Origin of the sequence: Nonomuraea sp. NPDC048892 (assembly GCF_040649735.1) — a bacterium.
In the GTDB taxonomy this organism is placed as follows: Bacteria; Actinomycetota; Actinomycetes; order Streptosporangiales; family Streptosporangiaceae; genus Nonomuraea; species Nonomuraea maheshkhaliensis.
Map to the genome: position 1 here is coordinate 1 of NZ_JBEZFZ010000016.1, position 109,345 is coordinate 109,345.

At 71.6% G+C, this 109,345-nt stretch carries 108 protein-coding genes, 2 tRNA genes and 1 riboswitch (1 of these 111 cut by a window edge); of the genes, 49 read left to right on the forward strand and 61 right to left on the reverse strand.

The genetic code is table 11. The annotated features are described in order from the left end of the window. On the reverse strand, positions 1-1,239 hold a 1,239-nt coding region (locus tag AB0C28_RS37790; RefSeq protein WP_358080312.1), incomplete at its 3' end, for an ABC transporter ATP-binding protein. Positions 1,240-1,775: 536 nt separating this feature from the next. Between AB0C28_RS37790 and AB0C28_RS37795 the strand changes: the two genes are divergently transcribed. From AB0C28_RS37795 to AB0C28_RS37805, 3 genes are all read left to right on the forward strand, one after another. Continuing rightward, complete coding sequence (locus tag AB0C28_RS37795) at positions 1,776-3,071, forward strand: extracellular solute-binding protein (protein ID WP_357848347.1); 1,296 nt, start codon at positions 1,776-1,778, stop codon at positions 3,069-3,071. 72 nt (positions 3,072-3,143) lie between these two features. Next, complete coding sequence (locus AB0C28_RS37800; protein ID WP_346115384.1) at positions 3,144-4,031, forward strand: sugar ABC transporter permease; 888 nt, start codon at positions 3,144-3,146, stop codon at positions 4,029-4,031. After that, positions 4,028-4,888, forward strand: a complete 861-nt coding sequence (locus AB0C28_RS37805) for a carbohydrate ABC transporter permease (protein ID WP_346115385.1) — start codon at positions 4,028-4,030, stop codon at positions 4,886-4,888. The genes AB0C28_RS37800 and AB0C28_RS37805 overlap by 4 nt, the downstream gene beginning before the upstream one ends. A 49-nt stretch (positions 4,889-4,937) precedes the next feature. On the opposite strand, the gene AB0C28_RS37810 is transcribed toward AB0C28_RS37805, so the two are convergent. From AB0C28_RS37810 to AB0C28_RS37850, 9 genes are all read right to left on the reverse strand, one after another. Continuing rightward, a complete protein-coding gene (locus AB0C28_RS37810; protein ID WP_358080404.1) occupies positions 4,938-5,936 on the reverse strand; it encodes a 2-hydroxyacid dehydrogenase in 999 nt (332 codons plus the stop codon). 2 nt (positions 5,937-5,938) lie between these two features. Then, positions 5,939-6,553, reverse strand: coding sequence for a histidine phosphatase family protein (locus AB0C28_RS37815; protein ID WP_358080313.1), 615 nt, complete (start codon positions 6,551-6,553; stop codon positions 5,939-5,941). A gap of 94 nt (positions 6,554-6,647) precedes the next feature. Further along, positions 6,648-8,183: an FGGY family carbohydrate kinase gene (locus tag AB0C28_RS37820; RefSeq protein ID WP_358080314.1), complete on the reverse strand. Its 1,536-nt coding sequence runs from the start codon at positions 8,181-8,183 to the stop codon at positions 6,648-6,650. After that, positions 8,180-9,655 (reverse strand): FGGY-family carbohydrate kinase, encoded by a 1,476-nt coding sequence (locus AB0C28_RS37825; RefSeq protein ID WP_357848338.1) that lies wholly within the window; start codon positions 9,653-9,655, stop codon positions 8,180-8,182. The genes AB0C28_RS37820 and AB0C28_RS37825 overlap by 4 nt, the downstream gene beginning before the upstream one ends. Then, on the reverse strand, positions 9,655-10,887 hold the full coding sequence (locus AB0C28_RS37830) for a sugar ABC transporter permease (protein ID WP_358080315.1): 1,233 nt from the start codon (positions 10,885-10,887) through the stop codon (positions 9,655-9,657). The genes AB0C28_RS37825 and AB0C28_RS37830 overlap by 1 nt, the downstream gene beginning before the upstream one ends. Beyond that, the gene (locus tag AB0C28_RS37835) at positions 10,884-11,642 is read right to left on the reverse strand and encodes an ATP-binding cassette domain-containing protein (protein ID WP_357848334.1); all 759 of its coding nucleotides are present in this window, start codon (positions 11,640-11,642) and stop codon (positions 10,884-10,886) included. Before AB0C28_RS37835 ends, AB0C28_RS37830 begins: the two co-directional genes overlap by 4 nt. Positions 11,643-11,651: 9 nt before the next feature. Beyond that, positions 11,652-12,746 (reverse strand): sugar ABC transporter substrate-binding protein, encoded by a 1,095-nt coding sequence (locus AB0C28_RS37840; protein WP_358080316.1) that lies wholly within the window; start codon positions 12,744-12,746, stop codon positions 11,652-11,654. A 125-nt stretch (positions 12,747-12,871) separates the two neighbouring features. Then, the gene (locus AB0C28_RS37845) at positions 12,872-13,837 is read right to left on the reverse strand and encodes a sugar-binding domain-containing protein (protein WP_357848330.1); all 966 of its coding nucleotides are present in this window, start codon (positions 13,835-13,837) and stop codon (positions 12,872-12,874) included. Between the two features lie 73 nt (positions 13,838-13,910). Beyond that, complete coding sequence (locus AB0C28_RS37850; RefSeq protein ID WP_357848328.1) at positions 13,911-14,885, reverse strand: winged helix-turn-helix domain-containing protein; 975 nt, start codon at positions 14,883-14,885, stop codon at positions 13,911-13,913. A gap of 60 nt (positions 14,886-14,945) precedes the next feature. Between AB0C28_RS37850 and AB0C28_RS37855 the strand changes: the two genes are divergently transcribed. Beyond that, the gene (locus tag AB0C28_RS37855) at positions 14,946-16,142 is read left to right on the forward strand and encodes an MFS transporter (protein ID WP_358080317.1); all 1,197 of its coding nucleotides are present in this window, start codon (positions 14,946-14,948) and stop codon (positions 16,140-16,142) included. Between the two features lie 75 nt (positions 16,143-16,217). On the opposite strand, the gene AB0C28_RS37860 is transcribed toward AB0C28_RS37855, so the two are convergent. Next, positions 16,218-17,195 carry a LacI family DNA-binding transcriptional regulator gene (locus AB0C28_RS37860; protein WP_358080405.1) on the reverse strand — a complete coding sequence of 326 codons (978 nt, stop codon included), beginning with the start codon at positions 17,193-17,195 and terminating at the stop codon, positions 16,218-16,220. An 80-nt stretch (positions 17,196-17,275) separates the two neighbouring features. Between AB0C28_RS37860 and AB0C28_RS37865 the strand changes: the two genes are divergently transcribed. Then, positions 17,276-18,448, forward strand: coding sequence for an MFS transporter (locus AB0C28_RS37865; protein WP_357848323.1), 1,173 nt, complete (start codon positions 17,276-17,278; stop codon positions 18,446-18,448). A 19-nt stretch (positions 18,449-18,467) separates the two neighbouring features. Beyond that, positions 18,468-19,130 (forward strand): hypothetical protein, encoded by a 663-nt coding sequence (locus AB0C28_RS37870; protein ID WP_357848321.1) that lies wholly within the window; start codon positions 18,468-18,470, stop codon positions 19,128-19,130. 12 nt (positions 19,131-19,142) lie between these two features. Here the strand turns inward: AB0C28_RS37870 and AB0C28_RS37875 are convergent, their stop codons facing one another. Continuing rightward, positions 19,143-19,688: a cysteine dioxygenase family protein gene (locus tag AB0C28_RS37875; RefSeq protein WP_357848319.1), complete on the reverse strand. Its 546-nt coding sequence runs from the start codon at positions 19,686-19,688 to the stop codon at positions 19,143-19,145. Further along, the gene (locus AB0C28_RS37880; RefSeq protein WP_358080318.1) at positions 19,685-20,680 is read right to left on the reverse strand and encodes an amidohydrolase; all 996 of its coding nucleotides are present in this window, start codon (positions 20,678-20,680) and stop codon (positions 19,685-19,687) included. Before AB0C28_RS37880 ends, AB0C28_RS37875 begins: the two co-directional genes overlap by 4 nt. A 204-nt stretch (positions 20,681-20,884) precedes the next feature. Between AB0C28_RS37880 and AB0C28_RS37885 the strand changes: the two genes are divergently transcribed. Next, the gene (locus tag AB0C28_RS37885; protein ID WP_357848315.1) at positions 20,885-21,877 is read left to right on the forward strand and encodes a LacI family DNA-binding transcriptional regulator; all 993 of its coding nucleotides are present in this window, start codon (positions 20,885-20,887) and stop codon (positions 21,875-21,877) included. Positions 21,878-21,933: 56 nt separating this feature from the next. Here the strand turns inward: AB0C28_RS37885 and AB0C28_RS37890 are convergent, their stop codons facing one another. Together AB0C28_RS37890 and AB0C28_RS37895 are read right to left on the reverse strand one after the other, a co-directional pair. Then, positions 21,934-23,427, reverse strand: coding sequence for an aromatic amino acid ammonia-lyase (locus tag AB0C28_RS37890; RefSeq protein WP_357848313.1), 1,494 nt, complete (start codon positions 23,425-23,427; stop codon positions 21,934-21,936). Between the two features lie 7 nt (positions 23,428-23,434). Further along, positions 23,435-23,815, reverse strand: a complete 381-nt coding sequence (locus AB0C28_RS37895) for a phage holin family protein (RefSeq protein WP_357848311.1) — start codon at positions 23,813-23,815, stop codon at positions 23,435-23,437. 129 nt (positions 23,816-23,944) lie between these two features. Here AB0C28_RS37895 and AB0C28_RS37900 point away from each other — a divergent pair, with 129 nt between their 5' ends. After that, positions 23,945-24,220, forward strand: coding sequence for a hypothetical protein (locus AB0C28_RS37900; RefSeq protein ID WP_346106100.1), 276 nt, complete (start codon positions 23,945-23,947; stop codon positions 24,218-24,220). A gap of 43 nt (positions 24,221-24,263) precedes the next feature. Here AB0C28_RS37900 and AB0C28_RS37905 read toward each other — a convergent pair whose 3' ends face one another. Together AB0C28_RS37905 and AB0C28_RS37910 are read right to left on the reverse strand one after the other, a co-directional pair. Further along, on the reverse strand, positions 24,264-25,109 hold the full coding sequence (locus tag AB0C28_RS37905) for an FAD:protein FMN transferase (RefSeq protein ID WP_358080319.1): 846 nt from the start codon (positions 25,107-25,109) through the stop codon (positions 24,264-24,266). A gap of 50 nt (positions 25,110-25,159) precedes the next feature. Further along, on the reverse strand, positions 25,160-25,873 hold the full coding sequence (locus AB0C28_RS37910; protein WP_358080320.1) for a hypothetical protein: 714 nt from the start codon (positions 25,871-25,873) through the stop codon (positions 25,160-25,162). Between the two features lie 51 nt (positions 25,874-25,924). Here AB0C28_RS37910 and AB0C28_RS37915 point away from each other — a divergent pair, with 51 nt between their 5' ends. The 3 genes from AB0C28_RS37915 to AB0C28_RS37925 all read left to right on the forward strand — a co-directional run bounded on the left by AB0C28_RS37915 (position 25,925) and on the right by AB0C28_RS37925 (position 27,645). Continuing rightward, positions 25,925-26,317 (forward strand): OsmC family protein, encoded by a 393-nt coding sequence (locus tag AB0C28_RS37915; protein ID WP_357848305.1) that lies wholly within the window; start codon positions 25,925-25,927, stop codon positions 26,315-26,317. A 250-nt stretch (positions 26,318-26,567) separates the two neighbouring features. Next, complete coding sequence (locus tag AB0C28_RS37920; RefSeq protein WP_357848303.1) at positions 26,568-27,494, forward strand: nucleoside hydrolase; 927 nt, start codon at positions 26,568-26,570, stop codon at positions 27,492-27,494. A gap of 77 nt (positions 27,495-27,571) precedes the next feature. Then, positions 27,572-27,645, forward strand: a tRNA-Lys gene (locus AB0C28_RS37925). A 62-nt stretch (positions 27,646-27,707) separates the two neighbouring features. Here AB0C28_RS37925 and AB0C28_RS37930 read toward each other — a convergent pair. From AB0C28_RS37930 to AB0C28_RS37940, 3 genes are all read right to left on the reverse strand, one after another. Then, a complete protein-coding gene (locus tag AB0C28_RS37930) occupies positions 27,708-28,040 on the reverse strand; it encodes a hypothetical protein (protein ID WP_346106110.1) in 333 nt (110 codons plus the stop codon). A 76-nt stretch (positions 28,041-28,116) separates the two neighbouring features. Next, the gene (locus AB0C28_RS37935; RefSeq protein ID WP_358080321.1) at positions 28,117-28,548 is read right to left on the reverse strand and encodes a nucleoside deaminase; all 432 of its coding nucleotides are present in this window, start codon (positions 28,546-28,548) and stop codon (positions 28,117-28,119) included. 151 nt (positions 28,549-28,699) lie between these two features. Continuing rightward, positions 28,700-29,554 carry a DUF4429 domain-containing protein gene (locus AB0C28_RS37940; protein WP_358080322.1) on the reverse strand — a complete coding sequence of 285 codons (855 nt, stop codon included), beginning with the start codon at positions 29,552-29,554 and terminating at the stop codon, positions 28,700-28,702. 50 nt (positions 29,555-29,604) lie between these two features. Between AB0C28_RS37940 and AB0C28_RS37945 the strand changes: the two genes are divergently transcribed. Further along, the gene (locus tag AB0C28_RS37945) at positions 29,605-30,186 is read left to right on the forward strand and encodes an HD domain-containing protein (RefSeq protein ID WP_358080323.1); all 582 of its coding nucleotides are present in this window, start codon (positions 29,605-29,607) and stop codon (positions 30,184-30,186) included. Positions 30,187-30,208: 22 nt separating this feature from the next. Here the strand turns inward: AB0C28_RS37945 and AB0C28_RS37950 are convergent, their stop codons facing one another. Further along, positions 30,209-30,919: an FCD domain-containing protein gene (locus AB0C28_RS37950; protein ID WP_357848295.1), complete on the reverse strand. Its 711-nt coding sequence runs from the start codon at positions 30,917-30,919 to the stop codon at positions 30,209-30,211. Positions 30,920-31,058: 139 nt separating this feature from the next. Here AB0C28_RS37950 and AB0C28_RS37955 point away from each other — a divergent pair, with 139 nt between their 5' ends. From AB0C28_RS37955 to AB0C28_RS37975, 5 genes are read left to right on the forward strand one after another with little or no spacing between them, the layout of a single operon-like run. Continuing rightward, the gene (locus AB0C28_RS37955) at positions 31,059-32,666 is read left to right on the forward strand and encodes an ABC transporter substrate-binding protein (protein ID WP_357848293.1); all 1,608 of its coding nucleotides are present in this window, start codon (positions 31,059-31,061) and stop codon (positions 32,664-32,666) included. After that, on the forward strand, positions 32,663-33,622 hold the full coding sequence (locus AB0C28_RS37960) for an ABC transporter permease (protein WP_357848291.1): 960 nt from the start codon (positions 32,663-32,665) through the stop codon (positions 33,620-33,622). The genes AB0C28_RS37955 and AB0C28_RS37960 overlap by 4 nt, the downstream gene beginning before the upstream one ends. After that, positions 33,619-35,565, forward strand: a complete 1,947-nt coding sequence (locus tag AB0C28_RS37965; protein ID WP_357848289.1) for a dipeptide/oligopeptide/nickel ABC transporter permease/ATP-binding protein — start codon at positions 33,619-33,621, stop codon at positions 35,563-35,565. The genes AB0C28_RS37960 and AB0C28_RS37965 overlap by 4 nt, the downstream gene beginning before the upstream one ends. Beyond that, on the forward strand, positions 35,558-36,547 hold the full coding sequence (locus tag AB0C28_RS37970; protein ID WP_358080324.1) for an ABC transporter ATP-binding protein: 990 nt from the start codon (positions 35,558-35,560) through the stop codon (positions 36,545-36,547). The genes AB0C28_RS37965 and AB0C28_RS37970 overlap by 8 nt, the downstream gene beginning before the upstream one ends. Further along, entirely contained in the window at positions 36,544-37,476 is a 933-nt protein-coding gene (locus AB0C28_RS37975) for a dihydrodipicolinate synthase family protein (protein WP_358080325.1), read from the forward strand. The genes AB0C28_RS37970 and AB0C28_RS37975 overlap by 4 nt, the downstream gene beginning before the upstream one ends. A gap of 80 nt (positions 37,477-37,556) precedes the next feature. On the opposite strand, the gene AB0C28_RS37980 is transcribed toward AB0C28_RS37975, so the two are convergent. The 5 genes from AB0C28_RS37980 to AB0C28_RS38000 all read right to left on the reverse strand — a co-directional run bounded on the left by AB0C28_RS37980 (position 37,557) and on the right by AB0C28_RS38000 (position 42,572). Then, positions 37,557-39,209: a catalase gene (locus tag AB0C28_RS37980; protein ID WP_357848283.1), complete on the reverse strand. Its 1,653-nt coding sequence runs from the start codon at positions 39,207-39,209 to the stop codon at positions 37,557-37,559. A 73-nt stretch (positions 39,210-39,282) separates the two neighbouring features. After that, positions 39,283-39,657 (reverse strand): BlaI/MecI/CopY family transcriptional regulator, encoded by a 375-nt coding sequence (locus tag AB0C28_RS37985; RefSeq protein ID WP_106248898.1) that lies wholly within the window; start codon positions 39,655-39,657, stop codon positions 39,283-39,285. A 57-nt stretch (positions 39,658-39,714) separates the two neighbouring features. Further along, positions 39,715-40,659 carry a sugar kinase gene (locus tag AB0C28_RS37990; protein WP_358080326.1) on the reverse strand — a complete coding sequence of 315 codons (945 nt, stop codon included), beginning with the start codon at positions 40,657-40,659 and terminating at the stop codon, positions 39,715-39,717. Next, positions 40,656-41,411 carry an IclR family transcriptional regulator gene (locus tag AB0C28_RS37995; RefSeq protein WP_358080327.1) on the reverse strand — a complete coding sequence of 252 codons (756 nt, stop codon included), beginning with the start codon at positions 41,409-41,411 and terminating at the stop codon, positions 40,656-40,658. Before AB0C28_RS37995 ends, AB0C28_RS37990 begins: the two co-directional genes overlap by 4 nt. 60 nt (positions 41,412-41,471) lie before the next feature. After that, positions 41,472-42,572 (reverse strand): winged helix DNA-binding domain-containing protein, encoded by a 1,101-nt coding sequence (locus AB0C28_RS38000; RefSeq protein ID WP_358080328.1) that lies wholly within the window; start codon positions 42,570-42,572, stop codon positions 41,472-41,474. Between the two features lie 315 nt (positions 42,573-42,887). Between AB0C28_RS38000 and AB0C28_RS38005 the strand changes: the two genes are divergently transcribed. The 4 genes from AB0C28_RS38005 (at position 42,888) to AB0C28_RS38020 (ending at position 47,082) form a co-directional block, all read left to right on the forward strand. Further along, positions 42,888-43,217, forward strand: coding sequence for an AAA family ATPase (locus AB0C28_RS38005; protein ID WP_358080329.1), 330 nt, complete (start codon positions 42,888-42,890; stop codon positions 43,215-43,217). Positions 43,218-43,356: 139 nt separating this feature from the next. Then, positions 43,357-43,845: a hypothetical protein gene (locus AB0C28_RS38010; protein WP_357848273.1), complete on the forward strand. Its 489-nt coding sequence runs from the start codon at positions 43,357-43,359 to the stop codon at positions 43,843-43,845. Between the two features lie 164 nt (positions 43,846-44,009). Continuing rightward, entirely contained in the window at positions 44,010-45,011 is a 1,002-nt protein-coding gene (locus AB0C28_RS38015) for a hydroxyacid dehydrogenase (RefSeq protein ID WP_358080330.1), read from the forward strand. A gap of 73 nt (positions 45,012-45,084) precedes the next feature. After that, a complete protein-coding gene (locus AB0C28_RS38020; protein ID WP_358080331.1) occupies positions 45,085-47,082 on the forward strand; it encodes a protein kinase in 1,998 nt (665 codons plus the stop codon). 124 nt (positions 47,083-47,206) lie between these two features. Here AB0C28_RS38020 and AB0C28_RS38025 read toward each other — a convergent pair whose 3' ends face one another. From AB0C28_RS38025 to AB0C28_RS38035, 3 genes are all read right to left on the reverse strand, one after another. Beyond that, positions 47,207-51,094: a hypothetical protein gene (locus tag AB0C28_RS38025; protein WP_358080332.1), complete on the reverse strand. Its 3,888-nt coding sequence runs from the start codon at positions 51,092-51,094 to the stop codon at positions 47,207-47,209. A gap of 106 nt (positions 51,095-51,200) precedes the next feature. Continuing rightward, on the reverse strand, positions 51,201-51,755 hold the full coding sequence (locus AB0C28_RS38030) for a GNAT family protein (protein ID WP_357848265.1): 555 nt from the start codon (positions 51,753-51,755) through the stop codon (positions 51,201-51,203). Between the two features lie 12 nt (positions 51,756-51,767). After that, positions 51,768-52,241 carry a shikimate kinase gene (locus tag AB0C28_RS38035; protein ID WP_358080333.1) on the reverse strand — a complete coding sequence of 158 codons (474 nt, stop codon included), beginning with the start codon at positions 52,239-52,241 and terminating at the stop codon, positions 51,768-51,770. Between the two features lie 74 nt (positions 52,242-52,315). Between AB0C28_RS38035 and AB0C28_RS38040 the strand changes: the two genes are divergently transcribed. Beyond that, a complete protein-coding gene (locus tag AB0C28_RS38040) occupies positions 52,316-52,594 on the forward strand; it encodes a hypothetical protein (protein WP_357848261.1) in 279 nt (92 codons plus the stop codon). Positions 52,595-52,814: 220 nt separating this feature from the next. Here AB0C28_RS38040 and AB0C28_RS38045 read toward each other — a convergent pair whose 3' ends face one another. The 3 genes from AB0C28_RS38045 to AB0C28_RS38055 all read right to left on the reverse strand — a co-directional run bounded on the left by AB0C28_RS38045 (position 52,815) and on the right by AB0C28_RS38055 (position 56,007). Continuing rightward, entirely contained in the window at positions 52,815-54,641 is a 1,827-nt protein-coding gene (locus AB0C28_RS38045) for a transketolase (protein WP_358080334.1), read from the reverse strand. Positions 54,642-54,725: 84 nt separating this feature from the next. Then, complete coding sequence (locus tag AB0C28_RS38050) at positions 54,726-55,739, reverse strand: SDR family oxidoreductase (RefSeq protein WP_357848257.1); 1,014 nt, start codon at positions 55,737-55,739, stop codon at positions 54,726-54,728. Positions 55,740-55,746: 7 nt separating this feature from the next. Further along, positions 55,747-56,007 (reverse strand): hypothetical protein, encoded by a 261-nt coding sequence (locus AB0C28_RS38055; RefSeq protein WP_357848255.1) that lies wholly within the window; start codon positions 56,005-56,007, stop codon positions 55,747-55,749. 54 nt (positions 56,008-56,061) lie between these two features. Here AB0C28_RS38055 and AB0C28_RS38060 point away from each other — a divergent pair, with 54 nt between their 5' ends. Genes AB0C28_RS38060 through AB0C28_RS38070 form a run of 3 tightly spaced genes read left to right on the forward strand, consistent with a single transcriptional unit; the run spans position 56,062 to position 58,174 of the window. Continuing rightward, positions 56,062-57,141, forward strand: coding sequence for a DNA topoisomerase IB (locus tag AB0C28_RS38060; protein ID WP_358080335.1), 1,080 nt, complete (start codon positions 56,062-56,064; stop codon positions 57,139-57,141). A 45-nt stretch (positions 57,142-57,186) separates the two neighbouring features. Continuing rightward, positions 57,187-57,435: a BON domain-containing protein gene (locus AB0C28_RS38065; protein WP_357848251.1), complete on the forward strand. Its 249-nt coding sequence runs from the start codon at positions 57,187-57,189 to the stop codon at positions 57,433-57,435. After that, positions 57,419-58,174 (forward strand): metallophosphoesterase, encoded by a 756-nt coding sequence (locus tag AB0C28_RS38070; RefSeq protein ID WP_357848249.1) that lies wholly within the window; start codon positions 57,419-57,421, stop codon positions 58,172-58,174. The genes AB0C28_RS38065 and AB0C28_RS38070 overlap by 17 nt, the downstream gene beginning before the upstream one ends. A 170-nt stretch (positions 58,175-58,344) precedes the next feature. Here the strand turns inward: AB0C28_RS38070 and AB0C28_RS38075 are convergent, their stop codons facing one another. Continuing rightward, a complete protein-coding gene (locus tag AB0C28_RS38075; protein ID WP_181308348.1) occupies positions 58,345-58,494 on the reverse strand; it encodes a GPGG-motif small membrane protein in 150 nt (49 codons plus the stop codon). 200 nt (positions 58,495-58,694) lie between these two features. Here AB0C28_RS38075 and AB0C28_RS38080 point away from each other — a divergent pair, with 200 nt between their 5' ends. Continuing rightward, a complete protein-coding gene (locus tag AB0C28_RS38080) occupies positions 58,695-59,291 on the forward strand; it encodes a nucleotidyltransferase (protein WP_346106161.1) in 597 nt (198 codons plus the stop codon). Positions 59,292-59,295: 4 nt separating this feature from the next. On the opposite strand, the gene secA2 is transcribed toward AB0C28_RS38080, so the two are convergent. From secA2 to AB0C28_RS38100, 4 genes are all read right to left on the reverse strand, one after another. Next, the gene (gene secA2, locus AB0C28_RS38085; RefSeq protein ID WP_357848246.1) at positions 59,296-61,419 is read right to left on the reverse strand and encodes an accessory Sec system translocase SecA2; all 2,124 of its coding nucleotides are present in this window, start codon (positions 61,417-61,419) and stop codon (positions 59,296-59,298) included. A 231-nt stretch (positions 61,420-61,650) separates the two neighbouring features. Then, a complete protein-coding gene (locus tag AB0C28_RS38090; protein ID WP_357848244.1) occupies positions 61,651-62,523 on the reverse strand; it encodes an EamA family transporter in 873 nt (290 codons plus the stop codon). Positions 62,524-62,762: 239 nt separating this feature from the next. Further along, positions 62,763-63,581, reverse strand: coding sequence for an SAM-dependent methyltransferase (locus AB0C28_RS38095; RefSeq protein WP_357848242.1), 819 nt, complete (start codon positions 63,579-63,581; stop codon positions 62,763-62,765). Positions 63,582-63,671: 90 nt separating this feature from the next. Continuing rightward, on the reverse strand, positions 63,672-64,754 hold the full coding sequence (locus AB0C28_RS38100; protein ID WP_358080336.1) for an acyltransferase: 1,083 nt from the start codon (positions 64,752-64,754) through the stop codon (positions 63,672-63,674). Between the two features lie 197 nt (positions 64,755-64,951). Between AB0C28_RS38100 and AB0C28_RS38105 the strand changes: the two genes are divergently transcribed. Both AB0C28_RS38105 and AB0C28_RS38110 read left to right on the forward strand, forming a co-directional pair. Further along, entirely contained in the window at positions 64,952-65,326 is a 375-nt protein-coding gene (locus tag AB0C28_RS38105; RefSeq protein WP_357848238.1) for a VOC family protein, read from the forward strand. A gap of 237 nt (positions 65,327-65,563) precedes the next feature. Then, positions 65,564-66,631 carry a hypothetical protein gene (locus AB0C28_RS38110; RefSeq protein ID WP_358080337.1) on the forward strand — a complete coding sequence of 356 codons (1,068 nt, stop codon included), beginning with the start codon at positions 65,564-65,566 and terminating at the stop codon, positions 66,629-66,631. Here the strand turns inward: AB0C28_RS38110 and AB0C28_RS38115 are convergent. Further along, positions 66,558-67,694: an FAD-dependent monooxygenase gene (locus AB0C28_RS38115; protein WP_358080338.1), complete on the reverse strand. Its 1,137-nt coding sequence runs from the start codon at positions 67,692-67,694 to the stop codon at positions 66,558-66,560. The two genes, AB0C28_RS38110 and AB0C28_RS38115, sit on opposite strands and share 74 nt — an antisense overlap. 81 nt (positions 67,695-67,775) lie before the next feature. Here AB0C28_RS38115 and AB0C28_RS38120 point away from each other — a divergent pair, with 81 nt between their 5' ends. Continuing rightward, a complete protein-coding gene (locus tag AB0C28_RS38120) occupies positions 67,776-68,375 on the forward strand; it encodes a TetR/AcrR family transcriptional regulator (protein ID WP_357848232.1) in 600 nt (199 codons plus the stop codon). A 95-nt stretch (positions 68,376-68,470) separates the two neighbouring features. Here AB0C28_RS38120 and AB0C28_RS38125 read toward each other — a convergent pair whose 3' ends face one another. After that, entirely contained in the window at positions 68,471-69,088 is a 618-nt protein-coding gene (locus AB0C28_RS38125) for a VOC family protein (RefSeq protein WP_357848230.1), read from the reverse strand. A gap of 90 nt (positions 69,089-69,178) precedes the next feature. After that, the gene (locus AB0C28_RS38130; protein WP_357848228.1) at positions 69,179-69,769 is read right to left on the reverse strand and encodes a GNAT family protein; all 591 of its coding nucleotides are present in this window, start codon (positions 69,767-69,769) and stop codon (positions 69,179-69,181) included. 107 nt (positions 69,770-69,876) lie between these two features. Between AB0C28_RS38130 and AB0C28_RS38135 the strand changes: the two genes are divergently transcribed. The 3 genes from AB0C28_RS38135 to AB0C28_RS38145 are packed head-to-tail and all read left to right on the forward strand — an operon-like array spanning position 69,877 to position 73,297. Further along, positions 69,877-71,079: an acyl-CoA dehydrogenase family protein gene (locus tag AB0C28_RS38135; RefSeq protein ID WP_357848226.1), complete on the forward strand. Its 1,203-nt coding sequence runs from the start codon at positions 69,877-69,879 to the stop codon at positions 71,077-71,079. Continuing rightward, complete coding sequence (locus AB0C28_RS38140) at positions 71,076-72,239, forward strand: acyl-CoA dehydrogenase family protein (protein ID WP_357848224.1); 1,164 nt, start codon at positions 71,076-71,078, stop codon at positions 72,237-72,239. Before AB0C28_RS38135 ends, AB0C28_RS38140 begins: the two co-directional genes overlap by 4 nt. Further along, positions 72,236-73,297: an acyl-CoA dehydrogenase family protein gene (locus tag AB0C28_RS38145; RefSeq protein WP_358080339.1), complete on the forward strand. Its 1,062-nt coding sequence runs from the start codon at positions 72,236-72,238 to the stop codon at positions 73,295-73,297. Before AB0C28_RS38140 ends, AB0C28_RS38145 begins: the two co-directional genes overlap by 4 nt. Here AB0C28_RS38145 and AB0C28_RS38150 read toward each other — a convergent pair. Further along, entirely contained in the window at positions 73,268-73,924 is a 657-nt protein-coding gene (locus AB0C28_RS38150) for a TetR/AcrR family transcriptional regulator (protein ID WP_358080340.1), read from the reverse strand. The two genes, AB0C28_RS38145 and AB0C28_RS38150, sit on opposite strands and share 30 nt — an antisense overlap. Before the next feature lie 183 nt (positions 73,925-74,107). Here AB0C28_RS38150 and AB0C28_RS38155 point away from each other — a divergent pair, with 183 nt between their 5' ends. Next, positions 74,108-74,875 (forward strand): nuclease-related domain-containing protein, encoded by a 768-nt coding sequence (locus AB0C28_RS38155; protein ID WP_357848218.1) that lies wholly within the window; start codon positions 74,108-74,110, stop codon positions 74,873-74,875. Positions 74,876-74,931: 56 nt separating this feature from the next. On the opposite strand, the gene AB0C28_RS38160 is transcribed toward AB0C28_RS38155, so the two are convergent. After that, positions 74,932-76,299 carry a VWA domain-containing protein gene (locus tag AB0C28_RS38160; protein ID WP_357848216.1) on the reverse strand — a complete coding sequence of 456 codons (1,368 nt, stop codon included), beginning with the start codon at positions 76,297-76,299 and terminating at the stop codon, positions 74,932-74,934. Further along, positions 76,292-77,131 carry a MoxR family ATPase gene (locus tag AB0C28_RS38165; protein ID WP_358080341.1) on the reverse strand — a complete coding sequence of 280 codons (840 nt, stop codon included), beginning with the start codon at positions 77,129-77,131 and terminating at the stop codon, positions 76,292-76,294. The genes AB0C28_RS38160 and AB0C28_RS38165 overlap by 8 nt, the downstream gene beginning before the upstream one ends. A 101-nt stretch (positions 77,132-77,232) precedes the next feature. Here AB0C28_RS38165 and AB0C28_RS38170 point away from each other — a divergent pair. Next, positions 77,233-77,306 (forward strand) — tRNA-Lys (locus AB0C28_RS38170). 574 nt (positions 77,307-77,880) lie between these two features. Next, positions 77,881-78,072, forward strand: a complete 192-nt coding sequence (locus tag AB0C28_RS38175) for a hypothetical protein (protein WP_357848212.1) — start codon at positions 77,881-77,883, stop codon at positions 78,070-78,072. A gap of 56 nt (positions 78,073-78,128) precedes the next feature. On the opposite strand, the gene AB0C28_RS38180 is transcribed toward AB0C28_RS38175, so the two are convergent. Beyond that, positions 78,129-78,734 (reverse strand): TetR/AcrR family transcriptional regulator, encoded by a 606-nt coding sequence (locus tag AB0C28_RS38180; RefSeq protein WP_358080342.1) that lies wholly within the window; start codon positions 78,732-78,734, stop codon positions 78,129-78,131. 116 nt (positions 78,735-78,850) lie between these two features. Between AB0C28_RS38180 and AB0C28_RS38185 the strand changes: the two genes are divergently transcribed. Both AB0C28_RS38185 and AB0C28_RS38190 read left to right on the forward strand, forming a co-directional pair. Next, a complete protein-coding gene (locus tag AB0C28_RS38185; RefSeq protein WP_346106220.1) occupies positions 78,851-79,411 on the forward strand; it encodes a hypothetical protein in 561 nt (186 codons plus the stop codon). A gap of 1 nt (position 79,412) precedes the next feature. After that, on the forward strand, positions 79,413-80,852 hold the full coding sequence (locus AB0C28_RS38190; RefSeq protein WP_358080343.1) for an NAD(P)/FAD-dependent oxidoreductase: 1,440 nt from the start codon (positions 79,413-79,415) through the stop codon (positions 80,850-80,852). Between the two features lie 113 nt (positions 80,853-80,965). Here the strand turns inward: AB0C28_RS38190 and AB0C28_RS38195 are convergent, their stop codons facing one another. Next, on the reverse strand, positions 80,966-83,335 hold the full coding sequence (locus AB0C28_RS38195; protein ID WP_358080344.1) for a right-handed parallel beta-helix repeat-containing protein: 2,370 nt from the start codon (positions 83,333-83,335) through the stop codon (positions 80,966-80,968). Positions 83,336-83,538: 203 nt separating this feature from the next. On the opposite strand from AB0C28_RS38195, the gene AB0C28_RS38200 reads away from it, so the two are divergent. Next, positions 83,539-86,508, forward strand: a complete 2,970-nt coding sequence (locus AB0C28_RS38200) for a BTAD domain-containing putative transcriptional regulator (protein WP_358080345.1) — start codon at positions 83,539-83,541, stop codon at positions 86,506-86,508. Between the two features lie 25 nt (positions 86,509-86,533). Here AB0C28_RS38200 and AB0C28_RS38205 read toward each other — a convergent pair whose 3' ends face one another. From AB0C28_RS38205 to AB0C28_RS38230, 6 genes are all read right to left on the reverse strand, one after another. Continuing rightward, positions 86,534-87,514 carry a hypothetical protein gene (locus AB0C28_RS38205; RefSeq protein ID WP_358080346.1) on the reverse strand — a complete coding sequence of 327 codons (981 nt, stop codon included), beginning with the start codon at positions 87,512-87,514 and terminating at the stop codon, positions 86,534-86,536. Next, positions 87,511-88,908, reverse strand: a complete 1,398-nt coding sequence (locus tag AB0C28_RS38210; protein WP_357848198.1) for an AMP-binding protein — start codon at positions 88,906-88,908, stop codon at positions 87,511-87,513. Before AB0C28_RS38210 ends, AB0C28_RS38205 begins: the two co-directional genes overlap by 4 nt. A 67-nt stretch (positions 88,909-88,975) precedes the next feature. Then, a complete protein-coding gene (locus AB0C28_RS38215; protein ID WP_346106229.1) occupies positions 88,976-89,101 on the reverse strand; it encodes a hypothetical protein in 126 nt (41 codons plus the stop codon). A 44-nt stretch (positions 89,102-89,145) separates the two neighbouring features. After that, positions 89,146-89,928, reverse strand: coding sequence for a hypothetical protein (locus AB0C28_RS38220; RefSeq protein ID WP_358080347.1), 783 nt, complete (start codon positions 89,926-89,928; stop codon positions 89,146-89,148). Positions 89,929-90,051: 123 nt separating this feature from the next. Then, complete coding sequence (locus AB0C28_RS38225) at positions 90,052-90,552, reverse strand: hypothetical protein (RefSeq protein ID WP_358080348.1); 501 nt, start codon at positions 90,550-90,552, stop codon at positions 90,052-90,054. Between the two features lie 82 nt (positions 90,553-90,634). Continuing rightward, on the reverse strand, positions 90,635-91,552 hold the full coding sequence (locus AB0C28_RS38230; protein WP_358080349.1) for an NmrA/HSCARG family protein: 918 nt from the start codon (positions 91,550-91,552) through the stop codon (positions 90,635-90,637). Positions 91,553-91,614: 62 nt separating this feature from the next. On the opposite strand from AB0C28_RS38230, the gene AB0C28_RS38235 reads away from it, so the two are divergent. After that, positions 91,615-92,286, forward strand: a complete 672-nt coding sequence (locus AB0C28_RS38235) for a helix-turn-helix domain-containing protein (protein WP_358080350.1) — start codon at positions 91,615-91,617, stop codon at positions 92,284-92,286. Positions 92,287-92,463: 177 nt separating this feature from the next. On the opposite strand, the gene AB0C28_RS38240 is transcribed toward AB0C28_RS38235, so the two are convergent. Further along, positions 92,464-93,198 (reverse strand): SDR family oxidoreductase, encoded by a 735-nt coding sequence (locus tag AB0C28_RS38240; RefSeq protein WP_357848188.1) that lies wholly within the window; start codon positions 93,196-93,198, stop codon positions 92,464-92,466. Between the two features lie 111 nt (positions 93,199-93,309). On the opposite strand from AB0C28_RS38240, the gene AB0C28_RS38245 reads away from it, so the two are divergent. The 4 genes from AB0C28_RS38245 to AB0C28_RS38260 all read left to right on the forward strand — a co-directional run bounded on the left by AB0C28_RS38245 (position 93,310) and on the right by AB0C28_RS38260 (position 95,711). After that, complete coding sequence (locus tag AB0C28_RS38245; RefSeq protein ID WP_357848186.1) at positions 93,310-93,993, forward strand: TetR/AcrR family transcriptional regulator; 684 nt, start codon at positions 93,310-93,312, stop codon at positions 93,991-93,993. Positions 93,994-94,119: 126 nt separating this feature from the next. After that, complete coding sequence (locus tag AB0C28_RS38250; RefSeq protein WP_357848184.1) at positions 94,120-94,392, forward strand: hypothetical protein; 273 nt, start codon at positions 94,120-94,122, stop codon at positions 94,390-94,392. Positions 94,393-94,563: 171 nt separating this feature from the next. Continuing rightward, positions 94,564-94,794, forward strand: coding sequence for a helix-turn-helix domain-containing protein (locus AB0C28_RS38255; protein WP_358080406.1), 231 nt, complete (start codon positions 94,564-94,566; stop codon positions 94,792-94,794). A 50-nt stretch (positions 94,795-94,844) separates the two neighbouring features. Beyond that, positions 94,845-95,711 carry an SDR family oxidoreductase gene (locus tag AB0C28_RS38260; RefSeq protein ID WP_358080351.1) on the forward strand — a complete coding sequence of 289 codons (867 nt, stop codon included), beginning with the start codon at positions 94,845-94,847 and terminating at the stop codon, positions 95,709-95,711. Here the strand turns inward: AB0C28_RS38260 and AB0C28_RS38265 are convergent. The 5 genes from AB0C28_RS38265 to AB0C28_RS38285 all read right to left on the reverse strand — a co-directional run bounded on the left by AB0C28_RS38265 (position 95,671) and on the right by AB0C28_RS38285 (position 101,416). After that, positions 95,671-96,096: a VOC family protein gene (locus tag AB0C28_RS38265; RefSeq protein WP_357848180.1), complete on the reverse strand. Its 426-nt coding sequence runs from the start codon at positions 96,094-96,096 to the stop codon at positions 95,671-95,673. The genes AB0C28_RS38260 and AB0C28_RS38265 overlap by 41 nt on opposite strands. 52 nt (positions 96,097-96,148) lie before the next feature. Next, complete coding sequence (locus AB0C28_RS38270; RefSeq protein WP_358080352.1) at positions 96,149-97,723, reverse strand: serine/threonine-protein kinase; 1,575 nt, start codon at positions 97,721-97,723, stop codon at positions 96,149-96,151. Continuing rightward, on the reverse strand, positions 97,720-99,438 hold the full coding sequence (locus AB0C28_RS38275) for a protein kinase (protein ID WP_358080353.1): 1,719 nt from the start codon (positions 99,436-99,438) through the stop codon (positions 97,720-97,722). The genes AB0C28_RS38270 and AB0C28_RS38275 overlap by 4 nt, the downstream gene beginning before the upstream one ends. A 110-nt stretch (positions 99,439-99,548) precedes the next feature. After that, complete coding sequence (locus tag AB0C28_RS38280; RefSeq protein ID WP_358080354.1) at positions 99,549-100,763, reverse strand: HAMP domain-containing sensor histidine kinase; 1,215 nt, start codon at positions 100,761-100,763, stop codon at positions 99,549-99,551. Next, the gene (locus tag AB0C28_RS38285; protein WP_358080355.1) at positions 100,760-101,416 is read right to left on the reverse strand and encodes a response regulator transcription factor; all 657 of its coding nucleotides are present in this window, start codon (positions 101,414-101,416) and stop codon (positions 100,760-100,762) included. Before AB0C28_RS38285 ends, AB0C28_RS38280 begins: the two co-directional genes overlap by 4 nt. A gap of 189 nt (positions 101,417-101,605) precedes the next feature. Here AB0C28_RS38285 and AB0C28_RS38290 point away from each other — a divergent pair, with 189 nt between their 5' ends. From AB0C28_RS38290 to AB0C28_RS38305, 4 genes are read left to right on the forward strand one after another with little or no spacing between them, the layout of a single operon-like run. Beyond that, positions 101,606-102,136 carry a hypothetical protein gene (locus AB0C28_RS38290; protein ID WP_357848169.1) on the forward strand — a complete coding sequence of 177 codons (531 nt, stop codon included), beginning with the start codon at positions 101,606-101,608 and terminating at the stop codon, positions 102,134-102,136. Continuing rightward, on the forward strand, positions 102,136-103,275 hold the full coding sequence (locus AB0C28_RS38295) for a peptidoglycan-binding protein (protein ID WP_357848167.1): 1,140 nt from the start codon (positions 102,136-102,138) through the stop codon (positions 103,273-103,275). The genes AB0C28_RS38290 and AB0C28_RS38295 overlap by 1 nt, the downstream gene beginning before the upstream one ends. Continuing rightward, on the forward strand, positions 103,272-104,066 hold the full coding sequence (locus tag AB0C28_RS38300) for an ABC transporter ATP-binding protein (RefSeq protein ID WP_358080356.1): 795 nt from the start codon (positions 103,272-103,274) through the stop codon (positions 104,064-104,066). The genes AB0C28_RS38295 and AB0C28_RS38300 overlap by 4 nt, the downstream gene beginning before the upstream one ends. Further along, positions 104,066-105,286: an ABC transporter permease gene (locus AB0C28_RS38305; RefSeq protein WP_346111977.1), complete on the forward strand. Its 1,221-nt coding sequence runs from the start codon at positions 104,066-104,068 to the stop codon at positions 105,284-105,286. Before AB0C28_RS38300 ends, AB0C28_RS38305 begins: the two co-directional genes overlap by 1 nt. Before the next feature lie 14 nt (positions 105,287-105,300). On the opposite strand, the gene AB0C28_RS38310 is transcribed toward AB0C28_RS38305, so the two are convergent. The 4 genes from AB0C28_RS38310 to AB0C28_RS38325 form a co-directional block, all read right to left on the reverse strand. Further along, positions 105,301-105,741 carry a hypothetical protein gene (locus tag AB0C28_RS38310; RefSeq protein WP_358080357.1) on the reverse strand — a complete coding sequence of 147 codons (441 nt, stop codon included), beginning with the start codon at positions 105,739-105,741 and terminating at the stop codon, positions 105,301-105,303. Positions 105,742-105,864: 123 nt separating this feature from the next. Next, on the reverse strand, positions 105,865-106,377 hold the full coding sequence (locus AB0C28_RS38315; protein WP_357848160.1) for a VOC family protein: 513 nt from the start codon (positions 106,375-106,377) through the stop codon (positions 105,865-105,867). After that, positions 106,374-106,952: a YetF domain-containing protein gene (locus AB0C28_RS38320; protein WP_357848157.1), complete on the reverse strand. Its 579-nt coding sequence runs from the start codon at positions 106,950-106,952 to the stop codon at positions 106,374-106,376. The genes AB0C28_RS38315 and AB0C28_RS38320 overlap by 4 nt, the downstream gene beginning before the upstream one ends. Then, positions 106,949-107,929 (reverse strand): rod shape-determining protein, encoded by a 981-nt coding sequence (locus AB0C28_RS38325; protein WP_357848155.1) that lies wholly within the window; start codon positions 107,927-107,929, stop codon positions 106,949-106,951. The genes AB0C28_RS38320 and AB0C28_RS38325 overlap by 4 nt, the downstream gene beginning before the upstream one ends. 238 nt (positions 107,930-108,167) lie before the next feature. Here AB0C28_RS38325 and AB0C28_RS38330 point away from each other — a divergent pair, with 238 nt between their 5' ends. Together AB0C28_RS38330 and AB0C28_RS38335 are read left to right on the forward strand one after the other, a co-directional pair. Next, on the forward strand, positions 108,168-108,368 hold the full coding sequence (locus AB0C28_RS38330) for a DUF5302 domain-containing protein (protein ID WP_346111970.1): 201 nt from the start codon (positions 108,168-108,170) through the stop codon (positions 108,366-108,368). 165 nt (positions 108,369-108,533) lie between these two features. Beyond that, positions 108,534-108,666, forward strand: a riboswitch (cyclic di-AMP (ydaO/yuaA leader). A 184-nt stretch (positions 108,667-108,850) separates the two neighbouring features. Then, a protein-coding gene (locus tag AB0C28_RS38335) for a hypothetical protein (protein ID WP_357848153.1) crosses the window boundary here: on the forward strand, positions 108,851-109,345 show its 5' portion. Its footprint extends 72 nt past the window's final position; only the first 495 of its 567 coding nucleotides appear in the window; the start codon lies at positions 108,851-108,853; its stop codon lies beyond the right edge, outside the window.

The window sequence follows — 109,345 nt, forward strand, 5'->3', positions numbered from 1 at the left end:
GTTCTCACCCACGAACGCGATCACCTCGCCCTGCTTGATCTCGACCGAGACACCACTGAGCGCCGGGGACTCGGCTCCCGGGTAGGTGAAGGTGATGTCCTCGGCGGTGATGCGCTCGAAGGAGTCGGGGACGGGCAACGGCCTGGGGCCGGTCAGCCGTTCCTCCGCGTCCTCGCAGAACGTGACGAAGTCGGTGAAGTAGAGACCCTCCTCGTAGAGCTCGTTCGTGGCGTACACCAGATTGCCCAGGGAGTTCTGGGCCGAGCGGATGGCGAGGACCGCGGTGCCGGCCACCGCCAGCGGGATCGCGGCGACGGCGAGCAGGATGCCGAGCGCGACGTAGACCAGGGCGGCGCCTAGACCGCCGAGCGCCTCGCCCACCAGCCTGGCCGTCATCTGCCGCCGGGCCAGGCGCAGCATGACGTCCTGCTCGGCGCGGGCGACGGCGTCGTACACGCGCAGCAGGAAGCCGCGCATCGTGAACGAGCGCACCTCTGCGGCAGGTTCGCGGTCGGCCAGCAGTTCGGCCACGATCCACTTGCGGCGGTGCACGGGGATGAGGGCGTAGAGGGTGGCGTAACGCATCTTGGCGCTGCGGACCAGCGCCCAGGCGTCGGGCAGTACGGCCAGCAGCAGGAGCGGCAGCAGCACCGGGTGCAGCACGCCCAGCACGCCCGCCACGGCGGCGATGCCGACGGCGGCGGTGACCAGGTCGATGGCGCTGCGGACCACCGCGTCGGCCATGGCCACCCCGCGCAGCCTGGCGCGCTGCAGCGCGTCGTGGAAGTCGGGGTCGTCGTAGGCCACCAGGTCGACGCGGCTGGTGAGGCCGTACAGGCGCTCTTCCGTCAGCCGGCTCACCTGCGGGGTGAGGCGGGCCTGCGCCCAGCCCGCGCCCGCCTGCGCCGCCGTGCGCAGCACCGCCGCGCCCGCCACCAGCGCCAGGCTGGGCAGCGCGGCCATGACGCGGTCGGGGGTCGGGCCCTGGCTGAACAGCGCGGTCAGCACCCCCGTGGTGGCCAGCAGGCCGAAGGCGGTGAACACCCCGGTCAGGAGGTTGAGCGAGATCGTCGCCACGGTGTCGCGCGGGCTGGCCCGCCAGGCGGTGCGCATCGCCTGGCCGACGAGCGCGGGCAACCGGCGGGCGATGGTGAGGAAGCCCACCTCGGCGAGCTTGTCCATGTGGGCGTACCAGTCGGAGAAGGAGATCTCGCCGAGTTCGAGCGGCTCATCAGCCATGTCGTGAGTGTTCCCGCCGGCACGGGCTTTCACGTACGCACAAGGGTTTGCATACACAGATCGTCGTATGGACGAACGCCGTTCCATGGCCTGCGCACTTATCTACACATGGCTGCGCCTGTCGCGCTTACATCGTCGAATGGCCATGTCAGCGCATGTGCCGCGGCTCTCTGCACATCTACCGTTCTACGTGTGATCGACCGCACCGCGCGTTCCTCGCCCCTCGCGTCGGGGGCGTCGCGGCCGATCGGTCGGGGACGTCACGCGTCCGCACGGGGCCGGATCTTCTCGGAGGGGTGGGGGTCCGGCCCCGGGCGCGTGACAGCGGGCTCGGGCCGCGCAGGGCTCGAGCCCGCCCTTTCATCCGGCCCCCCTCTTTCTCAAGGCCCCGCCCTTTCTTCGCGCTGAGGCCGGAATATGCGGAGCTGTTACCGCTCATCCCTTGACGCACGGCTGCCGGAAGTGGGTTGATAGCCGTTGTTGACAACGTTGTCAAAATCACCGACTTCGGGGGGCTTCGAAGGGATGGTGTGGGGATGCGACGGTGGTTAGCGGCCGTATCGATCACGATGGTGAGCGTGCTGGGCCTGGCTGCCTGCGGCGGCGGAGGCGGCAGCACCGCGACCGGACAGTCGCCCGCGGCGAGCGGCGGCAAACAGCAGGTTGAGGTCTTCTCGTGGTGGACGGGCCCCGGCGAGGCCGACGGCCTCCAGGCCATGCGGAAGATATTCGAGGAGAAGAATCCGAACTACACCTTCTTCGACGCGGCGGTGGCCGGCGGCTCGGGTGACAAGGCCAAGGCGTTGCTGCAGTCGAAGTTGCAGGCCAGCACCCCGCCCGACACCTTCCAGGGACACGCGGGCGCCGAGTTGCAGGGCTACATCAAGGCAGGCAACCTTGAGGACCTGACCTCCCTCTACGACGAGCTGAAGCTGAAGGACGCCTTCCCCGCGCAGCTCGTCGAGCAGATCAGCGTCGAGGGCAAGATCTACTCCGTGCCGGTGAACATCCACCGCTCCAACGTGCTGTGGTTCAACCCGGCCGTGCTCAAGGACGCGGGGGTGGCCGCGGCGCCGAAGACGATCGAGGAGTTCATCGCGGCGCTGGAGAAGGTCAAGGCCAAGGGCAAGGTCCCGCTGTCCATCGGGTCGGAGTGGACGGTCACCCACCTGATGGAGAGCGTGCTGCTCGGATCTCTCGGCACTGACGCCTACAACGCGCTGTTCAAGCCGGGCGCCAATTGGAACAGCCCCGAGGTGACGAAGGCGCTGGAGAACTTCGCCAAGATCCTGTCGTACGCGGGCGACCCGCAGGACGACTGGCAGCCGGCCGCCAAGCAGGTGGCCGACGGCGACGCGGCGTTCAACATCATGGGCGACTGGGCGTACGGCTACTTCCACAACCCGCCGGAGGGCGGGCTGGGCAAGACGTCGAAGACCGACTTCGACTGGGCGCCGGCTCCCGGCACCGAGGGCACGTACCTGTGGCTGTCCGACAGCTTCACGCTGCCCAAGGGCGCCAAGAACCGGGAGGGTGCGCTGGCCTGGCTCAAGGTCGCGGCCAGCAAGGAGGGGCAGGACGCCTTCAACCCGAAGAAGGGCTCCATCCCCGCCCGCAAGGACGCCGACCAGGCGCTCTACACCGACTACCTGGGCGACGCGCTGAAGGACTGGTCCAGCAACAAGCTGGCCGGCTCCATCCAGCACGGCGTGGCGGTGAACCAGCCGTGGCTGGCCGCGATCAACGAGGCGGTCGGGCTGTTCATCGGCAGCAAGGACATCAAGGCCCTGCAGCAGGGCCTGGCGGACGCGGCCACGGCCAACGCCCAGTAAGTCGGTGAAACCGCAGGATCACTGCAGGATGCGGCGGGCGCCGGTGCGCGCCTGCCGCATCCGTGAGAGGGAATGCTTGTGAGGCGGGCGCGTACGTGGCTGCCCGGACTCCTCCTCGTCACGCCGTCGATCGTGCTGATCGGCGTCTTCGTGTACGGCATGCTCGGCTGGAACTTCCGGGTCGCCATGACCGACCAGCACGATGCCGTGTCCGAGGGGAAGTTCGTCGGGCTGCAGAACTTCGTCGACATCTGGGATCTGCCCCGGTGGCACCTGTCGGTGAACCACGCGATCATGTTCACGGTCGTGTTCGTCCTGGGGGCGCTGCTGCTCGGGTGGCTGCTGGCGTTCCTCATGGAGAAGGGCGTCAGGGGCGAGGGCACCTTCCGCGCGATCTACCTGTTCCCGATGGCCATCTCGTTCGTGGCGACGGGGATCGTGTGGCGGTGGCTGATGAACTCCGGCACCGGGGAGCGGGCGGTCGGGCTCAACCGGCTGTTCGACTGGATCGGGCTGCCGCAGTGGCAGTGGTTCCGGGACCCGGACTGGGGGATGGCCGCGATGGCGCTTCCGGCCATCTGGCAGATGTCCGGATATGTCATGGCACTCTTCCTGGCGGGGTTCCGCGGCGTGCCCGAGGAACTGCGCGAGGCCGCGCGGGTGGACGGCTGCACCGAGTGGGGCGTCTACCGGCACGTGGTGCTGCCCCTGCTCAGGCCGGTCACGCTCTCCGCGCTGATCATCCTGGGGCACATCTCGCTCAAGGTCTTCGACCTCATCGTGGCGGTGTCCGGCAAGCAGATCATCACGGACGTGCCCGCCGTGTTCATGTGGGTGGCGGTGTTCGACTCGAACGACCCGGCGAAGGGGGCCACGATCGCCTCCTACATCGTGCTCAGCGTGGCGATCTTCGTGATCCCGTACCTGGTCTGGTCGGTGCGTAAGGAGAGGCGATCATGACGGCGGTGGCCGGGCGCAGGGCGGCGGTGTTCGGCTGGACGAAGTTCGGCCTGCTGATCCTGTTCGTGTTCGTCTTCCTCATCCCGATCTACGTGCTGCTGGTGACCAGCTTCAAGCCGCTCACCGAGGCCGATCCGGGCCAGGCGTGGAACCTGCCGCAGACGTGGACGACCGAGGCGTGGCGGGTGGCCTGGGAGAAGCTGGCCCCCGGGCTGTGGAACAGCGTGCTGCTGGCGGTGCCCGGGTCCCTGCTGTCGTGCGCGCTGGGCTCCATGAACGGCTACGTGCTGTCCAAGTGGCGCTTCCCCGGGGCGGACGTGCTGTTCACGCTGTTCCTGTTCGGCATGTTCATCCCGTACCAGGGGGTGATGATCCCGCTGGTGCAGCTGCTGGTGTGGGTGGACGAGCAGGCCGGGCTGCAGGGCGTCTTCTACGGCGGCATCCCCGGCCTGGTGCTGGCGCACGTCGTTTACGGCATCCCGATCTGCACGCTGATCTTCCGCAACTACTACGTGACCATCCCCGACGAGCTGATCGAGGCCTCGCGGGTCGACGGGGCCGGGATGTTGCGGGCGTACTGGTCGGTGGTGCTGCCGGTGTCCGCGCCGGCCATCGCCGTGGTCATCATCTGGCAGTTCACCTCGCTCTGGAACGACTTCCTGTTCGCCGTCTTCCTGACCGGGCCGACGAGCTGGCCCACGACCGTGATGCTGAACAACATCGCGGGGGCGCAGGCCACCCCGTACAGCCAGCAGATGGCGGCGGCCATCCTGGCGTCGATCCCCACGATGGTGATCTACGTGGTGCTGGGCCGGTTCTTCATGCGCGGGCTGATGGCGGGGGCACTCAAAGGGTGACCCCACAGCGACCCCCGAGCGCCCCCGCCGCCCCCCTGTCCGGGCCCCTTCAGGGGGTCGCGAGATGGGCGAGTGGCTCGCCGCGTACGTAGCGGGCCACGTCCGCGGCCACGATCGAGGCGGCCTTCATGGCGGTCTCCTTGCTGGCCCCGGCCAGGTGCGGGGTCATGACCAGGTTCGGCGTGGTGAGCAGGCGGGAGCCCGCCGGGATGGGCTCCTCGGGGAAGACGTCGGTCGCCGCGCCGAACAGGTGGCCGGAGTCGAGGGCGTCGCACAGGGCGTCGTAGTCGAGCAGCGCGCCCCTGGCGCAGTTGACCAGGACCGAGCCCCTGGGCATGGCGGCCAGCTCGGCGGCGCCGATCATGCCGGCCGTCTCGGGGGTGGCGCGGGCGTGCAGGGACACGAACCGGGAGCGCCGCAGCAGCTCGGGCAGTTCCACCTTGCCGGGCACGTCCACGTACGGGTCGTGCACGAGCACCTCCGCGCCGAAGCCCTCCAGCATGCGGGCCACGCGGCGGCCGATCGCACCGTAGCCGACCAGGCCGACGGTGCTGCCGTCCAGCTCGGGGCCGACGTTGTCGTAGGTGTAGTAGTCGCCCCGCCACACGCCGCCCGCGAGGTCCGCGTGGGTCTGCGGGATGCGGCGGGTGGCGGCCAGCAGCATCGCCAGGGTGTGCTCGGCGGTGGCGACGGCGTTGCGGCCGGGCGCGTACGTCACCGCGACCCCCGCCTGAGCGGCGGCCTCCAGGTTGGCGTTGACCGGGCCGCCCCGGCTCACGCAGAACAGCCGCAGGTCGGGGGAGGAGTCCAGGACGCGCTTGGTCAGCGGCGCCATCTGGGTCACGCACACCTCGACGCCGCGCAGCGCCTCGATCAGCTCGTCCTCCACGTCGGAGGCCTCGTCCACCTCCCCCACCCGGCCGAACGGCTGCACCGGCCACGGCAGCGTCAGCTCGCTGATGTCCACCTCACCGGGGACCTCGCGTCTGAGAGCGTCGCCGAACAGGCTGTTGCGGACGAAGTGATCGCCGGCGGCAAGGATCCGGATGGTCAACGAACGGCTCCAATCGGGGAGTTGTACTGCAGCAGCGCCACCCGGCCGGCCTTCAGGCGCAGCTCGGTCAGGGCGCAGTTGTCCAGGCGCGGGAACAGCCGCCGATACTCGCCGAGCGGCACCCCGATGAGCCGGCACAGGCTCAGCCTGATGGCCGTCGTGTGCGCGACCACCAGGACGCGTCCGCCGGGATGCGCTGCGGCGATGTCGTGCAGCGCGCCGGCGAAGCGGGCGGCGGCCTCGTGCGGGTCCTCGCCGTTCGGCAGCGGGTTCGCGGCGGGGTCGGCCTCGAAAGCGGCGCGGGCCTTGGGGAAGCGGGCCGCCATCTCGGCCGAGGTGAGGCCCTCGCCCTGGCCGAAGTCCAGCTCGCGGAGCCGGGCGTCGGTCCGTACCGGCAGTCCGGCCCGGTCGGCGGCGGCCTGCGCGGTGATGCGGGCCCGGCCGAGCGTGGAGGCCCACACGGCGGCCAGGCCCGCGCCCGCGGCCCATCCGGCGAGCTGAGCGGCCTGCTCGTGGCCGCGCGGGGTCAGCTCGATGTCGCTGATGCCCGCGTAGCGGTTCTCGGCGTGCCAGACGGTCTCGCCGTGACGGACGAGCACGAGGTCGGTCATGAGGGGGTCCTCTCGCGGACGAGCGTGGCCCCGGTCGTGAGGCCGGTCATAGGGCCGGTCGTGGGGCCGGTCATGGGGCCGGTCGTGGGGCCGGTCATGGGGTGGCCCGCTCGCGGGCGTGTGCGGCGGCCTCGGGGTCGAGCCAGCCGCGCCGCTCCAGCTCGGTGACGAAACGCACGTACGCCTCGCCCAGCGAGGCCCCTGACGGCTCGACCACGGCCCGGGTCCTGATCATGCGGGCCGGGTCGCCGCCCGCCAGCACGGCCATGCCCAGCGCGGGCTCGGCGTTCTCCCGCAGCGTCACCGGGCGCTCCAGGACGTCAGCCCTGAGCTGGGTCCAGTACGCGCTCCTGGTGGCCCCGCCGGTCAGGATGATCTCGCCGTCCACCGGGGCGCCGAGCAGGTCGAGGTAGTCGAAGCAGAGCCGCTCGACGAAGGCCGCCCCGAGCAGGATCGCGGCGTACCGCTCGACGTCGTCGGCCGGCTCCCCGAGCGTGAACGACTCGGCGTCCGGCGCGGCGAAGGGGAACCGCTCACCCCGCGAGACGAGCGGATAGGTGACGACCGGCGGCCCGCTCGGGAGGCTCGCGCCCGAGACACCCGCGCCTGGGGAGCTCGCGCCGGGGACGCCCGGGTTCGCGGCGCGGCCGGACGGGCGGCGGGTCGTGTGGTGGGGCTGGGGACCGTAGCGGGTGGCGGCCTGGGCGCTCAGGGCGTCGAGGTCGCGGCCGGGCAGGTCGCGGGTCAGGACGCCCGCGCCCGTGCTGGACGCCCCGCCGGGCAGCCACGAGCCGTCGGGGGCGCGGTGGGAGTACACGACGCCCAGCGGGTCGTGGATCAGCTCCTTCGTGACCCCCTTGAGCACCAGCGTCGTGCCCAGCACCGAGTTCCAGCTGCCCACCTGCCGCGCGCCCGCGCCGAGCTGGGCCGCGCAGCCGTCCGTGGTGCCGGCGATCACCGGGGTGCCCTCGGGCAGGCCGGTCTCCTCGGCCGCCGCCGCGCACACCTCGCCCAGGCGGGCGCCAGGACGTACGACGTCGGGCAGCATCTCCGCGGGCACCCCGAGCGCGTCGAACACCTCCGCCGGCCAGCGCTCGCCGATCAGATCGACACCGGTCTTGAGCGCGTTGCTCATGTCGGTGGCCACCTCGCGCCCCACCAGACGGCGGTTGACGAAGTCGCTCTGGTGGGCCAGGCGGGCGCCGGCGGGAGCGCCGGGCAGCAGCCACAGCAGCTTCGGCAGCCCCCAGTTGGGCTGCATGCGCCGGTAGCCGAGCCGTTCCCACACGGCCGCGCCCGCCTCGTTCGCCCGGTCCGCGTCGGCGCGGCGGTCGTCGTACATGAGGGCAGGGGTGAGAGCCCGGCCCGAGGGGTCGGTGAGGAGGATCGTTCCAGAGGTCGCGTCCACCGCGACGCCCTCGACCCGCTCGCCGGCCGGCACGCCGCGCAGCGCCTCGCGGGTCGCCGCGGCCAGCTCGCGCCACCACTGCTCGGGGTCCTGCTCGTGGCGGGGGCCGTCGCGGTGGCTGGTCAGGGGGCGGCTCGCGGCGCCCACTACCCGCCCTTCGCCGGTGACGGCCAGGGCGCGCACGCTCTGCGTGCCGAGGTCGATGCCGATCCACACGCTCATGTACGGCCTCTCATCGCGCCGAGCAGCGGCCAGGTGCCCGCGTTGTTCGCGCGCAAGGTCAGGAAGTCCGCGAACAGCCGGTCGTAGAAGGCTCGCCGCGCGGGGTCGGGCTCGACCGCCTCGCGCAGCCGTACGTGCTGCCCGGCCGCCGCGGCGATGGACGGCGCGGCGCCCGTGGCGGCCAGCCCGACCAGGTAGGCCCCGCGCGCCCCCACCTCGGTGTCGGCCGAGCGCCGCACGGGCAGCCCGGTGACGTCGGCGATGAGCGCGAGCCAGGTGGCGCTGGCCGAGCCGCCTCCGCACACCCGCAGCTCCGTGGGCGCGGCTCCGGTGGCGGTGAGGCAGTCGCGGATGACCATGGTGAGCCCCTCCAGCACGGCCCTGGCGACGTGCTCGCGGCCGTGCTCGAACGACATGCCGAGCAGCGATCCCCTGGCCAGCGGGTCGGAGAAGGGCGCCCGCTCACCGGCGGGCGACAGGTAAGGCAGGAACGCCAGCCCGCCCGCCCCCGGCTCGCTCTCCAGCGCCAGCTCGCCCAGGTCGGCCGGGCCGCCCAGCCCGAGCAGGCGGCACGTCCACTGCACCACCTCGGTGCCGGCGAACGTGGGGAAGGCCCGCAGGTAGCCGCCGGGCAGCGCGATGGTGATGCCGGTCGGCGCGCCGTCCAGGTCGGGGGCGTCCACGACGACCTCGGTGCACAGCGTGGTGCCGAGGATGCCGCACGCCTGCCCCGCCGACACCGCTCCCGAGCCCAGCGCGGTCGAGGCGATGTCGTACGGGGCCATGACGACCGGCGTCCCCGCGGCCAGGCCGAGCGCGGCGGCGGCCTCGCGGGTCAGCTCGGCGACCGGGCACGGCCGGACCGGGGGCAGCAGCCGTTCGGCCTGCTCCAGGCCGAACATGGCCAGCAGCTCCGGCGCGTAGGCCCGCGTCCGCAGGTCCATGAACGGCGCCGACGCGTCGGACTCGTCGGCCACCACCTCGCCGGTGAGCCGGGAGAAGATCCAGCCGCCGCAGGTCAGGTTCGCATGAGAGCGGGCGAGCCGGTCGGGGTCGTGGGCGCGCAGCCAGGTGAGGATGGCGTGCGGGAGCCCGGAGGCCGCGGCGGAGCCGTTGCGCCGGAAGGCGGCCTCGGCCAGCCCGTCGCGCGTCCAGGCGTCCACGTACGAGGCGGCCCTGGCGTCGTTCCAGAGGATCGCGGGGCCGGTCGGCCGGCCGGCGGCGTCCACCAGCCAGCAGCCGTCGCCCTGGGCCGTGACCGCCACCAGGTCGGCGCCGCCCACCTGGGCGGCGACCTCGCGCACGGTGGCCGTGACCGCGTCCCAGACCGCGCCCATGTCCTGCTCGGCGTGGCCGGGAGCGGGCCTGGACACGACGGTCTCGCGCCGGGCCACGGCCGTCTCCGCGCCGGAGGAGTCGTACCCGACGGCCTTGATGACCGTCGTGCCCGCGTCCACGCAGATGATCGCCATCAGGCCCTGCCGTGGGACGTTCGCGACCGGCGTGAGACGGAGTCGACGATCACGGCGAGCAGCAGCACGGCTCCCGTGACCACGAACCTGATCGAGGAGTCGAGGTTGAGCAGGGTCAGGCCGCTGGAGATGGACTGGATGACGATGATCCCGAGCAGCGCGCCGAACGCGGTGCCGCGCCCGCCGAACAGGCTCGTCCCGCCGATCACGGCCGCCGCGATGGCGTTGAGGTTGACGTCGCCCGCGCCGCTGCTCTGGTTGGCCGCCGCCAGCCGGGCCGCGGCCAGGATGCCGCCGACCGCGGCGAACGTCGAGCAGAGCACGAACACGGAGGTGAAGATCGCCTTGACGTTGATGCCGGCCCGGCGCGCGGCCTCCACGTTGCCGCCCACGGCGTAGACCGCGCGGCCCCACTTCGTCCGCGACAGCAGGTAGTGCATGATCAGCACGAGCGCCACGAAGAAGACGAACATCCAGCCCACGCCGCGCGTCTGGCCCAGGTACCAGACCACGAAGGCCAGCACCACCAGCAGCGCCACGCTCCTGACGACCAGCGTCGACAGGCTCTTGGCCGACAGCCCGGCCTTGCGCCGCTCCTGGGCGTGCAGGTAGCCGCTGAGGAACAGCCAGGCGGAGGCGATCACGGCGAACGCGTACGACAGCGGGGCCGGGACGAAGTCGAGCTGGGCGAAGTTCACCAGCCCCGAGTCGAACGGCAGGTTGATCGACCCCTTGGTGCCCAGCACGTACAGCTGGAGCCCGAGGAAGGCGAGCAGGCCGGCCAGCGTGATGACGAAGCTGGGCACCCCGAACCGGTTGAACAGCTGCCCGTACAGCCAGCCGATGACCGCGCCCATGAGGACCGAGGCCAGGACGGCCACCCAGACCGGCAGCCCCTCGCTCACGAACAGCACGGCCAGCACCGCGCCCGACAGCCCGCTGACCGAGCCGACGGACAGGTCGATCTGGCCCACCAGCAGCACGCACACGATGCCGAGCGCGATCACGCCGACGGCGGCCGATTCGAGGGTGAGGTTCACCAGGTTCGCGCTGGACAGGAAGATCGGGTTGAGCGCCTGGAACACCGACCAGATGACGATGAGCCCGACGACGACCGGGATGACTCCCAGATCGCCGCCACGGGCCCGCTCGACCACGTCGGTGATCGCGCCGCGCCATCCGTCACGGTTCTTCAACCGCTCGTCCTGGCGGTCGGTGGTCACGGCGCTCACTGCTGCCCCCTCTGGTTGCGGCGGGACACCACGTTGTCCGTGGCACCGGTGATGGCGGCGATGATGTCCTCGGTGGAGACCTGGTCCACCGCGAACACCCCGTTGTTGCGGCCGAGCCGCAGCACCGCCACGGTGTCGGCGACGGCCTTCACGTCCGCCATGTTGTGGCTGATCATGATGACGCCCAGCCCGTTCTCACGCAGCCGCTCGACCAGGTTGAGCACCTCGGCCGTCTGGGCCACGCCGAGCGCGGCGGTGGGCTCGTCGAGGATGATGACCTTCGGGTCGCCCAGCAGCGACCTGGCGATGGCCACCGTCTGCCGCTGGCCGCCCGACAGGGCCGCCACCGGCACCCGCACGCTCGGGATCTTGGCGGAGAGCTGGCGCAGCAGTTCCCACGAGCGGGTCTCCATGGCCACGTCGTTCAGCCGGAGCGGGCGGATCTCCTGTCCGAGGAAGAGGTTCTGGATCACGTCGAGGTTCTCGCAGAGCGCCAGGTCCTGGAAGACGGTGGCGATGCCGAGCTTGTGGGCGGCGGCCGGCGTCGGGATCTCCACCTCACGGCCCTCGAACGTGATCGTGCCCGAGTCGGGCGGATGCACCCCCGACAGGATTTTGACCAGCGTGGACTTGCCCGCGCCGTTGTCGCCCACGACGGCGACGACCTGGCCGGCCGCGACGTCGAGCTCGATGTCGGTGAGCGCGGCTACGGCGCCGAAGGTCTTGTTGATGCCGCGCAGCGACAGGACGGTCATCGGATGCTCCTACTTGATGCCGAGCTCTTCGCAGCCCTTGGCGTACGCGCCCGTACACACGTCGGCGGCCTTCATGATGCCGCTGTCGAACAGCACTTCCTTGGTGTTCTCCTTGGTCACGACCGTGGGGACGAACAGCTCGGAGGGCGTCTCGTAGAGCGTGGTCTTGCCGGCGGGCTTCTTGCCCTGCATGAATTCCCAGGCCACGTTGGCCGAAGCCTCGGCGACGATCTTGATGGGCTTGGAGATCGTGTTGTACTGGTCGCCGTTGATGATGCGCTGCGCGGCGGCGATCTCGGCGTCGTTGCCGGTGACCGGCGGCACCTTCACGCCCGCGGCCTTGAACGCGGCGATCGCCCCGCCGCCGGTGCCGTCGTTGGCCGCGACCACGCCGACGATCTGGTCCTTGAACTGGGTGATCTGGCCGCTGACCCAGGTCTGGGCCTTCTCCGGCTGCCAGTCGGGGGTGTCGTACTCGGCGAGCAGCTTGAACCCGCTCGGGTCGACCGCGCTGTGGATGCCCTTCTTGATCAGCTGGGCCGCCGCGTCGGTCGGGGAGCCGTTGACCTGGAGGATGCCGCCCTCGGCCTTCTCAGCCTTGAGGTGGTCCACGAGGGACTGGGCGATCAGCGAGCCGATCTTCTCGTTGTCGAACGAGATGTAGTAGTCGGCGGGCGTGGCCGGGATGGGCCGGTCGTAGGCGATGATCGGCACCTGCTGTGCCTGGGCCGACTTGACGATGGTGGCCGCGGCGGCGGAGTCGACCGGGTCGATCACGATCGCCTTGACGCCCTGGGCGAGCGCGGAATTGGCCTGTTGCTGCTGCTTGGCCGCGTCGGAGTCGGCGTTCTGGTAGATGACCTCGCAGGTCGGGCAGAGCTGCTTCATCTTGGCCTCGAACAGCGGCTTGTCCTGCAGCTCGTATCGGGTCGAGGCGAGGTCGGGCATGAGGAAGGCGACCTTGGCGTTCTGCAGGTCGCCGCCACCGCCGGCGGTGGTGCTCCCGCCGCTGCCGCCGGAGCTTGCGCCGCACGCGGCCAGCACCGAGCTTGCGAGCACTGCTGCCACGGCGAACGCGGAGGTCCGCATCTTAGCTCTGTTCACGGGTGTTCCTTAGGTTCTTTGACGCTCGCTGGCCCCCGAGACGGGGACACGCCCTCACGGGAGGGCATGTCCCGTGGTGCGGCTCACGTTAGCGCGCGTTCAGAAACTTTGTCCAGCAAAAGTGTTCAGAGCTGGTGAGCTGCCGCGAGCAGGCCCTCCGCGGTCGGGGTGTCCGTGACGAGCTGGTTGAAGTAGCCGCCCCTGGCTCCCGCGACGATCGAGAGCACCTTCTCCGCGCCGACGGCGACGGCGATCGTGTGGGGGATGCGGCGCAGGTCCTCCGGCTTCGCGGCGACCAGGCGCTCGCTGCCCGGATAGGTCACCGGGGCCCCGTCACGGTCGTAGATGCGCATGCAGACGTCGCCCACGGCCTGGCGCAGGCTCTCGGCGTCACGCGGCATGAGGGAGGGCACCATCTGCCGCATCAGTGGGGCCGAGCCGACGCCCACGATCGCGCACTTGGCGTGCGCCCACAGGTCCATCACCCGGCGTACGGACGGCTCGTGCTGCAGCGAGTAGAACAGCTCGGGGCCGGGCAGCGCGGGGGCGTAGAGGTAGGCGGGCACGCCGCCCGAGCGTTCGGCCAGGATGCGGGTGGTCTCGTTGGTCTGGAACCAGGGCTGCGGCTCCTCCTGGCCGCCCACGGCGGGGGCGATCGTGACGCCCGGATACTGGCCCAGGCCCTCGCGGGCGCACTCGTACACCGTGGTGCCCGAGGAGACGAGCACGACGTCGCCCGACTCCAGGCCGACGGCGGCCAGCGCGCGGGTCACGCCGGGAGCCAGCCACGGACCCAGGGTGGGGCCGTTGACCTTGGGGACGAGGTAGACGCGCTCCAGCCCGAGTGCCTGCGCCACCTCGTCGGCCAGCGGGCCCTCCGCCAGCGCGGCCGGCCGGTGCACCTTGATCTCGACGATGCCCTGCTTGCGCGCCTCGGTGAGCAGCCGGCTCACGGTCGCCCTGCTGACGCCCAGGCGCCCGGCGATGTCGCCCTGGGTGGCGTCCTCCATGTAGTACTGCTGGGCCGCCGCGTACATCAGCTCGGGAGGGAACCTCGGCTGTGCCTCGGGGGCGACGTCGGCGGCATTCATGCGCGCGCTCCTGATACGGCTTGTGAACAAAGTTGCAGAACTGATGCCCAATGACTATACCTGCGTGCCCAGGCTAGCCGTTGATCAAGGCCTCGCCCAGAGGGGTGCGCGCGTACAGGACGCTCCGGCCGACGCGGGTGCCCGCGATCACGCCCGTCCTGCGCAGCGCCGCGAGATGGCCGCCCGTGGTGCCCAGGCTCTGCCCGAGCAGGGCGGCGAGCTGGGTGGTGGTCGCCGGCTCGGCCAGCTCGGCGAGGATGCGGGCCCGGCTGCGGCCGATCAGCGCCGCCAGGTCCGCGTCAGGCGTGGGGGGAGCGGCTGCGATGCCTCTGGCGGGGTAGACCAGCGCGTACGGCCAGGCGTCCTCCAGATAGCAGCCGATGGTGCTCATGAACGCCGACGGCAGGAACAGCAGGCCCTTGCCGTCGAGCCGGTGGGTCCCGCCCCTGCTGGTCAGCTTGACCTCGATCCGGCCGCTGCGGTGCCAGCGCACGTTCGGGCGCAGGTCCTCAAGGGCCGCCTGCCAGCCGTACGCGGCCAGTCGCCCCGCCCGCTGCGCCACGTCGCGCTGGAGCACCGCGCGGAAGCGGGGCCATTCGTGGGAGAGGATCTCGCGCCACAACGCCTCGTACGCCGCCGCGAACAGCCACACCACCTCGGGCCCCAGCAGCAGCTCCCTGATCCAGTCCGCCACGGGCGGCCGGCCGGCCAGCGCCTGCCGGATCTCGCCGTGCGCGGTCTCCAGCGGCGTCGCGCGCATGGCCGCCAGTTCCGTCTCGAACGGCACGTCCACGGCCGTCGGCGGGGGCGCGATGAAGTCGACGTTGGCGTCTCCCCTGTTGCCGCTGATCGTGGCCGCCGCCCGCAGCACGGGATGCTCCCGTACGAGCCCGTGGTACGTCTCGCGCCACCGCGCCGCCCACGGGCCGTTGGCGCCGGCGGGGTAGCGGCCGGCCAGCACCCACTGGGAGTGCATGGTCTCGATGAGCGGTGAGATCGCGAACCTGCTCGCCATCACGTCCTGAGGTACGACGTCAATCGTCACCATGTTTCGGTTATATCCGAATAAGTCGCGTCGGATGGGAGGGGGCCAGCACCATCGGGCCTTGTGAAGGGTGCGACGTTCGGCGAGGTGTTCGCCGTCAGGGAGTTCCGGGTGCTGTTCGGCAGCTTCGTGCTGCTGGTCGGCGGAGACTCGATCAAGATGCTGGCCCTGTCGGTGCTGGTCTACACGCGGACCGGCTCACCCGGGCTGTCGGCGGCGGCGTACATGGCCGGGTGGCTGCCGTTCATCGTGGGCGGGCTGTTCCTGCTCTCGCTGGCCGACCGCCTGGCGCCGCGGGCGCTGATGGTGGCGGGCGAGCTGATCAGGGCCGTCACGTGCCTGCTGCTGGCCTACGCCGGGCTGCCGGTCTGGGCGATGCTGGCGCTGGTGCTGGTCACGGGGGTGTTCTCGCCGGTGTTCTTCGCGGCGCGGGCCGCGATGTTGCCCGAGGTGCTGCCGGGGGACGCGTTCGTGCTCGGGCGCTCGATGCTCAACGTGGCCTCGGCCAGTGCGCAGGTCGTCGGGCTGGCGGCCGGGGGCGCGTTCCTCGCCTTCGCCGGGCCGGGCGGCGCGCTCGCGGTCACGGCAGGGCTGTCGGTGGTGGCCGCGCTGGTGCTGCGGTTCGGGCTGCCGTACCGGGCGGCGCGGGGCGGGGCCCGGCGTGGCGCGGTCCGGCAGACGCTGCGGGTCAACCGGCGGCTGCTGGCCGACGGCCGGGTGCGCGGGCTGCTGCTGGCCGGCTGGCTGCCGTGCGTGTGCCTGGCGGGGGCCGAGGCCATGGTGGTGCCGTACATGGGCGGGCAGGGACAGGCGGGAGTGGTGCTCGCGGTGGCGGCCTGCGGGATGGCGGCCGGCGAGTTCGCCGTGGGGCGGTTCGCGGCCCCCGGACTGCGGGAGCGGCTGTCGTTGCCGCTGGCGGTGCTGCTGGGGGTGCCCTGGCTGGCGTTCGCGCTCTCGCCCGGGGTCGCCTGGGCGGCCGTGCTGGCGGCGATCGGGGCGGCCGGGCTGTCGTACCAGCTCGGGTTGCAGCGGCGGTTCGTGGACGCGGTGCCCGAGGAGGTGCGGGGGCAGGCGTTCGGGCTGCAGTCCGCCGGGCTGATGACGGGGCAGGCGGCGGGGGCCGCGGTGGTGGGCGTGCTGGGCGAGGTGGTCGCGCCCGGGCAGGCCATCGCCCTGTCGGGGGCGGCGGGGGTGGTGGTCGCGCTCGCCCTGGCCCGCGTCCTGCGCCCGGCAGCCGAGCCCGCACGGCTCCCCGCTTAGCGCCGGTGCGGCTCCCGGCCTGAAGCCCGTGCGCGACGCCTGTGCGGTGGCGCCGGTCGGCGCTCGTGCGGGTCTCTACAGGTCTCCGGGGGTGAGTTCGCCCGAGCCGCGCGGGATGAGGCGTACCGGGAGCTCGATGTGCTCCGACGGTCCCGTGTCGCCGCGCAGGCGGCGGAACAGCAGCTCGGCCGCGACCCGCCCCATCCAGGACGGATCCTGCGCCACCACGCTCACCCCCGGGTCGAGCAGGTCGGCCAGCTCGAAGTCGTCGAACCCCACCAGCGCGGGCCGCCGCCCGTCCAGCACCCGCAGGGTGGTGACGGTGCAGCGGCCGTTGCCGGTGAACAGCGCCGTCGGCGGGTCGTCCAGGTCGAACATGTGGTCCACGGCCGCCCGCACCGCCTCGGGCGTGGGCGTCCGCATCGAGACCAGCCGCTGGTCGAAGAGCCCGCCCAGCTCCTCCTTGTAGCCCTGCAGCCGCCCGGCCGCGGTGAAGATCGCCGGATCGTCGCCGAGGAAGGCGATCCTGCGATGACCGTGGCTCAGCAGGTGGCGCACCGCCTGCCTGGCGCCGCCCACGTTGTCGCTGAGCACGGTGTCCACGTCGATGCCCGCTCCCGGCGGCCGGTCGGCGAACACCACGGGCGTGCCCGCCTCCAGCTCGGGCCGCAGGTACGTGTGGTCGTCCCCGGCCGGCACCATGATCAGCCCGTCCACGCGGCGCGCGCAGAAGGTCTCGACCAGCTCGCGCTCCCTGCCGGGCTGCTCCCCGGACGACCCGCTCAGCAGCAGGCAGCCGTGGTCGATCACCACGGTCTCCACCGCCCGGCTCAGCCCCGCGTAGAACGGGTCCGCCACGTCCTCGATGACCAGCCCGATCGTGGCGGTCGTGCCCCTGCGCAGCACCCGAGCGCTCTCGTTGCGGCTGTAGCCCAGCCGGTCGATGGCCGCCCGCACCCGCTCGGCCGTCTCCGGATGCACGCCCGGCTCGCCGTTCACGACGCGCGAGACGGTTTTGAGCGCCACGCCCGCCGCCGAGGCCACGTCCTTCATCGTCGGTCTCACGCCTGGATCATTCCCTAATCAGGGCCGATAGACAACGTTGTCAACAGGTTATGCGAGAGTGGTCCTCTATGTCGTTCAGATCCGCTCTGCTCGTGGCGGGGTTCGCCCTGGCCGCGCTCAACCTGCGACCGGCCATCGCGGGGCTCTCGCCGCTCCTCGACGAGATCATGGACGACGTGGGCCTCACCCCCGCCGGTGGCGGCGCGATCACCACGGTCATGGTGGTCTGCCTCGGGGTGTTCGGGCCGCTCACGCCGGTGCTCGCCCGCCGCGTGGGGCTCGACCGCACGCTGCTGGCCGGGCTGCTGGTCATCGCGGCCGGCTTGGCGCTACGCGGCCTTGACGGTGCGCCCGTGCTCTACCTCGGCTCGGCCCTGGCCGCCACGGCCATCGCGGTCATGAACGTCTCCATGCCCGGCATCGTCAAACAGCACTTCCCCGACCGGATCAACCTGATGACCGGCGTCTACGTCTCGTGCGTGGTGGCCGGCGCCGCGGCCGCGTCCGCTCTCGTGGTCCCGATCGAGCACACCACCGGGTACGGCTGGCGCGGCGTCTCCGCGCTCCTGGCCGTCCCCGCTCTGCTGGCGGCGCTGCTCTGGCTGCCGCAGGCGCTGCGCGGGCGGCCCGGCGGGCAGAACGGCCCCCGCCCCTTCGGCGCGGTGCTGCGCAGCCGCGTCACCTGGTACGTCACCGCCCTCATGGGCCTGCAGTCCCTGACCTTCTACGTCATGCTCGCCTGGCTGCCGACGATCTACCTCGAAGCCGGCCTCGCCGCCGACCAGGCCGGCTACCTGCTCAGCCTGACGAACCTGGTCCAGGTCGGCACCTCCCTGGCGGTGCCCGTACTGGCCGGGCGGCGCGCCTCGCAGGTGCCGTACGTGATGGGCGCAGGCGTGCTGACCGTCCTCGGGTACCTGGGCGTGCTGCTGGCCCCGACCACCGTGCCGTGGTTGTGGATGATCGTGCTCGGGATCGGCCAGGGGGCCTCGTTCGCGCTGGCCCTGCTGATCATCGCGCTGCGCCCGGCCGACCCCACAGAGGTGACCGCGCTGTCGGCCGTGGCCCAGTCGGTCGGGTACGTGATCGCCGCGCTGGGGCCGCTGCTGTTCGGGTTTCTGCGGCAGGTGTCGGGGTCCTGGACGATGCCCCTCGTCGTGGGACTCGGGGTGGTCGGGGTGCAGCTCGTGGCCGGCTGGTTCGCCGGACGCCCTGGTACGTTGATCAGGTCCGCCCCCTAGCCTTCCCGGGAGACGCAGCGTGCTGACCGAGACGCTCCAGCGGCTCGCCGACTCGCGCGGCGGGGTGCTCGGCGTGGAGCCCGGCCTGGTCATCTCGCCCGACGAGAGCTGGACCCGGGCCGAAGAGCTGCTGCGGGAGCCGTATCCGCTGCTCGGGCGGCTCATCGACGACACCGCCGCGCGCTGGAACGCGCCACGGCACGTCGGCGCGGCGCTGTTCTGGAAGACCTACAGCTACTGGCACACGCTGCCGATGGCGCTCGGCTGGGCGCTCGACGGGCGGGTGCCGATCATGCGCCTGGCCGACACGTGGTTCAAGGAGTCCGGCGCCGGGGTCACGATCGCGGCTACGCGCGTGCGCTGGGACGCCGGCGCCGCCGCGATCTCCGGAGCGCTGGAGGAGTCGCAGCGGCCCCTCGTCGAGGCCATCGGAGCCCTGGCCAAGGTGGGCGAGCGCACGCTGTGGGGCTCCACGGCGGAGGCGATCGCCCACCCGCTGACCTCGATCGTGCCCGGCGACTACATGAGACTGCTGCACGAGCTCGGCCGGCCCGTCGACGGGCTCATCGAGCCCGCCGGCGACGACTACTTCCGCAGGACCTGCTGCCTGTGGATCACCCTGCCCGACGTGGAGCCCTGCGGCAGCTGCTGCGTCCTGCTGCCGCCCCATCGCGAGCGGTAGAGCGGCAAAACCTCAGGCCACCGAGCCGATCGGGTCGTCCATCGGGCGCAGCTCGTCGGCGTAACTGACCGAGACGCGGCGCATGACGCCGGTCCCGTCGATCGAGTACTGCCCCAGCCGCCACAGCGGCGGCGAGTAGGCGTGGATCGACACGCTCTCGTCCACCGCGCCCGTCAGCCGATGGATGTGGTCGGGCCCGAACGAGAACGACTCCCCCGCCGGCACCACCGTCTCCAGATGTTCGCCGCCGATCCGCGGGTTGCACTCCCGCAGCGCGCCCCGCACCACGTGCACGGCGCCCGAGGAGATGTCGTGGTCGTGCCAGCCCGTGTCGTCCTCGGGACGCCAGCACAGCAGCCAGACGTCCACGTAGGCGTCGCGGTAGAGCGAGGCGTAGTGACGTCCGCCGTCGGCGGGGAAGTCCACCTGGTCACGCCACTCCTCGGGGTGCGCGGCCAGGTCGTTCACCAGGTCGCGCAGCTCGCGACGGTCGAGAGTGCGCTCAGGGAGCCCCGCACAGGTACTCCCGCCCTGGATCTGGTCAGTGGTGGTGCTCACTTACGGAGTCTCCCTTCGCGTTTGCTGTCAGCGTCTGATTTGCCGCCCTGCGGGCGGCGGGCTCGGTCGCCAGATGCCGCCGTCTTCCCCCGCTCCGGTCGCTGCGCTCCCTCCGGTCCTCCAGACGACGGCACTCCCTCGCCAAGCAAGCGGGCTGGGTTGACGGTCCTGATGGCGTGGGCGGCGGCCGCGCCGAGGCCGGGGTCGGGGGCGGTGGCGTAGGGGGCGTCGGAGCCGTTGACGACGACGTCGATGCCGAGTTCGCGGACGATCGCGTCGATCGCGCGCGGCCCGTACGAGGAGGTCTCCACGAAGAAGTCGCGGTCCACCAGGCCGCGCCCCCCGCCGCCACGGGCGATCAGGCGCTCGGAGTGCAGCGGCGCCAGCCCGGCGAGCAGCGCGAAGCAGACCCGCAGCCGGGGATGGCGCGGCCGGACGACGGCGTGGAAGTAGTGCCACGAGGCGTGCATCTGCTGCACGTACGGCACCAGCGCGGGCCACCACGACGGCGTCCCCGCCGACGCGAAGGCCGGTGCGGGGGCCGGGCCGGGATGCACGAACAGCGGCAGGTCCCTGGCGGTCAGCACTTCGAGGAGCCGGTCGTCGGGCGTCGCGGTGGCCGGGATCTGCAGGCCGGCCAGGCCGCGGTCGAGGTCCTTGGCCAGGCGGTCGGGGTCGGGCTCGCTGTGGCAGGTGGCCGCCCACACCCCGAAGGGGTCGCCCAGCGACAGGCCGCCGTCGTGGTGGGCGTCGATCAGCGGCCAGCACTCCTCGGGCGGCAGGAACTCGATGCCGAGCGGGCTCGACAGCGACACCAGCGCCAGCTCCAGCCCGGTGGTGTCGCGGTGCTCGTGATCGACCGGATCGACCTCGTACGGGGGCTCGCCGTCGAGGATGAGCGTCCAGCCGTCGAGGTAGGGCGGCTTGGTACGGGCGCGCAGAGCATCGACGAACGTGCTGGTCCACAGGTGCTGATGCACGTCGATGCTCATGGCAGCCTCCCCTCTCCCGCTATTTCCTACTCACAATACATGTAAACGCTCTACGCTGTGTCGCTTTGGAGGTGAACCGTTTCACTGATACGGTTCAGTGAACCGCTTCACAAGGGTCTTGTCAACGGCCGGCCCAGCTCGGAAACCCGACAGCCGGGTGACGGGAAATCGGCTTCTGTCGGTGCCACGCAATAAGCTGGCGTAATGCCTCGCAAGAGAGCCACCATTCGTGAGGTGGCCCAGGCCACCGGCCTGTCACCGGCGGCCGTCTCCTACGCGCTACGCGGACTGCAGGTGTCGGAGGAGACCATGGAGCGGGTGCGCGCGGCGGCCGCCGAGCTCGGCTACGAGGCCGACCCCATCGCCAGGGCGCTGGCCAGCGGACGCACCGGGATGATCGGCCTGCTCTGCGGCTCCCTTGAGGACCTGTGGCAGCAGGCGCTGGCCGTCGGCATCAGCCGGAGCCTGCGGGAGAAGGACCGTTACGCGCTGATCCTCGACGCGGTCGGCGATCCGGCCAGGGAGCGGGCGCTGGCCCAGCAACTGCGTGACCAGCGTGTCGACGGGCTGATCGTGCAGTCGATCGATCCGGCGGCGGCGTTCTGGTCCGAGTTGTGCGAGTCGGTGCCGGTGGTCGCGATCGGCGACTCCATCGCCGGCACGGCGGGCGAGGTCGTCTTCGACAACCGGCGCGGGGTGACGCTCGCCCTTGAGCACCTGCGCGCCTCCGGTCACCGGCGCATCTCCGTCCTGACCTCCACCGGGGCCAGCACGCCCGACCGGCCCGCCGACGTACACGTCACGGCCGAGGCCGACCGGCTGGGGCTCGACATCGAGGTCGCCACCGCGCCCCACGGGCTGGCCGGAGCCACTGCGGCGGCCCGCGAGCTGCTGACCCGCGAGCGGCCGAGCGCCGTCTTCTGCTTCGCCGACTCGATCGCCTACGGGGTCTACGCGGCGGCGCAGGAGCTGGGGTTGGCGGTGCCCGACGACGTCTCCGTCATGGGCTACGACGACCATCCGATGTCGGGCCTGCTCACGCCGGGGCTCACCACCGTCGACTGGGACATCGACGGCATCGTCCGCGCGGCGGTCCGGCTCATCTCGGCGGCGGCCGACGGCGGCACCCGCCGGCGGCGCGTCATGCAGACCCCGACACTGCGCGAACGGGGCTCGGTCACCCGCCTGACCTCCTGACCCTCCGCTCCGAAACCCGCTGGGCCGGTCAGAGGTGGCCGGTCAGAGGTGGCGGGTCAGAGGTGGCGGGTCAGGGCCTGGCGGGAGGTCTCCAGGTCGGCGGTGAGGGGGCGGTCGGGGGCCGAGGCGTGCAGGGCGCGGGTGGCGGCCGTACGCTCGCAGGCCAGCACGATCTCCAGCGGCTCCAGGCAGCGCAGCGCGTGCCGGGCGGCCTGCGTGGCGAAACCGGCGTGGTCCTCCGCGCTACGCGAGATCACCGCCGTGCCCGTCGTCACCGGGTTCGCCAGGTGACGCAGCTCGGCCAGGGCGTCCTGGGCCACGTACTCCAGGATCAGCACCCCCGAGGCCCCCGGGCGGTCGGCCAGGAACGGCAGGTGGCCGGTGTAGGCGGGGTCCATGAGGGTCGCCAGGCGGGCCGTGCTGAGCTGGGCCGTCTGCACGAGCGCGGCCCGCAGCGCGTCCAGGGCCAGCGCCACGGGAGCGGCGTGGAAGTTGCCGTTGTGCCAGGCCAGGCCCTCGGCGAAGAGCGGGTTCTCGGTGGAGGCGTTCAGGTCGATCTCCACCGTGGTGGTGGCGCGGTCGAGCGCGTCCATGGCCGCGCCGTGCACCTGGGCGAAGGCACGGTAGCCGTACGGGTCCTGGACGCGGGTGGTCGGCTCGTGGGCGAGCAGCCCGCGCAGCCGTGCGGCCACGACGGCCTGACCGGGATGCGGGCGGGCCTCCTGGACGACGGCGGCCAGCGGCTCGGCGGAGGCGTCCACGGCGGTGAACGACAGCGCGGCCACGTCGATGGCGGCGTCGAGGAGCCGGCGCAGCCGGTGGCAGGCGATGGCCGCGTCGGCGAGCGTCGCGGCCCCCGAGCTGATGAACGGCAGCGCGTCACCGGAGGCGAAGGCATGGTGCGGCGGCTCGGAGGGCGTCTGATGCCGCGCCTCACCGGGCCGGCCAGGCGTGTGATGCCGCGCCCCGCCATCCCAGCCGGACGCGGAAGGGCCGGCCGTCCCGCCGGGCCGGCGGGGCTCTCCGGGATGGACAGGCTCGGGCGGGCCGGCGGTGCCGGGCGGGGTGCCGGGCGGGGTGGTGGGGGCCGGGGGTTCGTGGTGCCAGGGGAGTTCGCCGTGGAGGCACAGGGCCGTGGTGGCCAGGGCGGTGAGGTCGCCGGTGCCGATGGCGCCGTACGTACGCAGCGGCGGGGTGTAGCCGTGGTTGATCGCGTACGCCAGCGCCCGGCAGACGGCCGGGTCCACGCCGGAGCCACCCGCGAGCAGCTGGTTGAGCCGGACCACGAGCATCGCCCTGGCCCTGGCCGGCTCGATCGGCGGCCCGGCCCCGCACACGTGGCTGCGCAGCAGGTCGAGCCCCGCGCCCTCCATCACCACGTCCCTGTTGGCGCCCACCCCGGTGCTCCTGCCGTACACCGGGCCGGTCAGCCCCTGCGCGACGGCCCACGCGGCCCGGGCCCGATCGAGGGAGGCGATCGTGACCCGGGCGCCGTCGTATCCGGCCTGGTGGACCTTCGCGCAGGTCAGGCCGGCGCCGTCGAGCTCCACTGGAGGATCAGTCGTTGTCGGGGATGAACAGGCCGAGCAGCCAGCTGACGACGCTGATGATGACCGCGCCCCAGAACGCGGCCGGATAGAAGTTGTCGACGTGGAAGGGAATGTCGAGCTCGCCCGCGATCCAGCTCGTCAGCAGCAGCATGGCCGCGTTGATGACGAGCAGGAACAGGCCCAGCGTCAAGACGATGATCGCGCAGCCGAGCGCCTTCACGATGGGTTTGACGATCGCGTTGATGAGGCCGAAGATCAAGGCCACGAGCAGCAGGACGCCCCAGTATCTGGCCGTGTTGGTGGGGGCGTTCACGTCGATGCCGTCGATGAACTGGATGGCCACCCACAGGGCCACTGCCGCTGCGATGGTTCTGATGATGAATCTCACGCTGGATGATCCTCCCACTGGAGCTCGCCGCTCGATAGGGGTGCCGTCACTACGATGCCCATCGGTTACCGTGCGTAGTCGCTGGTTATGGTGGGTCCATCGGGGAAGAGGCTGCAGGGGAGGAGTGAGATGGACGCCAACGGGCTTGAGACGATGCCGGCCGCCGAGTTGCACGATCGGGCGGTGCGCTACGCCGTACGCCACGGGGACCTGGGGTTTCTGTGGGAGCTGCTGAAGGTGATCCCGGCCGCCGAGGCCGCCAGCGGTCACCCCAACGAGAGCGCCAACGACCTCAGCAAGGTCTCGGCGCTCCTCAGCGACGCGCTCGCGGCCGGCGAGGGCAAGCTGGGCGAGGCGCTGCGGCCGATTTACATCGACTATCTGCGCAAGCATCCCGACGCTTGACTCTCCCGCGTCCCGAGATCCCCGGTGGCGTACGCGCGGGCGGTCAGCCGGCCAGGCGGGATTGTGCGCCGCCGTGGTCGGCGAAGCCGGGCGTCGTCACCTCCTGCCCGTCCGGAAGGACGATCATCGTCTCGTACGGCCCCGAGCGGGCCAGGTCGGCGGCGAAGCGGCGCCCGGGCATGGGCCCCATGGCGAAGATGGCGGTGGCGTAGGCGTCGGCCAGGCCGAGATCGGGGCCGATGACCGTGACCGCGCGGAGCCCGTCCTGGACCTCGCCGGTGCGCGGGTTGACCACCGGCGCGCCGCCCGAGGTGGCGATGCCGAGGTCGTGGGCGCAGACGACCTTGCGGACGACGCCGTCGCGCGGGTCACGCACGCCGACGCGCCAGCGCATGCCGGGGCTGGCCGAGCCGCGCACCCTGATGTCGTTGCCCGCGGTGATGCGGTGGTCGCCGGCGCCGGCGTTGGACAGAGCGCGGGAGAGCCGTTCGAGAGCCCAGCCCTTGATGTAGCCTGACGGGTCGATCACGCCGTTGATGCGGGCCTCGAAGTAGCCCTCGGTGGCCTCGCTGAGCTCGTCGCAGCGGTGCAGGACCTCGACCAGTTCCGGAATCTGCCTGATGGTGCGGCCGCTGTTGAGGCGGCCGATCTGGCTGTCCTCCTTGACCGGGCTGAAGGTGTCGTCCACCCAGCGCAGCCAGGCGAACGCGTCGTTGAGGAGGGGGATCAGCTCGCGGGCCGGCAGGGCCGTGCGGATGTCGACGCTGACCGGCATACCCATGACCATTTCCACCCGGGCACTGCCGGGGAAGACCGTCGCGGGCTCCGCGACGTCGGAACTCGCTATGGACGCGGTCGTCGTGGACCCGGCGTCATGAGAGATCGTCATCGTGCCTCCTTGTCCGGCGTCCACGCTCTCAGACCGGCCGTATGGTGGGCCTAAACCCGGTGGCCGATTTCGAAATGAATCTGTGACTTCGGGATGGCCAGGCGTGACAACGCCCCGGCCACGTACCGATTGAACTGCCGCGGCCCGGCCACCACCACTTCGCGCTCGGCGATGTCGGGGATCTGCCGGCGCAGCCCGGAGGCGCTCACCCGTTCCTTGACCGCGGGATCATGCTCGTCGCCCACGACGAGGATGAGACCGAAGCGGGACTCCAGCTCGCGCAGCTCGGCGGTGGCGCGGTCGGCGCGGTAGACCGCCACGATGTCCGACGTGGCCCCGGCCAGCGGGACCAGGCGCTCACGCAACGCGCGCGGGTCGAGCCCGGTGGCGATCAGCAGGACGGGCCGCCCGGTGACGGGGGCGCGGTGGCTTCGTACGGCCATCACGGCGGCCAGCGTGTACAGCACGAGCGCGCCCACCCGGAGCGGGCTGTTCATCGAGGCGGTCGAGCTGAACTGGTGTGCCACCAGCAGCGCGCCCGCCAGGTAGCTCCCGAGCCGCAGCCGCTGCCCGGCCTCCTCCGTACGCAGGAGGTCGGCCGCTTTGACGCTGAGCCAGCCGAGCGCCACGACGAGCGCCACGGCCGCGTAGGCGGCCGGAGTCTGCGGATAGCCGAAACCCGGCTGGATCGCGCCGAACTCGGCGACCGCGACCCCGGACCAGAAGAGGATCGGACCCTGATGAGCATTCGCCTCGCTAGCCATGCTTTTACCTTGCTGAACGAACATGAAAGCATTCTGAGTAGGGTCTGAAACATGGCTAACGTGCGTGTCGAGCGGACTGAAGAGGGCGGATTCCGGGCTACGAACGCCCGAGGCGCCGAGGTGGCGATCGGTGGCGGCGACCAGGAAGGGGTGTTCACCCCGGTCGAGCTGCTGCTGGCGGCGGTGGGCGGGTGCAACATCGTGACAGTCGAGCCGCTGACCGCCAAACGAGGGCATCGGCTGGTGCGGCTGGCCATGACGGTCGGCGCGGAGAAGGTCGAGCCGAACCGGCTGGGCCCGGTCACGGTCACCTACGACGTCGAGCTGCCGTCGGAGGAGGCCGACGAGGTGTTCCGGGCGGTGGCCGCGCGGGTGCACGAGAAGTACTGCACGGTGAGCAGGTCGCTGGAAGAGGGCACGGAGGTTCGATTGGAGCTTCCGTAGGCGGATTAAACAGATATTCGACCCCGTTATGACGCGACCGTTGCATTCGTCTCGGTAGCGTTGTAGCAGGTCAGGAGCACTGCGACTGGCCCAGAGACCTTCACCGAAGCGGACGCGGAGGGGGACCGCGGTTCGCGAGTGCGGGCCCGTCGGTGCTTTTGGGGGAAAGCGCCGACCTGGACCGCCGCCGATCGGGCCGGGCAGCTTTGGGGGAACTGCCCGGCCCGATCCATGCGTATCCTCCGGTTATGTGAAGAAGATAGTTATTGACTGCGACCCCGGCATCGATGACGCGCTCGCCCTCGCCCTGGCGGCCGGTTGCTCCGACACCCTCGACCTCGTCGGTGTGACCACGGTGGGCGGCAACGTCGACCTGGAGCTGACCACCGCGAACGCGCTGGCGCTGCGCGAGTTCCTGCGATTGGGCGAGGTGCCGGTGACGCCGGGCAGCGCGGGCGCGCTGCTGCGGCACACGGTCAGGGCCACCCATGTTCACGGAGCCACCGGGCTCGGCGACGTGGTGCTGCCCGCTCCTGAGCGGGGCCCGGCTGACGGGCACGCGGTCGACTACCTCGTGGAGACGTTGCGAGCCGCCCCCGGTGAGATCACGCTGGTGGCCGTCGGCCCGCTGACCAACCTCGCCCTCGCCGTACGCCGTGAGCCCCGCGTCGTCGAATGGGCCCGCGACCTGGTGATCATGGGCGGCTCCTACACCCGTGGCAACCACAACCCGGCGGCCGAGTTCAACATGCTGGCCGACCCCGAGGCCGCCGCGATCGTGTTCGAGGCCGGGTGGACGGTCACCATGCTGGGGCTCGACGTGACGCTGACGGCGGCGGTGACCTCGGCCGTGCTGGACCGCATGCGGCCGCTCGGCCGGCTGTCCGAGCTGCTCGTGCCCGCGGCGCAGTCCTACGGGGTGGTCACCGAGGTGAGCGGGCCGGCCGTCCACGACGCGTGCGCGGTGGCGTACGTGGTCGATCCGTCCCTGTTCACGTGCGTGCCTGCGGTGGTGAACGTGGAGACCGCCGGGCAGTTCACCAGGGGCATGACCGTGACCGACTTCAAGGTCGGGGACCGGACGGCCAACGCGCTGGTGGCGACCGCCGTGGACGTGCCGGCGTTCTGGGACCTGGTGGTGGGGGCGTACGAGAAGCTGGCGGTGCGCCTGGGCTGACGCTCGTTCGCGCGAGCCGAGCGATCGGGCTGACGCGGTGCGGGCACTGTCTGGCGGCTGATAGAGTTTCCCTTGTTGCGCCGCTAGCTCAGTTGGTCAGAGCAGCTGACTCTTAATCAGCGGGTCCGGGGTTCGAGTCCCTGGCGGCGCACCCATCATCGCCACCGGGCACTGTCCAATTTCTGGACAGTGCCCGTTGTCGTTCCCGCCGCTTCAGACGAGGCGCTCGTCGACGCCGACGGCCCCGACGCCGGTGCCGAGGCGGCCGCAGGCGCCCTGCGACTGCCCCGAGTCACGTGGCCGCAGCGTCACCCACTCGCCGACGACGTCCGGCGCCCAGCCGCAGGTGACGACGGCCCGGAACCTCCAGGTCTGGCCGGTGGGGTTGGAGCACATCGCGATGCCGACGTAGTTGTCGTTGTGGTGGACGAAGGTGTCGCAGTGCAGCACCGTGGCCGCCGCCGCTGTGGCGGGTGCGGTGAGCCCCGCCGACAGCAGTGCGACGGACCCGGCCACGGCCGCCGTGATGCGCATTCCCTTGGACATTGCCCCTCCTGGACCAGAGATCGACGATCACTTTCCGTTGCCGATCGTACGCGGAGAGTCGCCAGGGGGAAATCGATTATTCGCTGTAGTAACCCTCGACCGGGATGCGGGCCTCGTCGTACAGGGCCGGGCCCTCGGCCGGGGCGTCGGTGAAGCCGGTGCCGGGCGGCTTGAGGCCGTCGAGCTGCTCACCGGACAGCGCGTAGACCACGCGGCCGAGACCTGAGCGGGCGATGGCGCCCGCGCACATGCCGCAGGGCTGGCAGCTGGTGAACATCGTGGTGGCCGCCGCCACCTCAGGGGTGAGCTCGCGGGCGGCCCAGCGGGCCAGTTTCAGCTCGGGGTGGGCGGTGATGTCGCGGTCGGTGAGCGAGCTGTTGCGCTCCTCGGCCAGTACGGCGCCGTCGGGGCCGGCCAGCAGCGAGCCGAACGGCGGGTTGCCGCCGGCCCTGGCCTGCGCGGCCAGTTCGATCGCGCGGCGCAGCAGCTTCTCCTCGTCGTGGGTCACGGTGTCGTTCGCTCCTCGGGGTGGATCCGGGTCTCACGGTTCTGCCCGTGAGGGGACCAGACTGCCACGAGAGGCCCACAACGTGCGGGTCAGGACTCCTGGGGCGGCGGATCATGGCCCGTGCGGGCGGGTCAGGACTCCTGGAGGCGGGTCAGGACTCCTGGAGGCGGCGGATCATGGCTTGTTTGGCCGTCGTGAACTCCTCGTCCGTCAGCACCCCGGACTGGTGCAGCCGGCCGAGCTCGGTCAGCCGGCGCAGGACCGCGTCGTGGACGTCGTCGGCGACCGGCGGCGCGGGCGGCTCGGGCGCCTCGCGCGGCAGCCGGGCCAGCACGGCGGCGGCGACCAGCGCGGTCGAGCCGCCGAAGCGCTGGATGCCCCACGACACACACCGCAGATCCTTCTGCGGCTGCTGCACCGGGCCCTCGCCCTTGACCCGGAAGCGCAGCGTGCCGTAGCTCATGCCGCTCTGCGGCTTCCACTCCACGCCGGTCAGCTCGGCCAGCGGGTATTCGCGCGGCCCCGCCTTCTCCTTCTCGGACGCGGCCCATCCGGTCCACTCCAGCCGCACCCGCTCGCCGTCGAAGAGCGCCGTGCCGTCTCCGGCCGTGGCGGAGATGGGCACGTCGGGGACGCGTAAGAGGTAGCGGTCGCAGGGGCCGCCGGGCGTCTGCTCGATGAGCAGGGTGTCGCGGATCTCGTCGGCGAAGTATTCGGCGGCCCCGACGCGGTTCTTCGGCACGGCCAGCCGGTAGGGGTCGGCGGGCGGCGTGAGCGTGCCGGCGACGACGTCGGACAGCGCGTCGGCGCCCTTGCGCAGCCGCAACCGCAGGTGGCCGCCCTTGCGGGCCGGCTCGAACGTCACGGCGGCGACGGCCTCCAGCGGCACGCTCACCTCGCCGAGGGTCCTGCGCAGCTCGTCGATCTCCTTGCCGCTGCCGGGGACGATGCGCAGCAGCTGCCCGTCGAACGTCCATGACCCGTCGGGGACGGCGATCTCGGCCATATTCTCAGCCTAGGACACGCTCGCGGCACGATCGCAGACGAAGGAGCCTGATGGAGATCTTCACGAGCTGGCCGTCCTGGGCGCACGCGGAGGGCCCCCTGAGCGCGGCGCTGCCCGAGCCCACGGTGCGGGACCTGTGCGAGGCGGTCACGTTCGCCGGGCGCCGGCACGGGGTGCAGCAGCGGCCCACCGGGCGCCCGTACCTGGAGCATCTGCTGGAGGCTCTGGAGGTGGCGGTGTCGGGCGCCGGGCTGGTCGACCGGGACGTGCTGGTCGCGATCGTGCTGCACGACGTGCTGGAGGACACGTCCTGCACCGAGGCGGAGATCGCGCGGAGGTTCGGGCTTGAGGTGGCGGCGCTCGTGCGGTGGGTGACCAGGCCCCGCGGCGGGGCGAAGGCCGACTATCTCGCCTCGCTGGTCCGGGCGCCGCAGGGGGCCGTGCTGGTCAAGCTGTCGGATCGGGTGAGCAACGTGCAGGAGCTGCAGCGGATGTCGTGGCGGTTCCAGCGGCGCTACTACATGGAGACGGTCGCGTACGTCATGCCGCTGGCGGGCGCGCATCCGTGGTACGCGAAGTGGTTCAGCGAGTGGCGGGGGCGGTGGCGGCGAGTGGAGCGCTGGCCCGCCTGAGCACTGGTGGGGAGCCTCGTGGTCACCCCTCGATCCGGGCCGCGCGGTTGCGTACGCCCAGGAAGTGCGCCTCCACGGCGGCCCGGGCGGCATCGCGGTCGCCCGCGAGTACGGCGGTGTAGATGTCGCCGTGCCGCCTGGCCACGTCGGCCGGGGGCTCGTCCGGCGCTCCTAAGGCGTCGCGGAGCTGGTAGTAGACGTCCCAGAACGCGCCCAGCAGCGTGGTGACGAGGGGGTTGCCCAGCGGGCGGTAGAGCAGGTCGTGGAAGAGCCGGTCGGTCTCGGGGGAGACCAGGCCGGCCTGCGCCTCGCTCTCCATCCTGGCCATGACCTCGGCGACCGGCGTCAGGTCGGCGTCGGGGCCGAGCTCGATCAGCCGCACCACGAGGCCGCTCTCCAGGATCTCGCGGATGTCGATCAGGTGGGCCAGGTGGTTGGCGCCGTTCTGGAGGGTGATGCGGCTGTGGAAGGTCAGCTCGTCCACCAGGCCCGTGAGGGACATCCGGCCGACGAACATCCCGAAACCGTGGCGGATGTCCACGATGCCCACCGCCTGGAGGGCCTTCAGCGCCTCCCTGATCGAGTTGCGGCTGACGTGGAGCTCCTCCATGAGCTCCGACTCGGTGGGCAGGGGGTCGCCCGCGATCAGCCCGCGCCGCACGATGAGATCCTTGACGCCCTCCTGGGCCTCGACGGCGCGGCTGGGACGCGCCGGGCGCGGGACTGTGGTCATGAAGGTTCCTTTCATCGTAGGTAACAATCCGGAAATCTTCCGTTGACCTGACGCAGGTGCGGCGTTTAGCGTCCACCTTACGCAAAACATAGGACATGGGATGTCCCACGTTCTACATTCGTCCCCCTTGGAGGCATCCGTGAGCTCTGAGTTCAGCCGCCGCGACTTCCTGCGTTACAGCGGGGCCAGCGGGGCGGCGGCGTTCATCGCGGCCACGCTCTCCGCCTGTTCAGGAGGCCCGGCCTCGACCGGGTCGGTCGGCGCCGGATCCGACAAGGACCTCATCACCGCCGTCATCGGGTACGGCAACGACCAGAGCTGGGACCCGACCCAGACGGCCTCGGCCTTCGCCATGGCGGGGATCAACCACATCTACGAGGGCCTGCTCGACACCGACCCGATCACGCGCGAGCCGTACCCGGCGCTGGCCACCGCGCTGCCGTCTGACCTGAACGCGACCACCTGGACGTTCACCCTCAGGGACGGCGCCAAGTGGCACGACGGGCAGCCCGTCACCGCCGACGACGTCGTCTTCACGTTCGAGCGGGTCCTCGACCCCGAGGCGAACGTGCTCATCGGCAACTTCTTCAGGACCTGGCTGAAGGAGGTGAAGAAGGTGGACGACAAGAACGTGGAGCTGGTGTTCAAGTTCGCCTTCCCGGACGCGGCGCCGCGGCTGACCATCGCCAAGATCATGCCGAAGCACGTGTTCGGCCGGCCGGGCGCCTGGGACCAGGCCAAGGGCGGCAAGGCGGTGGGGTCGGGGCCGTACAAGCTGGCGGCGCACAACCCGAAGTCCAACACCGCGTTCGAGGCGTTCGACGGCTACAACGGGCCGCGCCCGGCCACGGTCAAGAAGATGAACTGGCTGACGATCGTGGACGCCGCCGCCCGCGTGGCCAAGATCTCCGGCGGCTCGGCCGAGGCGCAGATCGCCGACAACATCCCGTACGCCAACGTCGACCAGCTCAAGCAGCAGGGCCTGACGGTCGAGGGCGGCAAGGGCATGAACCACATGTTCCTGATGTTCAACACCGCGACCAAACCGTTCGACGACATTCGGGTGCGCCAGGCCCTGCACTACGCCATCGACAAGCAGAAGATGATCGACGTGGCGCTCAAGGGCCACGGCACGGCCTCCAGCTCCTTCCTCAACGAGGGCCACCCCGACCACAAGCGCGCCTCGGTCGTCTACGACTACGACCCGGATAAGGCCAAGGCGCTGCTGAAGGAGGCGGGGGTCACCGACCTGACGATCAACCTGATGGCGGTGAACGTGAGCTGGATCGTGGACTGCCTGCCCACGATCGCCGCCTCCTGGGAGGCCGTCGGCGTCAAGACCACGCTGGAGCCGCAGGACACGGCCGCGCTGTTCACGAAGATGGACCAGATGCAGGACTACCAGGCCGTCGCCGCGGCCTCCAACCCCAACCAGTTCGGCATGGACGCCGACCTGATCCTGCACTACAACTACGTGCCCGGCGGCCTGTGGATGAAGTACGCCCACTGGGACGGCACCAAGGACGCCGAGAAGCTGTTCGCGATGATGGACGAGGCCGGCAAGGAGACGGACAAGGCCCAGCGAACCGAGCTGATCCACAAATATCTGGACTTCGTGGCTGAGCAGGCCATCCTCTACCCGGTCGTGCACAACGAGCTGATGACCGCCTACGACCCGAAGAAGCTGTCCGGCGTCCGCGCCCAGCCGTACCCCGGCATCACCCTGCTGCAGGCCAAGAGGACATGACACTCGTCGCCCGGATGCTGCTGCGGCGGCTCCTCATCCTGATCCCGCTGGTGCTCGGCGTGATCGCGTTCGTGTTCATCGTCATGCGCTTCTCCAGCAGCAAGCCGGAGTACGCCTACTTCCAGGGCGCGAACCCGACCCCCGAGCAGATCCACCAGTTCCAGCTGGAGAACGGCCTGCTGGACCCGCTGCCCGTCCGTTACGTGCGCTTCGTCGCCGACCTGGCGCAGGGCGACCTGGGCACCAGCGTGCTGACGAAGAAGCCGGTCATCGAGTCGGTCATGACCGCGCTGCCGCTGACCCTGCAGCTCACGCTGCTCGGGCTGGTGGTGGCCGTGGTGCTGTCGCTGGCGTTCGGCGTGACGGGGGCGCTGTTCCGCGACCGCTGGCCCGACCAGGTGATCCGGGTGGTGTCGCTGATCGGGGTGGCGGCGCCGGCGTTCTGGCTGGCGCTGCTGATGATCCAGTGGCTGGCCGTCGGTGAGGGGCTCTTCCCGACCGGCGGGTACATCAACCCGGCCGACTCGGTGACCGGGTGGCTGCAGTCGATGACGCTGCCCGCCCTGTCACTGTCGCTGCCGATCGCCGCCCAGCTCATCCGCGTCATCCGCACGTCGATGGTGGAGGAGCTGGATCGCGACTACGTCCGCACCGCGATCGGCAGCGGGCTGCCGATGATCGTGGTCGTCGGCCGGAACGTGCTGCGCAACGCCCTGATCAACCCGCTGACCGTGCTCGGCCTGCGCATCGGCTACCTGATCGGCGGCACCGTGGTGATCGAGACGATCTACGGGCTGCCCGGCATGGGCCAGCTCATGATCAACGCGGTCCGCGACGGTGACCCGGCGGTGGTCCAGGGCGTGGTGCTGACCATCGCGATCGGCTTCATGGTCGTCAACCTGGTCGTCGACGTCCTGTATCTGCTGGTCAACCCCCGCCTCAGGAGCGCCACATGAACCGGTTCCAGCTGCGAGGGGGGCTGGCCGAGCGCCTGTCCAGGCCGGGCGTCGGCTTCCGCCGGCTCAAGCCGCTGTCGTGGGTGGCGGTCGGCATCGTCGCCGTGGTCGTGCTGGCGGCGCTGCTGGCGCCGTGGATCGCGCCGCACTCGCCGTACTTCCAGGAGGCCGCCGGCGGCGGCCCCTCCGCCCAGCACTGGATGGGGCTCGACAGCGCCAACCGCGACATCCTGTCCAGGCTCCTGTACGGCGCCCGCTGGTCGCTCATCATCGGCCTCGGCGCCACCGGGCTCGCCCTGGTCGCCGGCGCGATCGTGGGCGCGGTCGCGGCCACCTCGCGCCGGGCCGTGGACGAGACCGTCATGCGCCTGCTCGACGTCGTCATGGCCTTCCCCGGCATCGCCCTCGCGGCCGTGCTCGTGGCGGTGTTCGGCGGCAGCATCCCGGTGCTGGTCATGGCCATGGCTTTCCTTTACATGCCGTCCGTGGCCAGGGTCGTGCGGGCCAACGTGATCGCCCAGTACGGCGAGGACTACGTCGCCGCCGAGCGCATCATCGGCGCCCGCACTCCGCACATCCTCATCAGGCACGTCGCGATCAACTGCGCCGCGCCGGTGCTGGTGTTCTGCACGGTCATGGTGGCCGACGCGATCGTGTTCGAGGCGTCGCTGTCGTTCATCGGCGCCGGCGTACGCCCGCCGAACCCCTCATGGGGCAGCGTCATCGCCGACGGCAAGAACATGGTGCTGCTCGGCGGCTGGTGGGCCACGGTCTTCCCCGGCCTGCTGATCCTCGTCACCGTGCTCGCGCTCAACATCCTGTCCGAGGGCATCTCCGACGCCTGGGCCGCCCCGGCCGCGCGCAAGCCGGTCGCCCGCAAGGACGACGCCTTCGAGCGGGCCACCCCCGGCTCCGGCGAGGTCGTCGAACTGCCGGGACTGGCCGAGGCCGCGCGCAGGCTCGCCGAGCGGGCCCGCCCGCTGCCGCAGGGCCCGCCGATCCTCACCGTCGAACGGCTGCGGATCGGGTTCGCGGAAGGCGTCGACATCGTGGACGGCATCGGCTTCGAGGTACGCCCGGGGGAGGTGCTCGGCCTGGTCGGCGAGTCGGGCTGCGGCAAGACGCTGACCGCGCTGACCGTGATGGGCCTGCAGCCCCGCGACGCCCGCGTCAGCGGCCAGATCCGCTTCGACGGGCGCGAGCTGCTGGCGGAGTCGAAACGGGCCCGCCGCCGGCTGCTCGGGCACGAGATGGCGATGATCTACCAGGACGCCCTCTCCTCGCTCAACCCGGCCATGACCATCAAGGCCCAGCTCAAGCAGCTCACCCGGCGCGGCGGCCGGCGCACCCCCGCCGAGCTGCTCGAACTCGTCGGCCTCGACGCCCGCCGCACCCTGACCTCCTACCCGCACGAGCTGTCCGGCGGGCAGCGGCAGCGGGTGCTGATCGCGATGGCGCTCTCGCGCGACCCCAAGCTGATCGTCGCCGACGAGCCCACCACCGCGCTCGACGTCACCGTCCAGGCACAGGTCATCGAGCTGCTGCTGAAGCTGCGGGAGGAGCTGGGCTTCGCGCTGATCCTGGTCTCCCACGACCTCGCGCTGGTCGCCGACGTGACCGACCGGGTCGTGGTCATGTACGGCGGCCAGATCGTCGAGACCGGCGTCACCGCCGCCCTGGTCGGGGCGCCCGCCCACCACTACGCCCGCGGCCTGCTCGGCTCGGTGCTGTCGCTGGAGTCGGGGGCCGAGCGGCTGACCCAGATCCGCGGCGTGGTGCCGGCGCCGGCCGACTTCCCGCCCGGCTGCCGGTTCGCCGACCGGTGCCCGATGGCCACCGACGTGTGCCGTACCGAGAGCCCGGTGCTGGACGGGGACGAGACGCATCGTGTCGCCTGTCACCATCCGGCGCAGGAGCTGGTGAGGAGTGAGCAGCATGCTTGAGCTGAAGGACGTGCACGTCGTGCACAAGGCCCGTTCGGGCGGGCTGTTCTCGCGCGACCGCGTGCACGCGCTGACCGGCGCCAGCCTCACGGTCGGCGCCGGCGAGACGGTCGGGATCGTGGGGGAGTCGGGCTGCGGCAAGTCCACGCTGGCCAAGGTGCTGGTCGGGCTGCAGCGGCCGGTCTCGGGCAGCGTCACCTTCCGCGGCCGTGAGCTGTGGGGGATGAAGGAGTCCGAGCGGCGGGCACTGATCGGGTCCAGTGTGGGAATGATCTTCCAGGATCCGTCCACGGCGCTCAACCGGCGGCTGCCGATCCGTCAGGTGCTGCGCGACCCGCTCAACGTGCACGGGCGCGGCACCCCCGCCCAGCGCGACGCCCGCGTGCGCGAGCTGCTCGACCTGGTCGGCCTGCCGGCGAACGCGGCCGACGCGCTGCCGAGCCAGCTGTCCGGCGGCCAGCGGCAGCGGGTGGCCGTGGCCAGGGCGCTGGCGCTCGAACCCGAGCTGGTCGTGGCCGACGAGCCGACCAGCGCCCTCGACGTGTCCGTCCGCGCGCAGATCCTCAACCTGCTGCTCGACCTGAAGGAACGGCTCGGCCTGGCCCTGGTGTTCGTCTCGCACGACATCCAGACCGTACGCAGGATGAGCGACCGGGTCGTGACCATGTACCTGGGCCGCATCGTCGAGCAGACCCCCGCCACCGCGGTCCCGCTGGGCGCGCGCCACCCCTACACGCGGGCGCTGTTCTCGGCCACGCCGGGCCTGATCTCGCCGATCAACCCGATCCCGCTGGTGGGCGCCGTGCCCTCGGCCACCAGGCCGCCCAGCGGGTGCCCGTTCCGTACGCGGTGCTGGCGGGCGGACGACGTCTGCGCGGCCGAATGGCCGGCCGCGCGGGTCCAGGACGAGCACCTCTTCCACTGCCATCACCCGGTGGCGGCCGGCGCCACCGACCTCGAACTGATCCAGGAGCATGCATGACGACCTCTGCCGCCGCCCGATCCGCCGCACTGGCCGGAGTCATCCCCCCGGTCTGCACCCCCATGACCCCCGATTACGAGGTGGACATCGCCTCGATGGTCCGGCTGGTCGATCATCTGGTCGGGGGCGGGGTGGACGCGCTGTTCGTGCTGGGGTCCTCGTCGGAGGTGGCGTACCTGACCGACACGCAGCGGCGCACAGTGCTGGACACCGTGATCGGGCACGTCGCCGGGCAGGTGCCGGTGCTGGCCGGGGTGATCGACATGACCACGCCGCGCGTCCTGGAGCACGCCAGGGTCGCGATCGAGGCGGGGGCGGCCGGGCTGGTGGCGACCGCGCCGTTCTACACGCGTACGCATCCCGACGAGATCCGCACCCACTTTAGGACCATCGCCGCGCGGACCGGGCTGCCGCTCTACGCCTACGACCTGCCGGTGTCCGTGCACACCAAGCTGAGCGCCGACCTGCTGCTCGAACTGGCCGCGGAAGGCGTACTGGCCGGGGTGAAGGACTCCAGCGGCGACGACGGCGGGCTGCGCGCGGTCATCCTGGGGCGCCGGCCGCCCTTCAGCGTCCTCACCGGGTCCGAGGTGACCGTCGACTCCGCGCTGTGGATGGGCGCCGACGGCGTCGTACCCGGGCTCGGGAACGTGGACCCGCACGGCTACGCCGAGCTGTACCGCAGCGCCTCGCGCGGCGACTGGCAGGCGGCCAGGGCGGAGCAGGAGCGCCTGGCCAGGCTGTTCGGCATCGTGCACGTCGGTGGCGCCCGCATGGGCGGCAGCTCGTCGGGGCTGGGCGCGTTCAAGGCCGCGCTGCACCTGCGCGGCGTCATCGACTGCCCGGTCACCGCGCTGCCGCAGACCCCGCTGAACGAGGACGAGATCGGGCGGATCGGCAAGCTGCTGGCGGGCGCGGGCCTGCTCTGACCGCTCTGACGCCGCGCCGGCGGACGTGCCGGGGCGGCGGGTCAGAGCAGCAGGTCGGAGCGGCGGATCAGGCCGGCGGGTCAGGCGCGGGCGGCCCGCTCGTTCGGCACGCAGTGCGTCATCTTCAGGCCCTCGACGTCACGGGGGCCGTTCCTGCCCAGCTTGGCCAGGCGGTCGCGGTCCTCGTCGGTGAGATCCTGGCCCCGCAGCGGCTCCAGGCCGGCCAGGTCGTCGGGCGTGATGCCGAGACCCTCGCCCACGCGCAGCCCCAGGTCGTCCTCGACCAGCAGGAAGTGCCAGACCATGCGCTCCTGGACGGCTCGGTCGCACTGCTTGAGCGCCGTGACGAAGTTGAGCACCAGATCGTCGCGCTCCCACTCCTGCATCAGCAGATAGCGCTGGCCGGCCTGCTTGTAGTCGTTGGTGCGCGGGATCCGCTTACGGGTGAGCCGCCCGCTGATCTGCGGGCCGACCTCGTCCGGATGCGGATAGTGCGCCTCGCGCAGGCCGTCGCGCAGCGAGGGCTCGTAGTTGATGTGCGGGCTCTCGCCGCCCGAGTCGACGAAGTACGTCATCTGGCCGTCGCGCTGGTTGGTCCGGCAGGTCGCCTTCGTCTGGTTGACCGGGAGCTGCAGGTAGTTGGGGCCGACCCGGTGGCGCTGCGTGTCGCTGTAGGAGAACGTCCGCCCGACCAGCATCTTGTCGTCGGAGAAGTCGAGCCCGTCCACGAGCACGCCGGTGCCGAACGACGCCTGCTCGTTCTCGGCGAACTGGTTCTGCACATTGCGGTTGAGCACCAGACGGCCGACCGGTAGCGCGGGGAAGTCGTTCTCCGGCCAGGTCTTGGTGTCGTCGAGCGGGTCGAAGTCCAGCTCGGGGTGCTCGTCGTCGCTCATGACCTGCACCAGCAGCTCCCACTCGGGGTAGTCGCCGCGCTCGATGGCCTCGTACAGGTCCTTGGTGGCGTGACCCAGGTCCTCCGCCTGCACGGCGGCGGCGTCGGCCGCGGTCATGCTGCGCACGCCCTGCTTGGGCATCCAGTGGTACTTCACCAGGTGCGTCTCACCCTGGGCGTTGACCCACCGGTAGGTGTTCACGCCGAAGCCCTGCATGTGCCGGTAGTCGGCGGGGATGCCGCGCGGGCTGAACAGGTTGACCAGCATGTGCATGCACTCGGGCGTCTGCGACATGAAGTCGAAGATCCGGTTCGGATCCTGCCTGAAGGTGACGGGGTCGGGCTTGAGCGAGTGGATGACGTCGGGGAACTTGATGGCGTCCCTGATGAAGAAGACCGCCAGGTTGTTGCCGACGAGGTCCCAGTTGCCGTCCTCGGTGTAGAACTTGATCGCGAAGCCGCGCGGGTCGCGGGCCGTCTCTGCCGAGTCGCGCCCGCCGATCACCGTGGAGAAGCGCAGGGCGACGTCGGTGCGCTTGCCCGCCTCCTGGAACAGCTTGGCGCGCGTGTAGCGGGCGATCGGCTCGTCGCCGAGCTTGCCGTACGCCTCGAAGTAGCCGTAGCTGAGCGCGCCCCTCGCGTGCACCACGCGCTCGGGGATGCGTTCCCGGTCGAAGTGGCTGATCTTCTCCAGGAACTGGTAGTTCTCCAGCGTGGCCGGGCCGCGCGGGCCGATCGTGCGCTGGTTCTGGTTGTCGTAGACCGGGTGCCCCTGCCTGTTGGTGAGCACCTCACGCTGGTCGTCGGGCGGCGAGCCCTGGCCAGAGACGTCTGTCATCGCGTTTCCCTTCCCCCGGACGAGGTTTTCCCCGCCTGCCCTCAAGGCCGGAACGGAAACGGGCAAAGATCCGCTATCCGCGGCGGCTGCCCGGCGGGACGACCTGGAGGGCGGCCTCCAGCGCGGTGGCCTCCTCGGGGGTGAGGCGTTCGAGGAAGTGGACCAGGGTGGCGGCCTGGTTGCCGCTGCCGGCCAGCGCGTGGCGCATCAGCTCCGCGGTGTAGGCCTCCTTGGTGGCGATCGGCTCGTAGACGTAGGCCCGGCCGACCGGCTCGCGCTTGAGCAGGCCCTTGGTGTGGAGCTTGTCCATCACGGTCATGACCGTGGTGTAGGCGATCTCGCGCTCCGTACGGAGGTCTTCGAGCACGTCACGGACGGAGGCGGGCCTGCGGTAGGACCACATCCTGTCCATGATCGTGGACTCGAGCTCTCCCAGCGGCCGCTTCATGCACACATGCTACGGGTTGCCGCCCCGCACAACCGGTGCACCGCCCGCTCGGGGCGGTCAGCGGTTGACGCCGTCGGCGGGGCGGCGCAGGAGGTCGAGGTCGGCACGGCGGGGCAGGCTCTCCCAGTCGCCCTGCGAGGTGACCGCGAACGCCCCCGCCGCGCACGCCGTGCTGAGCCGCCGCTCGGGCTCGGCCCCCGCCAGCCAGTCCGCCAGCCAGCCGGCCGCGAAGGCGTCGCCGGCCCCGACCGAGTCGACCTCGCTCACCCGGTACGGCTCCGCCCGCCGTACGACGCCGCCGGACAGCTCCATGGCCCCCTCGGCGCCGAACTTGATCAGCACGTGCCGCGGCCCCATCCCCGCCAGCGCCTTGGCCAGCTCTTCGGCCCCTTCGACGTCGGCGATGAGCCGGCCCTCCGCCTCGGTGGCGAACAGCACGTCCACGCTCCCGATCGCCTCGCGCAGCCAGGCCCCGGCCTCCTCGGGCGTCCACAGCGCCTTGCGATAGTTGACGTCGAGCGAGACCAGTACGCCCGCGGCCCTGGCCTCGCCGATCGCGTGGCGTACGGCATCACGCGCGGAGTCCGAGAGCGCGGGGGTGATGGCGGAGACGTGCAGCACCCGGGCGGACCTGATCAGCTCGGCGTTGAGGTCGGCGGCGCACAGCCGCGAGCCGGCGCTGCCCTTGCGGTAGTAGCGCACGTCGATGAGGTCGGCCGTGCGCCTGCCCTTGATCATCAGGCCGGTGGGCGCGCCGGGGTCGGGGATGGCGCGCACGTCCACGCCCTCGCCGGCCAGCGTCGCCCTGATGAGGTCGCCGAACTCGTCGGCGCCCACCCGGCCCACCCACGTCGCGCCGTGCCCGAGGCGGGCCACGCCGATCGCCACGTTGGACTCGGCGCCGCCCAGACCCAGGTCGAAGTCGCGGGCGAAGCGCAGCGGCCCCGTGCGCCTGGCGGCGAACAGCGCCATGGTCTCGCCGAAGGTCACCAGCTCGGTCATCGGTTCTGACTACCTAGCTTTCTGGAGATGCGCGCCGCCGCGCCGGCCACCAGCGGCCCCAGCTCGCGCACCCGCGCGGCGGTGATCCGCGAGGTGAGGCCGGAGACGGAGATGGCTGCGGTCACGGCGTCGTCGTGGTTGAAGATCGGCGCGGCCACGCACCGCACCTCGGGTTCGTTCTCGCGGTCGTCGACCGCGTAACCGCGCCGCCTGATGTGCGCCAGGTCCGCGCGCAGCCGCTCGGCGTCGGTGATCGTGTGTTTCGTGCGCGGTTCGAGGGTCAGGCCGGCCACGGTCTCCTCGGGCAGCCAGGCCAGGATGGCCTTGCCGACCCCGGTGCAGTGGAGGGGACTGCGGCTGCCGATGCGCGAGGCCATGCGGACGCTGGCCGCGTTTTCCACCTTGTCGATGTAGACGACGTGCGGCGGGTCGTGGACCACCAGGTGGACGGTCTCGCGCACCTCGGTCATCAGCCGGTGCGACTCCTCGGCCGCGACGGAGCGCAGGTCGAGCGTGGCCAGGTAGGACTGGCCGAGGCTGAGCGTGCCGTGGCCCAGGCGGTAGGCGCCCGTCTCGCGGTCGCGTTCGAGCAGCCTGGCCTCGACCAGCGGCGCGGACAGGCGCAGTACCGTGCTCTTGGACAGGCCCACGGCCTCGGCGAGTTGCGTGAGCGAGACGCCCGGATGCTCGCGCACGTGCTCCAGCACGGCCAGGGCGCGTCTGAGCGAGGCGGACTGGTTGCGTTCTGGCACGTGCCCCAACATACCGGCGGATCGCGGTTTGCAACACGTCGTTGTGCAGTGCACAACAGCTCAGGGTCTTGAGGGGCCGTCGGAGACCGCGATCTCGTGCGTGTCGCCAGGGGCCAGGAACGCGAGCAGTCGCCGGCCCTCCTCCTCGACCGCGTCCAGCTCCTTGACCGGCTCCCACAGGTGCAGACCGAGGGTGGAGACACCCTTGGCCCGGGTGAGCGTCCAGTCCCCGGCCGTGACGCCGTCCACCAGGATCATTCTGGGCATCACGTTGGTGCCCATGAAGCCCTGGAACGCGGCCAGGCCGGTCTCGGTGATGACCCGCGACCGGTCGGCGTGGGAGAGGAACAGGTTGTCGAAGTCGTACATGAGGCGGGGCGGCGCGGGCACGTCCGCGTCGGGGCGTGGGGCGTCGGGGAGGTCGTACAGGGTCCTGCCGCTCTCGTCCCTGAACCTGAGCAGGTCGAGCGGCTCGACCACCTCGGCCAGCCGGGTCAGCCCCGACCACGTCTGCACGTCCTGCACCGACGCGGGCCCGAACGCGGCCAGGTAGCGCCGCACCAGCTCGGCCGGCGTCATCGGGGGCTGCTCGAAGCCCAGCCACGACTCCGCGCTCGTGTGGGCGACCGGCCCGCTCCTGCCCCACAGGCCGCGCGGCGGCACCTGCACGAGGGGCACCAGCCAGCGCACCCCCTGGCCCAGCGCGTGGGGGTCGTGCTCAAGCCAGCGCTCGTTCAGCGCCCGGCCCAGCTCGGCGAAGGTCATCGGCCGCTCCTCCAGCAGCGCCCGCCCGACCGCCTCCAGCTCGCCGAGATCCACCCCGGCCAGCCGCTTGCCGAACGTCGTGCGCGTCCCGCGCTCGGTGACCTGCTGCAGCAGCGGCCGCATGGCCAGGCAGTCGCGGGCCGAGACCAGGTGGATGGTGGAACGCTGCAGCGCGATGCGCACCAGGGCGCGCGAGGCCAGCAGGTCGGCGGCGTCGGAGGCGGCGAAGCCCTCGATGCGGGTCCACAGGCCGGTGTACCAGGTGTGCGGGGTCTGCGCCTGGAGCCCGCCCAGGTGTTCGACGACCTCGATCACGGACTGGCCGGTGCGCCGCAGCAGGAGCTGCCTGTCGAGAGTGGCCCGGTTGAGCGCCCGGCGGCTGATGAGGGGATCCATGTGACCAAGGTAGGGGCTATTGCGGCCGGTCCCGGGCCGCAATAGCCCCCGCGGCGCCGGCGGATGCCGGCATGTGGCCTCTACCGCCTGATGGTACGCGTGTCACCGAGGTTTCGCTCTTCCGTTCCGTGCCGTTTCGGGGGTCCCTCGGTGTCTCGGTGAGCTGAGGCTCGCGTGCATGTGCCCTGCCGGAAGACTCCGCGGCTGTCGTCCGATGACCGAAAGCCTGACGCGGGTCAACCCGGCCCTGGACGGCCGCCGGACCAGGGCAGACGATGAACGTGCCCTGGAGCCTCGGCGAGGGGGTGAGCCCGCATGGCCGCGCATGCCCTTCGCAGCGGATCAGATCGCTCCAGGGACGAGCACTTCGTCTGCCGCGACAGGGAACTGTCGGTGCTGCACGCGCAGCTCGGCCACGCCTGCGAGGGCCGGTCGGGCCTCGTCGTGCTGGAGGGGCCGGCCGGGATCGGCAAGACCGCGCTGGAGCGGCGGGTGCCCGATCCGCTGGTGGCCGGGGCCGCGCTGCTGGAGCTGCTGGGCCGGCTCCACCACCGGGCTCCCGTGGTGCTCGCCGTCGACGGGGCCGACTGGGCGGACCTGCTCTCGCTGCAGGCGCTGAAGTACCGAGCGCGTGCGGCTGCCTGACCAGGGCGGTGCAGCTCACCGAGGAGGGCCCCGAACGCGACCGCCTGATCGCCGAGGCCGTGGAGGCACTGCTGGCCGCCGGCCGGCCCGGCGACGCGGAGGAGCTGGCCGGCCGGCTGACGCCCGGGGCGATCCCGGGGTGCGTGCCTACGTTGTGGGGTCGGTGGCGCTGGTGGCGGGGCGGGTGCGGGAGTCGGTCCGCCTGCTCGACCAGGCCTGGTCGTACGCGGGCGAGGACCCGTGGCTGGGACCGGCCGTCGCGGCCCGGCAGGCGCTGGCGGCCCTGACCCGCGGCTGCGGCGAGGACATCGCCCGCTGGACCGGCCACACCCTGCCAAGGGACGGCTCACGCCGCACAGAGACGGGCGGCGGCGACTTGGTCCGCTTCGCCGCCTTGACCGGCCCCGCCTTGACCGACCCCGCCGGGGAAGCATTGGGCCTCGCCGGGCAGGCCGGAGCTGGGCCCGTGGCCGCCGCGCGGGACGGCTCGGAGGCCATGGGCGGCGAACCAGCCGGACCGGCGCGGTCGGCGGGTCTGGAATCAGGCGGGTGGGTCCGGTCGGCGGGTGAGGAACCGGACGGGGAGGCCCGGTCCCTCATCGGCCGGCTGAGCGACATAGGCGAGTAGCCCCCGTCGTCACGGCGAGCCGGAGACGCACGGGTGCACGCGAACCGCACGGCGAGCCGGAGGCACACGCGCACACGCGAGCCGGCCGCGCACAGGGGCGGGCGAGCCGGTTGCACCGCCTTCGTTATGATCGTTTTGACCTTTTGCGCGCCCGGGGGAGCGAAATGACCGAATACCGGCCCAAGACCCTGCTCGCCATGAGCCGGCAGATCGCCGGACGGCTCGTCACCGGCCCGGTACGCGACCGCCTGATCGCCGTCGCCGACGTGGACCCCGACCAGGTGGCCACGGACTTCGCCGACCCCGCCGTGGCGGCCGCGCTGGCCGAGGCCGAGGTGCTCTACACCAGCTGGTACTGCCCGCCGATCACCGCCGAGGTGCTGGCCGCCGCGCCCCGGCTCAAGGCGATCGTGCACGCGGCCGGCTCCGTCAAGCACCACGTCACCCCGGCATGCTGGGAACGCGGCCTGCTCGTCTCCTCCGCGGCGGCGGCCAACGCCGAGCCCGTCGCCGAGTACACGCTGGCCTCCATCCTCTTCGCCAACAAGCGGGTGCTGGAGCTGGCCGCGCTCTACCGGGACAAACGCGCCCAACTCGACGTGTACGGACTGTCCAGCGGCATCGGCAACTACCGGCGCACGATCGGGATCATCGGCGCCTCCAGGATCGGGCGCCGGGTGATCGAGCTGCTCCGGCCGTTCGACCTGGACGTGCTGGTCGCGGACCCGTACCTGACCGAGGACCTGGGCGTCCCGCACGTCGGCCTGGACGAGCTGTTCGAACGGTGCGACGTGATCAGCGTGCACGCGCCCGCGCTGCCCGAGACCGAGCACCTCGTCGACGCCGCCCGGCTGGCCCGCATGCGCGACGGAGCCACGCTGATCAACACGGCGCGCGGCGCGCTCGTGGACACCGAGGCGCTCACCGCCGAGCTCACCTCCGGCCGCCTGTACGCCGTGATCGACGTCACAGAGCCGGACCCGCTGCCGCCTGACTCGCCCCTCTACGACCTGCCCAACGTGCTGCTCACCCCGCACATCGCCGGCTCACTCGGCGGCGAGCTGGCCCGCATCGCCGACCTGGCCGTGGACGAGCTGGTCAGGTACGCCAAGGGGCTGCCCTTCGAGCACGGCGTGGCCGCCGCGGAACTCGCCACCAGCGCTTGACCGGCCCCTGACAGCCGAGCCGGCCGGCCGCCCCCGATGGCGACGGAGTCGGCGCGGCCCTACGCTGCTGCGCATGCACAAGCGCGTGATCGACGGCCGTTTCGAACTCGTGGAGCGGCTCGGCGGCGGGGGCATGGGCCTGGTGTGGCGGGCCTGGGACGTGGCCCTGCACCGCGAGGTCGCGCTCAAAGAGGTGCGCCCGCCCGACCCGTCGATGGACGAGCAGGACCCGGCCGGCGCCCGCGACCTGCGCGCCCGGGTGCTGCGCGAGGCCCGCGCGCTGGCCCGGCTCAACCACCCGCATGTGGCCACCATCCACCACATCGTGGACCCGGGTGAGCACGACTACCCGTGGATCGTCATGGAGCTCGTCCCCGGCGGCTCGCTCCAGGACCGGATCCAGCACGGCGCCATGCCGCCCGAGCAGGTCGCCAAGCTGGGACGCGAGGTCCTGTCCGCGCTGCGGGCGGCCCACGCCGTCGGCATCCAGCACCGCGACGTCAAGCCCGCCAACGTGCTGCTGCGCGAGGACGGGCGCTCGGTGCTGACCGACTTCGGCATCGCCGCCGTACGCGAGTCCACCAGCCTGACGGCCACGGGGTCGTTCATCGGCTCGCCCGAGTACATGGCGCCCGAGCGGATCAACGGCGTGGAAGGCGACCCGGCCTCCGACCTGTGGTCGCTGGGCATGATGCTGTACGTGGCGGTGGAGGGACGGCATCCGCTGCGCCGGAGCACCACCCTGGCGACGCTGGCGGCGGTGCTCAACGCCGACGTGCCGCCGGCTGAGCGGGCGGGGCCGCTCGGGCCGGTGCTCGCGGCCCTGCTCACCCGGGACACGGCGGTGCGACCGGACGCCGAGACCCTGGACCGGATGCTGGCCGCGGCCGAATCAGGCCACACACCCCCGCCGCCCCACCCCTACGCCCCCCATGCTCCCGGCCCTCAGTCGTCGGGTCCGCAGGCTTACGCCCCTCAAGGGCCGGGCTCTCAGCCGCCCGCTCCACACGACTTCGGTTCCCACGGCTCCGGTCCTCACCGCGCCGGCTCCCAGGGCTCCGGCCCTCACGGTGCCGGCCACCACGGCACCGGTCCCCACGGCGCTGGTGCCCAGTCCGGTGGGCCCGGGTGGGGCGCGGCGGTCTTCCCACCCGGTGGGAACGCCGGCGGGCCGATTCCGCCCGGGTCGGGGCCGTATGGGTCAGGGCCTTCCGGGCCGGGGGCACCAGGGGCGGGGCCGGGTGCGTACGCCGGGCCGCCCCAGGCGGGGAACACCGTGCCGCCCCAGGCCGGGCACACCGTGCCGCCAGGGCACGGAGGCCCGTGGGGCAAGGCGCCGGTCTCGCACGCCGACACCATGAACAGACGCCGCCCCCGTCGCGGCGGGACGGCGCTGGTCGCGGTGATCGTCTCGGTGGTCGTCGTGGTGGGCGTGGTGGGTTGGCGGTTACTTCCGGCCATCGGCGACCTCGGCGGCGACGGCCGTCCCCAGACCGACCGCCTGTCGGCGTCGGACGCCCCGAAAACCGGCCGAACCCCGCGAGTCACCACAACAGACGACACGACGGGCGACACGACGGATGACCAGACAGGTGACCAGACGGGCGACCCCTCCGAGGAGACCGTCGAGGAGAACCTGCTGACCCCCGCCGGCATGCGCGCCATGATCGCCAAGCTCAAGCCGGCCATCGGCGGCACCAAGGTCGTCAAGATGGTCGTCTACCCGACGTACGCCTCCGTGGACGCCCCGCTCAAACGGGACTCCGACCTGTACGACAGCTACGACTACCGCGACGGCGCCGTCTCGGAGCCGCGCAAGGGCGGCCAGGTGCGCACCGGCACGACCGACCTGTCCAAGTACAACTGGAACGCCCTCCCCAACCTCATCAAACGGGCGAAGAAGGACCTCGGCGCCTCCAACCCCACGACGGTCTACGTCATCGTGGACCCGAACTACGTGTTCACCGCGACCAAGCAGGTGCTGCTCGTCTACGCCTCCGACGACTACGGCCGCGGCGGCTACCTGGTGGCCGACCCCCAGGGCAAGGTCCTCAGGCTCGTCGGCGACTAGGACGACCGGACGGCGTGCGGCCGGTAGAGGTCCTGGTCACCGGCGCGGCCGGCCGCCGGCGGAGGTCGGGTCGCCAGGCGTGGCCGGTCGGCGGGGGATCGGGTCGCCGGTACCGGTATCGCCGTCAGCAGACGTCCTGGTAGCCGCTCTCGGGGATCAGCCGGGCCCATTCCTGCCTGCTCAACGCCCCGCCCGCCCGGGCGCACACCTCGCTCGCCGTCAGGGCGGGATCGACCGCGATCTCGTGTACGGTGCCGTCGAGCGCCACGCCGCGCAGCCGCCTGCCGTCCTGGCTGAAGGCGAGCCCTGACGCCCACGATCCCACCTGGCCGACCTCGCGCAGCGTCTTCGTGTCCCAGAGCGAGGTGCGGGCGCCGTCGATGGCCAGCAGGTCGCCCTTGGGGGAGAAGCGCAGTTCGTCCACGGGGGTGGTGCCGGTCTCGATCGTGCCGAGCGGCCGGCGTTCGCGTACGTCCCACAGCAGCACCCTGCCGCCCTCCAGCCCGAACGCCAGCCTGTCGCCGCCGGGCGAGAAGGCCAGCGCGGTCGCGGCGGCGCCCCCACCGGCCTCGGCGGCCAGGCTGAGCGGGGTGATCCGGCCGGTACGCAGGTCGAGCAGGCTGTCACCGGCGGCCAGCGTCCTGCCGTCGGGGCTGAAGGCCAGAGCCAGGTCACCCGCGCTCTCGTACGTCTTGATCCGGCGCCCCTGGCGCACGTCCCACGTCTCCAGGGTGCTGCCGCGGGCGGTGGCCAGCGTGCCGCCGTCGGGGGAGAGCGCCACGGCCGGTACGTCGCCGCCGGCGTTGATCGCGGCCACCTGCCTGCCCCCGGTCACCTCCCACACGGTCACCGGGTCGCCCGCGACGGCCAGCAGCCGGCCGCTCGCGTCGAACGCCAGGTCGCCGGCGGCGGCGATCCGGCCCAGCGTCCTGCGCGCCTCGGTGTCGGTGAGCTCGATCGTGTCCCCGACCTCCTTGGCGGCGACGCGGCCGTTGCCGGAGAAGGCGGCGACGTGGCCGTCCTGGGCGGGCATCGGCAGGCCGGAGACGTCGAGCGAGACGACCGAGCCGGTGCCGCTGAGGTAGCGCAGGGTCCGTCCGTCCTTGGAGAACGTCAGGCCGTGGCCGGGGTCTTTGAGCGGGTACGCGCCCGCCAAGCGGCGTTCGGCCACGTTCCAGACGCGTACCTCGCCGTCGCCGGGGAGGGCGAGGAGGCGGCCGTCGGGGCTGAAGACGAGCGGGCCGGCCAGGGCGCCAGGAGGCGTCTCCAGCCCGTCCACGATCTCGACCCCCCAGCCACGCTCCTTCACCGGCCCCTCACCGAGGTCCTGCTCCCGCACACCCGACGAGGCCCGGGCATCGGGCTCAGGCGCGGCCGACGACCCTCCCGCGTCGATCTCAGGCGCGGCCGGCCGACCTCCGGTATCGGCCTTCGGCACAGCCGGCTGAGCCCCGCCGTCGATCTCAGGCGCGGCCGGCTGACCCCCGGCATCGGTCTTGGGCGCGGCCGGCTGACCTCCGGCGTCACGCTCAGGCAGGGCCGACGGCGTGACGGCTTTGAGCGTGGCCGCAGGCTCCGGAGCCGGAAGCGCCCGCAACGCCGGCCCGGAAACCCCACTCGGCACACCCCGCGCGGCCAAAGCCCCAGAGGGCGCCGCCTCCACTCCCGCAGGGGATGGGGCCGCGAGAACGCCCGGCGCCTCAAGGGGTCCGGTGGGTGGGGCCGCGAGGGTCCCAGAGGGCGCCGCCTGCGCCCCCACAGGGTCGGTCGGCGGGGCCGCGAGGGCGCCGGGACGTCCGGCCTGCGCTTCCAGGGGGCCGGTGGGCGGGGCCTGGTCCGCGGGAGGGCTGGTGGGTGGGGCCGCGAGGGTGCCGGGGTGGCCGGCCTCGCCGCCCGTCGGGCCGGTGGGGGAGGACTGGGGTGGGGCCTGGGCGTTGAGGGGCTGGGCGGGGGTCGAGCGGGCGGTGCGGGTCTGTTCGTCCTCCACCAGCGTGACCCCGTCACGCCCCGCCACCGCCAGCGTCCCCCCGTCGGGACTGAAGGCGAGAGCAGGCGCCCCGGCGTCCACGCCGGTGAGCGGCTGGACGGTCACGATGCCCGTCCTGACCCGCCGGGGCGCGAGGTCCCACAGCTCCACCCGCCCCGTCACCCCGGACACGGCCGCCCTGGACCGGTCGGGGGACAGCGCCACCTTCTTGTCGCTCACGTCGAACAGCACCCGGCCGCCCCGCCGGACGACCGTCCGGTTGCCCCGGCTGATCGCGTACACGGCGTCGCCCGCCGGCGCCTGACCGGTCGCGACGTCGAAGGGCCGCCCGCCGGGCCCCTCCGCGTAGCGGCCGTCGTCGCTCAGCGCGGTGCTTCCCGGCGGCAGCACGTACGTGGCCGTCCGCCGCCCGCCGCCCACGTCCCAGACGGTGACGGCGTCGGCGTCCCAGCGCACGAGCTCGTCCTCCCGCAGCAGGTACCGCGCCCGCGCGTCGGCCCCGGGGTCGGTGAACACCCCCAGCTCCGGCTGCACGAGCGAGGCCTGCAGCGCCGCCCGCGCCTCGAACACCGGCGCCAGCCGCCACGCGGCCACACTGAGCCGCATCGCGGTGCGCGGGTCGGAGTCACGCAGGGTCTCCGCCCTGGCGGCCACGGCCCTGGCGTCGGCCTCGATGAGGCGTTCGCGCAGGTCGTTCTGGCCGTGCACGGACAGGACGCTCATCGTCACCGCGACGGCCAGCACGGCCGCGACCGTGGCCAGCGCGGGCACCATGAACTTCCTGCGCTGCTTGGACAGGGCCACGCTGTCGTTGATGAAGTCGCGTTCGAGCTGGTTGAGCCGTACGTGGCGGCGCTTGGTCGCGGCCCAGCCGAGCGCGGAGTCGAGCTCATGGCCGCGAAAGAGGTGGCTGGTGTCGCGGCGGTGCTCGGACCAGGTCCTGGCGGCCTCGCGGATGCGCCGGTGGGACGGCATGCCATCGCGCTCGTCGGCGACCCACCCGCGCAAGCGGGGCCAGGCCCGGTAGAGGGCGGCGCTGGCGGCGGCCACCCGGTTGTCGCTGACGGCCACGAGCTTGCCCACGGACGTCTCGGCGGGCGGCACCCGGACGCTGCGCCGCACCAGCAGGCCGGCCTCCATGAGCGGGGCGAGCACCTCGCCCTCGTCGTGCGGGTCGTCGCCGTCGAGCAGGCGCAGCAGCAGGCCGGGCACCTCCTCCTGCTGCCTCGGGGTGAGCGAGAGGTAGACCTCCTCGGCCACCTCGCCGAGCGACCGGGTCGGGGCCCACGTCTCGGGCGGGCGCAGCTCGGTCTCGCTGTCGATGAGCAGCTCGGCCGCCGCCGGCCGGTCGGCGCAGTTCTTCGACAGCGCCCGCCCCACCAGCTCGCGCAGGGTGTCGGGCAGGCAGCTCAGGTCGGGGTCGACGGTCAGCAGCCGGTGCATGATGCCGCCGAGGCTCTCCCCCTGGAAGGGGTCGCGGCCGGTGGCCGCGAACAGCACCACCGCGCCCCACGCGAACACGTCGGCCGCCGCCTCGGCCGGCTGCCCGGTCAGGACCTCGGGAGCGAGGTACGTGCACGTGTCGCCCGCCGGGTCGCCCGCGGGCAGGCCCAGCTCGATCACCCGGGGCCCGTCGGCGGCCAGCAGCACGGCCTCCGGGTTGAGCCCGGAGTGCGTCAGCCCGGCCTCGTGCAGGGCTCGCAGCGCGGCGGCCAGGGCGGCGGCCAGCGCGACGAGCTCGTCACCGCAGTAGGGACCGTGCAGCCCGACCGCCTCACGCAGGTCGGGCCCGCTGACGAACTGACTGACCACGTAGGGGACGCCTCCGTCGGACCCGACGGCCACCACCTGCGCCAGCTGGCGGCAGGTCACCTTCTCGAACCGGTGACCGACCTCGCCCCTCGGCACGGTGACCGCGTAACGGCGGCCCTCGTCGTCGTAGGCGTCGTAGACGACACCGCGCTTGCCCGCGCCGAGCCTGGCCGCCGGCCAGAAGCCGCCGAGCCTCTCGGGATCACCGGGCACCAAGCGCATCGTCACTGATGCTTAGATGCACGACATGGCCCTTTGGTTGCCCTGAAAGACGCCACAGGTCCCCCGCGCGCCTCGGGGGACCCATGAGTCATGATCATTATGCCAGGCTTCCGGATCTTGACTGCCACTCAGGCCGGAGGATGGACATGAGCACGGCGTCGTGCCACTCGCCGTCCCAGAGCAGGGCGTCGCGCTCGACGCCCTCCTCGACGAAGCCGATCTTCTTGTAGACGTGGCGGGCGCGGTCGTTGAAGGTGTAGACGCCGAGGCTGATCCGGTGGATCGGCGTCGCGGTGAACGCGTGGGCCAGCAGCAGCTCGATCGCCTCGGTGCCGTACCCCTTGCCGAAGGCACGCGGGCCGACCAGCGCGATGCGCAGGTTGCAGGACAAGTTGTGGGCGTCGAGCTCGTTGAGCACGATCTCGCCCACGACCTCGTCGTCCGCCACGATCGCCAGGTCGAGCCGGTCGGCCTGCTCGCCGCGCGTGGCGTACCAGGCGCGCAGCCGATCCACCTCGAACGTGCCGTGCGAGCCCGTCAGCCGGCCCACCTCGGGGTCGGAGACGAGCTCGACGAGGGCGTCGAGGTGTTCGAGGCCGATCGGGCACAGCGTCACGCGCTCGCCCTTCAGCGTGGGTTTCTCAGCGAACATCCCCTTTGGCTATCAGGTGTGATCGCCGTCGGGCAAACCCATTTGCCGCAGCACCTCGTCGCGCACCTGCTCGGGGCTGAGCACGCCGACGTCGCAGATCAGGTCCGCCACCTCATGGAAGTAGTGCTCGCGCCGGGCCCGCATGGTGGCCGGGTCGTAGTCGGGACGGTGATCGCTCGTGCGCATCCGCTGCGCAAGCACGTCGTCCTTCGCGTCGACCCAGACCACGAACGCCCGGCCCATCGCCGCACGCACCTCGGGGTTCTCCAGCGTGCTCGCCGCCGCCGCGATCACCTGCGGCTCACCCGCCAGCCCTTCCAGCACGTGCTCGGCCTCGTAGCGGTGCAGCGTCTCCTTGCCCTCCCTGACGGCTATCGGCGCGGACGTGGCGCCGTAGCGGTCCTGGAGGTACTGGTCGCTGTCGGTGAACGGCAGGCCGAGGGCCGCGGCGACCAGGCGTCCTGAGGTCGTCTTGCCTGATCCCATCAGCCCGATCATTACGACGGGTTTGTTTTTCGCCATGTGGATAGAGGTTCCTTCGTGTCAAGGAGGTAAATCTGATGACCATCGCCGGAAGCATCATCCTCATCATGCTCGGTGCGATCCTCACCTGGGCCGTCGAGTTCGACCTCGCCGGTCTCGACATCAACGTAGTGGGTGTCATCCTCATGCTCGGCGGCATCGTCGGACTGCTGTTCGGCATCTACCGGATCCGCGTCACCCGGCGAGCGGTCGGCCCGATCGAGGAGCCGGTGCACCGCCAGGAGATCTACGAGGAGCCCGAGGCCCGCAGAACCACGGTGTACGAGGAGCGCCGCCACCACGAACCGCCCCTGTAGGAGTTGAGACCAACAGATGACCGAGCCGGAGGCGGTGGCCCCCATCCAGAAGGCCGACAGGAAGGCCACGGCGAAGTCCCGCTGAGCACGCCCGAGGTCTCGACGCGAAGAGGGCCGGTGGTCGGGAGACCACCGGCCCTCTGTCGTGTCGTCGCCTGTTCCGCCGGTCCTGGCCACAGCGCCCGCCCTCTCGGAGACGGAACTCGTCACCGCGCCGTCGTCACAGCAGCCGTTTGACCGCCGCGACGATCGCGGTGCGGTCGATGCCGGCGTCGGCGAGCTGTTCCCGAGGGGTCGCGGAGCCGGGCAGATCGGTCACGGCCAGCTTCACCACCCGCGGCCCCAGCTCGCTCACCGCGTCCGAGACCGCGTCGCCGAGCCCGCCCTCGGCCCGGTGGTCCTCGACCGTGATCAGGTTGCCGGTGGTGGTCGCCGCCTGGATGAGCGCCGCCGCGTCCACGGGCTTGATCGAGTACAGGTCGATGACGCCGACCGGGATGTCGCTCGCCCGCAGCTCGTCGGCCGCGGCCAGAGCCTCGTGCACGGTCACGCCGGCCGCCACGATGGTGGCCCGGTCGCCGGGGTTCTGCCGCAGCACCCGTGACCCGCCCACGGGGAAGCGCTCGCCCGGCTCGTAGATCACCGGCGTGTCGCCGCGCGTCGTACGCAGGTAGGAGACGCCGTCGAGGTCGGCCATCTCGGAGAGCAGCGCGGCCGTCTGGTTGGCGTCGCACGGGTAGAGCACGGTGCTCCCGTACGTGGTGCGCAGCATGGCCAGGTCTTCGAGGCCCATCTGCGAAGGGCCGTCCTCGCCGATCGCCACCCCGGCGTGCGAGCCGACCAGCCGGATGGAGGCCCCGCTCACCCCGGCCATCCTGATGAAGTCGTGCGCTCTGGTGAGGAACGCCGCGAACGTGGCCGCGTACGGCTTCCACCCGCGCACCTGCATCCCGACGGCGGCCGCCACGAGCAGCTGCTCGGCGATGTACATCTCGAAGAACCGCTCGGGAAACTCATCGGCGAACGTCTGGGTCTTGGTGGAGTCGGCCACCTCGCCGTCCAGCGCCACGACGTCGCCCCTGGCCGCGCCGAGCGCCTTCAGCGCCTCCCCGTACGCGGTGCGCGTGCTGACCTGGTCCCCGACGGCGTAGGCGGGCACCTGCATCCCGCTGGCCGCGAACCGGTACGGCGTCGCGCCCGGCTCGGGCTTGCGCACCTCGACGTGCACGTTCCTGACGCCGCCGAGCTCGGCCACCGCCTTGTCGGGGTCCTTCAGTGCCTTGCCGTGGGCGCCCTCGCGGTTCTCCACCTCCAGGACGCCTTCGCCCTTGCGGGTCTTGGCCAGGATCACGGTCGGCCGCCGGCGCGTGTTGCGGGCGTCGTTCAGCGCGTAGTCGATCTGTCCAGGGTCGTGCCCGTCGATCTCGATCGTGTGCCAGCCGAACGCCGTGAACCTGCGCGCGTACGCGCCGGTGTCCCACCCGTGCCGGGTGGGGCCGCGCTGCCCGAGCCGGTTGACGTCCACGACGGCGGTCAGATTGGCCAGTCCTTCTGCCCCGGCGTGTTCCGCGGCCTCCCAGACGGAGCCCTCGGCCAGCTCGCTGTCACCGCAGAGCACCCAGACGTGGTACGGCATGCGTTCCAGCCGCCCGGCCATCGCCACGCCCACGCCCACGGGCAGGCCCTGCCCGAGCGAGCCGGTGGCGACGTCCACCCAGGGCAGCCGGGGTGTCGGATGCCCCTCCAACCGGCTGCCCCTGCGCCGGAACGACAGCAGTTCCTCATCGTCGATCACGCCCGCCGCCTTGTACAGCGAGTAGAGCAGGGGAGAGGCGTGCCCCTTGGAGAAGATCAGCTGGTCGTTGGCCGGATTGCCCGGGTCGTCGAAGTCGTAGCTCAAATGGCAGGCGAACAGCACCGCCATCAGGTCGGCCGCGGACATCGACGAGGTGGGGTGGCCGGACCCCGCCTCGGCGGCGGCTCGCACGGAGTCGACGCGTAGCTGTGCTGCCAGTTCGGCAAGGTATTGGAGATCGCGTTCAGGCATCATCGCCTCCTCGAAAGCGGTTGCTGCGGCGCCTGCCCCCGCTCGGTGCCGGGAACGCGCGGTGCGGGGGCATGCCGGAGGGCGCTATGAGCGCTTGCCCCGGACCACGGTGGCGGCGACGGCGGCGGCCGCTCCCGCGGCCAGCGTCAGGAGGACCGGCCGGCGGTGCTGGGAGAGCCAGAGCTGGGGGCTGCGCCCGTGGGAGCGGTGGTCGAAGGAGCCGTGCGCGCCGTAGTCCGTGGACTCGTCGGCGGGCTCCCACAGGTTGGACACGCCGGTGGGCGCCTTCTCGTCCGTCACCTGGGACCGCGCGCCCGACCAGGCCAGGTAACGGTCCACCAGCGCCGGGGCCGCGCGCTGCGCCAGCAGGGTGAGCGCGGTGCTGGCGCCGACCCAGTACTCCTTGCGCTCCGGGTGCTCGGCCGCGTACACGATCGCCCTGGCCGCCACCTCGGGCTGATAGATCGGGGGTACGGGCTGCGGATGGCGGCGCAGCTTCGACAGGACCCAGTCGAACTGGGGCGTGTTGACCGCGGGGAGCTGGACGAGCGTGATGTCGATGCCGCTGCCGTCGCCCAGCAGCTCCGTGCGCACTGACTCGGTGAAGCCCTTGATCGCGTGTTTCGCGCCGCAGTACGCCGACTGCAGCGGGATGCCCCGGTAGGACAGGGCCGAGCCCGCCTGGACGATGGCGCCGGCGTCGCGCGGGCCCATGATGTCCAGGGCCGCCTTCGTGCCCCAGACGTAGCCCAGGTAGGTGACGGCGGTGGTGCGTTCGTACTCGTCTGGTGATATGTCGGTGAATTTGGCGAACACGGAGGAGAAGGCGGTGTTGATCCATACGGAGATGGGACCCATCTCCTTCTCGATGCGCTCGGCGGCGTGGCGTACCTGCTCGTAGTCCGCCACGTCGGCCTCGTAGACCTGACCTGTGCCCCCTTCCGCGCCGACGTCCACCGCGGCGGCGCCGAGACCCGTGGTGCCGCGTGCGATCAGCGCCACCTTCGCGCCCTGCGCGCCGAGCATGCGGACGACCGCGCGCCCTACTCCGCCGCTCGCGCCCGTCACCACCACTACCCGCCCTCGAAGTGGTGCCATGTCGAGATCAGCCCGCCTCTCCGTTGTCGCCCCGGTTCTTCTGCCGCTTCACGGCGAGCGTTATGTCGACCACCGTCGCGATCGCCAGCACGACGGCGATCCCCGCCAGCACCCAGGCTCGGGTGATGATGCCGAGCACCGTGAACGCGAACAGGAAGACCAGGAGGAACGAGCCCACCCTGATGTGCACCACGTCCCGCGGCGTGGCGGGCACCATGGCATGACCGCGCCGATCCCGCTGCTCGTGCCACTCTCCGTTATCAGACATGCGGCTCACCTGCCCGTACCGTTTGCCGCCTAACGTCCGGGGTAGCCGCCTCCCGTGCCTGATCGTGATCCCCGCGCGCAACCGGCCCCTGGGCCGTCCACTGTGTCGGCCTCTGGGCCGTCCTCTGGGCCGGAGCTGCGCGCCAGCGACCAGAACGAGCCGGGGATCGTCAGGAGGCGGCGCGGCAGGGGGTTCGGCTACGCCGGGCCCGACGGCGAGCCGGTGCGCGACCCGGACACGCTGGCCCGGATCAAGGCGCTGGCCATCCCCCCGGCCTGGCAGGACGTGTGGATCTGCGGCTCGCCCGACGGCCATCTGCAGGCCGCGGGCACGGACGCGGCCGGACGCCGGCAGTACCGCTACCACGACGTGTGGCGCGAGCAGCAGGACCGGGTCAAGTTCGATCGGGTGCTGGACGTGGCCGAGCGGCTGCCCGCGTTCAGGAAGGCCGTGGACGACCAGCTTGAGGGACGCGGGCTGACCAGGCAGCGGGTCCTGGCCGCCGCGGCCAGGCTGCTCGACATCGGCTTCTTCCGCATCGGCGGGGAGAGTTACGACACCTACGGGCTGGCCACGCTGAGGATGGAGCACATCACCTGCTCCAACGGCATCGTCGTCTGCTCCTACCAGGCCAAGGGCGACATCGCGCGCGAGGTCGAGGTGGCCGACCCGGCGGCGTGCAAGGTGCTCAGGGCGCTCAAGGGCCTGGGCGTACGGGGCGAACTGCTGCGTTACCGGCACTCCGGCGGCTGGAGCGACATCAGGAGCGAGGACATCAACGAGTACCTGCGCGAGATCATCGGCTACGAGGTCACCGCGAAGGACTTCCGCACCTGGCACGCCACGGTGCTCGCGGCCGTCGGGCTGGCGGTGTCGCGGCCCGCCAGGAGCCGTGGCCGCACCGGCAAGCAGCGCGCGGTGACCCGGGTGATGCGCGAGGTCGCCGAGTACCTGGGCAACACGCCGACCGTGGCCAGGGCGTCGTACGTGGACCCGCGTGTCGTGGCCGCGTACGACCGCGACAGGACCATCGCCGCGGCCCTGACCGAGCTGGGCGCGGACGCCGACTTCGGGCAGCTTGCCACGGCGGGCCGGGTGGAACGGGCAACTATTGAGCTGATTCGTGCCGTTTGAGGGGTTCAAACCCGGGCATGCGGCGACAGAAGAAGGAGGCTGGCGATGGAAGCTCCGCAGTACGTCGCGGCCCGCGTCCAGCAGGCGCTGGCCGAGGACGGACGGACGCACGAGCTCGGAATTCGCGTCGACATCCGAGGCGACCAGCTGTTCCTGCGCGGTCAGGTGAGCGGGACGGAGCAGCGCGAACGACTCGGCCAGGTGGCGCACGAGGCCGCGCCCGAGCTCCACGTGCACAACGAGATCAACGTCCTGGAGGCGACCGCGCCGGGGGAGGATGAACATCTTGACTGACCTGCGCATCGCCGCGGTGGGAGACATCCACCTGGGCGAAGACGTCAGAGGCCGCTATCGCAAGAAACTCGACGGCATCGAGGACCGCGCGGACGTGTTCATGCTGGCGGGCGACCTGACCAGGCACGGCACGCTGGAGGAGGGCCGGTTGGTGGCCGACGAGCTGCGCGGCCTGCCGATCCCCACCGTCGCGGTGCTCGGCAACCACGACTACCACTCCGACCTCCAGGACGAGATCGCCGCCGAACTGCGCGACGCCGGCGTCATCGTCCTGGACGACGAGGGCGTGGTGATCCAGTGCGGGGACAAGAAGCTGGGCGTGGTCGGCGGGAAGGGCTTCGGCGGCGGGTTCGCCGGCAAGTGCGCCAGCGAGTTCGGCGAGCGCGAGATCAAGGACTTCGTCTCCCACACGCGCCAGATCGCCGAGAGATGGAAGGTGGCGCTCAAGGAGATCGTGGCCGACGAACGGGTGGTGCTCTCCCACTACTCCCCGACCAAGGAGACCCTCGAAGGGGAGCCGCACGAGATCTACCCCTTCCTCGGCAGCTACCTGCTGGCCGAGGCGGTCGACACGGCGGGCGCCGACCTGATCCTGCACGGGCACGCGCACAAGGGCAGCGAGAAGGGCATGACGCCGGGCGGCATCAGGGTGCGCAACGTGGCGCTGCCGGTGCTGAACCGGGCCTATGCCGTCTACTGCCTCGAATGCGAGAACGGCTTCGGCGCCGAGGGCGGCTGAACGGCGGGCTCACCGAAACGCACAGGCTCCTCGGAAACGAGGAGCCTGTGCGCTTTTTCTGTGTTCTTTTCGCTGGGTGCTTCATGCCAGCGTGCATGAGTGACCGCTGGACCGTTCTCGGGGATCGGCCCAGCGGTCGGGAACGGGTGGGCGGCCGGTGACGGGCGCCCCTAGACATTGAAGATGCTGACCCCACCAGGCCCGACGAGGAAACCGATGACGATGAGGACGATCCCCCAAAGCAGGTCGCGCCGGGCCAGGATCACGTAGATCCCGGAGATGACGAGAATGACGGCGATGATCCAGAGCAAAGTAGCCATGCGCACCGAACTGCCCTCAGGTTTCACCCCATAACATCTTTTCTTCCGGCAAGGGGGAGAAGATCTTCTCGCCGGTTCGTCAACCCGCCGGTCGCCTTCGTCGGGTTTGCGGAGCCGAGGCAGCCGCGGAGCGGACGATCGTGCTCCGGAAGCTTTACCCTCCAACGTCTAGGTGACGACCGTCTGGGTAGCCCGGTCACATGAGCAGCCACGGCCACGCGGTCACCGACGCCATCCTGGACACGCTCAAGCGTGCCAGCTCCGGGATGAAGGACGCCGGGGTGAAGTTCGCGCTGGCCGGCGGCTGTGCGGCGTACGCGCGCGGGGCGGCGCCCTCGCTGCACGACGTGGACTTCGTCCTGACCGAGCACGACGTGCCCGCCGCGCTGGAGGCGCTGCGCGGGCTGGGCTTCCAGACGGCCAAGCCGCCGGAGGACTGGCTGGTCAAGGCCTACGACGAGGGCCGGCTGGTGGATCTCATCTTCCGCGTGTCCGACCTGCCGATCACCGACGAGCTGCTCGACCGGGCCGAGCCGCTGAAGGCGTCGGCGGTGATCGTGCCGGTGCTGGAGGCCACCGACCTGGTGATCTCGTGGCTGCTGCCGCTGTCGGAGCACGCCTGCGACTACGGCGCGCTGCTGGCCCAGGTGCGGGCGCTGCGCGAGCAGGTCGACTGGCCCCGGGTGGCCGCCGTGACGGCCAAGTCGCCGTACGCGACCACGTTCATCACCCTGCTGGAACGGCTGGGCGTGCTGGACGGCCCGGTGGTCGCCTCCGGCGACCCCACCTGGCCCTGAACGGTCAGCCTCTCCGCGTGGCCGCGGTGACGCGCTTGAGGATGCGGTCCCACTCCGTGCCGAACGGGTTGTCCTGGACGAGGTAGGTCCACGTCGCCGTCGGCCGCCCCAGATCGGGCTCCGGCGCCTCGAACGACTCCAGCGAACGCCGCTCCACCTCGGCGAGCAGTGACTTGTACTCCTTGACGGCTTCGCGGTGGAACTCGTCGATCGGGCTCATCCGGCCCAGCGCCCGCAGGTGGATGCCCTCGCGCAGATCGGTCAGGAACGCCAGGTGCTCGGTCCAGCAGCGGTCGATGGCGTGCAGCACGATCTGCCTGGCCGTCTCGTCCCTGGTGTGCTCGGGCAGCTCCTCCCAGCGCTTGGGATCGGCCTCGGCCAGCGCCTTGGCGGCGGAGTCACCGTGGAGCACCTTGTCGCGCCACTCCAGGATGAGCTCGCGCTGGTGCTCAAGCAGGCGCGTGTAGCGCCACGTGTTGCGGTGGATCTCCAGGTTGACGCCCTCGGCGACGCGCTGGGCGTGGCCGACGAGGTAGGCGCCGCGCCGGTGGCGGACCAGGCCGTCGGCGTCGGCGGCGGGCGGGCGCTCGTCGGGGACGAACTGGGTGATCAGGTCGTCCTTCATGCTGACGAAGAAGACCGATCCGCCCGGGTCGCCCTGGCGGCCCGCGCGCCCGCGCAGCTGGTCGTCCAGGCGGCTGCTGGCGTGGCGGCCTGAGCCGATCACGTAGAGGCCGCCCAGCTCGGCCACGCCCTCGCCGAGGCGGATGTCGGTGCCGCGCCCGGCCATCTGGGTCGAGACGGTGATGGCGTCGCGCTCGCCGGCCCTGGCGATGATCGCGGCCTCTTCCGCGTCGTTCTTGGCGTTGAGCACGACCGGCTCCAGGCCGCGCCGCTGCAGCAGCTTGGCCAGGTTTTCCGACTCGGCCACGTCGAGGGTGCCGATGAGGATGGGCCGGCCGCTCTCGTGCACGGACTGGATCTCCTCGACCAGCGCCGCGTCCTTGTCGGGCACGGTCGGGTAGACGCGGTCGGGCTCGTCGGTGCGTACGCACGGCCGGTTGGGCGGGATCACCGCGACCTTGAGGCCGTAGAACTCGCCGAGCTGCTCGCTGACGGCCACGGCGGTGCCCGTCATGCCGCAGATCTGCGGGTAACGGCGGATCAGGCCCTGCACGGTGATCGAGTCGAGGATCTCGCCCTTCTGGCTCGGCGGCAGCGCCTCCTTGGCCTCCACGGCCGCCTGGAGGCCGTTGGGCCAGCGCTGCAGCAGCGCCACCCGGCCGCGCGAGGGGTTGATCAGCTGCACCTTGCCGTCGCGCACGATGTAGTCGACGTCGCGGGCCAGCAGCGCGTGGGCGTGCAGGGCCAGGTTGAGCTCGATCAGCGTGCCGGGCTCGTGCTCGTCGTAGAGCTCGACGCCGAGCAGGTTTTCCACGCTGTCGGCGCCCTTGGGCGTGAGGTAGACGTTGCGGGCCTGCTCGTCGATCTCGTAGTGGTAGCCGCGGACGAGCTGGCGCACCAGCGCCGCCATCTCCGGCACCGCGCTGCCCGGGTCGGCCGCGCCCGCCATGACCAGCGGCACGCGGGCCTCGTCCACGAGCACGGAGTCGGCCTCGTCGATCAGCGCCACCTCGGGCGCGGGCACGATGATCTCGCTCGCGTCGGTACGCAGCCGGTCGCGCAGCACGTCGAACCCGATCTCGCTGACCGGCCCGTACGTCACGTCCTTCGCGTACGCGGCGCGCCGTTCCTCGGGCGTGGAGTTCTGGTCGATCCAGCCCACGCTGACGCCGAGCGCCTCGTAGAACGGGCCCATCCACTCGGCGTCACGCCTGGCCAGGTAGTCGTTGACCGAGATGACGTGCACCCGCTTGCCCTGCAAGGCGTAGCCGGCCGCCGCCATGGCCCCCGACAGGGTCTTGCCCTCGCCGGTGGCCATCTCGGCGACCTTGCCGTCGAGCAGGGCCAGCGTGCCGAGCAACTGCACGTCGTAGGGGCGCAGGCCGAGAGTGCGGTCGGCGGCCTCGCGCGCGACCGCGCAGAACTCGGCCAGGTCGTCCATGCCGGGCGCCGGCAGCTCGTCGAGCTCGGCGACACGGCCGGCGCGCGCGTGCGCCGCCTTCACGACCTTCTGGTAGGGCGTCAGAGGAACGCCTCCAGGCCGATCCAGAAGGTTCCTCAGTATTCCCTTGAACGAGGCCACACTTCCTCCAACGCGCGCTTCGCCGACACCGTTCCCACGGCCGGCCCTGTGCCGGCCCTCCGCCGGCCTTGCCGTGTCAGGGGGAGCGGAGCGACGGTCCGGCAAGCGTCGCCGTACCGGACCTTAACTCATCCGGCCGCCTGCGCCGTCACATCACGCCGCATCGGCACGTGCGGCGAGTACGGTGACGGCGGCCAGCAGCAGGAGGCAGCCCGCCCAGGCCGGCGCCGTGAGCCGCTCGCCGAACAGCACGACCCCGAGCAGCGCCGCGCCCACCGCCTCGCCGAGCGAGATGATCGACACGGTGGTGGCCCGCAGGGCGGTCAGCGCGCGGAAGAACAGCCCGTACGCCAGCGCGGTCGGCACCGCGCCCAGATAGAGCAGCAACCAGGCCGACGTCCAGTTCAGCTCGGGCACCACCCCTTCGGCCAGCGCGAACGGCGCCAGGCAGACGGCACCGACGACGAACCCGCCGATCGACACGGACTGGGGGTCGTCGTCGCGGTGGCGGCGGGAGAAGAGCGTCACCCCCGCGTACCCGGCGGCCGAGCCCAGGGCGAAGGCGATGCCGAGTACGGAGGACGCGCGGGCCTGCAGCACGCTCTCGCCCGTGAGCAGGAGCAGCCCGGCCAGCGCGACGGCCAGGGCGGCGAGCGCGACCCGGCCGAGGTGCTCGCGCAGCACGAACCGGCTGCCCAGAGCGGTGAAGACCGGGGTGGCGCCCATGGTCACCACCGTCGCCAGCGCGACGCCGGTGTGGGCGATGGCGGCGAAGTACGCGGTCTGGTAGACGGCCATCCCGGCGCCTACGACCAGGACGCGCCAGGTGAGCAGGCCGCCCCGAGGGCGCCGGCGGGCCAGGGCGAGCAGGAAGGCGGCGCCGAGCAGGTAGCGCCAGAGCGACACGCCGACGGGGCCGAGGCCGCCCGTCTCGAAGAGCAGGACGCCGGCGGCGCCGCCGGTGCCCCAGGCGGTCGCGGCCACGGACACGTAAAGGGCGCCCCGCCGGGCGGAGACATGGGTCATGACAGGGGTTCTCCGGATGGAGTGGTCGGAATGGGCCCGTATGCGGGCAGCGACCACCCCCGGATCCGTCAGACCCGGCGATATCTGGATAAGCCGCCCGCTAGCGGGCGGGCGGAGGGGAGCAGATCAGACGTCGCGGCATGGGCCACAGCGTAGCGGCCACGCGGGCCTGACCGCGCCACGATTTCGTGCCGCACGGTTGACGCGTCGCGTGCCGCGCGGTCGGCGCGTTCCGTGCCTCAGGGTTTGCGGGCCACGCCGCCGACCAGCAGTTCCTCCCAGGGCGCGAGCGGGCCGGGGAGGCGGTCGTCGGGATGCCACTCGGGGAAGTGCACCACGCCGGGCTCCACGAGCGTCAGGCCGTCGAAGAAGCGCTCGACGGCCTCGCGGTCGCGGAAGTGCCCGGTGCCCATGGTCGCCTGGAGCATGATCTCCAGCGCCTTGGCCTTGGGATTGTCCGAGGCCAGGAAGTTGGAGGCGGCCAGGTGGCTGCCCGGCGGCAGCGCGTCCATGTACCGCCTGACCAGGGCGTGCGGCTGCTCCTCGTCGGAGAACAGGTGCAGCACGCCGATGATCAGGATCGCCGTCGGCCGCTCCGGGTCGATCAGCCGGCGCACGGCCGGATGGCCGAGCACGGCGTCCGCGTCGCGGGCGTCGGCGGTGATGGCGTCGGCGTTCGGGTTGCCGCCGAGGATGGCGCGGGCGTGCGGCTCCACCATGGGGTCGTTGTCCACGTAGACCACCCGCGCCTGCGGGTCGGCGAACTGGGCCACCTCATGGGTGTTCTCGACCGTGGGCAGCCCGGCGCCGAGGTCGATGATCTGCTTGACGCCCGCCTCGCGTACGAGGAAGTCGACGACCCGGCCGATGAAGGCCCGGTTGCACCAGACGAGGTCGACGACCTCGGGCACCGCGTCCTTGAGCCGGCGCGCCACCGAGCGGTCGGAGGCGAAGTTCTCCTGGCCGCCCAGCAGAGCGTCGTGCACACGGGCCACGCTGGGCCGCTCGGGATCCACGCCTGGAGGGGCCCATTCCTGCTGCTCACCGCTGAGACTCATCCGGGCTCCTTCTGCCATCCGTGACGCGGATCGTATCCGCAGCCGGGGGCCCCACGCTCCGCCTGGCGGGCGGTTGTCAGGAGAGTCAACTCACGCTGTCGGGCTTCCCGCCGGCACCACGGCGTGCGCGGGCGGCTCCCGTTTCGACAGCAGCCGCTTGAGCCGGGGCGCGAGCGGCCGCTCCACGAACCGGTGCACCAGGTACGCCGCCCCCAGCATGACCGCGATCATCGCCACCAGCAGCACGTACTTGTTCACCGCGTCCTCCAGCCGGGCGAACAGGATGAACCCGACGTGGGCGTGCAGCAGGTACAGCGGGTACGTCAGCGCCCCCGCCGTCACCAGCCACGGCCTGGCCAGCACGCTCGTCACCCGCAGCGACACGAACGTCATGACCAGGAAGATGAGCACGACCACGGCCGTGATGACCACCGGCGAGTACGTCACCGAGTACCGCTCGCCGACCGCCTCGGCGTACCCGATGGCCCGGTAGACCGCGTTGCCCAGGCAGATCGGCACCAGCAGCGCGATCTGCACGGTCAGCCCGAAGCGGTAGAGCATGAACAGCGCCATCCCGGCGATGAAGTAGTGGGAGAACTCCGACTGCACGACCAGGTCCGCGATCCCCGGCAGCAGCCCCAGCTCGACCAGGAACGTCAGTGCCAGCCAGCCCCACAGTCCGGCCATGATGCGGCCCTTGGTCATCCCGATGAAGGTGAAGGCCAGCATCAGCACGTAGAACCGCATCTCGGCCCAGAGCGTCCAGTAGACGACGTCCACGTTCTCGATGTTCGGCACCGCCTGGAACATCGTCAGGTTGGCCAGCACCTGGGGTAACGAGACCTGGAACAGCCCCTGCCCGAGCGTCACGGTCACCACGGCGGTGATCACGATGCCGATCCAGTACGCCGGATAGAGCCGCACCACGCGGGACACCACGAACTGCCGGGGCGTCCTGCCCCAGGCGCTCATGAGCACGACGAAACCGCTGATGAGGAAGAACAGGTCCACGCCCAGGTAGCCGTACTTGGCCCAGGCGCTCTCGGTGACGAACGTCACAGTGGTCTTGCCACCCGCCCACCCGGAGAAGACGTAGTGGAACAGCACCACGCACAGAGCCGCCAGCAGCCGGAGCCCGTCGATCTCATAGAGCCGTTCTGGCCTGGTTCGCACGGGTATCTCCCTTCTGTTGTAGAGAGGGTGGCGGCATCAGCTTGCGAGTTGGTTAAAAAACGTGAAAGGCATTCTTACGGGTTTACACGAAAACCGACGGCTTGTTGATGTTCTGTCGGAAAAGTCGGACCCGTCCGCGTAAGGCCGCACGACGTACCTGACAGGAGATGGCAGGTATGGCTGCGAGGGTGAACGGCATGACGACGAAAGCAAGGCTGCTGGCCTTCACCATCGACTGTGCCGACCCCCGCACGCTGGCGGCCTTCTACCACGAGGTGACGGGGATGGAGATCACGTACGCGGAGGACGAGTACGCCGCCATCACCGACGGCACCACCAGCATCTACTTCGGCCGGGTGCCCGAGCGCGAGCCGGCCGACTGGCCGGGGCCGGGCAAGCAGTTCCACCTCGACTTCCGGGTGCCGGACGTCGACCAGGCGGTCAAGGAGTACGTCGCGCTGGGGGCCACCAGGCCCGAGTTCCAGCCGGGCGTCACCGAGGAGGGCACGCGCTGGGTCGTGCTGCGGGACCCGCAGGGCCACCTCTTCTGCGTCTGCCCCGAGCAGTCGTAACCCACCCGAATCGGGGCCGTCGCTCGCGGGCGTGGCGTCTCGTGACAGGAGGGCTGGAACGGGGCGAAACGCCTGCTCGGGCTCAAGGATGAGCCACATGTCCGTACGAGTCGCCCCCGACTTGTAATGTTTTATCAGCCTAAAGGATGATTCTGGAGTCCCTCCGGCCTCATAAGCTGGAGCAATGCTCTTGAAAGGATCCCCGAGTCTGCGCGGGCCGCGATGACGTGGGTCGGCATGCTCATCGCCCTGGCGGGCGCGCTGGGATACGCGTTCGGGGCCGCGCTGCAGCAGTACGAGGTCGTGGCGGAAGGCGCCTCACTCAAGCTCGCCAGACGCCCGCGCTGGTGGGTGGGCGGCATCATCTCCTTCAGCGGCGCGTGCCTGCACGCCGTGGCGCTCAGCTTCGCGCCCCTGGTCGCCGTGCAGCCGATCAGCGTGGCCACCCTGGTGTTCGCGGTGCCGCTGGCCGCCTTCATGTACGGGCGGCGGCCCTACCGCGCGGAGATCCTCGGCTCCATCGCCGTGGCCGTGGGCCTGCTCTGGCTCATGCTCCTGGTGCCCACGCACAACGTGACGCCCAGGCTCGGTAACGGCGCCGCTCTCGGGTTCATCGCGGTCATCGGGGTGGTCACGCTGGCCACCCAGATGATCGCGAGCCGGGTGCACGGGCCGGCGAAGGCGCTGCTGCTGTCCGTCGGCGCGGGGGCCGTCACCGCGAGCGTGTCCACGTTCGTGCGCGTGATCGGCGGCGGCATGCAGGGCGACTGGGGGCGGCTGATCCACTGGTTCAGCCTGGCCGTGCCGGTGCTGCTGGTGTGCGCGGTGGTGCTGCTGCAGCGCTCGTACGCCGTGGGCTATTTCGGCATCGCGTACGCCGGGGTGCAGGTCATCGACCCCATCACCTCCGTGCTGGCCGGGGCGCTGTTGCTCGGGGAGCCGCTGCCGACCGATGCTTCGACGGCCGTGCCCGCCGTGCTGGCCGCCGCCCTGACCATCGGCGGCACGATCACGCTGGGCCGCCTCGCCCCCGACCACAACGCCAAGCCGGCCACCACGCGGCCCTCCCCGCAACGCGCCGGCCAGCCGGCCAACGGCGCCGCACAGCCTCTTAACGGCACCGCACAGCCCGTCAACGGCACCGCCCAGCCCCTCAACGGCGCCACGCAGCCGGCCAACGGCTCATCGCCGCGCGCCGACCGGCTTTCTCCCGAGCTGGCCGAGCGCACGATCACCGTGCAGGTTCCCCAGGTGGACGCCAGCGCAGCAGCTCGTCCATCGACCGCAACATCAGACCTGGGCTGAGCCGGGCCGCGGCCGACAGCCCGGCGTCGCGCAGCCACACCGCCGCCGGGTTGCGGATCCTGCTCATCCGGCACAGCGTCATCGACCGCCGGACGATCTTCGCGGTCCGCTCCACCCGGGCCGCCGAGTACGCGGCCAGGTCGCCCCCGGCCACGTGCGCCAGCACCACGCCGTCCTCGATCGCCTGGCAGGCGCCCTGCCCGAGGTTGGGCGTCATCGGGTGGGCGGCGTCCCCGACCAGCGCCACCCTGCCCCGGTGGAAGGCGGGCAGCGGCCGGGCCTGGTGGTAGATGTCGTTCCTGATGATCATGGCGGGGTCGGCCGCCCGCAGCAGCGCGGGGATCGGCTCGTGCCAGCCGCCGAACCTGCGCAGCAGCTCCTCCCGCTCGTCGGCGTGCACGGTCCCGGCGGGCAGCACGTCGGTGGCGTAGACGTAGACCACGTCCCCGGCCAGCAGGTGGATGCCGAACACCGTGCCCCGGCCCCAGCTCTCCGAGCGCGGGATCGTCAGGCTTCCGCGCGGAATGAGGCCGCGCCAGGCCGTCACCCCGGAGTACGCCGGTGCCGGATGCTCGGGGAAGAGCGTGCGCCGGGTGGCCGAGTGGATGCCGTCGGCCGCCACGACGAGGTCGGCCTCCAGATCGCCCGCCTCCGTGCGGACGAGGCCTCTTTCCGCGTCCACGTCCTTGACGGCCGTGCCGAGCAGCAGCCGGTCGTGGCCGAGCGCGTCCAGCAGCACCTCCATCAGCGTGGCGCGCAGCAGGACCACCACCGAGTCGCCGTACTCGGCGTCGGCGTCCGCCTCGCTGGTCTGCACCATCCAGCGCCCGTCCGAGCGCCGCAGGCCGAAGCGGCCCTCCGCCGAGGAGAGCGCGCGGATCCGGTCGCCGAGGCCGACGGCGTCGAGCGCCTTGAGCGCGTTTGCGGAGATCGCCAGGCCCGACCCGACCGGCTCGATCACCGGCACGCGCTCCAGGACGGTCACGTCCCACCCCTTGCGCCGCAGCGCCACCCCGGCGGCCAGACCGCCGACCCCGCCGCCGACCACCACGGCCTTCGCCATCGCGAGCCTCCTCACTACGTCTGTAGTGTCACTGTACTACGCCTGTAGTCCGGTCCCACTACCCCTGTAGTATCGGCTTCCGTGAAACGCTCAGACGTCGTGGCGGACGCGGCCATCACCCTGCTGGCCGAGCGGGGCATGCGCGGCCTGACCCACCGGGCGGTGGACGAGGTCGCTGGGCTGCCGCCCGGGTCCACCTCCAACCTGGCCCGCACGCGGGCGGCACTGCTGGAGCTGACGCTGTCGCGGCTCACCGAGCTGGAGCTGCGGGCGCTGGCGGGGGCGTACGGGGCGGAGTCGTACGAGCTGGGCGGGCTGCCCGCCCGCATGGCCGAGGCGCTGCACATCCAGCTCAAGGACCGCCGCCGCACGCTGGCCCGCTACGAGCTGGCCCTGGAGGCCACCCGGCGGCCTGAGCTGCGCACGATCTACGACCAGGCCGGGCGGCGCTTCCGCGATCCGGCCGTGGCCATGCTGGCGGCCCTGGGCTCACCTGAGCCGGTACGGCACGCGCGCAGCCTCGTGGCGTTCGGGGAGGGGCTCATGTTCGACGCCATCGCGGGCGCGGGGGCCGTACCGGACCGGGACGAGCTCGAAACGGCCCTGCGCGAACTCCTGACCGGCATGCTCGGCCGCACGCCGGACCTGGGCCCTGAACCCTCGCCCGGCCCGCGCCCCTGACCCGCATCCGGCCTGCCCCGACCCGCATCCGGCCTGCCCCGACCCGCAGCCGGCCTGCGCCGATTTGCGCCGACCTGCGCCGGCTCGTGCCGTGATCAGGTGAGCGTCACCGGGCCGTGCCGTCCTGACAGGACGACGGTGAGCGTGGGCCGGCGGCCCTCGGCGAGGTCGAGGCGGGTGTCCACCGCCGCCAGATCCCGCCGTACGGCCTCGGGGTCGGGGTGGACGGCGGCCACGGACACCAGCTCGACCACCGGCAGCCCCTCGGCGGGATGCCGGGTCGTGCCCCAGTCGATCAGGAACGGCACCAGCCCCTCGTGCCCGGCGCGGTGCGGCGGGGTGAGCCGCCAGCGCAGCAGCTCGCCGGACGGCGTGCGGCGGGACATGTCCTGCGGGTCGCCGGGATCGTAGCCCCGATCGCGGGCGCGGGCGACCACCGCGTCGATGTCCTCCACCGCCAGCGCCCACCCCGCCAGCCCGGCCGCCCGCAGACCGTCGATCCCGAACGGGCGCGGCCCGGCCGGGTCCTCCTGCTCCGGATCCGGGCCGACGATCTCCAGATAGCTCCGGCCGCCCAGCCCCAGCAGCCGGTTGCGGGTGCCGAAGCCCGGGTGCCTGCCGCCCTCGGCCGGGCGCACGCCGAGCAGCCGTTCCAGCTCGGCCGCGGTCGCGTCGAGGTCGGGGGTGGCGTAGACGAGATGGTCCAGGATCATGCACGCATTCCAGCACGCCGCGCACGCCCAGGGCTCAGCGCCGCTCCTAAGTACCGCCCCCAGGAGGCCGCTCCTAGGAAAGCCTCGCTCCTAGGAAAGAGCGAGGCGGGCGGTCAGGCGGTCGCGGTGCGGCGGCCACTCGTCGTCGAGGATGCCGAAGCACACGGTGTCGCGCCAGGTGCCGTCGGGCCTCTTGCGGTGGCGGCGCAGCGTGCCCTCGTGCAGGCCGCCGATGCGCTTGATGGCGTTCTGGGACCTGAGGTTGAGGTTGTCGGTCTTGAGCAGGACGCGGTTGTAGCCGAGCGCGAAGGCGTGGTCGATCAGCAGCAGCTTGCAGCTCGTGTTCACGGCCGTGCGCCAGGCGGCGCGGCCGTACCAGGTCCAGCCGATCTCGATGCTCTCCTCGAAGCCGGGCACGTCGCAGTACGTGGTCCAGCCGACGGCCCGCCCGCTCTCCTTGGCGATGACGGCGTGGGGCACGTGCCGGTCGTCCTCGATCAGCGTCCGCGCGGTCGCGCCGAGCGCGGCCTCCGTGCGCGGGGTGTCGATGGGCAGCCAGCGCCAGACGTCGTCGTCCCCGCCTCCGGCGGCGAACAGGTCGGGTACGTGGTCCAGGGCGAGCGGCTCGATCCGGACGACGTCGTTCTCCAGCACCACAGGCGCGGGCAGCTTCGCGGTCATGCTGGTCACCCTATGAGGCCAGATCAGCCGGGTTCATGGCCACCTGTCCCTTTTTACGGGGAACCACCTGTCGACACTCATACCGGCCGGTCGGTAGGCTCACGGGCATGGACTTCGCCTATGACCACGTCACCGAGGACCTGCGCGAGCGACTGCTCCGCTTCATGGACGAATGCGTCTATCCGGCCGAGCCCGCCTTCGAGGAGCAGGCGGCCACCTCGGGCTGGAGCCCGCCACCGCTGCTTGAGGACCTGAAGGACGAGGCCAGGAAGCGCGGCCTGTGGAACCTCTTCCTGCCGGGCGAGCACGGCTCGGGGCTGACGAACCTCCAGTACGCCCCGCTGGCCGAGATCATGGGCCGGAGTCCCAGCATCGCGCCCACGGCCACGAACTGCGCCGCGCCCGACACCGGCAACATGGAAGTGCTGTCCATGTTCGGCAACGAGTGGCAGCGCAAGGAGTGGCTGCGACCGTTGCTCGACGGGGAGATCCGCTCGGCGTTCGCGATGACCGAGCCCGACGTCGCCTCCTCCGACGCCACCAACATCGCCACCTCGATCACCCGCGACGGCGACGAATATGTCATCAACGGCCGCAAGTGGTTCATCTCCGGCGCGATGAACCCCGGCTGCAAGATCTTCATCGTCATGGGCAAGACGAACCCCGAGGCGCCCAAGCACCGCCAGCAGAGCATGATCCTCGTCCCCCGCGACACCCCCGGCCTGCACATCAAGCGCGGCATGCACGTGTTCGGCTACACCGACGCCGACCACGGGGGCCACGCCGAGATCGTGTTCGAGGACGTACGCGTGCCGGCGGAGAACCTCATCGGCGAGGAGGGCGGCGGCTTCGCCATCGCCCAGGCCCGCCTCGGCCCCGGCCGCATCCACCACTGCATGCGCCTGATCGGCATGGCCGAGCGCGCGGTCGAGATGATGTGCAAGCGGGCCCTGGCCAGGACCACCTTCGGCAAGCCGGTGGCGCAGCAGGGCGTGGTCCAGGACTGGATCGCCGAGTCCCGGATCAAGATCGAGCAGGCCCGCCTGCTCGTGCTCAAGACGGCCTGGCTGATGGACACGGTGGGCAACCAGGGCGCCCACACCGAGATCCAGGCCATCAAGATCTCCACGCCCATCACCGTGGAGTGGATCCTCGACAAGGCCGTCCAGGTGCACGGCGCGGGCGGCGTCTCCCAGGACTTCCCGCTGGCCGCCCTCTGGGCGGGGGCCCGCTCCCTGCGTCTGGCGGACGGACCCGACGAGGTGCACAAGCGGTCGCTGGCCTATCGCGAGCTCAAGAGGTGGATGTGAACGAGGCGGAGATCAAGGAGCGCGTGGCCGCGTTCCTCGGCGACCACGACCCCGGCGGCGACCGGCTGGAGTTCCTGCGGGCCAGGTTCGACGCGGGCCTGGCCTGGGTGTGGTTCCCCGAGGGGCTGGGCGGGCTGGGGGCTCCCAGGGAGTTGCAGCAGGTCGTGGAGCGGGAGCTGGCCGACACGCCGCAGATCAACACCGGGATCCAGGGGATCGGGCTGGGCATGGCCGCGCCGACGATCCTGGCGTTCGGCACCGAGGAGCAGAAACGCCGGTTCCTGCGCCCGCTGTGGACGGGGGAGGAGGTCTGGTGCCAGCTCTTCAGCGAGCCGGGCGCGGGCTCCGACCTGGCCACGCTGGCGACCAGGGCGGTCAGGGACGGCGACGAGTGGGTGGTGGACGGGCAGAAGGTGTGGACGTCCGGGGCCCATCACGCCCGGTGGGCCATCCTCGTCACCCGTACCGACCCGGAGGTGCCCAAACACCGCGGGATGACGTACTTCGTGTGTGACATGCACGCCCCCGGCGTCGAGGTGCGGCCGCTGCGGCAGATCACCGGCGAGGCCGAGTTCAACGAGGTGTTCCTGACCGGCGTGCGGCTCCCCGACGACCTGCGGCTCGGCGAGGTGGGCGACGGCTGGCGGGTCGCGCAGACGACGCTGATGAACGAGCGCGTGGCCATCGGCGGCGCGCCCACGCGGCGCGGCGGCGGCGCCATGGCCGCCGTGCTCGACGCCTGGCGCGAGCAGCCGGAGCTGCGCACCCACGACCTGCACCAGCGGCTGCTGTCGCTGTGGGTGGAGGCCGAGGTCACCAGGCTGTCGGGGACGCGGCTGCGCGAGCAGTTGTCCGCGGGCCAGCCGGGCCCCGAGGGGTCGGGCATGAAGCTGTCGTTCGCCCGGCTGAACCAGGCGCTGTCCGGGTTCGACGTGGAGTTCCGGCGTGACCTGGGCTACGACGACTGGGCGTTCCGCCGTTCCGAGGACGTGGACTTCTTCGGCCGCGGCCCCGGCTACCGCTACCTGCGGGCCAAGGGCAACTCGATCGAGGGCGGCACCTCGGAGATCCTGCGCAACATCATCTCCGAACGGGTGCTCGGCCTGCCCTCCGAACCCCGTGTCGACAAGGACGTGCCCTGGAAGGACCTGCCGCGATGACGCTGCTCTACTCCGACGTCGAGGAGGAACTGCGCGCGGCCGTGCGCGGGCTGCTCGCCGACCGCTGCCCGCCCGCGGCGGTGCTCAAGCGGATCGAGTCCGAGCCGTACGACCTGGACCTGTGGAAGACGCTGGCCGGTGAGATCGGGGTGGCCGGGCTGCTCGTCCCCGAGGAGCTGGGCGGGGCCGGCGCCTCGGCCAGCGAAGTGGCCGTGGTGCTGGAGGAGCTGGGCCGGGGGGTGGCGCCGGTGCCGTTCTTCACCAGCTCGGTGCTGGCCACGCGGGCGCTGCTGCCGACCCGTGACGCGCTGCTCGGCGAGCTGGCCGAGGGGCGGTTGACGGCCGCGCTGGTCGTGTCGTTCGCGGCGTCGCCGTACGCGCCGGGGCGGGGCGCGTCCGTGAGCGTGGACGGCGACGGGAGGCTGTCGGGGACCGTCACCGGCGTGGCCGGGGCGGAGGTGGCCGACGTGCTGCTCGTGCCGGTGGGCGGCGACCTGTACGCGGTCGAGGACGGCATGGCCCAAGGCGTCACGGTCGAGGTCGTGACCTCGCTCGACCTGACCAGGCCGGTCGCCAGCGTCACGCTGCGGCGGGCGCGGGCCCGGCGCGTGGGCGCGTGCGACCTGGCCGGGGTGCTGCGGTTCGGGGCGGGGCTGCTCGCCTCCGAGCAGCTCGGCGTGGCCGAGTGGTGCCTGGACACGACGCTGGCCTATGTCAAGGAGCGGCACCAGTTCGCCCGGCCGATCGGCTCCTTCCAGGCGATCAAGCACCGGCTGGCGGATCTGTGGCTGGACGTGGTCAGGGCCAGGGCCGCCGCCAGGAGCGCGGTCGCCGACAGCTCGTCGATCTCGGTGGCCGTGGCCCAGTCGTGGAACGCGGGCGTGGCCGTGCACGCCGCGGAGGAGGCGCTGCAGCTGCACGGAGGGATCGGGATGACGTGGGAGCATCCCGTGCACCTCTACCTCAAGCGCGCCAAGGCCACCGAGATCGCGCTGGGCACGCCGGGCGACCACCGGGAGGCGCTGGCCTCAATGGTCGACGTCCCCGGCCCCGCCTGAGTGGCGGTCGTCGGGCTCGGCTTCGGGCTCGGCTTCGGGCTCGGCTTCGGGCGCTGCTTCGAGCGAGGACAGCAGCAGGTCGGCGAAGTGCCGGCCGACCTGGGCGCCGGTCAGCGGCCCCGCCGCGTGGAACCACGTGCCCAGGTGGTGCACCGAGCCGAAGAAGTAGTCGACGACCAGCTCCGCCGGGACCCGGTCGCTGAAGATGCCGGTGCGCTGCCCCTCGGCCACGAGCGCGCGGAAGCGCTCGTGGTAGCGGCGGCGCTCGGCCCGGACGGTCTTCTGCGTCTCGGGCGCGAGCAGGTGGATGGACCTGAAGAAGATCTTCGAGTCGTCGAGGTTCGCGGCCGTCGTCTCCACGACGTCGGCCGCCGCCCGGTGCAGCCGCTCGCGCAGCGTTCCCGGCCCGTCGGCGATCTGCGTCAGCCGGTCCATCTGCATGCGCAGGACGCGGGCGTAGATCTCGTGCAGCAGATCATCTTTCGAATCGAAATAGTGGTACATGGCGCCCTTGGTGACCCCGGCCGCCACCACGATCTCCTGGACCGAGGTGCTCTCGAAGCCACGCTCGGCGAACAGCCGGGTCGCCTCGGCCAGCAGGCGCTGTCTGACCGGTTCCTCTTTCACACGATCCCCCTTGGTCACCGCCTTAGCGTACCGACTGGTCGGTTGCGGCAGGGTCAGTGGTCTTGCGGGTACTAATTCCGTCACCTTAGGCTCGCCTTGGTTGGAGAACGGGTATCTCTTGACCGGCGAGGGATCTTCGGCGTGGCAGATCCTGCAAGACCTACTCATTTCGGGGAGTTTGCCGTGCCCGGTGGCTCTATCTACGTGCAGCCCAACGAGAAGTACACAGGATCTTCCCCGCAGTGGTGGTACGAGAAGTTCTGGCGCGAGGACGCGCCGACGCGGCGTAAGTACCGTTACGTCAAGGCCGCTGTGGGATTCGTCGTCGGTGTGGCGCTGGGCCTGCGGTTCGGCCTCGCCGGCGGTTCCGCGTTCACCGGACTGCTGCTGGCGGGAGCCGTCGCCGGAGGCGACTGGCTGCTGCACTGGCACGCCTTCCACAAGACGGCCGTGTGGCGTGGCGCGCGGCGCGGCGAGGCGATCACCGGCCGCATCCTGCGCAGGTCGCTCGTCCGCCACGGCTACCACGTCCTCGACGGCAGGGCGATCCGCGGCCAGGCCTCGATCGACCACCTGGTGATCGGTCCAGGCGGCGTCTGGATCCTCGACAACGAGTCGTGGGCCCCCGACATCGAGATCGCCTGCTACGCCGGACGGCTGTTCATCGGCGAGAAATACGGCACCAAGGTCGCCAAGCCGCTGGTGGAGCAGGCCGAGGCGTTCTCCGAGCTGCTGACGCGGGAGACCGGCGTCCCGGTGAACATCACGCCCGTGCTCGTGGTGCACTGCGGGATGCTGCCCAAGGAGGGCGTGGTCATGGGCGAGGGTCTCACCTTCGTCAAACCGCGGACGGTGAGCAGGCTCATCAAGTCGGCCGAGCCGGGCGCGCTCAACGAGGCCCAGATCGAACTGCTGGCCCGCACCGCGGCCCGCGAGCTCCAGCGCGTCTAGCGCGGGGGCTCACGGCGCGTCCGGTGCTGGGTGCTTACGGCGCGTTCAGCCGGGGCTCAGGCCAGCGTTTCGATGAACGCGGTCAGCTGGGCGACGTTGCGGCACTCGTGCATGGGCACGACCGTGCCGTAGTCGCTCGCGACCGAGTCGCCGGTGTCCCACTGCTGTCTCGGCTCGGGGTTGAGCCAGTAGGCGTGGCGGCACTTCGACACCAGTGACTTGAGCACGTCGAGGGCGGGCGGCTGGTAGTTGGAGCGGGCGTCGCCCAGGATGAGCAGCGACGTCTTCGGGCCGATCGCGTCGCCGTAGCGTTCGGCGAAACGCTCAAGCGCGTGCCCGTAGTTCGTCCGGCCGAAGCGGACCATGTCGGCCTCGTCCGCCAGTCTGGTCATGGCCTCCACCACGTCGGAGCCCGGCAGGAAGAACCGGGTGATCTCGTCCACGGTGTCCACGAAGCCGAACGCCCGCACCTTCGTGAACTGCTCGCGCAGCGCGTACGTGAGCAGCAGCGTGAAGTGCGCGAACGACGAGACCGAGTCGCTGGTGTCGCAGAGCACGACCAGCTCGGGCTTGTGCGGCCGGGGCGGCTTGAAGTGGGTCGTCAGCGGCACGCCGCCACTCTGCAGCGAGGCCCGCACGGTCCGGCGGAAGTCGAGCCTGCCCCTTTTGCCCTTCCTGTGCTTGATGGTCAGGCGGGCGGCCAGGCGCCGGGCCAGCGGGTGCACCTCCCTGCGCAGCCGGGCCAGGTCCGCCTTGGTGACGCGGAGGAAGTCGACCTGGTCGAGCGGCGGGCGTACGGCGGAGCGGGCGATGCGCTCGATCCCCGAGTCCTCGGCGATGCGGCGGCGCACGTCGGTGGCCACGGCCTCCTCGAAGCGGCGCCGGTTGTCGTCGACCCGCCGGCGCAGGGTCTTCTCCGCCAGCCCGCCGCGCTCGTGCCCCTGCAGCACGCCGCGCAGGATGCCGGCCATCAGCGTCTCGGGCGACAGGGCGCGCATGACGCTGTAGGAGAACCAGTTCTGCCGTCCGGGCCCCGACTCCTGCCGGCCGAACCGTTCCACCATGGCCTGGGCGAACGCGCGCAGCTCCTGGTCGGTGGCGCCGGTCAGCAGCGCCGCCAGGTGCTCGCGCAGCTCCTTGACGTCGGCCCGCTCCAGGTCCGTACGCGGGACGTGGGGCCTGATCCCGCTCGTCGAGGCTGGGAACCACAGGTCGAACAGCACGTCGAACCCCGGCCGGTAGGCCGGCTTCTTGACCAGCGTCGCCGCGTACGCCGCCCGCAGCGACTCCCGGTCGGCCAGCTCGACCACCCGCAGCGCGTTCGCTGCGTCGAGCCCCTCCGCCACCGACACCGGCACCCCGGCCTCGCGCAGCGCGTGCACGAAGCCGATGTGCCGATCCACCAGGGACCCCGGCTCAGGCATCGGGCAGCCCCAGCTCCTTGACCGCCCGCGTGTGGTCGGAGGCGTGCTTGAGCACGACGCCGAGCGTCCCCGCGACGGTGGCCTCGTCCAGCTCGTCGCGACCGAGCGCCAGCAGCGTGTTGGCCCAGTCGACGGTCTCGGCCACGGACGGGGCCTTCTTCAGCTCCAGGGCGCGCAGCGTGGCCACCGTCCTGGCCAGCTGCTCGGCCAGCTCGGCCCGGAAACCCGGCACCTGGGCCAGCACGATGTCCCGCTCGCGCTCGGGCGTGGGGTATTCGATGTGCAGGTAGAGGCAGCGCCGCTTGAGCGCCTCGGACAGCTCGCGGGTGGCGTTGGAGGTCAGCACCACGTACGGCCTGCGCGTGGCGGCGATCGTGCCCAGCTCGGGGATCGTCACCTGGAAGTCGGACAGCAGCTCAAGCAGCAGCCCCTCGACCTCGACGTCGGCCTTGTCGGTCTCGTCGATGAGCAGCACGGTCGGCCGCTCGGACCTGATCGCCTTGAGCAGGGGCCGCTCCAGCAGGAACTCCTCGCTGAAGATGTCGTCGTCGGCGCTGGTGGCCTGGATGCGCAGCAGCTGCTTCTTGTAGTTCCACTCGTACAGAGCCCTGGCTTCGTCGAGCCCTTCGTAGCACTGGAGCCTGATCAGGTCGGCCCCGGTCGTCTGGGCCACCGCCTTGGCCAGCTGGGTCTTCCCGACCCCGGCCGGCCCCTCGACCAGCAGCGGCTTCCCCAGCGCGGCGGCCAGGAACACCGAGGTGGAGATGGCGTCGTCGGAGAGGTAGTCCACGGCGGCGAGCCGCTCCGTCACATCGGTGGGCGAGTCGAACATCGATGCTCCTGTTCTTGGGGCCGAACTTTATTCTAGCGGCTCATGTCCAGGGGAATCCGATTCGACCAGGATGCGGATCACCGGTATATTCCTTCCTGCCAGCGCCGCTAGCTCAGTTGGTCAGAGCAGCTGACTCTTAATCAGCGGGTCCGGGGTTCGAGTCCCTGGCGGCGCACCGCGAAGAAAGCCCCAGCTCAGAAGGTTGAGCTGGGGCTTTCGGGTTTCCTGGTGGGCCGGCTTCGAGGTGAGGGGCTCGTGCCGGTGGGGCTAGGCGAAGGTCGTGCAGATGCCGCCCGATTGCCGGTAGAACGGGTCGAGTCTCCAGTTGCGGGGGCCGGCGCCACGCATGCCCTCGCGCCGATGTCGGAGGCGTCTCCCTGGGCGGGGGCGTCTCCCTGGACGGGGAGGATCCGCCGCTCGCGGAAGCTCGTGAATCCGCAGCTGGTGCGACCCCGTCTCCCGCCGGGCCGCCTCCCGCTGAGCGGAAGCGTCGAGGCGTCAGGGTCCCTGTCGTGATAACCGTCGTCGTCGCGCTGGTCGCCGTCGCGACGGTGGGGGCCGAGGCGACCATCACCACGAAGATCGCCCAGCACGCAGGCGGGCCGTGCTGGTCTCGGTGACCGGCGCCTCGGCGGAGAAGGGTTACTCCGCCGTCGGCACCACCCAAGGGCTGAGCGGCCTGCGCCCGGGTATGAAGGTGACCACCTGGCTCTGGGTTCCCGGTGCCCGGTGGTGTCAGGTTCTTCGCGATGGACTCGGCCTCCAAGCCCGTGTGGGCGCCGGAGAACCCCGAGACCGAGATCGGGCTGCCCGCCACCGCCGGCTGGAGCCCGCTGACCTGGACCGTCCCCGAGGCCGACCGCCTGCACGCCATCGGGATGCAGCTCTACTCCGGCGCCGACACCGCGATGACCGTGGGCATCGACGCTCTGACGTGGTGAAACCAGCGCCTACGAGGATGCGCCGGCGCTGGTCCGCCCCAGCGCCGAGGCACGTTTCAGGTGACTGACTTCTGCTCGCTGGTGGCAGTGTAGACCTCCAGCAGCCGCTCCGATCCGTGCAGCAGGGTCTCGCAGATCAGCGCCGGGTCGAAGAGGCAGCCGGCCGCCATGGCGCCGTCGCGCATCATCACGAAGTGGCGGGCCGCGGCCTCCGAGCCCGACTTCTCGATCCTGGCGAGCTGCTCCGTGACCGTGTCGAGGAACCACTGGCGGTGGGTGAGCACGGTCTGGTGCACCGGCGACTCGGGGTCGGGGTATTCGGCGGCGGCGTTGAGGAAGGCGCATCCTCGGAAACCGGGGGACTGGATGCCCTGGGCGATGGACGCGCTGATGGCCTTGATGGTCTCGGCCGGGGGCAGGCCGGCGGCGATGATCTCCTCCGCCTGGCCGCGCAGGGCCCGGTCGACCTCGCTCAGGTAGGCGAGGACGAGGTCTTCCTTGCCGGTGAAGTGCCGGTAGAGGGTGGCCCGGGTGACCTGCGCCTCCATGACGATGCGATCGATGCCGACGGAGTGGATGCCCTCCGTGTAGAAGAGCCGGGTGGCCGTGCTGAGCAGCCGGTTGCGCGCTTCGGACGGCCGGGCTTCTGTGGGGCTGCGCATGTCCGTCATTCTAGCGGTAGAACGTTCGGTCTTGACAGTGTGCGCGCGCCAGGACCATACTCGGGAACGATAGAACGTTCGGTCTTGGGAAGGCCCCCGTCACTGAAAGGCTCGTCATGAGTGCCATCGCTGCTTCATCCGGCATCTCCACCACCGCGTCCGCACTACGCCGGCTGTACTTCGTCCGGTTCGCGTTCGCCATCGTCTGGGCCCTCGTGATGTTCACCACCGCGATGAACCTGGGACCGCTCGCGGTCACCCTGCTGGTGCTCTACCCGCTGTTCGACGTCGGCGCCGCCATCGTGGACGCCCGCTCCTCGCGCTCCACCGGCTCGCCGACCCTCCTGTACGTGAACGTCGCGGTCAGCTCGATCACCGCCATCGCCGTGGCCATCGCGAGCACCTCCGGCATCCCTGCGGTGCTGCGCGTGTGGGGCGCCTGGGCGATCGTGGCCGGGCTGGTCCAGCTCATCGTGGCCGTCCCCCGGCGCAAGATGGGCGGCCAGTGGCCGATGATCCTCAGCGGCGGCATCTCCGTCCTCGCCGGCTCCTCGTTCATCCTCGGCGCCTCCGCGGCCAACCCGACGCTGGCCAACGCGGCCGGTTACGCCATCCCCGGCGGCATCTTCTTCCTCATCTCGGCCCTGCGTCTCGGCCGCGCCGCGAAGGGCAAGTGACATGAGCGAGCACACCTACGACGTCATCGTTCTCGGAGCCGGCCCTGTCGGCGAGAACGTCGCCGACCGCGCGGTGCAGGGCGGTCTGAGCGCCGCCATCGTCGAACGCGAGCTGGTCGGCGGAGAATGCTCCTACTGGGCCTGCATGCCCACCAAGGCCCTGCTGCGCAGCGCGGCCGCGTTAAGGGCGGCGCGGCAGTTGCCCGGAGCGCGCGAGGCGGTGACCGGTGAGATCGACGCGGCCGCGGTGCTGGCCCGCCGTGACTCCTTCGCCTCGCACTGGAAGGACGACGGCCAGGTGGCCTGGCTCGAATCGGTCGGTATCGCCCTGCACAGGGGCCAGGGCCGGATCGTGTCCGAGAAGACGGTCGAGGTCACCGGCGCCGACGGCGCCCGGGTCACGCTGACGGCCCGGCACGCGGTGGTCGTCGCGACCGGGAGCGGCGCGCTGCTGCCCGACCTGCCCGGTCTGCGCGACGCCAAGCCGTGGACAAGCAGGGAGGCCGCCGCCGCGACCGCGGTCCCCGGCCGGCTCGCGATCATCGGCGGCGGCGTGGTGGCCTCGGAGATGGCCACCGCCTACGCCGCACTGGGCTCCACGGTGACGATGCTGGCCCGCGACGGCGTGCTGCCGCAGGCCGAGCCGTTCGCCGGAGAGCGGGTGACCGAGGCGCTGCGTGAGGCCGGCGTCTCGGTACGCCTCGGCGCGGAGGCCGCGTCGGTGCACCGCGACGAGACGGGAACGGTGCGCATCACGACGGCCGACGGCGGTCAGGTCGAGGCCGACGAGGTCCTGGTGGCGGTCGGCCGCACGCCGAACACCCAGGACATCGGTCTCGGCGCCGTCGGACTGAAGCCGGGCGCCTGGCTCACGGTGGACGACACGCTGCGCGTGCTCGGGCCGGACGGAACCCCGGTCGGGGACGGCTGGCTGTACGCCGCCGGCGACGTCAACCACCGGGTGCTGCTGACCCACCAGGGCAAGTACCAGGCCCGCGCGGTCGGCGACGTCATCGTGGCACGGGCCAAGGGCGAGGCGGTCGAGGACGACCGCTGGGGCCGGCACGTGGCCACGGCCGACGAGCGCGCGGTGCCCCAGGTGGTCTTCACCGACCCCGAGCTCGCGTCGGTGGGGCTGACCGCGGCCGCCGCCGAGGCCGCCGGGATCAGGGCCCGCGTCGTCGACTACGACCTCGGCGCCGTCGCCGGATCCTCCCTGCACGCCGACGGCTACCGGGGACACGCCCGCATGGTCGTGGACGAGGACCGCAAGGTGATCGTCGGCTTCACGCTCGTCGGCCCGGACACCGCGGAGCTGCTGCACGCCGCGACGATCGCGGTCATCGGCGAGGTTCCGCTGGACCGGCTGTGGCACGCGGTCCCTTCGTACCCCACGGTCTCCGAGGTGTGGCTGCGGCTGCTGGAGACGTACGGCCGCTGATCGGCCGGCCGGGGGAGCAGCGCACTCTCCGGCCGCGCGAGCTCTCAGGGGAGGCTCGCGAGCGTGGTAAAGGCCCAGGCCAGGACGGCCTGGGCCTTACCGTTGCCCCCAGCTCAGCTCGCGGCCGGCCCGATGCCGTCCAGCGTGAACATCCTGTTCCACTCCTTCACCCACGCCCGGCCGAAGCCCTCGGCCGCGTTCAGTGGCGTGGTGCGGGCGTCGAACGTGCCCGTGGCCGGATCGAAGGCGAGCTCGGCGGCGCTGGCCCCCTTCACGTTGTGGGAGTCGAAGTCCGGGTTGAACGTCTTCACGCTCAGCCCGCCGGCGTCGTCGGTGTAGGCGAAGTCCCCGGTGCCGATGCTCACCGACCGCGTCAGCACGTTGTGCGCCGGGACGTAGACGGAGTCCGGGTTGCTCCACACCTGCTCGTCCGTGCACTCCGTGGTGCCGATCTCGGTGCAGACCCGGCCGTCGGCGGTGGACGGGACGTACCAGTCGCGGATGTTCGGATACTGCCTGGCGTAGTGGCGGTACCACTTCTCCACGTTGCGCCGGGTGTTGGTGAATCCGGTGCCGTCACCGGGCTTCAGCATGTCGTTGAACCGCTCGACCACGACCTTCGCGTTGGCCACCGGCAGCCGCTTGCCGCCCTCGTGGTAGAGCTTGTCGTGGCCAATGTACTTCACGTCCTTGAACACGTTGTCGGCCGCGACGTTGCTGTGGCCCGACTGGTAGAACAGGCCGTGCTGGACGGTGTCGAAGAAGTTGTGGTGCACCACCATCCCCGACATCCCGTCGTCCATGTAGATGGCTTGGTTGCCGTCCGCGCCGATGTCCCTGAACAGGTTGTAGGCCACCACGTTGTTCAGGTACGTGTAGTCCCGCCCGGCGTAGATGACGCCCTGGTCGGAGGCGTGCGTCACCAGCCGTTCGAACCTGTTGTGGCTGATCTCCATGTCGTTGCCCATGATCTGGATGGCCATGTGCGGCGCGTCGTGGACGTCGTTGTAGCGGAACGTGTTGCCGACGCCGTACATGTAACCGGCGGGCGTGTACGTGGCCAGCTTCGAGAAGTCGTAGATCTCGTTGTGCTCCACCACGTGGTCACCGCGTTCGAGCGAGTCGCGGTCGCCGCCCGCTGTGAAGACGCCGCCGCCGCCCAGGTCGTGCAGCCTGCTGTTGACGACGCGGTTGCGGTGGCCGCCCCGGCTCGTACGGTATTCGGCGATGGCCGTGATCGCGTCGTTGGCCTCGCCGATCTGGACCGCGTCCATGCTGACGTTGAGGATCTCCAGGCCGTCGATCGTGCAGGACTCGGCGTCGAGCAGGCGCACGCCGGTGCCGGTGGTGCCGTTCAGCTTCAGGCCCTTGAGCGTGACGCCCCTGACGTTCTCCAGCTCGAAGAACGGGGCGTCGAAGGAGGTCAGGCTGATGGTCTTGCCCTCCACCGTCCCGCCGGGCGGGTAGTAGTAGAGGGTGTCGTGGCCCTGCCAGCGGTCGATGTAGTACTCGCCCTCGGTGTCGAGCTCGCTCAGCACGTTCTGGGCCACGAACGACGTCCACTTGTCGGTGGCGACGTACATGGTGGGGTAGGTCGTCCTGAGCTCGTTCCCGCCGGCCTGGTCGATGCGTACGCGGTCGTTGGCGTAGTTGTTGCCGAAATATCCGGCCAGCCAGCCGTCCGTCTCGACCTTCGTGCTGTCGGGCTCGGCAGCGCCGATCGGCTTGGCCCACGTGGTGTGGCGCTCGGCGACGGCCCGGTCGGCGACCGCGTAGACGGGGCCGGGGAGCTTGAGCATGTCCTCGTACGGCAGGGTCGTGCCGTCGGCGGTCTTGTCCGAGAAGTAGTCGCGGGCGCCCTTCGGGGCCTCCTTGACGGTGACGTGGGTGCGGTCGAGCTTGGCGGCGCCGTTGGGATACTGCGCGAGGGTCTGGGCGACGTCGTCGGTGATCAGCTGGGGGGCGAAGGGCTGGGGTTTCCAGTTGAAGCCGTTCTTGTTGAGCGTGCCGGTGGGGATGCCCTCCGCGCCCAGGTCGTAGACGTGAACGCCGGCCGCCGCGGCGGCGGGGACGCGCGAGCGCGACGACCACTTCGCCTCGCCCTCGGGCACGTCGCTCAGCCTGCGGAACTTCTCCGGCGCGAGCGTGGTCACGCCCGCGAGCTCGACCTGCTCGCCCGGATAAGCGGCATAGGTGACGTACGACTGGGCGGGGCCCGTCACCTCGATCGTCCTGGACGTCTGGTAGACGCCCTCGCGGATGTAGACGACGCCCGGCCTGCGCTCGCTCGTCCGGCCGGCCAGGGCGTCGCGGGCGCGTTCAATCGTGGCGAACGGGTCTTTCTCGGTGCCAGTCGCGTCGTCCTTGCCGGCCTTGGCGACGTACACGACGGTCTGGGCGGGGGGTGCGGCGGCGGTGGGGAGCGCGGGGAGTGTGCCCGCCAGCAGGGCTGCCACCAGGGGGATCGTCACTCGTCTTGGCATGCTCGGGCAGACCTCATCACGTAGCAATCGATACAATAGTACAGACGGCCAAAAGTCCGTTGGGGTGAACCGTAACGCCCGCGTGGCGCGAGTTCAATGGTTTGACCAACCGACATGCGATGACGTAACCCGATATATGCCGATTCATCGGTGGGGGCGCTCAGATAAGGTGATCTACCGGAAGCATCGGGAGGGCTGCCACCATGGAGTTCGCCGTTCTGGGGCCCCTGCGCGTGTACGGACCCGACGGGCCCGTGCACCTCAGCGCCAAGCAGCGGGCCGTGCTGGCCACCCTGCTCATGCACCCGCGCGTCGTGGTCTCCACCGAGCGCCTGATCGCCGCCGTCTGGGACGACCCGCCCAGGTCCGCCGTCGCCAACCTGCAGACCTACCTTTCCCAGCTCCGCCACGCCCTGCGCGGCACCTCGCTGCGCCTGCGCACCGAGTCCTCCGGGTATGTCTGCGAACTGCCGCCCGGCCAGCTCGACCTGCTGGCGTTCGAGGAGGCGGTGCGCCGGGCCAGAAAGGCCAGGGAGGCGGGCGAGCGGCAGGCCGCCGAGCGCGCCTACGGCGAGGCGGTGGCGCTGTGGCAGGGCAACCCGGCCGAGGACGCCAGGCTCGGCGGCGTGATGGCCGCCAGGATCGCCGAGCTGGAGGAGCAGCTCGTCCTGGCCAGGTCCGAGTGGATCGACGTCCGCCTCGAACTCGGGCGTGACGACCTCGTGGCCGAGCTGCGTACCGTGGTCGCCGCCCACCCGCTGCGCGAGCGGTCATGGGCCCAGCTCATGCTCGCCCTGCACCGCAGCGGCCGGCGCAGCGAGGCGCTCGACGCCTTCCGCGAGGCCCGCACGCTGCTCGCCGGCGAGCTCGGCATCGAGCCTGGCCCCGAGCTGGCCGAGCTGCACGCCGCGCTGCTGGCAGGAGACCCGGCGCTGAGCGTACGCCCTGGCGCGCCCGCGTTCCTGGGGCCGTCGTGCCAGTTGCCCGCCGACACCTCCGACTTCGTCGGCAGGCGGGCCGAGCTGGAGGTGCTGCTGACGGCGGCGCGGGCGCGGCGGGACCAGGGGTCGCCGCCGATCGTCGTCGTCTCCGGCCTGCCCGGCGTCGGCAAGACCACGCTGACCGTGCACGCCGCCCACCGGTTACGCGCCGACTACCCCGACGGCCAGGTCTTCCTGCGGCTCGGCCGCGACGCCGCCGGGCCGCGCCGCCCCGCCGACCTGCTCAGCGAGCTGCTGCGCTCACTCGGCGTGGACGGCACACTCATCCCCGAGCACCTGGAGGAACGGGCCAGGCTGCTGCGCCAGCGGGTGGCCGACCTGGCGGTGCTCATCGTGCTCGACGACGCCCAGGACGAGACCCAGGTCCGCCACCTGCTGCCCGGTACGGCCCGCTGCTGCGTGCTGGTCACCTCCAGATCGCGCCTGCCCGTGCTGGAAGGCGCCACCCGGCTGCCGCTGGACCTGCCGGGCGAGGACGATGCCAGGCAACTGCTCGAACGCATCGCCGGCGGGGCCAGGCTGGGGGCCGCGCCGGACGCCGAGCTGGACATCCTGCGCGCCTGCGGCATGCTGCCGCTGGCGATCAGGGTGGCGGGGGCGCGGCTGGCCATCCGCCCCGCCTGGCCGGTCCGCGAGTTCGCCGGCCGGCTCGCCGACCGGCGGCTGGACGAGCTGGTCGTGGGCGGGCTCGACGTCCGCGGCACGTTCGGCGGCAGCTATGCCGCCCTGCCCGAGCCGGCCATGCGGGCGTTCCGGCTGATCGGGCTGGCGGACCTGGGCAGCATCGCGGAATGGTCGGCCGCCGCGCTGCTCGGCTGCTCCGCGCTGGAGGCGGACGTGGCGCTGGAGACCCTGGTCGCCGCGGGCATGCTCGACTCCAGGGAGATCGACGAGGCCGGGCAGCCGCGTTACCGCCTGCACGACCTGCTGCGCGTCTACGCCGAGGAGCGCGCCCTGGCCGAGGACAGCCCCGAGGAGCAGCGGGCCGCGCTGGGCCGTCACGTGCTGGAGTGCCTGCGCCGGATCAGGGCGGCCACCAGCGATCTGCCCATCCCGACCGCGCCGCCGTACCCGCTGGAGGAGCCGGGGCGGGCCGGGCCGCCGGTGGAGGGCGCGGGCATCGGCTGGCTGGCGGCCGAGCGCAGGACGCTCGTCCACAGCGTCTCGGCCGCGATCGAGCTGGGGCTGGTCGCGGAGGCGGCCGAGCTGGCGCACCACCTGTCGGCGTACCTGAACCTGGAAGGCTTCCTCGACGACGTCGAGCGCACGCAGCGGGCCGTGATCGCGGCCGCCCTCGACGAGCGCACCGCGCTGCGGGCGGAGCTGCTGCTGGCCGGGGTGCCGCTGTCGCGGGGCGCCTTCGGCGCGGCCGGGGCTCACTTCAGCCGGCTGCACGACGGCTTCGAGCGGATCGGGGACCGGCACGGGGCGGCGTACGCGCTGATCAACCGGGCGGCCTGCCACCACGGGGCCGGGCTCCTGCACGAAGCGCTCGACGACGCCCACCGCGCGATCCGGCTGCTGGAGGAGCTGGGCGACGCCGGCGGGCTGGACTACTCCTGGACCTGGCCGATCTGGATCCACATGGAGAGGGGACAGTACGCCGAGGCCAGACGGCTCTGCCAGGACCGGCTCGCCGTGGCCGGCGACGACCGGCGGGTGCGCGGCGACCTGCTGCGGGCGCTGGGCACGGCCTGCTACCTGAGCGGCGAGGCGGCCGAGGCGGTCCGCTACTACCAGGAGAGCCTGCTCATCAGCGAGGTCATCGGGCACCGGGTGGCGACCGGCAAGGTGCTGCGCCGGCTGGGCGAGGCGCTGGGGGCGCTCGGGCGCTTCGACGAGGCCGTGGACGCGCTCGACGGGGCCCGCTCGCTCTTCCGCGAGAGCGGGGACGGGCTGGGGGAGGCGCTGGCCACGTACGCGCTGGGGGAGGTGCGGCTGCGTCAGGGGCGGGCGAAGGAGGCGCTCGCGCTGCTGGCCGGCGCGTACGAGCGGCTCGGGCCCGACGGGCCGCCCGTGTGGCGGGCCCGGGTGCTCAGGGAGCTCGGCCGGGCGCACGCAGGGGTGGGGGAACGTGAACGGGCGGAGGCGGTGTGGCGGGAGGCGTTGCGACTGTTCGAACACGGTCCTGAGGCCGCCCAGGTGACCGCCTACCTCGCCGGTCGCGCTTGAGGCGCACGGGCACCCCTGGAAGGGCTCACTCAGCCGGCTGCAGGAAGGTGACCACGGGCACCGTCTCGGCCCCCGACTGCCTGGCCGCCCGCCGCGCCGCGCCCGGCGTCGGCCCTTCGCCCACGACGCCGCCGTCCGCCAGCGCCACCCACCGTCCCTGCGCCTGGCCCTGCACCGGCTCGGGAACGAACTCCAGCGCCCGCTCCACCTCGGGCCGGCTCGGCACGGGCACGGGACGCGAGCGCCAGTACAGCCACTGCACCACGATCAGCGGCCCCAGCGTGGTCAGCAGCGGCACCGCGCCGCCCCCGCCGAGGAAGGCCGCCACCACGACCGCCAGCAGCGCCGCGTCCACGCCGGCCGCCGTCCATCCCGCGACCCGCCCGTAACTCCGGTACGCCACCAGCGGCCACAACGTGAGCATGAGACAGTCGCCGAGCCCGACCAGCGACGGCTCGGGAGCACCCCGCGTGGCCAGCACCGGCGCGAACGGCAGTCCGTCCAGGCGGGCCACGAAGTCCAAGGTCAGCGAGGTGAGCCCGGTGGCCAGCGTGTCGTACAGGGTGAGCGCGGCGGCCAGCGCCGCCACCTGGGCGGGGGAGATGGCCGTCTGCACCCACAGGTTGACCGCGCCCACGACCAGCAGGATGACCGCCACGTCGTTCAGCACCAGGACGACGCCGCTCCACCCGACGAAGTACGCCGCCACGTCCCCGCCGCACAGCACCAGGGCGGCGAACCCCGCCACCCGCCCGCCCAGCACCGGGGCCAGCGTCAGCTGCGTGAACGTGAACACCACCACCCCGAACACCGACACCACGATCGCGACCGGCACGTGCAGGTACGCGAACGGCATGGCCACCAGCGCGACGACCATGACGGCGATGTCCGCGCGGACGAACCGGCCCACCGGCGGGCGCGGGATCGTGTAACGGGACAGGAACCAGGCGGACAGCGCGACCGTCAGCGCGATGAGCGCGTGCAGGCCCAGGACGTGCGGGATCACCGGACTCCTAGCGGTACGGGGGCGGCGTGCTCGAAGCTGTGCTCGATCAGGTCCGCCCGGACCTGGCAGGGGACGGGCAGGTCGCCGGGGGTCTCGACCAGGACGATGCCCCTGATCGGCAGCCCCTCGGCCCGCTCCTCCAACCGGCTGAGCAGGGTCGCGTCGTCCTTGCCCGACACCACGTACAGGATGTCGTCCTCGACCGCGTACCTCGTCGGCAGCGGCAGCGTTCGCTCCGCCTGGAGCACGTCGAGGACGTCGCGCGTGGTCAGGCCGCTCGTCCCGGTGAGGCGGCCGAGGACGCGGGAGGTCGCCGGGATCGCCGCCATCGCGCAGGTCACGGGCGCGGACTCCGGCAGCGTTCTGACCAGGTCACCGGTGACGTACCGGAGCAGGAGGGTGGTGTCGCGGAAGGAGGAGTAGGGGGTGATGACGAGGACGGCGGTCGTGTCCGGCGCGGCCGGCTCCAGCGTGACCGGATCCAGCACCTCCACCAGCCCCTGATCGGCCGGCAGATGCAGGTGCCCGTCGTCGCACACCTGGCCGGTGACCGGGGCGATCTCCGTCATCGAGTAGCCGTCGAAGACCTTCGCGCCCAGCACCTCCTCGGCCCGCACCCGCAGCGCGTCGGTCAGCACCTCGCCGCCCGACCACACCTCGATCAGGCCGAAGTCGCGCGGGCTCCAGCCGCCCCGCTCGGCCTCCTGCACGAGCGCCGCCAGATAGGAGGCGGTCACGTTGACATGGCTGATCAGCGGACGCTTCCCGGGAACGTGCAGCGGTGTGGCCAGCCGGTCGAGCGCGGCGCGCGGATCGATCATGCCGAGATGCACGAACCCGGCGCCCGTCATGGGCACCGCCCGCTCGGCGACCACCTGGGCGATCGACCGCGAGCTGATGGCGTTGGCCCACAGATGCTCCTCGCGGACGCCGCCGGTCAGCATCAGCGCCAGGGCCGCCATCGAGGACATCAGCTCGACCTCGTACGCGGAGAACCAGACGAGCGTGGGGCTGCCCGTCGTCCCGGTGGTGTGGGCCAGCACGGCGGGACGGGCCCGGTCCGACACGAAAGCGGCCGGCATGCCGCGCAGCGCCTGCTTGGGCGTCGGGGGAAGATCGGCCAAGGTCATGCCCGGTTCGCCGATGCGGCGGTAGTAGGGGACCTCCGCCAGGGCGTGCTTCATCGTACGGCGCAGGCGCCGCTTCGTGAGATCCTCCTGGATCTCCGGATCGGCGGCGGCCAGCATGTCGTCGGAGCCCTCACCGGGCGACCCGAACGCCTCCATGGTGGCCCGAGTGTCGTCCACCAGCGCGCGCACGTCCCGGATCCGGAACCGCCGGCCGGACATCATCGTCCACGCGTAGCCCAGTTGCCGCATCGCTGTGCCGAACACGCCTCACCTTCCTCCGCCTGTTCCCCCCGGGGCTGATCCCCCGGGGGGCGTGAACCTGCCCGGCGGGTCAGCCGATGTGCACGAACACCGCGGTGGACAGGGCGCTGACGGCGTACTTGGCGTAACGGCGAGCGGTCTTGATCATGGGGCTCTCCCTCTCGTTCCGTGGACGGGGCTCGACGCCCCCTCTCACGGAGCAACGATCAGTTCAGGCCCTACAAAGTGACTACAGAGCGGCTACAGGGGTTTCGCCGGCCGGCGACGGCGCAGACCGGCGAGCGCGGCCCCCGTGATCACGAGCCCCGCCACCACCACCATCCGCCCATCAGGCCCCGCCTCCCCACCCGCCCCTGTGGCCACCCCTCCGGTGGGGGTTTCGGCAGGGGTTTCCGCAGGGTCGGTGGTCTCCGTGTCGGTGGTCTCCGTGTCGGTGGGTTCAGGGCTTTCGCTGCCGGTGGTGCCCGGATCGGGCTCGTCGTCCTGCCCGGTCGTGGGGACCTTGAGCGTGTAGGTGGTCAGTGCCGCTCGATTCCGCACCTCGCACCGGATGGCGGGGGAGGTCGGGGTGGTGCCGAAATTGATGGCGCCCGGCCGCACGACGCCGGTGTCAGCCCGGCCGGGCGTGGTCAGCAGCTCCACGCGAGTCGCGGGCAGCGGGATGTCCGCACCCGGCGTGATCGCCTCCAGCGTGCCGACGCCGGTGGCCGACGTCAGGCCGGGATACTCGCTGATGCCGGCATAGGCGTAGAGCTTGGTGCCGTCGTCGAGCCCGGCGAGGGGAGCCTTGAGCGCGGCGCCCTCATAGGCCCCCTGCCAGCCGATGGACAGCTGATCGCCCACGGCGGTGGTGGTCGGCATCGTCAAGGTGACCCGCACCTTGATGTTCTGCGTCTCCGAACCGGCCTTGCAGGCGTACTCGACGACGTCGGTGGCGAGCACGCGCGGTCGCTCAGCCGCGTCGGCCTGGGTCGGTAAGAACAGGATCATGGCGGCGGTCAACATGGCCGGCTGGACACGCACGGCGGCTCCTCTGCGACGGACGGTGCACAAGGGAGACGGGGTGAACGTGCATTCGGTTGACACGGAAGCCCGGCCGTTCCGGCCGGGCGAGCCGCGCGTGGGCGAGCAGGTACAGGGCGTGCGTCAGCATACGTCGATGTAGTAGACGGGATCCCAGTCGACGCGCACGATCTTGCCCGCGTCGATCGTCCGCAGCGTCTTCTTGTTCTTGTCCATCAGGACGACCTTCGCATCGTTGACCTGGTGGTTCGCCACGGCGCCGTCGCCGATGAAGTTGGACACCCAGCGATCGTCCGGCTTGCAGTAGGTCACCTCGAAGAGGGTGTGCTCGCCGTCGCCCTCCCCGGCGGCGAGGCAGGCGTACTCGCTGTCGCAGTTGTGCAGCATGGTGTCTCTGAGCAGCGTGGACGCGTCGGGGGTCACGGTCTCGTGCGGGCCGAAGAACTGCATCCACGGCTCCCACGCGGCCGCGCTCGTCCGTCCCTGGGCTTTCGACTCCTCCGCCTGCGCCGCCGGCGCCTCCGCCTGCGCCGCCGGCGCGCCCGTCGACAGCGCCGTGACGAGCGCGAGAACGACTACAGAGGCCGACGCGACTCCGGGCCGTGGCTTCATGAAGCTCCGCATGATCTGGTCCTTTCTCAGCGTTCGGACCGGACCAGTCAAACAACGACCCGACTCAGATCGGCTTCCGCTCGGCTTCACCCCGTCAAGAAAGAGCGCGTTCGGCGGTGTCCTGGGCGGCCAGGAAGGCGGAGATCTGGGCCGCTCCCGTCCGCCGCAGCCAGGTGTCGAGGTTCATCAGGCCCGGGTGCAGGGCGCGGGCGAAGGCGACGTCGGCGCGGTAGCCGCGTTCGTTCAGCCAGGTGTAGGCGTAGGCGAAGTCTTCCCCGATCCGCGCGATCTCCTCGATCGGGATCTGTACGGACGGCAGCGACCGGCCGATCGCCGCCGAGACGGCGGCGGCGATCCGGCGTGGGGTCAGTTCGTCCCCGGCCAGGTCGACCGCGCGGCCGATCCACTCGCCCGGCCGTTCGAAGGCCAGCGCGGCGAAGACGCCGACGTCGTCGACGGCCATGATCTGCTGCGGTACGTCGGGATCGAACGCGGTGGCCAGGGCGCCGTCGCGCAGGTAGTAGCCGCCGGTGTAGTTCTCCATGAACGAGACCGGGCGCAGGAAGGTCGCGGGCAGGCCCAGCCGGGTGATGTGCTGTTCGATCCGCCACTTGTTGACCGTGTTGACCGGCAGTTTCTCGGTGTCGTGGCGGCCCGCGCCGGCGAGCGAGGTGTAGACCAGGTGCCGCACGCCGGCCGCGTGTGCCGCGTCGGCGACGTTGCGGCCCCACCGGACCTCGTCCTCGGCTGAGAAGCCCGCGGGGGTGCCCGGGGAGCCGACGGTGGGCTGCACGCTGAACAGGCCGTAGGCCCCTTCGGCGGCGGTGACGAGCGAGGCGAGGTCGTCCATCTCGGCCCGGACGAGCTCGGCGCCCGCCTGGGCCAGCGCGCGGGCCGCCGGGGCGTCCGGATCGCGCGTCACCGCCCGTACTCGCCGGCCGCCCGCGAGCAGGTGTGCTGTCACGGCCCGGCCCTGCAAGCCGGTCGCTCCCACCACCACGATGGTTTTCACGAAATGTCTCCAGAAGGTAGGCACGCGGCGGCCATCCACCTAAGTGGGGTGGCCCCCCGGTTATGAGTGAGTACGATATGGAGGGCCACCCCGTTTTTGCAAGCCCGCCGGAGAACGACATGCCGCCCGACAGCCGTACGACCGCGTCCGCGCGGCCGATGCGCGCCGACGCCCGCCGCAACTACGACCGCATCGTGGCCGCCGCCGCCGAGGCCGTTGCCGAGCAAGGGGCCGAGGCGTCCCTGGAGGAGATCGCCCGGCGGGCCGGCGTCGGCTCGGCCACGCTGCACCGCCACTTCCCCTCCCGGCAGCGGCTGCTGGAGGCTGTCTTCCGCGACAAGGTCGAGGCCCTGTGCGCCACCGCGGAAGACCTGGCCGCCGGCTCCGACGACCCCGGGCGGGCGCTGGCGACCTGGCTGGGAGCCGTCGCCAGGCACGCCGTGGCCAACCGGGGCCTGGCCGCCTCGCTGATGCGCGGAGCCCACGACGGCGACCCTGCCTGGGGCGCCACCTGCCACACGATGATCACGGACGCCGGAGCGGACCTGCTGGCCCGCGCCCGCCGGGCGAACGCCGCCCGCCCCGACGTCTCGATCACGGACCTGCTCACCCTGGTCAACGCCATCTGCCTGGCCGTCGAGCACGAGCCCGACGGCGCGGCCCAGGCCGACCGCCTGCTCACCCTCGCGCTCACCGGAATACGCCCTGCGGGCCCCGGTGTGGCGAGCCGGTGACCACGCGGACGGCCGACGTCGCGCACGTAACGGCGCCCGGCCCTGTGCGGGCTCAGCGGCCGTTCTCCTGGAGGCCCTCAGCCACGTGCGGAGGGTGGCGGTGCCGTCGGCTGCGCCGTGAAGGATGAGGGTGGGTGAAGAGAGGACGACGGAGATCGGCCCGACCGCGGAAGCCGCTCAGACCTGGCCGATCCCGCCGTCCACGGGAAGATCGATCCCGGTGACGAAGCTCGAGTCCGCGGAGGCGAGGAAGAGCGCCGCGGTGGCGATCTCGTGCACGTCGCCGAGGCGGCCGACGGGCACCTGCGTGGCGATCTGCTCCTTGAACCCTGGAGGCAGGTCCGCGAACGCGGGGGTGTCGATCGCGGCCGGGCTGAGGACGTTGACCCGGATCCCGCGCGCCTTCAGGTCGGTGGTCCACGTGCGGGCGAACGAGCGCAGCGCCGCCTTGCTCGCGGCGTAGACCGTCGTGCCCGGATCGCCCTTGTCCGCGGCGCCCGACCCGACGAGCACGACCGAGGCGCCGTCGGACAGCAGCGGCAGCAGCTTCTGCACGGTGAAGAACGTCCCGCGCACGTTCACGCCGAACACGGCGTCGAACGACTCCTCGGTCACGTCGCCGATGGGCTCGTTCCACGTCCAGGCGCCGGCGCTGGCGACGAGCACGTCCACCCGGCCCCTTTCGGCCGCCACCACTTCGGCCAGGCGCGTCACGTCGGAGATCCGGCCGACGTCCCCGAGTACCCCCGTCACGTCGCGGCCGATGGCGGCCACCGCCGCGTCCAGCCGGTCCTGGTGCCGGCCGGTGATGACCACGTGCGCGCCCTCCGCTACGAACACCTTCGCCGTCGCCAGTGCCAGTCCGGAAGTCGCGCCGGTGATCACCGCGACCTTCCCGTCGAGCTTCGCCATGTCTCTCCCTCTGCGTTAAAAATGAGAGGTCTCTCATTTTTGACGGTCACTGTAGCGAAGATGAGAGCATCCTCAAAGTTGAGACATGTCGCACTTTGCTACGGTGGCCTCATGCCTTCCAGGGGAAACCCGCCGCCCGCCCGCCGCGACGCCCGCCGGAACCGCGAGCGGCTGCTCGAATGCGCCCGGAGCGCGTTCGCCGACCAGGGCGCGCAGGCCGCACTCGACGGCATCGCCCGGGAGGCGGGCCTGGTGGTCGGCACCCTCTACCGGCACTTCCCGACCCGCCTCGACCTCCTGTGCGCCGTCCTCGAACCGAAGCTGCGCCACGTGATCGCCGAGGTGGAGGCCGCGTCCGGCCTGGCGGATCCGTGGGAGGCGTTCCGCGGCCTGCTCGAAGCCCTGTGCGCGGCCCAGGCCGGGGACCGGGCGTTCGGCGACTTCCTGGCCCGGCGCTTCCCCGGCGACGACCGCACCGACGCTGTGCACGGTGAGATCTGCGCGCTCGCGCAACAGGTGCTGGAACGGGCGCAGGCGTCCGGCGCCGTCCGTCCGGACGTCACCGGCGCCGACCTGTTCCTGCTGCTCTGGGCGAGTAGCAGAGTCGCCGAGGCCACCCGGGAGGTGGCCCCGTCGATGTGGCGACGACACGTCTACCTGGCCTTGGACGGCTTCCGGGCCGCGAACCGGCTCGACCTTCACGAGCCCGCCTGGGACGCCGAGCAGCTCCACAGCGCGATGGCCGGGCCGGCGAAACAGGCGGGCAGGGCCCACGCTGGTGCGGGCAGCGACTGATCTGTCTCGGCACTAGGCCCAGGACGCATTCCCCCGTAGAGACGCACATTGACTCCGGCGCCTTCCCCGATTCCATCACGTTATGTGAAAGTTGGCGCTACTTTCGGTGACGTTGATGGAGGGGCAATGAAAGAGCTGCACGGCTTCGAGCTCGAACCTGAGGTGCAGGAGTGGCTGGTTAGCCTGAGCGATGGCGACTTCAAACGGGTCGATGAAGTGGCAGGACTGTTGGCCGAGAAGGGTACCGAACTTGGTGGCCCATGGCCGGATCACCTGGAAGGACCGGTATGGGAATTGCGGCTCCGGCTTCGGGATGTTGCGGCCCTGGGTAACGTACTGGTGTACAGCGAGCAGGACGATTGCGTTGCTCACGGTCTTCAGAAAGACCAGGCAACATGATCAGAGGCAGATCGATCGAGCCGTCCGAGCACAGAAGATCTGTGAGCGTGATCACTGGGGCCCGGTGAACGGGATCTTCGGGAGGCAGGCGTGATGTCCGGCTAGCACACCCGCTGGGAGCCCGCGAGTTCGCAGGACGAAGATCCTGAGCGGATCGCCATTCGCGAGGCTCTGGCCTTCGGGCAGGCCTTGTACGACCGGCGGATCGCTCTCGGGCTCAGTGCGGCCGAGCTGGCCCGGCGGGCGGCCATGACCGAGGACGAGATCGAGTGCATCGAGGAGGGCGGCACGGCGCCGAGCGTCGCGCTGTTGCGTCACCTGGCCGCCGCTCTGGACGCCGATGTTCGTCTCACCGCCGGTCATGGCATCGGGTCGCTCTGGTTCGAGGGCCGCGCCGCGTGAGCTCGCCGACCGGCTGACGGCGCGTGAGGCGGTGGTCGTAGGGTGCGGGTATGTCGTTCATCGTTACGACGGGCGCCACCGGTGCGCTTGGTGGCAGGATCGCGGCGCTGCTGGCCGAGGCCGGTGCCGAGCAGCGGCTGGTGTCGCGGCGGGCGGTTGGACGCGCGCCCCGGCTCGACCGCGCGACGGCCGTCGACGCGGAATACGGTGACCGGGCGGCGATGCGGCAGGCGCTCGACGGGGCCTCGACCGTGCTGTTCGTGTCCGCGTCGGAGAGCGCCGACCGCCTCGACCGGCACCGCGCCTTCGTGGCCGCCGCCCGTGACGCCCAGGTGACCCACCTCGTGTACGTCTCCTTCTACGGCGCCGCCCCCGAGGCCACGTTCACGCTGGCGCGCGACCACTGGGCCACCGAGCAGTGCATCCGCGAGAGCGGGCTGGCCTTCACCTTCCTGCGCGACAACCTGTACGCCGACTTCCTGCCCGCCATGGCCGGCGACGACGGCGTGATCAGGGGGCCGGCGGGGCGCGGGCGGGTGGCGGCCGTGGCTCAGGACGACCTCGCACGCGCGGCGGCCGGCGTGCTGCTGCGGCCGGGCCCGCACGAAGGGGTGACGTACGAGCTCACCGGCCCCGAGGCGCTGACGCTGGAGGAGGTGGCCGCCATCATGACCGAGATGACCGGGCGGGAGGTCGCCTATCACGAGGAGACGGTGGCGGAGGCGTACGAGTCGCGCCGCGTCTACGGCGCGCCCGCATGGCAGGTCGATGCCTGGGTGTCGACCTACCTGGCGATCGCGGCCGGCGAGCTCGAAGGGGTCACCGACGCGATCCCCCTTCTCACCGGTCTGTCGGCCACGACCTTCGCGGAGCTGCTCAGACGGCGAACACCTGAGAGTCGTCCGCGAACGCCTTGAACTCCAGCGCGTTGCCGGCCGGATCCAGCAGGAACATCGTCCACTGCTCGCCCGGCAGCCCTTCGAAACGCAGGTACGGCTCGATGACGAACACGATGCCCGCCTCCCGGAATCGGCCGGCCAGCTGGTGGAATTCCGGAATTGTGAGGATCAACCCGAAATGCGGCACGGGGACGTCGTGACCGTCAACGGGGTTGTGCGCCCGCTGCGCCCGCGACGGCGCCAGATGGGTGACGAACTGGTGTCCGCGCAGGTTCCAGTCGATCCAGGTGTCTGAGCTGCGGCCCTGGGCACAACCGATCAGATCGCCGTAGAAGTGACGGGCCGCGTCGAGGTCGTCCACGGGGACGGCGAGGTGGAAGCGGGGCAGTGCGGGCGTGGTCATCAGGGGGTCTCCTTTCCGCGATGATCACTAGGTACCCGCCGCCGACCGAAGCTCACCAACCCTCGTCGAGGCCGCAGATGTTCACCGTGACGCTCTTCTGGCTGCGGGCGGGGGTGATCACCTCGAAGACCACGCGGTACGTGCCCTCTCCCTTCCATGTGATGGACGGGAGCAGCGGCCGTGACCCTGGCGTGCCCGACTGCCTGCCCTGGTTCTGGCCGTTGACCAGCCAGCGGTAGCTGTAGGTGCCGGTGGCGGAGACCTTGGCCCAGATGTTCATGTCGTAGCGCCAGCAGTCGCCCACCCTGATGCCCTCATAGGTGAATGTCACCGACTTGACGCCGCCGCCGGTGGACGGCTCGGCGGTGGTGGGCTTCACGCTCGGCTGCGCCGTGGTGGTCTTCCTCGTGCGGACGGGCGTGGGGGTGGGTGGCGCGGGCGTGTCGCGGGGGGTCTGCGTGGTCTTCGGGGTTCGGGCCGGGGTCTTGGTAGGTCTCAGGGTTCTGGCCGACTGCTTGGCCTTGCTCGTCGTACGGGTCGAGGCGGGGGTGGAGGCCGGGCCGGTGATGGCGGCCGTCGTGCCGGGGCCGCCTCCGCGCCAACCGGGCCACCACACCCACGCGGCGGCCACGCCCGCCGTCACGACGACCGCCGTGCCGCCGGCCAGGAGCGCGAGCACGAGACCGTTGCGGGACGACGTGCGCATGGGACCGGTCGTCTCGTGCGCGAAGGCCCTGCCATGGACGGCCCCGTGAACCGCCCCAGGTCCGGGGATCGGCCCGGGGCCACCGCCCGCTCCGGGGCCACCGGCCGTGCCCGGGGGCGGTCCCGCTGGGAAGAGGGCGGGGCGGGGCGGCTGGGGTGGGCGCACGGGGGACGCGCCGATGAGCTGGAAGAGGACGTCCTGCATGGCCGGGCGGGCCGTGGGATCCTTGGCCAGGCAGGCGTGCACGATCGAGCGCAGCGGCTCAGGCACGCCGTCCAGCCGCGGCTCCTCGTACTGGATCCTCCTGAGCACCGCGGGCAGCGAGTCGTTGCCGAACGGCGGCGCGCCGGTGACCGCGTACACCATCACCGACCCCCACGCGAACACGTCCACGGCCGGCCCGGCGGGCGCGCCGAGGAACTGCTCGGGAGCCATGTACGCGGGCGTCCCCACGATGCTGCTGGTCCGGGTCACCGCGTCGTCCATGGCGCGGGCGATGCCGAAGTCGATGACGCGCGCCCCGTCGCGGCCGAGCAGCACGTTCGCCGGCTTGAAGTCGCGGTGCACGACCCCGGCCCGGTGGATGGCGGCCAGCGCGGTGGCGGTGGCGACGGCCAGGCGTTGCAGGTCCGCCCCCATGTGCGGGCCGGCCTGCTGCAGCGAAGGCCCTTCGACGTACTCGGTCACGATGTACGGCCGCCCGCCCAGCGAGGCGTCCAGCACCTGCGCGATGCAGAACGGCTCCACCCGCCGCGCGGCGGCGATCTCCTTGGCGAAGCGGCCGTCGCCGATCACGCCCTCGCGCAGCACCTTGATCGCGACGCGGGTGCCGTCGGGGGCGGAGCCCAGGTAGACGATGCCCTGGCCGCCCTCGCCGAGTTGCCCGACGATCCGGTAGGGGCCGATGGCCTCGGGCGTCATTGGTAGTCGTCCAAAGAGCAGACTTCGATCGTGATGCTCTTGCGGGTGGCGGCGGGCGCGGTGACGTTGAGGGCGATCGTGTGGCGGCCGGCGTCCAGCATGTACTGCCCGGACGTCACGAACGCCGTGTACTCGCCCTCCGACACCCAGGACCTGTTGTTCACGCGGACCTGGCCGTCGATGGTCCACTTGTACGAGACCCAGATGCCCGGCCTGCTCGACTCCACCGAGGTCTGGAAGTGCACCGGGGGCATGTAGCAGCCGCTCGCGTCCGACTGGCCCGGGCCGCCGAACATGTCGATCTGCAGGATGCTGATCCTGGCGCTGGTGGCGGGCTTCCTGGTGGTCCTGGTCGGGGCGGGGGTCGGACGGGCGCTCGTGCGCGCCGGTGTACTTGTCCGGGTGGGGGTCGCGGTGGGCTTCCGGGTGGGTTTCTGGGTCTTGGGGGCGGTGGTACGGGGCTTTGAGGTGGTCTTCGTGGGCTTATGGCTGGGTTCCGGCGTCCTGTCCGCCGTGTCGTCCTCGTCGGCGTCCGGGTCGGTGTCTTGATCGGTGTCCTGGCTGGTGCCCGGGGTGGGGGAGCCCGCGGAGAGGAACGCCGTGCCCTTCCAGCCCGACCAGGGGGCGGCCCAGACGACACCGGCGATGAGCGCCGCCACCATGAACCCGGCCACCCCGGCGGCCACGGCCACCAGCACCGACCCCCGCCGCTTACCCCGGTACTCGGCCCCGTTCCCCGGCGCCTGCCCAGACCCATGTCCCGGTCCGTAGCCGTGACCGTGCCCCGCGCCCGCTCGCCCCGCGCCCGGTGGCATCGCCCCCGGCGGCCCTGGCATGGGAGTGCCCTGGGCCCAGCCGCCCAACCCCGGCCCCGGCCCCGACGCCGGCCCCGCCCCAGGCCCTGCACTGGACTGCGGTGGTGGGCCGGCGTTCTGGCCGCTGAGAAGGCGCAGGATCACGTCCCGCATCGTCGGCCGCCGCCCCGGATCCTTGGCCAGGCAGTCGTACACGATCGCACGCAACCCGTGCGGCAGCTCGCCCAGCTGAGGCTCGTTGTTCAGGATCCGGTTGATGATCGCGGGCATCGTGTCCTGCCCGAACGGCGGCGCGCCCGTCCCCGCCCACACCATCACCGACGCCCACGCGAAGACGTCCGCCGCCGGACTCAGCGGCTGCCCGGCGAGCTGCTCAGGAGCCATGTAGGAGAGCGTCCCCACGATCCCGCCGCCGTGCGTGACGGGGTCGTCCATGGCGCGGGCGATGCCGAAGTCGATGACACGCGGCCCGCCGGGCCCGAGCAGCACGTTCGCGGGCTTGAAGTCGCGGTGCACGACCCCGGCCTGATGGATGGCGGCCAGCGCGGTGGCTGTGGCGACCGCGAGCCGCTGCAGGTCGGCGCCGGTGTGGCGGCCCGCCTGCTGGAGCGAGGGGCCCTCGACGTACTCGGTCACGATGTACGGCTGCCGGTCGTCCGGCGAGGCGTCGAGCACCTGCGCGATGCAGAACGGCTCCACCCGCCGCGCCGCCTCGATCTCCTTGGCGAACCGCGCCCCGAACCCGGCGCCGCCGCGCAGCACCTTGACCGCGACGCGCCGGCCGTCGGGCGCCTGCCCGAGATAGACGGTGCCCTGCCCGCCCGCGCCGAGGCGGCCGAGCAGCCGGTACGGTCCTACCGCCGGTGGGTCGTCCTCCCGCAGCGGTTCGACGTTCGCCATGAGAGAAGTGACTCCTGAGACGGGTGCGGCAGATCTTTACGTACGATAGCGACTCGAATCAGGATTTGTGGTGAAGTCACACACCCACCGAAGGTTCCTTCATCCAGACCTCAGTAGTCCCGCGCCCGTGGCAGCGCCGCCACCACGACCAGCCCGCCGCCCTCCCTGGGCCGCGCCCTGACGTCACCGCCGTGCGCCACCGCCACCGACCTGACGATCGACAACCCCAGCCCGGCGCTGGTCCCGGTCACCGTCCGCTCGGGCCGGTGCCGGTGGAACGGCTTGAACAGCAGCGGCACGTCGTACGGCGCCACGCTCGGCCCGGTGTTGCTCACCTCCACCTCCACCTGGAACTCCGACACGGTACGGCTGACGATCCGCACCCACCCGGTGCCGTCGTCGAGGTTGTAACGCAGCCCGTTCTCCACCAGGTTGTGCACCAGCCGTTCGAGCAGCAGCGCGTCCCCGGTGGTCGGGGCGGGGGCGCTGACCTCGTACAGGGTGACCTTGCGGTCGGCGGCCTCGTCGGCGCTCTGCGCGGCCACGTGCGTCACCACGTCCGCCAGGTCGACCGGCGAGCGGTCCGCGACGTCCTGCTCGGACCTGGCCAGCAGCAGCAGCCCGTTGATGAGCCGTTCGTGCCGGGTGTTGATCTCCAGCAGGCTCTCGCCCAGCTCCTTGACGTCGGTCGTGGCCGTACGGCGGTGCATGGCCAGCTCGACCAGCGCCCGGTTCAACGTCAGCGGCGTACGCAGCTCGTGGGAGGCGTTGGCCACGAACCGGCGCTGCCCGTCGAAGGAGTGGTCGAGCCGCTCCACCATGGTGTCGAACGTGTCGGCCAGGTCCTTGACCTCGTCGGCGGGGCCGCTGAGCGCGATGCGTTCGTGCAGCCCGCGTTCGGCCATGGGAGCGGCGGCGATCCTGCGGGCGGTGTCGGTGACCAGCCGCAGCGGCGCCAGCATCCGGCCCGCCACCACCCAGCCCAGCCCCACGGCCCCGCCCCCGACCACGACCAGCGCGACGGCGCCCTGCGCGAGCAGCGAGGTGAGCGCGGCGGACTGGATCCCCGCCTCCTGCTGCCGCAGCCACTCCTTCGCCTCCTCGCCGTAGACGGTGACGCCGTCCCTGGTGAGGAAGACCTGCTTGCTCCTGCCGGGCTCGGAGGAGGAGAAGCGTTCCTCGAAGGTCCGGTCGAGCTGCTGGTTGAACAGCAGGTACGTGACCGCCAGCAGGGCCAGCCCGGCGAGGAAGAACAGCGCCCCGTAGACGGCCGTGAGCCGCAGCCTGAGCGTGGGCCGCAACGTGCTGGGCCGCGGAAGTCTCATGCGATCCGGTACCCGACCCCGGCCACGGTCTGCACGACCGGCGGGTTGGCGAGCTTGCGGCGCAGCTTGAGTATGGTGAGCCGGACCGCGCCCGTGAACGGGTCGGCGTTCTCGTCCCATGCCTTCTCCAGCAGTTGCTCGGCGGACACGACCGCGCCGTCCGCGCGCAGCAGCTCGGTCAGGACGGCGAACTCCTTCTTCGACAGCGGCACGAACCGCCCGTTCCTGAACACCTCCCTGCGCGCCGGGTCGAGCGTGATCCCGGCCCGCCGCAGCACGGGCGGCACGGCCGGCCGCGAACGCCGCCCGAGCGCCAGCACCCTGGCGGCCAGCTCGGGGAAGGCGAACGGCTTGGGCAGGTAGTCGTCGGCGCCCAGGGACAGCCCGGTCACCCGGTCGTCGAGCTGGGCGGCGGCCGTGAGCATCAGCACCCGGGCGGCGCACTCGGAGGCCACCATCTCCCGGCACACCTCGTCGCCGTGCACGCGCGGCAGGTCGCGGTCCAGCACGACCACGTCATAGTCGTTGACCGCGATCCGCTCCAGCGCGGCCGCACCGTCGTGCGCCAGATCGACCGCGTGGGTCTCCTCGCGCAGCCACTCGGCGATCGCGTCGGCGAGCGTCGGCTCGTCCTCAACCACCAGTACCCGCATGGCGTCCTCAGGTCCTTTCCGTCCGCTTACGAAGCCGAGTGTGACGGAACGGATATTCGTTCCGGATAAGCCGCCGCGTTCCGGATAAGCCGCGCGTTCCGGATGAGCAGCCGGCGGAAACGCTGAGGAAACGCCCCGACCTATTGCATCTCCCCTCGAACGGCATTCATTCGACGGAGGAGAACTGTCATGCGAGGACGAATCCTCGGCGCGCTGGTCACGGCGCCGCTGACGCTCACCCTGGTCCTGACGGGCTGCGGCGCGGACGGCGGGGGCGGGGCGGACGTGGCCTCGGTGAACGGGGGCGCGTCGAACCAGAGCACGGCTGGCGCCAAGCCCAGCGAGGACCCTCAGGAGAGGGCGCTCAAGTTCGCCCAGTGCATGCGCGAGAACGGCATCGACGTGCCCGACCCCGACTCCAGCGGCAGGTTCACGATGAGGTTCGACAAGAACACGCCCCAGGAGAAGGTCGACGCGGCCCAGAACGCCTGCAAGCAGTACGCCCCGAGCGGCCAGCGCAAGGGCGGCGGAGACCCCAAGATGGCCGAGAACCTGCGCAAACTCGCCCAGTGCATGCGCGACAACGGCGTCGAGAACTACCCCGACCCCGAGGGCGGCATGATGCGCATCACCCGCGACGTCGGCGAGGACCCCGACTTCAAGTCCGCGCAGGAGAAGTGCCAGAAGGAGTCCGCCGAGGCCGGTATGGGAGGTTCCTGATGGGCCCGGTGACCGACGGGACCACGCTCGACGGCACGGCGGAGCGCGCGGCCCCGCCGCCGCGCCGGCGCCGCCGCGGCAGGGGCAGGCTGGTGGCGGGGCTGCTGGCCGTGGCCGCCGTCGCGGGCGGCGCGCTCGTCGCGGTGAACGGCGCGGGCGTGCTGGAGGCCGGCGCCGGCCCGACCAAGGCGGCCGCCGTGCTGCCGCCCGCGACCACGACGGTGACCAGGCAGACGCTGAACGACACCAGGGACGCCGACGGCGAGCTCGGCTACGGCCCGGTGACCACGGCCGTGAGCAGGCAGCCCGGCACCATCACCTGGCTGCCCGACAGCGGCGCGACGATCAGCCGCGGCCGGTCGCTGTTCCGGGCGGACAACAAGCCGGTCGTGCTCATGTACGGCGACCGTCCCGCCTACCGCGACCTGCGCGACGGCATGGAGGGCAAGGACGTCGAGAACCTGGAACGCAACCTGGACAAGCTCGGCTACGACGGCTTCACCGTGGACGACGAGTTCACCTGGGACACCGCCCAGGCCGTCATGGAGTGGCAGGAGGATCGCGGCCTGGAGGAGACCGGCGTGGTCGAGCTGGGCCGGGTCGTGTTCGCCCCCGGCAAGGTCCGCGTGGAGAGCCTCGACACCGAGGAGGGCGCGCCGGTCACGCCGGGCATGAAGGTGCTGACGTACACGGGCACGGCCAAGGTGATCACGGTGCAGCTCGACGCCGAGGATCAGCGGATGGCCAAGAAGGGCGCCAAGGTCGAGGTCACGCTGCCGGACGGCAAGAGCGTCAAGGGCAAGGTGACCGAGGTGGCCACGGTCATCGTGCCGGGGGAGGGGCAGGAGGAGCCGCAGACGCGGGTGGAGGCGCTGGTCTCGATCGGCGCCGCCAAGTCCGCGAAGGGGCTCGACAAGGCCGCGGTGGACGTGACGTTCACCGCCTCGCAGCGCAAGAACGTGCTCACCGTGCCGATCGCGGCGCTCGTGGCGTTGCAGGAGGGCGGCTACGGCCTTGAGGTCGTCGAGGGCGGCAGGTCCCGCTATGTCGGGGTCGAGACCGGTCTGTACGCGGGCGGCCGGGTCGAGGTCTCGGGCGACGGGCTGAGCGAGGGCATGACCGTGGGGATCGCGAAATGACGTACCCCATGATCGCCTTGAGGGACGTGTCACGGACGTATCCCGGCGGCGTGGCGGCGCTGCGGTCGGTGTCGCTGCGGATCGGCCACGGCGAGCTGGTCGCCATCGCGGGCCCGTCGGGGTCGGGGAAGTCGACCATGCTCAACGTCGTCGGCACCCTCGACCGGCCGTCCTCGGGAAGTCTGCACATCGACGGCTACGACGTCTCGACGTTGTCCGACAACCAGTTGTCGGCGCTGCGGGCGACCACCATCGGGTTCGTCTTCCAGTCGTTCCACCTGGCCGCGAAGGTGCCGGCGCTGGACAACGTGGCCGACGGCCTCGTCTACACCGGCCTCGGCCGGGCCGAGCGGCGCCGTCGTGCGGCGGTCGCGCTGGAGCGGGTGGGGCTCGGGCACCGCATGGACCACGAGCCCCACGAGCTGTCGGGTGGGGAACGGCAGCGGGTGGCCATCGCCAGGGCGGTGGCGGGCGATCCGCCGCTGCTGCTGGCCGACGAGCCGACCGGCGCGCTGGACTCGGTCTCGGGGGCCGGGGTGATGGAGCTGCTGCACGAGCTGAACGCGGGCGGCACCACCATCGTGATCATCACCCACGACCGGGAGATCGCGGCCGGCCTGCCCCGGCAGGTGCGGATGCGCGACGGCGAGATCGTCTCCGACTCCGCAGTCGCCTCGGAGCCTTCGGCGGGGGCTGTGTCATCTGGGTCAGTTTCGTCCGGGTCTGTCTCGTCCGGGTCTGTCTCGTCCGGGTCTGTCTCGTCCGGGTCTGTGGAATCGGGGGTGGCGTGATGGCGGTCGTCGAGGTGCCGCGGCCGAAGCCGGCGCCGGCCAGGATGCGGCCGCGCGACGTGATGCGGGTCGGCGCGGTCGGCCTGCGCACGCGCCCGCTGCGGGCGTTCCTGTCCGCACTGGGCATCGCGATCGGCATCGCGGCCATGGTCGGCGTGGTCGGGCTCTCGTCCTCCTCGGGCGCGGAGCTCGACCGCCAGTTGTCGGCCCTGGGCACGAACCTGCTGACCATCTCCTCGGGCACCACGCTCATGGGCGAGGCGGCTCAGATGCCGGTGGACGCGGAGGTCATGATCGAGCGGATCGGCCCGGTACAGGCCGCGTCCTCGATCGGAAAGGTCGCCGAGGCGAAGGTCTACCGCTCGGAACGGATCCCGCAGGCGCAGACGGGCGGCCTCAACGCCTACGCCGCCCGCCTCGACCTGCCCGCCACGGTCGGCGCGACCCTGCGCAGCGGGACGTGGCTCAACGCGGCCACGGAGCGGTACCCGGCCGCCGTGATCGGCGCGTCCGCCGCCCAGCGGCTCGGCATCGGGCCGGTCGGCGAGGACACGCAGATCGTCGTCGGCGGCGTGCGGTTCGCGGTCGTCGGCGTGCTGGAACCGGTGGCGCTGGCCGCCGAGCTGGACAGTGGCGTCATGATCGGCTGGCCGGTGGCCGAGGAGCGGCTGGGCTTCGACGGGCATCCGACCGTTCTCTACACGCGGGCGGAGGAGGCCAGACTGGAGTCCGTACGGCAGGTGCTGGCGGGCACGGCGAACCCGGAGGCGCCGAACGAGGTGGACGTCTCCCGCCCGTCCGACGCGCTGGCCGCCAAGCAGGCGACCAACGAGGCGTTCGCCAACCTGCTCCTGGGTGTGGGCGCGGTGGCGCTGCTGGTGGGCGGGGTCGGGGTGGCCAACACGATGGTCATCTCGGTGCTGGAACGCCGCGCGGAGATCGGCCTGCGCCGCTCGCTCGGGGCGACCAGGGGGCAGATCCGCACCCAGTTCCTGGCGGAGTCGCTGCTGCTGTCGGCGCTGGGCGGGCTCGGCGGCATCCTGCTGGGGACGGCGGTGACGATGGGGTACGCCCTCTACAGCGGCTGGCCCTCGGTCATACCGGCCTGGGCCACGCTCGGCGGCCTGGCCGCGACCCTGGCCATCGGCGCCGTCGCGGGGCTCTACCCGGCGGTCCGCGCCTCCCGCCTCTCCCCAACGGAGGCGCTGTCCACCCCGTGACCCGGCCCCGGGCGTCAGCCGGTCGCGTAGCAGATCGTCTTGCCCACCACCCGGACGCCGGGCCGGTCGCCGGACAACACGGTCAGCTCGAACGTCACCCGGGTCAGGGGGTCACGCAACAACGACACCTGGTGGGCCTCGTCGCGCAGGTCGAGATCGTCGACGACCTCGGCGTACCCCATGGCCCGAAGCCGCCGCAGCAGCCCGGCCGGCGCGTCCTCGGCGTCGGTCTCCGCCTGGAAGAAGTGCCGGGTCTGGCCGGGGACGCAGGTGTCGTCGTCGGCCCGCCGCACCGCCGACAGCCGCAGCTCCGCCGCGCCGAGCAGGTCGCCGGCGTCGGAGTCGAGCCGCCGGGAGGCCTCCGCCAGCGTGGACAGTTCGGACGGGGCCGCGCACGCCGTCATCGCCGCGAGACAGAAGAGCACCGCGGACAGGGCGTGACGGCGGGTGCGCACGCGATGATCTTAGCCAAGATCACCGATTGCTAACGGCCCAATCACGAAAAGCGCAGCCACCGCACCAGGGCCGCCGGGCCGGCGGCCGGCCGCGAGCACCGGGGCAGGACCGCTGCTACGCCACTAGGGCCGCCAGCGTCGCAGGTCCGTCTCCTTCTCGTACGCCTGCGGATCCGGATAGCTCACCAGCTCCACGGTCGAGCCCCAGGGCGTGCGGCAGTGGACGAACCGGTTGCGCTCGCCCGCCTCGGGCCCCGGCAGCGGCACCGGCTCCGACAGCGGACTCCCGCCCGCCTCGGTCACCAGCCGCAGCGCCTCGTCCACGTCGTCCACGTACACGGCGACGTGCTGCCAGCCCAGATCGCACGGCAGCGCCGCCTCCCCCTGGCGGGGCCCGCTGAACTCGAACAGCTCGATCCCCGGCCCGTTCGGCAGCCGCAGCATGCGCACCGCCACCTCGGCCGTCCCCTGGGGCACGCCGAGCCGTCGTTCCGTGCCCCAGCCGCCCTTGGGGCCGTCCGAGCGCGGAAGGGTGTCGTAGAGGACCTCGGCGCCGAAGGCGCGGGCGAAGAACTCGGTCGCCGCGTCGAGATCGGGCACGGTCACTCCGACGTGGTCGATGCCGCGTGCGGTCATGCGCCACCTCCTGTCCTGGCCAGCGCGTCGAGCTTGCGTTCGATGCGATCGAGCCGGGCGCGCAACTCGTCGATGTCGCCGCGCTCGGCGTTCTCCTCCTCGGGGCGCAGCCGGACGAGCACCGCGCCGCCGGGCTCCAGGCGCACGAGCCGGGTGTCGGCCACGCTCGTACCGCCCCTGAGCTGGATCGTCACGTCCAGATCGGACTGGCGCAGGCCCAGCCGCCGCAGCGCGCGGTGCAGGTACTGCCCGTCGCGCGCCAGCACGACCGGGCCGCCCTCCACGAGCTTGCCGGCCATCGGCACGGCGGCGGCCAGCCGCACCACCACCGCGTTGACCGCCATCAGGATCACCACCCCGGCCAGGCCGCCGGCCAGCGAGTTGTCCGGGCCGATGATCGCGTTCTGGACGACGTTGCTCATCAGCAGCATGACCACGAAGTCGAAGTTGTTGAGCTGGGCGATGCCGCGCTTGCCGCCGATCCGCAGCAACGCGGCCACGGCGAGATAGACGACGACGGTCCTGATGGCCTTGTCGGCGAGCGAGACACCTGTGTGAAACAGGTCGTCTGTCATAGACGCCCCCGGAGCCTCCCGATCGGCCCCAGTTCGTCCACGCACCGCCCCAGCCCGAGCGCCACGGCCTCCAGCGGGTGCTCGGCCCGGCGTACCGGCATGCACAGCGTCTCGCGCAGCCGCCGGCCGAGCCCGCGCAGCAGCGCACCCCCGCCGACCAGCACCGCGCCGCGCACCCCGAGGTCGGCGGTCAGCTCGGCCGGGCAGCGCTCGACCGTCTCCATCGCCGTCCGCACGATCGACTCGACCGGCTGCGCGGTCGCCTCGAAGATCCGCTCCACGGGCAGCGTCAGCTCGCGCTCACGCCCGGTGTCGGGGTCGCGGGCGTGCACCATGATCTCCCGGTCCCCGCCGCCCGCGCGGCGCTTGGCCGACTCGGCCTCGGGCTCGTCGAGCAGCAGCCCGTGCTCGCGCTCGACGAAGCGGGCGATGGCCCGGTTGACGGCCTGCCCCCCGTACGGCACAGAACCGGCCGCCACCACCGACTCCCCGGACAGTACGGCGATCCGCGCCGCGTCCCGGCCGATGTCGATCACCATGTGCCCGGTGCAGTCGTCCAGCTCCATCCCGGCCCCCAGCGCGGCGGCCAGGGCGTGCGGGACGAGCTGCACCGTCCGCGCCTCCGCCTCGTAGGCGATGTCACGCAGCGCCGCCCGGTCGATCGGGGTGGAGTCGGCGGGCAGCGCCATGACCACGCGCGGGCGGGCGTACGGATGCCAGTGCACCTTGCGCAGGAAGTGCCGGATCATGCGCCGGGCCAGCTCGGTGTCGGCGGGCAGCCCGCCGCTGACCGGCCAGCACGTACGCCCGCCCCCGCCCAGTGCGGCGGCTTCCACGCCGTACCCGATGACCTTGCCCGTCCGGCCGTCACACATGACAGCGGAGGGCTCGTCGAGCACGATGCCCTTGCGCCTGGCGTAGATCCGCGTGCTCGCGGCTCCCAGATCCATTGCGAGGTCACGACCGAGGAGTCTCATTGGCGTATCCCTTTCCTGGACCGCTCCAAAGCAACACCAGGAACGCAAAGGAACCCCTTTACCCTGAAACCGTGCTCGCCTACGACCGCGAAGCGCCGGGGCCATGATCGCGCTGGTGGCGCCGCCGAACAGGCGGCTGCGGCCGCCTCCCGTGCCGCAGGGCAAGGTCGAGGCCGGTTTCGCGTCGTAAGCGGTGTCATGCGAAGCTGTCAGTGTCCCCAACACCTTGGAGGTCCTCATGGCGGATACACCGGAGCCGGAAGTCAGCGAAACTCCCGAGGACGAGATGAAGCGCAAGTTCCGTGAGGCGCTGGAGCGCAAGCGCAGCCAGGCCGCGGGCTCGGGCGCGGGTGGCAGGGGCGTCGACCCTTCGAAGATCCACGGGGCGCACGGTCCGGCTGCGAGTAAGAGATCGTTCAGGCGCAAGAGCGGCGGCTGAGGCTGAAAAATCCGAGGGGGTACGGCATGCCCGTGCCCCCTTCTTCATTCCCGGACGAAGGTAGATCTTTCGACCTGTTCGTGGCGAAACGTTTGCGTATGTCCGTTTCCATAGTTAGAGTAACGGCCATTACCAGCCGGTGACCTAGTCCTTACCCAAAGAGACTGCCGACTGGCGCCGAATCCCGAACCCAGGGAACCGGGGACCCACCTCATGGGGTGAATCCGGCCACACGCCGGTAGGGCATCTCCACGCCCGAACCCGTCAGCTAACCCGGTAGGCGTGATGGAGAGGACCGATCACCCCATGCATCAGCGTGTCACACCCCCGGACCGCGTGCCGGCCGCCTACTAGAGCGGCCCCCTTCTCCAAAGGCTCGTCATTTTGCGCATCGCGTAGCGACGTCAGGTGAATTTCCCGCTACGCGCCATTCCCCCATGGGCGCAAACTCCCTTGTCCCCTCGCGAAGGGTTTACCTTTTCATGTCTGCCCGTTCTGGCCTGCGTTCCCTCACCCTCCTTACCGCAATCGCCATCGGCACGCTGACCATCGCCGGCCCGGCCGCTCACGCCGCCACCGGCACGGACGAGAAGGTCCTGCTCAAGGGCTCCACCACGGCCTCGTACTTCTGGGACGACGCCTCGGGCCGCGCCGGCGACACCGGCCTGCCCGCCAGTGGCAAGCCCATGCAGAAAGGGCTGGCCGCCAGCCCCAGCTGGCCCCTCATGACCGAGGGGTACGTGATGTACAAGGGCAAGAAGATGCCCTTCTTCGTGGGCGACCGCGGCCCCGGTGAGCCCTCCAACCGCGGCATCATGCTCGACCTCGACGCCAAGACGTTCGCCGAGCTGACCGGCGGCCGGTTCAACTCCAGCACGCTGGGCGTGGACGGCGTCGGCGGCCAGGGCCACATCGAGATCGACTACGTCATCACCAAGTGGGGCGACGGCCTGGGCAAGAAGAACTACCCGGTCCCG

Coding starts and splice junctions, on each gene's coding strand:
- AB0C28_RS37795 (WP_357848347.1), top strand. CDS start 1,776: ATGCGACGGTGGTTAGCGGCCGTATCGATCACGATGGTGAGCGTGCTG.
- AB0C28_RS37800 (WP_346115384.1), top strand. CDS start 3,144: ATGCTTGTGAGGCGGGCGCGTACGTGGCTGCCCGGACTCCTCCTCGTC.
- AB0C28_RS37805 (WP_346115385.1), top strand. CDS start 4,028: ATGACGGCGGTGGCCGGGCGCAGGGCGGCGGTGTTCGGCTGGACGAAG.
- AB0C28_RS37815 (WP_358080313.1), bottom strand. CDS start 6,553: ATGACCGACCTCGTGCTCGTCCGTCACGGCGAGACCGTCTGGCACGCC.
- AB0C28_RS37820 (WP_358080314.1), bottom strand. CDS start 8,183: ATGAGCGTGTGGATCGGCATCGACCTCGGCACGCAGAGCGTGCGCGCC.
- AB0C28_RS37825 (WP_357848338.1), bottom strand. CDS start 9,655: ATGGCGATCATCTGCGTGGACGCGGGCACGACGGTCATCAAGGCCGTC.
- AB0C28_RS37835 (WP_357848334.1), bottom strand. CDS start 11,642: ATGACCGTCCTGTCGCTGCGCGGCATCAACAAGACCTTCGGCGCCGTA.
- AB0C28_RS37845 (WP_357848330.1), bottom strand. CDS start 13,837: ATGAATGCCGCCGACGTCGCCCCCGAGGCACAGCCGAGGTTCCCTCCC.
- AB0C28_RS37850 (WP_357848328.1), bottom strand. CDS start 14,885: ATGGTGACGATTGACGTCGTACCTCAGGACGTGATGGCGAGCAGGTTC.
- AB0C28_RS37860 (WP_358080405.1), bottom strand. CDS start 17,195: ATGAAGGACGTGGCCTCGGCGGCGGGCGTGGCGCTCAAAACCGTCTCG.
- AB0C28_RS37865 (WP_357848323.1), top strand. CDS start 17,276: ATGTCGTTCAGATCCGCTCTGCTCGTGGCGGGGTTCGCCCTGGCCGCG.
- AB0C28_RS37880 (WP_358080318.1), bottom strand. CDS start 20,680: ATGAGCATCGACGTGCATCAGCACCTGTGGACCAGCACGTTCGTCGAT.
- AB0C28_RS37885 (WP_357848315.1), top strand. CDS start 20,885: ATGCCTCGCAAGAGAGCCACCATTCGTGAGGTGGCCCAGGCCACCGGC.
- AB0C28_RS37900 (WP_346106100.1), top strand. CDS start 23,945: ATGGACGCCAACGGGCTTGAGACGATGCCGGCCGCCGAGTTGCACGAT.
- AB0C28_RS37905 (WP_358080319.1), bottom strand. CDS start 25,109: ATGACGATCTCTCATGACGCCGGGTCCACGACGACCGCGTCCATAGCG.
- AB0C28_RS37910 (WP_358080320.1), bottom strand. CDS start 25,873: ATGGCTAGCGAGGCGAATGCTCATCAGGGTCCGATCCTCTTCTGGTCC.
- AB0C28_RS37915 (WP_357848305.1), top strand. CDS start 25,925: ATGGCTAACGTGCGTGTCGAGCGGACTGAAGAGGGCGGATTCCGGGCT.
- AB0C28_RS37930 (WP_346106110.1), bottom strand. CDS start 28,040: ATGTCCAAGGGAATGCGCATCACGGCGGCCGTGGCCGGGTCCGTCGCA.
- AB0C28_RS37940 (WP_358080322.1), bottom strand. CDS start 29,554: ATGGCCGAGATCGCCGTCCCCGACGGGTCATGGACGTTCGACGGGCAG.
- AB0C28_RS37945 (WP_358080323.1), top strand. CDS start 29,605: ATGGAGATCTTCACGAGCTGGCCGTCCTGGGCGCACGCGGAGGGCCCC.
- AB0C28_RS37950 (WP_357848295.1), bottom strand. CDS start 30,919: ATGACCACAGTCCCGCGCCCGGCGCGTCCCAGCCGCGCCGTCGAGGCC.
- AB0C28_RS37960 (WP_357848291.1), top strand. CDS start 32,663: ATGACACTCGTCGCCCGGATGCTGCTGCGGCGGCTCCTCATCCTGATC.
- AB0C28_RS37965 (WP_357848289.1), top strand. CDS start 33,619: ATGAACCGGTTCCAGCTGCGAGGGGGGCTGGCCGAGCGCCTGTCCAGG.
- AB0C28_RS37970 (WP_358080324.1), top strand. CDS start 35,558: ATGCTTGAGCTGAAGGACGTGCACGTCGTGCACAAGGCCCGTTCGGGC.
- AB0C28_RS37975 (WP_358080325.1), top strand. CDS start 36,544: ATGACGACCTCTGCCGCCGCCCGATCCGCCGCACTGGCCGGAGTCATC.
- AB0C28_RS37980 (WP_357848283.1), bottom strand. CDS start 39,209: ATGACAGACGTCTCTGGCCAGGGCTCGCCGCCCGACGACCAGCGTGAG.
- AB0C28_RS37985 (WP_106248898.1), bottom strand. CDS start 39,657: ATGAAGCGGCCGCTGGGAGAGCTCGAGTCCACGATCATGGACAGGATG.
- AB0C28_RS37990 (WP_358080326.1), bottom strand. CDS start 40,659: ATGACCGAGCTGGTGACCTTCGGCGAGACCATGGCGCTGTTCGCCGCC.
- AB0C28_RS38000 (WP_358080328.1), bottom strand. CDS start 42,572: ATGGATCCCCTCATCAGCCGCCGGGCGCTCAACCGGGCCACTCTCGAC.
- AB0C28_RS38005 (WP_358080329.1), top strand. CDS start 42,888: ATGGCCGCGCATGCCCTTCGCAGCGGATCAGATCGCTCCAGGGACGAG.
- AB0C28_RS38015 (WP_358080330.1), top strand. CDS start 44,010: ATGACCGAATACCGGCCCAAGACCCTGCTCGCCATGAGCCGGCAGATC.
- AB0C28_RS38020 (WP_358080331.1), top strand. CDS start 45,085: ATGCACAAGCGCGTGATCGACGGCCGTTTCGAACTCGTGGAGCGGCTC.
- AB0C28_RS38030 (WP_357848265.1), bottom strand. CDS start 51,755: ATGTTCGCTGAGAAACCCACGCTGAAGGGCGAGCGCGTGACGCTGTGC.
- AB0C28_RS38035 (WP_358080333.1), bottom strand. CDS start 52,241: ATGGGATCAGGCAAGACGACCTCAGGACGCCTGGTCGCCGCGGCCCTC.
- AB0C28_RS38040 (WP_357848261.1), top strand. CDS start 52,316: ATGACCATCGCCGGAAGCATCATCCTCATCATGCTCGGTGCGATCCTC.
- AB0C28_RS38045 (WP_358080334.1), bottom strand. CDS start 54,641: ATGCCTGAACGCGATCTCCAATACCTTGCCGAACTGGCAGCACAGCTA.
- AB0C28_RS38050 (WP_357848257.1), bottom strand. CDS start 55,739: ATGGCACCACTTCGAGGGCGGGTAGTGGTGGTGACGGGCGCGAGCGGC.
- AB0C28_RS38055 (WP_357848255.1), bottom strand. CDS start 56,007: ATGTCTGATAACGGAGAGTGGCACGAGCAGCGGGATCGGCGCGGTCAT.
- AB0C28_RS38065 (WP_357848251.1), top strand. CDS start 57,187: ATGGAAGCTCCGCAGTACGTCGCGGCCCGCGTCCAGCAGGCGCTGGCC.
- AB0C28_RS38070 (WP_357848249.1), top strand. CDS start 57,419: ATGAACATCTTGACTGACCTGCGCATCGCCGCGGTGGGAGACATCCAC.
- AB0C28_RS38075 (WP_181308348.1), bottom strand. CDS start 58,494: ATGGCTACTTTGCTCTGGATCATCGCCGTCATTCTCGTCATCTCCGGG.
- AB0C28_RS38080 (WP_346106161.1), top strand. CDS start 58,695: ATGAGCAGCCACGGCCACGCGGTCACCGACGCCATCCTGGACACGCTC.
- AB0C28_RS38090 (WP_357848244.1), bottom strand. CDS start 62,523: ATGACCCATGTCTCCGCCCGGCGGGGCGCCCTTTACGTGTCCGTGGCC.
- AB0C28_RS38095 (WP_357848242.1), bottom strand. CDS start 63,581: ATGAGTCTCAGCGGTGAGCAGCAGGAATGGGCCCCTCCAGGCGTGGAT.
- AB0C28_RS38105 (WP_357848238.1), top strand. CDS start 64,952: ATGACGACGAAAGCAAGGCTGCTGGCCTTCACCATCGACTGTGCCGAC.
- AB0C28_RS38110 (WP_358080337.1), top strand. CDS start 65,564: ATGCTCATCGCCCTGGCGGGCGCGCTGGGATACGCGTTCGGGGCCGCG.
- AB0C28_RS38115 (WP_358080338.1), bottom strand. CDS start 67,694: ATGGCGAAGGCCGTGGTGGTCGGCGGCGGGGTCGGCGGTCTGGCCGCC.
- AB0C28_RS38125 (WP_357848230.1), bottom strand. CDS start 69,088: ATGATCCTGGACCATCTCGTCTACGCCACCCCCGACCTCGACGCGACC.
- AB0C28_RS38130 (WP_357848228.1), bottom strand. CDS start 69,769: ATGACCGCGAAGCTGCCCGCGCCTGTGGTGCTGGAGAACGACGTCGTC.
- AB0C28_RS38135 (WP_357848226.1), top strand. CDS start 69,877: ATGGACTTCGCCTATGACCACGTCACCGAGGACCTGCGCGAGCGACTG.
- AB0C28_RS38145 (WP_358080339.1), top strand. CDS start 72,236: ATGACGCTGCTCTACTCCGACGTCGAGGAGGAACTGCGCGCGGCCGTG.
- AB0C28_RS38160 (WP_357848216.1), bottom strand. CDS start 76,299: ATGCCTGAGCCGGGGTCCCTGGTGGATCGGCACATCGGCTTCGTGCAC.
- AB0C28_RS38165 (WP_358080341.1), bottom strand. CDS start 77,131: ATGTTCGACTCGCCCACCGATGTGACGGAGCGGCTCGCCGCCGTGGAC.
- AB0C28_RS38175 (WP_357848212.1), top strand. CDS start 77,881: ATGGACTCGGCCTCCAAGCCCGTGTGGGCGCCGGAGAACCCCGAGACC.
- AB0C28_RS38180 (WP_358080342.1), bottom strand. CDS start 78,734: ATGCGCAGCCCCACAGAAGCCCGGCCGTCCGAAGCGCGCAACCGGCTG.
- AB0C28_RS38185 (WP_346106220.1), top strand. CDS start 78,851: ATGAGTGCCATCGCTGCTTCATCCGGCATCTCCACCACCGCGTCCGCA.
- AB0C28_RS38190 (WP_358080343.1), top strand. CDS start 79,413: ATGAGCGAGCACACCTACGACGTCATCGTTCTCGGAGCCGGCCCTGTC.
- AB0C28_RS38195 (WP_358080344.1), bottom strand. CDS start 83,335: ATGCCAAGACGAGTGACGATCCCCCTGGTGGCAGCCCTGCTGGCGGGC.
- AB0C28_RS38200 (WP_358080345.1), top strand. CDS start 83,539: ATGGAGTTCGCCGTTCTGGGGCCCCTGCGCGTGTACGGACCCGACGGG.
- AB0C28_RS38225 (WP_358080348.1), bottom strand. CDS start 90,552: ATGCGGAGCTTCATGAAGCCACGGCCCGGAGTCGCGTCGGCCTCTGTA.
- AB0C28_RS38235 (WP_358080350.1), top strand. CDS start 91,615: ATGAGTGAGTACGATATGGAGGGCCACCCCGTTTTTGCAAGCCCGCCG.
- AB0C28_RS38240 (WP_357848188.1), bottom strand. CDS start 93,198: ATGGCGAAGCTCGACGGGAAGGTCGCGGTGATCACCGGCGCGACTTCC.
- AB0C28_RS38245 (WP_357848186.1), top strand. CDS start 93,310: ATGCCTTCCAGGGGAAACCCGCCGCCCGCCCGCCGCGACGCCCGCCGG.
- AB0C28_RS38250 (WP_357848184.1), top strand. CDS start 94,120: ATGAAAGAGCTGCACGGCTTCGAGCTCGAACCTGAGGTGCAGGAGTGG.
- AB0C28_RS38260 (WP_358080351.1), top strand. CDS start 94,845: ATGTCGTTCATCGTTACGACGGGCGCCACCGGTGCGCTTGGTGGCAGG.
- AB0C28_RS38265 (WP_357848180.1), bottom strand. CDS start 96,096: ATGACCACGCCCGCACTGCCCCGCTTCCACCTCGCCGTCCCCGTGGAC.
- AB0C28_RS38270 (WP_358080352.1), bottom strand. CDS start 97,723: ATGACGCCCGAGGCCATCGGCCCCTACCGGATCGTCGGGCAACTCGGC.
- AB0C28_RS38275 (WP_358080353.1), bottom strand. CDS start 99,438: ATGGCGAACGTCGAACCGCTGCGGGAGGACGACCCACCGGCGGTAGGA.
- AB0C28_RS38280 (WP_358080354.1), bottom strand. CDS start 100,763: ATGAGACTTCCGCGGCCCAGCACGTTGCGGCCCACGCTCAGGCTGCGG.
- AB0C28_RS38285 (WP_358080355.1), bottom strand. CDS start 101,416: ATGCGGGTACTGGTGGTTGAGGACGAGCCGACGCTCGCCGACGCGATC.
- AB0C28_RS38290 (WP_357848169.1), top strand. CDS start 101,606: ATGCGAGGACGAATCCTCGGCGCGCTGGTCACGGCGCCGCTGACGCTC.
- AB0C28_RS38295 (WP_357848167.1), top strand. CDS start 102,136: ATGGGCCCGGTGACCGACGGGACCACGCTCGACGGCACGGCGGAGCGC.
- AB0C28_RS38300 (WP_358080356.1), top strand. CDS start 103,272: ATGACGTACCCCATGATCGCCTTGAGGGACGTGTCACGGACGTATCCC.
- AB0C28_RS38305 (WP_346111977.1), top strand. CDS start 104,066: ATGGCGGTCGTCGAGGTGCCGCGGCCGAAGCCGGCGCCGGCCAGGATG.
- AB0C28_RS38315 (WP_357848160.1), bottom strand. CDS start 106,377: ATGACCGCACGCGGCATCGACCACGTCGGAGTGACCGTGCCCGATCTC.
- AB0C28_RS38320 (WP_357848157.1), bottom strand. CDS start 106,952: ATGACAGACGACCTGTTTCACACAGGTGTCTCGCTCGCCGACAAGGCC.
- AB0C28_RS38325 (WP_357848155.1), bottom strand. CDS start 107,929: ATGAGACTCCTCGGTCGTGACCTCGCAATGGATCTGGGAGCCGCGAGC.
- AB0C28_RS38330 (WP_346111970.1), top strand. CDS start 108,168: ATGGCGGATACACCGGAGCCGGAAGTCAGCGAAACTCCCGAGGACGAG.